A 115,343-nucleotide genomic window follows, 5' to 3' on the forward strand; every position below is an offset into this window, starting at 1 on the left:
GTTGGGCATTAAGGAAAAGTTAATGGCAATCCGAATCTTCGCGATACTTTTCTCCATTTTTTCTCTTGCCACTTTCGCGCATGCGCAAGAAGGCACGCTAGAACGTTCTGACTGGAGGAAGTTTTTCAGCGAATTTCAAGCCAAAGGCACGATAGTTGTGGCAGACGAACGCCAAGCGGATCGTGCCATGTTGGTTTTTGATCCTGTGCGATCGAAGAAACGCTACTCGCCTGCATCGACATTCAAGATACCTCATACACTTTTTGCACTTGATGCAGGCGCTGTTCGTGATGAGTTCCAGATTTTTCGATGGGACGGCGTTAACAGGGGCTTTGCAGGCCACAATCAAGACCAAGATTTGCGATCAGCAATGCGGAATTCTACTGTTTGGGTGTATGAGCTATTTGCAAAGGAAATTGGTGATGACAAAGCTCGGCGCTATTTGAAGAAAATCGACTATGGCAACGCCGATCCTTCGACAAGTAATGGCGATTACTGGATAGAAGGCAGCCTTGCAATCTCGGCGCAGGAGCAAATTGCATTTCTCAGGAAGCTCTATCGTAACGAGCTGCCCTTTCGGGTAGAACATCAGCGCTTGGTCAAGGATCTCATGATTGTGGAAGCCGGTCGCAACTGGATACTGCGTGCAAAGACGGGCTGGGAAGGCCGTATGGGTTGGTGGGTAGGATGGGTTGAGTGGCCGACTGGCTCCGTATTCTTCGCACTGAATATTGATACGCCAAACAGAATGGATGATCTTTTCAAGAGGGAGGCAATCGTGCGGGCAATCCTTCGCTCTATTGAAGCGTTACCGCCCAACCCGGCAGTCAACTCGGACGCTGCGCGATAAAACCGCGCAGCGCCGGTTACTTCAACGTTAGTACCACTGAAACCCTCCTTTATTTCGCCCATGTTTATTCAAACGGCATTCAGTTTCTCAAACGCTGTGCAGCGCTGGGTTTGCCGTTTCTCTGGGCTTCGCCTGGTGGCGTTACGCTGGTTTGTGGTCTTTTTGGCCTCTGGCCCTTGTGTAGCAAGCGCGAGCAGCTATTTTTTTCGTAGTGCTGTGCCGCCTCGGTGGCACCGTGCCTTTTCGCAGTTAGCGCCCGTCGCCAAGTTACGGTTATCCGTTTTGGCTTCTGGCTCTAACATTTCGGTCAAGCCGACCCGCATTCTGCGGTCGGCTTACCTCGCCCGTTAGATGCACTAAGCACATAATTGCTCACAGCCAAACTATCAGGTCAAGTCTGCTTTTATTATTTTTAAGCGTGCATAATAAGCCCTACACAAATTGGGAGATATATCATGAAAGGCTGGCTTTTTCTTGTTATCGCAATAGTTGGCGAAGTAATCGCAACATCCGCATTAAAATCTAGCGAGGGCTTTACTAAGCTTGCCCCTTCCGCCGTTGTCATAATCGGTTATGGCATCGCATTTTATTTTCTTTCTCTGGTTCTGAAATCCATCCCTGTCGGTGTTGCTTATGCAGTCTGGTCGGGACTCGGCGTCGTCATAATTACAGCCATTGCCTGGTTGCTTCATGGGCAAAAGCTTGATGCGTGGGGCTTTGTAGGTATGGGGCTCATAATTGCTGCCTTTTTGCTCGCCCGATCCCCATCGTGGAAGTCGCTGCGGAGGCCGACGCCATGGTGACGGTGTTCGGCATTCTGAATCTCACCGAGGACTCCTTCTTCGATGAGAGCCGGCGGCTAGACCCCGCCGGCGCTGTCACCGCGGCGATCGAAATGCTGCGAGTCGGATCAGACGTCGTGGATGTCGGACCGGCCGCCAGCCATCCGGACGCGAGGCCTGTATCGCCGGCCGATGAGATCAGACGTATTGCGCCGCTCTTAGACGCCCTGTCCGATCAGATGCACCGTGTTTCAATCGACAGCTTCCAACCGGAAACCCAGCGCTATGCGCTCAAGCGCGGCGTGGGCTACCTGAACGATATCCAAGGATTTCCTGACCCTGCGCTCTATCCCGATATTGCTGAGGCGGACTGCAGGCTGGTGGTTATGCACTCAGCGCAGCGGGATGGCATCGCCACCCGCACCGGTCACCTTCGACCCGAAGACGCGCTCGACGAGATTGTGCGGTTCTTCGAGGCGCGGGTTTCCGCCTTGCGACGGAGCGGGGTCGCTGCCGACCGGCTCATCCTCGATCCGGGGATGGGATTTTTCTTGAGCCCCGCACCGGAAACATCGCTGCACGTGCTGTCGAACCTTCAAAAGCTGAAGTCGGCGTTGGGGCTTCCGCTATTGGTCTCGGTGTCGCGGAAATCCTTCTTGGGCGCCACCGTTGGCCTTCCTGTAAAGGATCTGGGTCCAGCGAGCCTTGCGGCGGAACTTCACGCGATCGGCAATGGCGCTGACTACGTCCGCACCCACGCGCCTGGAGATCTGCGAAGCGCAATCACCATCTCGGAAACCCTCGCGAAATTTCGCAGTCGCGACGCCAGAGACCGAGGGTTAGATCATGCCTAGCATTCACCTTCCGGCCGCCCGCTAGCGGACCCTGGTCAGGTTCCGCGAAGGTGGGCGCAGACATGCTGGGCTCGTCAGGATCAAACTGCACTATGAGGCGGCGGTTCATACCGCGCCAGGGGAGCGAATGGACAGCGAGGAGCCTCCGAACGTTCGGGTCGCCTGCTCGGGTGATATCGACGAGGTTGTGCGGCTGATGCACGACGCTGCGGCGTGGATGTCCGCCAAGGGAACGCCCGCCTGGGACGTCGCGCGGATCGACCGGACATTCGCGGAGACCTTCGTCCTGAGATCCGAGCTCCTAGTCGCGAGTTGCAGCGACGGCATCGTCGGCTGTTGCACCTTGTCGGCCGAGGATCCCGAGTTCTGGCCCGACGCCCTCAAGGGGGAGGCCGCATATCTGCACAAGCTCGCGGTGCGACGGACACATGCGGGCCGGGGTGTCAGCTCCGCGCTGATCGAGGCTTGCCGCCATGCCGCGCGAACGCAGGGGTGCGCCAAGCTGCGGCTCGACTGCCACCCGAACCTGCGTGGCCTATACGAGCGGCTCGGATTCACCCACGTCGACACTTTCAATCCCGGCTGGGATCCAACCTTCATCGCAGAACGCCTAGAACTCGAAATCTAACGTCCGTTCGGGCATCGAGGTCCATGTCGGGGTGGGACGGGCCCGTGGCTTCAAGATCACTTGCAGTCCGACCGCGATGTCTTGGTTGCGCGAGAGGTTGTCGATATCCTCCACTTCCATCATCAACCCTGGATAATGCCGCCGCCGTCATCGCCGCCGACGCCCGTGCCGGGCTTTTCGGGCCTGTCAGGCTTGCTCGGCCTTCAGCCTGCCTGGGCGAGATCTCCGGCGGACGGATTAACGGCGGAGCTTCGCCGCCTTTCGTGCGTGTGAAGGCCGAGGCTCTGTTGCAAAAATCGTGAAGCTTGAGCATGCTTGGCGGAGATTGGACGGACGGAACGATGACGGATTTCAAGTGGCGCCATTTCCAGGGTGATGTGATCCTGTGGGCGGTGCGCTGGTATTGTCGCTATCCGATCAGCTATCGCGACCTTGAGGAAATGCTGGCGGAACGCGGCATTTCGGTCGACCATACGACGATCTATCGCTGGGTCCAGTGCTACGCCCCGGAGATGGAGAAGCGGCTGCGCTGGTTCTGGCGGCGTGGCTTTGATCCGAGCTGGCGCCTGGATGAAACCTACGTCAAGGTGCGGGGCAAGTGGACCTACCTGTACCGGGCAGTCGACAAGCGGGGCGACACGATCGATTTCTACCTGTCGCCGACCCGCAGCGCCAAGGCAGCGAAGCGGTTCCTGGGCAAGGCCCTGCGAGGCCTGAAGCACTGGGAAAAGCCTGCCACGCTCAATACCGACAAAGCGCCGAGCTATGGTGCAGCGATCACCGAATTGAAGCGCGAAGGAAAGCTGGACCGGGAGACGGCCCACCGGCAGGTGAAGTATCTCAATAACGTGATCGAGGCCGATCACGGAAAGCTCAAGATACTGATCAAGCCGGTGCGCGGTTTCAAATCGATCCCCACGGCCTATGCCACGATCAAGGGATTCGAAGTCATGCGAGCCCTGCGCAAAGGACAGGCTCGCCCCTGGTGCCTGCAGCCCGGCATCAGGGGCGAGGTGCGCCTTGTGGAGAGAGCTTTTGGCATTGGGCCCTCGGCGCTGACGGAGGCCATGGGCATGCTCAACCACCATTTCGCAGCAGCCGCCTGATCGGCGCAGAGCGACAGCCTACCTCTGACTGCCGCCAATCTTTGCAACAGAGCCTCCGTCGCCATGCTCACCTCGCTTTGGTGCACACGAGTATTGAGCATAGTCGAGATTGGTGCAGATCACTTCTGATATTGAACTGTCAGGAGCTGGCTGCACAACAGCCATTACGCCCAATCAACTGGTGCAGTCGTCTTCTGAAAATGACATGTTCATTTGACTACTTTTCGGCTATCCCATTGCAGAGTAAGATGCCTCTTCAATAAAAATAAGAATTAGGAGTTCGGGTGTGAAGGCATTAGAGAAAGAAAGGATATCGCCCTATATCAGCCAGTTATACGAGTGCGGTATTAATGATTCTGACATTAAGCTTGTCGTGGACCAATTTCGTGCCGACGTTTCCTGCAGTTCATCCCTGTTTTTATTGCGGGATGATGACAAGAGCGACGGAATAAAGCTTTTTTCCAGCGGTCTGACCGAGGCCCAGCAGCAGTTTTACCTGCAACATCATCGCCAGGATGTGTGGTTCAACCATTATCTGGATAAAGGGTGCAAGGGGATCGTCAGCGCCAACAGCATTTCAAGCTCGGTGGGCCTGCTGGCAAGTTTCGGCGCCCAATTCGCCGCCGGCGGCGTCTGCCAGGTCAAAGGGCGTGGGCTGAGCAGCCTGTGCAGTTACCGTGGTGCAGCGCAAGATGATTTCAGCAGTCGCGACCTCACCTCGCTCTCGGAAATCTATTCCGGACTGGCGGCCTGGAGCCACCATTATTGGAACTTGCTGGCCCTGGAAACCCAGAACTATCAGTTGCAACAGCTGGTGAAAAACCATAATAAGCCCAGCGCCATCATAGACGACAAGGGGCATATTCATTATTCCAATGTGGCCTTCAACCGTATCGCCGATGAAAATGTGGAATTGCGGGCCATCAATGGCATTTTCTCTTTGCAGAATAAGGAGCAGCAACGTCAGCTCAAGGAGATCCTCAATGGCTTTGCCTATTTGCTGCCCGGCGCCAGCGCCTATATGTCCATTCCCCGTCAGCCTAACCTGCGCCCGCTGCTGGTCCAATGCACCCTGATGAGCGGACTCAGCCGCTTTGAACGCTATGTGGAAGTGGTGCTGCGTGACCCCGAGCACGCCTTCAATCCTGACATCGAAGCGCTGGCCAGCCTCTATCCCCTCACCATTGGCGAGAAGGAGCTGCTGGTGCTGATGAGCAAGGGTTACAGCAGCAACGACATCGCGGAGCTGCGCGGTGTCAAGGTGGAAACCGTGCGCTCCACCCTGAAAGGGGTGTTCAAGAAGACCGGCTGCCACAGCCAGAACGAGCTCTTGCTCTTGCTGCAATCCATCTCCTGATCCACGCGGACTATGCTTGGAGTGAGCTGGACATAGTGCCCGGCTCTTGCCTCCCCTCGGGAGGCTCGTTGGGGGAAAGCGTCATGGAATCACTCAAGGCAAAGGACTACATGCAGACCAAGCCCATCATCTTCAGCGCAGAGATGATGGTACAGGCGGCGGTGGAAAAATTTCTCAACAGTCATCAGTTGGGCGGCCCCGTAGTGGACAGCCAGGGACATCTGATTGGCTGGGTCTCCGAGCAGGATTGCATTGCCGTCATGTTGAAAGAGGCCTACCACTGTGAACAGGTGGCCCAGGTCAGGGATGTGATGCGCAAGGAGGTGCTGGCAGTCGGCCCCGACACCAGCATCCTGGATCTGGCGGAGATGATGATGGGTCAAAAGCCCAAGATCTATCCTGTGGTGGAGGAGGGGCGCCTGCTCGGGGTCATCAACCGCCACAATGTGATGCAGGCCATCCACGCCCAGCTTGGCACCTGTTTCGTGCATCAGGCCAGAGTCTGAATGGTGTTGTCTGGTTGTTTTCAAAGAGCAGGCTCCGGCCTGCTCTTTTCATCCGTGACGGTCATGACGCCTCCGGCTTGATGTGCTGGCGCGGCGCTTTAAGGCTTGCACCGCCCAGCCTCGCTCTTTAGGATCTCCCCCAGCTATCGATATGGCCCTTGATGGGCACTCTTTTAAGGAATTCGTACCTTGTCTCTCTCTATCGAGGCGCTGCGCCGCCGTCTTACCGCCTGCATGAATCTCGACGCCCGCCGTCTCTCCAGTCGACTGCACGGGGTCAAGAAGCTGCCGGAAGCCAAGCAGGCTGCCGTGCTCGAAACCATCGCCGCTGACCTGGATGTGGCACAGACGCGCTATCAGTCCCGTCTGGCGGGCGTGCCTAAGGTCACCTATCCGGACAATCTGCCAGTCAGCCAGAAGCAAGGGGAGATCGCCAAAGCCATTGAAGAGCATCAAGTGGTGATCATCGCCGGCGAAACCGGTTCGGGCAAAACCACCCAGATCCCCAAGATCTGTCTGGCGCTCGGGCGTGGGGTCAAGGGCTTCATCGGCCACACCCAGCCGCGCCGTCTGGCGGCCCGTACCGTCGCGGCCCGTATTGCCGAGGAGATGGAGTCCGAGCTTGGCCACTACGTGGGTTACAAGGTGCGCTTTACCGATCAGGTGAGTGAGCAGACCCACATCAAGCTGATGACCGACGGTATCCTGCTGGCCGAGATCCAGAACGACCGGATGCTGACCCAGTACGACACCATCATCATCGATGAGGCCCACGAGCGCAGCCTCAACATCGACTTCATCCTGGGCTATCTCAAACAGCTGCTGCCAAAGCGCCCCGATCTCAAGGTGATCATCACCTCGGCCACCATTGACCCCCAGCGTTTCTCTCGTCATTTCAACAAGGCGCCGGTGATCGAGGTCTCCGGTCGCACCTATCCGGTGGAGGTGCGTTACCGCCCACTGTTTGTTGATAAAAAAAGCAATGACAAGAGCGAAGGGCTGGAGGAGCGCGACGAGCTGCAGGGGATCTTTGATGCGGTGGAAGAGCTGGCCCGCGAGGGGCTCGGGGACATCCTCATCTTCATGAACGGCGAGCGGGAGATCCGCGATACCGCCGATGCCCTGCGCAAGCTCAACCTGCGCGATACCGAGGTGCTGCCGCTCTACGCCCGCCTCTCCAACGCCGAGCAGAACAAGGTGTTCCAGCCACACGCCGGACGGCGCATCGTACTGGCCACCAACGTGGCGGAGACCTCGCTGACGGTGCCGGGCATTCGTTACGTCATCGATCCGGGTACGGCCCGCATCAGTCGCTACTCCTGGCGCACCAAGGTGCAGCGCCTGCCCATCGAGCCGGTCTCCCAGGCCAGCGCCAACCAGCGTAAAGGGCGTTGCGGTCGGGTGGCGGATGGTATCTGTATCCGCCTCTACTCAGAGGAGGATTTCAATAGCCGTCCGGCCTTTACCGACCCCGAGATCCTGCGCACCAACCTGGCCTCCGTCATCCTGCAGATGCTGGCGCTCGGCCTTGGTAATATGGAGGCTTTCCCGTTCGTCGAGCCGCCGGAGTCGCGCCATATCAAGGACGGTCTGACCCTCTTGAAAGAGCTGGAGGCGGTGCGCGAGCTGCCCGCCACGGGCGATCGCGAAGCCAAGCTGCAGCTGACCGAGACCGGTCGCCAGCTCTCGCGTATCCCCCTTGATCCGCGTCTGGCGAAGATGGTGATCAGTGCGGCGCAGACCGGTTGCCTGAGCGAGGTGATGGTGATCACCGCCGCCCTCAGCATTCAGGATCCCCGCGAGCGGCCCATGGAGAAAAAGCAGGCCGCCGACGAGCAGCACAGACGTTTTGAAGACAAGGATTCCGACTTCCTCGCTTTTGTTAACCTCTGGAACTATCTTAAAGAGCAGCAGGATGCTCTTGGCAGCAACCCGTTTCGCCGCATGTGCCAGAAGGAGTTTCTCTCCTATCTGCGGGTACGCGAGTGGCAGGACATTCACTTCCAGCTGCGTCAGACGGTCAAGGAGCTGGGCTTCAAGGCCAACCAAGAACCGGCAGACTTCAAGACGGTGCACTGCGCGCTGCTGACCGGTCTTTTGAGCCATATCGGCAACAAGGATCTGGAAAAGCCCGAGTTTCTCGGGGCCCGCAACGGCCGCTTCCACCTCTTCCCGGCCTCCGGTCTGTTCAAAAAGCCGCCCAAGTGGGTGATGGCCGCCGAGCTGGTGGAGACCTCGCGCCTCTACGCCCGCATCAACGCCAAGATTGAACCGGAGTGGGTGGAGCCGCTGGCAGGTCACCTCATCAAGCTGCACCACAGCGACCCTCACTGGTCGAAGAAAAACGGTGCCGTGATGGCCAAGGAGAAGGTGACCCTCTATGGTCTGACTCTGGTCAACGAGCGCACCATCAACTTCAGCCGCATCGATCCGGCGCTGTGCCGCGAGCTGTTTATCCGCCGCGCCCTGGTGGAGGGGGATTTCGAGACCCGCCACCGTTTCTTCAGCGATAACCGCAAGCTCCTGGCCGAGGTAGAGGCGCTGGAGCACAAATCCCGTCGGCGCGATATTCTGGTGGATGATGAGGACTTGTTCCGCTTCTACGATGCCCGTTTGCCGGAAGATGTGATTTCCGCCCGCCACTTCGACAAGTGGTGGAAGGAGGCGCAAAAGCAGGATCCCGAGCTGCTCAACTTCGAGAAAGAGATGTTGATGAAGGGGGATGCGGCCCACATCAGCGATCTCGACTACCCCAACTTCTGGCAGCAGGGGCGCCTCAAGCTCAAGCTGACCTATCAGTTCGAGCCGGGGGAGGCGGCGGATGGCGTGACCCTGCATATCCCGCTGCCGCTCCTGAATCAGGTGGAGGTGAAGGGGTTCGAGTGGCTGATCCCCGGGCTGCGTCACGAGTTGTTGGTGGCCCTCATCAAGTCGATGCCCAAGCCGATGCGCAAGAACTTCGTGCCGGCCCCCAATTATGCCGATGCGTTGCTCGCCAGTATCAACCCCGAGCAGGGGCCGCTGTTGGACGAGATGGAGCGTCAGCTGCGCCGCATGACCGGCGTGACCGTGCCCCGTGAATCCTGGGATTGGGCTGCGGTGCCCGATCACCTGAAACTCACCTTCCGTGTGGTGGACGACAAGCACAAGAAGGTGGCGGAAGGCAAGGATCTGGAGGCATTGAAAGAGTCGCTGCGCGGCAAGGTGCAGGAGACTCTGTCACAAGTGGCGGACGATGATATCGAGCAGTCTGGCCTCACCCTGTGGAGCTTTGGCGAACTGCCGCAAGAGTACAGTCAGAAGCGCGGTGGGTTCGAGGTGAAGGCCTATCCGGCGTTGGTAGACGAGAAAGATTCGGTCGCCATCCAGCTGGTGGAGAGCCCTGTGGTGCAGCAGCAGCTGATGTGGGCAGGCCAACGCCGGCTGGTGCTGCTCAACGTGCCATCTCCCATCAAGTATCTGCAGGAGAAGTTGCCCAACAAGGCCAAGCTCGGGCTCTATTTCAACCCGTTTGGCAAGGTGGCCGAGCTGATTGACGACTGCATCGCCTGCGGCTGCGACAAGCTGATTGAGCAGCACGGCGGCATGGCTTGGGACGAGGCCGGTTTCGAGGCGCTCAAGGAGTATGTCCGCGCCGAGCTCAACGATGCGGTGGTGGAGGTGGCCAAACAGGTGGAAGCCGTGCTGACCCTCTCCCATGAGATCAAGAAACGGCTCAAGGGCAAGATGCAGCTCGACACCGCCTTTGCCATGTCGGACATCCAGCAGCAGTTGGGTAACCTCATTCACAAGGGCTTTGTCACCGAGACCGGCTGGCAGCGGCTGCCTGACTTGCTGCGCTACCTGCGGGCCATCGAGCGGCGGCTCGAGAAGCTCGCCATCGATCCCAACCGGGATCGGGTCTACATGCTCAAGGTGCACAGCGTGGAGTCGGAGTACAAGGCACTGCTCGCCAAGATCCCCAAATCCCAGCTGATCCCGGCCGAGGTGGCCAATATCCGCTGGATGATCGAGGAGCTGCGAGTTTCCTTCTTCGCCCAGCAACTGGGGACGCCATACCCTATCTCGGATAAACGGGTGCAGAGCGCCATTGCCCAGTGCTAAGCTGCTATCTATCTGTTTTCTGAGCCATAGTGTGAAAGCAACGAGACGCCAAAGGGAAGGGAGGCCGTCATATGCTGGGGATCTGGTTGGGGGTGGCACTGGTCAACATCAGCGGGTATCAACCCATTGCGGAACAAACCTGGGTGCAGCTCAACCCGGAGTTCTATCCGGTGCAGCGCCCCGTGCCGCCCATTTTTGCGGCCTGGCGGGGCAATCAGTTTCCCCCTCTTGAACAGAGAAAGAAGAATGGCCGCTGGCAGATCCTCTTTCCTGCCCGGCTGGTGCCCCCCTTCGATCTGTTCGAAGGGGAGGCCCAGCTCTCCAAGGCTTACCTGGCCAGGCTAAAGCGCATCGATGAGATGGCCTATGGCATGGCGCCCCACCAATCAGTACAGCAAGCCGCCTCCTCGGCCCCCTCGTTCGAAGTCCAGGGCGCTGTCGCCTTTGTCGCCGAGTTCTCCCTGCCTCGGGAGAAGAAGGCGCGGATGCCTCTGGGGGAGCCCTTGCTCGCACGGCTGGGGGGGCAGGGAGTCGCCATCCAGGCCTTGGCAAGACAGGGAGATGCACAGCCCATGGCCACCGCAGATTCTTCCCCTGAGCAGGCGACCCTGACTCTTTCCGCCACGGCGGCAGGGGAGGCATCGCGGGTTTGTCATCAGGTGGCGGCGGGAGAAACCCTGTGGCGCATTGCAAGCCAGCTTCAGTCAAAGGAGGCCGGCGGCTCGGATACTTACAGTTATCTGCTGGCGCTGGTGCAGGAAAATCGTGACAGGATGGCCAAAGGGATCCAGGTACAGGCCGGGCAGCGCCTCTATTGCCCGAAAGCGCAGACTCTGGCGCAATTCGATGCCCTGAGCCCGGCCCAGCGACAGCAGCAGTTTGCTCGTCTGGAGCAGGGGCGCTAGGGGATGGCGAGAGGCGTGGTGGAGTGCCTCTTGGCCAAAGAGGAGTGACGCGGGTTCTTTCCTTGTATCCCCTCCGGACCCGTGCTAGTATTCGCGCTCGTTTTGCGAGGTGCTGACCGGTCGCAGTCAACACCATACATTCATCTTAAAAGAGATAATCACTATGTCTTTCGTATTCCAAGCTGAAGTCCGTTCTGACCTGGGGAAAGGTGCGAGCCGCCGCCTGCGTCATGCTGACCTGGTTCCTGCCATCGTTTACGGTGCAGGCAAAGAAGCCGTGTCCGTTACCCTGGACCACAAGAAGCTGATCCTGGCCCAAGAGAAGCCGGAGTTCTACTCCTCCGAGCTGACCCTGGTCATCAACGGTGAAGAAGTCAAAGTGAACGTGAAAGCTATCCAGCGTCACCCGGTTCGCTACAAGCTGGTTCACCTGGATTTCGTTCGCGTCTAATCGACAACGAACTTTCCTGTGAAGAGGCCACCCAATCGGGTGGCCTCTTTGTTTTTACAGCATTTTTTCCGGGAAAATAAAATACTCAAACAGCACTATTGGTCTTTACTTGAAGGCATGATTGACAGCAGGACACGTGTTGTGGTGCTCTGATGTTCAAAAAGTACTCGGGCAAGTCCATTTTTCGGGGCGATGTTGACCGTTATGAAAGGAATCGTACGGACATATATCCTGCTGTTTTCACCTATTCTGCTGTTGGTCCTGGCAGGTGGCTATCTGCTGGGCAGTGCATTGATCGAGCGCGAGCTCTATCGCGTTCGCAGCGATGAGAGCACCTTCCTGGCGCTTGTCAGCGGCCGCCTTGACGGCGAGCTGGCGGTGCCGCTGCGCCATGTGCGCAGCATGTCGGAAGAACCCATCCTGCTCGAAGCGGCGGCTCGCAATGACCGTGACACCCTGGCCGTCCAGTTCACCATCCTGCTGAACCGCAATCCCGACTATGCCCAGGTGCGTTGGCTTGCCCCGGATGGCATGGAGCGGGTACGCATCGATCGCCAGGGCCAGCGTCTGTGGCGTGTGACGGACGACCAGTTGCAGAACAAGGGGGAGCGTTACTACTTTCGCGATGCTATGGCGCTGCCCTGGGAGCGGGTCTACGTCTCGCCGCTCGATCTCAACGTTGAACACGGGGTGATCGATCGCCCCTTCAACCCCATGATCCGCATTGCCAAGCGTCTGCGCCTTGGGGGACGTGATCTTGGTCTGCTGCTAATCAACGTTCAGGCTGCCCGTATGCTCAAGGAGTTTGCCGACAACCGCGGCAAGGCAGCCGATCACATTATGTTGTTCAACCAGGACGGATACTGGCTGCGCAGCCCGGACCCATCCCGGGAGTGGGGCTTCATGCTCGAGCGCCCGGATCTGACTCTGAAGCAGACTTCTCCCCAGGCCTGGCAGGCGTTCTGGGACGCATCAAACGGCCAGATGGAGTCTGCCGACGGACTCTGGAGCTGGACCACCCTGTACCCGGCACAGAATCATGATCAGCTGATCTGGAAAGCCGCGTCCCTGGTGCCGCACAGCGAGCTGCAGGCCATTCGCACTCATATCTGGGGGATCATCTTGGCCGCCAGCGCCGTGCTGCTGCTGTTGTTTGGTGCTGGTGTGGCTGCACTGGTGCGCAGCAGGCACAAGGAGCAACTGGCCCAGCAGGAAGCGGCCAGGTTGGCACAGGTCAAAGGTGATTTCATCGCCAACATGAGCCACGAGATCCGCACCCCCATGAACGCCATCATGGGGCTGACCTACCTGCTCGAACAGGGAGGGCTCGACGATGGTCAGCATGCCCTGGTGCGCAAAATCCACCAGGCCGGGCAGGCACTGCTCGGGATCATCAACGACATCCTTGATTTCTCCAAGATTGAGTCGGGTCGGCTCGAGCTTGAGCGGGTACCATTCAGTCTCGAAGAGGTGCTCGATCACGTGGCGGCCATCATGTCCACCTGCGTTGGCCAGAAGCACCTCGAACTGGTGGTGAGCAGTGCCCCCGAGCCGGTTTCCCATCTGATTGGGGACGCCCTGCGCCTCGAGCAGGTGTTGCTCAACCTGACCGGCAATGCCATCAAGTTTACCGAGCGCGGCGAGGTGGAGGTCAAGGTCGTGCTGGAAGCAGAGCAAGACGGCATGGCCACCTTGCTGTTTCGGGTGCGCGACACCGGGATCGGCATTCCCCCCGAGCAGCAGGCCAACATTTTCAATGCCTTCTCCCAGGCAGACTCCTCCACCAGTCGCCGCTTCGGGGGCACCGGGCTTGGTCTGACCATCAGTCGCCGCCTGGTGAACCTGATGGGGGGGGACATCGGCGTCACCAGCGAGCTTGGCAAGGGGAGCGAATTCTGGTTCCGCGTCCGGCTGGAGCAGGTAGAGCGGCCCGAGGCCTTGAACGAGCGTCTGCAGCACATCTCGCTGCTCATCGCCGACGACAATCAGGTGACCCGCGACGCCCTGTCGATGACGGTGGGTTCCCTCGGATGGCAGTCGAGGGTGGTGGAGTCCGGTGAGCAGGCGCTGCATCATCTGCTGCGCCAGGGGGAGCGTTTCGACGTGATCCTGCTCGACTGGATCATGCCGGGCATGGACGGGCTCGAGACCTGCCTGGCCATTCGCCGCGCCTTCGAGCAGCAGGAGCGTTCACCCATCATCATCATGGCGACCTCCTATTCCCAGGATGAACTGATGCACCGCCCCGGTTCGGATCAGGTGGATCTGGTACTGCACAAACCGGTCACCGGCTCCAGTCTTTACAATGCGGTGGCGCGTCTCATCCACGAGAAGCGCGAGCATGTGGATCCCCTTGAGAGTGGCCAGCGCCGTCTGCGCCTGCCGGGCGTGCACATACTGCTGGTGGATGACAGCGACATCAACCTTGAGGTGGCGACCCGCTTGCTGCAACGGGAGGGGGCCGAGGTGATCACCGCCATCGACGGGGAGCGAGCCCTGGCCTGCCTGGCAGATCCGGCCCGGCGCATCGATCTGGTGCTCATGGATGTGCAGATGCCGGTGATGGATGGCTACGAGGCGACCCGTCGCCTGCGCCTGCTGCCGGGGCGGGAGGAGACTCCCGTGCTGGCTCTCACCGCAGGGGTATTCAAGGATCAGCGGGAGGCGGCATTGGCCTCTGGCATGAACGACTTCATCGCCAAGCCGCTCGATGTGGAGCAGCTCATCGCGACCTTGCTGCGTTATCTGCCGGACGTTGTCCTGCCGCTCACCGTGAACGACGAACTACTCCCCCACGAGCCGGTGGCCGGCATCGATATCGATACCGGACTGCGCAACTGGGGTGAAGCCTCTATCTACCTCAAATACCTGCGGCGTTTTCGCGATGACTACATGACGGTCGGTACCGTGTTGCCGGGTTACATCGCCCAGCACGAGACCGATGCGGCCGCGAGTCTGCCCACAAGATCAAGGGGGTGGCGGGCAGCCTGTCGCTCACCGATGTGGCGCGTATCAGTGCCGAGTTGAACGAGGCCATCGAGCAGGGTGGCGACACCAGCCAGCTTATCGCGCCCTTCCTCGAGGCCCTGGAGCGGGCACAACACTCCATTGATACCTATGCCGGGCGCGAGCCGGGCGCGGTCAGCTCCCCGCTGGCCCAGGAGGGGGCGCGGGAGGTCTGCCTGCACGCCCTGCATCAGGCCCTGGTGAGCGAGGAGCTGGATCTGATTGAGCCGGCGCTGAGCCAGGCAAGGAGTCACTTGCCTTGCGAGCTGGTGAGCGAGATAAGTGCAGCCCTGGAGCTGTTCGATATCCCGTTCGCCACCCGCAAGCTGGAGGATTATCTGGAGGATCGGGAGGAACCTGCGCCATGAGTCGACCGCGCGTGCTGATCATCGACGACGAGCCGAGCAACCTCGGGTTGCTGCGGCAAATCCTCAAGGAGGAGTACAACCTCTTCTTTGCCAAAGGGGGAGAGGAGGGGTTGGCCGCCGTGGGGCGTCACGAGCCGGCACTTATCCTGCTGGACGTGCGCATGCCCGACATGGATGGTTACGAGGTGTGCCGTCGGCTCAAGGCCGATCCGGCTCATGCCGGGATCCCGGTGCTCTTTATCACCGCGAGCGACAACGCAGACAGCGAGAGCCAGGGGTTCGAGGCGGGCGGAGTGGATTATATCTACAAGCCGGTCTGTCCGAGCACGGTGCGTGCCCGGGGGCGCAATCATCTCTCCCTGGTGCGCCTCGATCAGCTCGAGTGCAGCTATCGCACTGCCATCGTCATGCTGAGCGAGGCGGGCCACTACAACGACACCGACACCGGGGTGCATATCTGGCGCATGGCCGCATACGCCCGGGCCCTGGCTGATGCGGCTGGCTGGAGCCCGGAGCAGTCGGATCTGCTGGAGCTGGCGGCCCCCATGCACGACATGGGCAAGATTGGTATCCCCGATCACATCCTCAAGAAGCCTGGCCCCCTCACCGAGGAGGAGTGGATCATCATGCGAAGTCACCCGCGTATCGGTTACGAGATCTTGAGGCGATCCGATGCCCCCATTTTCGCATGGCGGCGGAGATTGCCCTGCACCACCACGAGAAATGGGACGGCTCGGGCTATCCCGCCGGCGAGACCGGCGAGGGGATCCCCGAGGCGTCGCGGATCGTGGCCATCGCCGACGTCTTTGACGCCCTGAGCGTGCGTCGTCCCTACAAGGAGCCCTGGCCCCTGGACCGGGTGCTGGCTACCATGCGCGATGGCTCCGGCCAGCACTTCGATCCCCGGCTGCTCTCCCGTTTTCTCGAGATCATGCCGGAGATCTTGCGCCTCAAGGCGCAATGGGATGCCCGCGAGGAGCGGGGGGATTACCAGATGGGCTGGGTCAGATAGGGATTGCTGGCCCGTTCGTGACCAAAGGTGGAGCTCGGGCCATGGCCCGGAATAAAGACGATCTCATCCCCGAGCGGCAGCAGGGTCTCGGTAATCGACCTGATCAGCGTCCCGTGATCCCCGCGCGGGAAATCGGTGCGGCCTATGCTGCCGGCAAAGAGCACATCCCCCACCCAGGCGAGGCGTTCTGCCTGGCAGAGCAGTACGATGTGGCCCGGAGTGTGGCCCGGGCAGAAATAGACCTCCAGCACGCATTTGCCAACCTGTACCTTGTCACCCTGTTCGAGCCAGCTATCCGGTGTAAAGGCCGGAGTATGGGCAAAGCCGAACATCTGGCTCTGCTGGGGCAGCATGTCGAGCCAGAAAGCATCCTCCTTGTGGGGGCCGGTAATGGCGATACCGGTTCTCTCGCGCAGCTCGGCGGCAGCGCCCACGTGATCCAGATGGCCGTGGGTCAGCAGGATATGGGTGAGGGTCAGCCCCAGTTTGGCAATGGCGGCCAGCAGCTTGTCCGCCTCGCCGCCGGGATCGACGAGGGCAGCCTGGCGGGTCTCGTCACACCAGATAAGCGAACAATTCTGGGCGAACTGGGTGACCGGGATCACCTCGAACTTCAACATGTGGGACTCTCCTGAGGGGTCTGAAGGGGGGAACGTTCGGCGAAGAAGGCGAGGCAGGCCTCCTTGTCACCACGAAACAGGATCCGCTCGCGCTTGTTGTCCAGCTGATAGCGGTACATGGGGTCATAGTAGCGAGTCAGCAGCAGCCTGATCCAGACCAGATGGGCGCGGGTGTCCCCGCTCTGGGCCTGTTCCCTGAGGGCGGCCTGCAACAGCCCATCGAGTTCGCGATAATCCTTGTCACCGAGTCGGCGCTTGAGCCTGGCCATGGCGTCGGTGAGGTAGCCGGCAAACAGCGGCCAGCCTGCATCTGGCCCATGGAACTCCAGATAGCGCAGCCAGAGATCCTGCACGTAATCGGTGCGGATCTGCTCGGCCCGTGCCTCCTGCGGCACCTCCACCACCACTAGAGGAGCCCGGCACATGGCCTCATAAAGGTTGAGTGGCAGGGCGCAGCGACCGATGAGACGGCTCTCGTCTTCCAGCACAAACTGTGATTCCCCCCGGTTGCGACGCTGAAGCAGCTCGATGGCAAGCCGATTTTCGAAGTCGATGTTGCCGGGTTGCCCACCCGGCAGTTGGCCAAACGACGACCCCCTGTGACGGGCGTGCCCTTCCAGATCCACCGCCTGGGTGATGTGCGCCAGCATGTGGGTCTTGCCGGAGCCGGTCATGCCGGTCAGCACGATCCAGTCGCACTCTGCACTGGCCTTCGCCTGGGTGTCGATGAGAAAGTGGCGCAGCGCCTTGTAGCCGCCCGCGACCCGGGGGCGGGTGATGCCGGCCTCGGCCAGCCACTGCTGCACTGTCTGGGAGCGCAGGCCGCCGCGAAAACAGTAGAGCAGGGCGTCGGGTTGCTGGCGCAACCTGGCCAGCCAGCCTTCCATGCGCGCGGCGCGCACCGCGCCACCTACCAGTTGATGGCCCAGGGTGATGGCTGCGGCCTGTCCCTCCTGCTTGTAACAGGTACCGACCCGGGCACGTTCCTCGTCAGTCATCAGCGGCAGGCTGACGGCGGTGGGAAAGGCCCCTTCCTTGAACTCGACGGGGGCACGCAGATCGATGAGTGGAACCTCATCCAAAAAGATCCGGGCGTAATCCGTGGCCAGTGGCAGGGCACTCATTGGACAACCTCGATGAACTGGTTGCCGGTGCGGGCCTGCAACTGGCCGATGGGAGAGAGGGTCAGCCCTGCCTGTGCGGCAATGGCAAGGAGCTCGGCTTCACTTTCTTTACCGACGGCTACCAGCAGGCCGCCGCTGGTCTGCGGGTCGCACAGGATGTTGCGGGTGCGATCATCCATGGCGCCCAGCTTATCACCATAGGAGTCGAAGTTGCGCAGGGTACCGCCCGGTACGCAGCCCTCACTCAGGTAGTAATCCACCTCGTCCAGCAGCGGCAGCGCCTTGAAGTCCAGACGGGCACTGACGCCGGAACCTTCGCACATCTCCAGCAGGTGGCCTGCCAGTCCAAAACCGGTCACGTCGGTCATGGCGTGCACGCCGGGGAGGGCGGCGAAGCGCTGGCCAATCTTGTTGAGGGTGCACATGGCATCCGGGGCCAGTTGCTCATGCTCGGGCTTGAGCTTGCCCTTCTTCTGAGCTGTGGTGAGGATGCCGATGCCAAGCGGCTTGGTCAGATAGAGGGTGTCGCCCACCTGGGCGGTGTCATTCTGCTTGATGGCGTCGAGTGGCACGATACCGGTCACCGCAAGACCGAAGATGGGCTCGGGGGCGTCGATGCTGTGGCCACCGGCGAGCGAGATACCCGCCTCGTGGCACACCTGGCGGCCGCCGTCGATCACCTGCTGGGCCACTTCCGGCGCCAGCGTGTTGATGGGCCAGCCGAGGATGGCGATGGCGACGATGGGCTTGCCGCCCATGGCGTAGATGTCGCTGATGGCGTTGGTGGCGGCGATGCGACCGAAGGTGAAGGGGTCATCGACGATGGGCATGAAGAAGTCGGTGGTGGTGACGATGCCCTGGCCGTTGCCGATGTCGACCACGGCGGCGTCATCCTTGCTGCTGTTGCCGACCACCAGGGTGGGGTCGTCAAAGCCCGGGATCTGGCTCTTCAAGATGGTGTCGAGCACCTTGGGGGAGATTTTGCAACCGCAGCCAGCGCCGTGGCTGTATTGGGTCAGACGAATGGAAGACATGCTTTCCCCTTGTGTGGGCAGACTTGCGTGTGCCAATAACTGCTGTGGCACCGTCAAATGTGCGCGCAAAAATAGGGTGGCCCTGGCGGCCTGTGAACACAGTGATGTCAGGCTGCCTGGCAGGACAGGAGGAGGGCAAGGATGCGCCGGCGAAGCCCCGCCAAGGACCACAGGACGGGCCATTATGCCACAAATGGCCGCTCTGGTTCGAACGGGAATTCACACAAAGCGCAGGGGATTGTCGGGTTCAAAAAGAGCCGTACTCTTCGCCTTGCTCAGGCTAGTCCCACTTTGAGCCGCCCCGACGGCGTGCCGGTCTTGCATCGGGGCAGCATGTGGCGACGGAAACTAGCCAGCTTGCTCCATCACTGGTTGGGGAGCCTTGCCTAGCCGGCGCAGTCGCCGTTGCAGCGGCCGCTCCAGCAGGGTGTAGCTCAGTGCCGAGAGCCCGATCAGCACGGCGAGCATCAACAGGGTGGCCAGCACCCCCAGCAAGGGGTTGGTCTGGGCGTACCACCACGCGGTGAGTCCCGGCGCCAGAGAGTGGACAAGCTCGCAGCCGGTGAGCAACACCAAGGCGTGGAGCAGGTAGATGGAGTAGGAGAGATCCCCCAGCCAGTTGGTGAAGCGGTTGTCCAGGAGGCGCAGCAGCGGGCTCTGGCGATCACCCTGGGCAGCGGCAATCCAGATCAGCAAGACGTAGGCGCTGATCAGCAGCAGGGTCAGCTGCGGCGTCATGGTGAACTGCATCAGTGCGAAGGGGAGCAGAAAGGCGAGCAGCAGCGGCAGATCTTGCTGCATCATGGACCACTGGCGGGCAGCCTTCACCTTGGGCAGCAGCCAGAGGCCGAGCACGAATTCACTCACCCCGCGCCCGATGGCCAGCGCTCCGCTGGTGACATCCAGGGTACCCCGGCTGTGCACGATAAAGGCCAGTACCGTCAGGGCCAGCAAGGGGGCGAGGTTGCTCCAGCGGCTGCGGGTGACGGCGAGCGGAATGAGCAGCGGAAACAGCAGATAGCTAATCCACTCCACGCTGAGCGACCAGGCGGCGAAGTTCCAGGTCAATCCGTGATCGGTCACCACCTGCAGCAGCAACAGGCTGCTTGGCAGCGCCTCGGCGGGGGTGAAGGGGGAACCAAAAGGAGGCATCCCCTCCCACTCCCACATCTTGAACAGGGGGCCGGCGTAGAAGCCAATCCCGTGGTGGGCCTTGTAGAGCTCCCAGCCAACCAGCAGCAGCAGGGTCACCAGGTAGAGGGGATACACCCGGGTGAGCCGCAGCCAGAGGAAGCGGCCATAACCAATGGTGCGGGGCGTGCGGGCGAAGGCCTCCCCGTAGACGTGGGCCAGCACCAGCCCGCTCAAAATAAAGAACAGATCGACCCAGAGGTAGCCGTTCTCGATGAGTTGGGTGTGGCCGGCGATCGACTCCATCCACTGGGGAAAGAGCAGCAAGCGGGCATGGAACAGCACCACCATCAGGGCAGCGATGCCCCGCAGCGGCGTCAACAGCGGCAATGATTGATTCATGACGGGATCCTTGATGATGTTCAGCTTGGCCTGACATCAATTTTTGTTGTGGTGCCGCTCATCAACCCTGATGAGTCGGCTGCCCCGGCTTGGCGGCCACAGGCGGGATCACCCTACCTAAAAGAGAGTCATACGAGTGTGATTGCCGTCATGAATGGGCGTTTATCATCCCAGGACCAGCATGGGATAGGGACGCATCGAAAATAGAGAGGGGATCTAGACTAGGGAAGTCATCCCTCTGAGCGTCAGGAACATCCCCATGAAACTCTATGCCCACCCCTTTTCGTCCTACAGCCAGAAAGTGCTGATCGCCCTTTACGAGAATGCCACCCCGTTCGAGTATCGGAATCTCGAAGAGCCGGCGGCGAACGCCGAACTTGCCGCCCTCTGGCCACTCAAGCGCTTCCCAGTGTTGCTGGATGATGGTCGCTGCATCCTCGAGAGCAGCACCATCGTCGCCCATCTGCAGGCGCACCATCCGGGTTCCATCAGCCTGATCCCGCCCGGCGATGCGGGTCTGGAGGTGCATATGCTGGATCGCATCTTCGACAACTATGTGATGACACCGATGCAAAAAGTGGTGCTGGATGCGCTGCGCCCGGTCGCGGATCGCGACCGCTATGGCGCAGTGGAGGCCCGCGAGATGCTCAATCAGATCTACCCCTGGCTTGATCAGCGACTGGAAGGACGCCACTGGATTGCCGGCGCAGACTTCACGCTGGCCGATTGCGCCGCCGCCCCCTCGCTCTTCTACGCCGACTGGGCCCACGAGATCCCGGCTGGCTATGGCCGTCTGCGTGCCTATCGCGCCCGTCTGCTCAATCATCCCTCCATCGTGCGGGTGGTGGAGGAGGCGAGGCCATTTCGACACTACTTCCCGCTGGGCGCGCCAGCGCGTGATTGAGCGGGATGACTTGTGGTGGGCGAGTATTGTCGCCCCAGGCAATGTGCGAGGCGGACAGGGGCATGGCGTGATCCATTGCAGGGGAAAACAGCAATATTCATTCAAATGAGTGGGTATGCGTTTATGGCTGATATTTCACCGAGAATTTTTGAATGTTGATGCGTAATATTTCATGCTTTTGCATAAAGCAAATGCCGGGCATGTCTCTGCTGGTGGGTTGTGTATGCCATGCCTGAGGTGAAAGAGAGATGAGAATCGGGTTAACGATGCGGCAACCTTTGATTGAAGATGGCAGTCGTCAGTCGAAGAGGAGGGATGGGGGCAGCAATCGCTGTTGGTGGCAAAGTCGGGGGGAGGTTGTCTCTTTGGCGGCCGCATAAAAAAAGCCCGCTTTGATCGCGGGCTTTTTGATGACTAGCAGAACCCAGCCTGGCCCGGATCTGGCACCGGGAACAAGGGGGCTGCGCTGGTCTGCTCGGCTTAGCGGGCGCGCACCACCAGTCCCTTGAGGTAGAAGCCTTCCGGATAGGCGGTGCCGATGGGGTGATCGGATGCCTGGGAGAGGAGCTCCAGGATCTGGGCATCACGGCCGGCATCGAGGGCCGCATCGGCCACTATCTTCTGGAACAGGCTCTGCTCCATCAGGCCGGAGCAGGAGTAGGTCAAGAGCACGCCACCCGGCGCCAGCAGTTGGAACGCCAGCATGTTGATGTCCTTGTAGCCGCGGCAGGCGCCCAGCAGCTGGGCCTTGCTCTCGGCAAACTTGGGCGGGTCCAGCACGATGACATCGAACTTCTCGCCCTTCTCGCGATATTCGCGCAAGAGCTTGAAGACGTCGTGACGCACGAACTGGGCGTTGCTGGTATCGAGACCGTTCAGTTCGGCGTTCTGGCGGGCGATGTCCAGCGCATTCTGGGAGAGATCGACGTTGACTACCTCCTTGGCACCGCCCTGGAGGGCATAGACCCCGAAACCGCCGGTGTAGCAGAAGCAGTTGAGCACCCGCTTGCCTTCAGTGTATTTCGCTGCGGCAAGGCGGTTATCCCGCTGATCCAGATAGAAACCCGTCTTGTGACCGTTGCGAATATCGACCAGGATCTTGACGCCGCCATTCTCCTCGATGACCACGGGGTCGGTCGGGGTCTCGCCATGGATGACGCCGGTGCGCTCCTTCAGCCCTTCCTTCTTGCGCACGGCCACGTCGGAGCGCTCATAGATGCTGCACTCGGGGTAGAGGGTACGCAGGGCTTGCGTGATCAGCTCGCGCTGGTACTCGGCACCGGCGGAGAGGATCTGGCACACCAGGAAGTCGGCGTAGCGGTCGATGGTGAGGCCCGGCAGACCGTCGGATTCGGCGGCGCAGAGGCGATAGCCGGTGAGGCCCTGACGCTTGATGAGCCCGTCACGGGACTCCTGCGCATATTTGAGGCGACGGATGAAGAAGTCGAGATCGACGCTCTCATCCTTGTCGAAGGTCCAGACCCGGGCACGGATCTGGGAGCTGCCGGACCAGGCGCCACGGGCGAGCCATTTGCCGTCATGGGTGAAGATCTCGACGGTATCGCCGTCAACGGGGTTGCCCTGCACCCGCTCAATGCCCTTGGAGAAGATCCAGGGGTGGCGACGCAGCAGGGATTTTTCGCGGCCTTTGACGAGATAGATGGAAGCGCTCATGGGTAGTTGCCGATGGTAGAAAAGAAGGGGGCATATAGTAGGGGCTGTGAGGGTAGGCACGCAAGCCGCGTCTACCGGGATCCGTGCATCCACACGCGGTCAGGGTCGAACGGGCTGTTTCGCGCGTCCCAAGCAACTGGCCCAGACATGGCAGGCCATCTGGACGATGGCCTGCCGGAGGGGTCAGATCCGCAGGCCGGTGAGCGCCTGACCGAGTTCGCTGGCGGTTCCCTTGAGGCCGGTGGTGCCGGCGACCGCCGCGCTGGCGGACTCCTCCACCCGGCTCGCCTCGTGGCGCACCTTGTCGAGGTTGCGGGTGATCTCTTCTGCCACCGAACTCTGCTCTTCGCTGGAGGTGGCGATCTGGGTGCTCATCTCCAGGACCGCATCGCTGTGGTTGCTGAGCCGCTCGATGTCCATGCCCACCTCGGTGATGAGCTGCTGGCTGTCGGCCGCGCGCCCCACCGTCTTCTCCATGATGTCGTTCAGCGCCCCGGTCCCGGCCTGGAGCTCCTCGATCATCTGCTGGATCTCCACCGTGGCCTGCTGGGTGCGGCTGGCGAGGGTGCGCACCTCGTCGGCCACCACCGCAAAGCCGCGTCCCTGTTCACCAGCCCGGGCGGCCTCGATGGCGGCGTTGAGGGCCAGCAGGTTGGTTTGCTGGGAGATGGCGTTGATGACGTTGACCACTTCGTTGATGCGATTGGCGTTGTGAGTCAGCCGCTCGACCGCGCCCGAGGCATTGCCAATCTCGTCTGCCAGGGTGCGGATGGCGGTGATGGTACGTGCCACCCGTTGTGCCCCGTGAGTCGCCTCGTCGCTGGACTGGCGGGTTTGCAGCAGGGTGTCGTTGGCGTTGCGGGCTACTTCCCGGATGGCGGCGGACATCTGCTCCATGGCGGCGGCCAGGGAGTCCATGTGCTGGCGCTGGGCACGGGCAAGCTGCTCGCCGTCGCTGGCATGCTCGCGAAATTCGTCGGCGGCCAGGGTAAGGGCATCGGCGGACTCTTCCACCAGTTGCACTATCTTGTGCTGGCGGTCGGTGAAGGTGTCGATGCTGCCCGCCAGAATGGAGAACTCATCCCGCACCGGGAAGAAATTGAGCCGGAAGGTGAGATCGCCGTTCGCCACCGTCTGCAATGCCTTGTTGGTGGAGTAGAGCGCCCCCGAGACAAAGGTCATCAGATAGTGGGTGATGAGGGCCAGCAGGGCGGCCAGCACCGCGATGATGGTGAGCGTGGTGCCCTGACCATCCCAGAGGGCGTAGTGACTCGTATCCAGGGTGCCGGAGACGACGCCCGCCTGACCTGCGCTGGCGCCATAGCGATAGATGTCTCCCTGCTGGCTAAGGCCGGTGGCGGCGCCAGGCGTGAGTACGAGATCCGCGGGCAGGGTAAGGGTCGGCTGCTGGCTCACCAGCTGGGCCGTGGTCTCGACCCGCCCTTTTAGCTGATCCACTCTGAGCTGCATCGCCTGATCATGGCCGTCGGCCAGCAGATACCAGGTGAGGAAGGCGATGAACACCAGGGGGCACCAGAAGGTGATGAGAAATTTCTCGCTGATCGTGAGGTGAATGAGATAACGGTCAACCCACCGAAACTTTACTTCTTTCATAATGGTATTGCGTCCTGCAAGGGGAAGAGAGTGTCGCGCTCATTATCGCCCCGGGGAAAAATTACTTAAGGGAAAGGTGTGATAAATGGGAGAGCAATCGTTTGTCGTGCGGGTGTGGGGTCAGGTTCAGGGGGTGGGGTTTCGCTACTTCACCCGGGAGCGGGCGCTGCAACTGGGGCTGCGGGGGCATGCCTACAACCTGGAAGATGGCTCGGTGGAGATCCTGATTGCCGGTCCCGAACAGAAGGTACAGATGATGCTGGGCTGGCTTGAGCACGGGCCCCGAACCGCCACCGTCACCCGAATGGAGTGCACCCAGGCGTTGCCACCCACCGGAACCGGTTTTCATACCAACTAGCCGGGAGGGGTCATGGGGGAGAGCGGGATTGCGCAGGCCAACCGGCTCGTTGGGCAATATCGGGGGGCGACCCTGGCACTGCGCCAGAACAAGGGGATGGAAGAGGTGCATGCCTACCGGATAGCGGCCCGCCGCCTGCTGGCGCTGCTCGCCCTGTGGCGACCCCTCATTCATGAGCCCGAGCTGGAGCGGCGATTGACCCGTGCCGTCGGCACGCTCTCCGCCCTGCGCGATGCCCAGGTCTATGCGCAGCATCATGGTGGTTCGCTTCGGCAGAACCGCTTGCCACGGGTCCCCCTGTTGACCGGCCCGCTGGCCCGTTGGCTGGCCCGACTGGAAGAGGTACCCGTCGATGTCGATCTCTTGCCGCTGTTTCGGCTGCATCTGGCGCTGTCACTGTCGGATGCACTGGCGAAGACCACCTCCCTTCCTATGGGCACCAAGGCGAAACTTCGGTGCTGGCACCGGCTGCGTCTGGTGCTGAAACAGGCGCGCTACGGGATGGAGCTGCTGACGGCACAGGGGGGAGGGGATCCGGCCTGGTTGTCCATGCTGGTGAGCTGGCAGGAGCGGCTTGGGCAATTGCAGGACAGGCGCCAATGGCTCAGACGCCTTGGGGGCGAAACGGGGCGAGGCCAGCAACGGCGAGCCCTGAAAACAGAGATCCGCTGCCAACTACTGCAACTGGATTGCCATCAGGCGGAGCTGGTCGCCCTTCGCATGGCATTGCTGCAGAGCGGGTAGTAAGCACCCCACAAGGTAAAAAAAGAGAGGCCATTGGCCTCTCTTTTCATTGGGACTGTCCGGGAAGGGGCGTATTACTTCACGCGCATGCCCGGCTGGGCACCTTCCTGGGGCTCGAGGATCCAGAGATCCTTGCCGCCCGGACCTGCCGCCAGCACCATGCCTTCGGACATGCCAAAGCGCATCTTGCGCGGGGCCAGGTTGGCCACCATCACGGTCAGCTTGCCTTCCAGATCTTCCGGGTTGTAGGCGGACTTGATACCGGCAAAGACCTGACGGGTTTCGCCGCCGATATCCAGTTGCAACTTCAGCAGCTTCTCGGCTTCCGGCACCGCTTCGGCTTTCTTGATCAGCGCCACCCGCAGGTCAATCTTGGCAAAGTCGTCGTAGGTGATGGTCTCGCTGATGGGATCGTCCACCAGGGGGCCTGCCGGCTTCTTGCTCTGCTCCTTGGCGAGATCTTCCTTGGACGCTTCCACCATGGCATCCACCTTGGCGGACTCGATGCGGGAGAAGAGCGCCTTGAAGGGGGCGACGCCGTGGTCGACCAGAGGGGCGGCGATGCCGTCCCAGGTCAGGGTCTCGCCGAGGAAGGCTTCGGCGCGCTCGGCCAGTTGCGGCATGACGGGCTTCAAGTAGGCCATCAGCACGCGGAACAGGTTGATGCCGACGGAGCAGACGGCTTGCAGTTCGGCATCCGCCCCTTCCTGCTTGGCGATGACCCAGGGAGCCTTGTCGTCCACATAGCGGTTGGCCTTGTCGGCCAGTGCCATGATCTCGCGGATGGCGCGACTGAATTCGCGCGCTTCATAGGCTTCGGCGATGCTGGCGCTGGCGTTGGCAAACTCGGCGTAGAGTGCGGGCTCGGCGCAGGTGGCGGCCAGCTTGCCGTCAAAACGCTTGGCGATAAAGCCGGCGTTGCGAGAGGCCAGGTTGACCAGCTTGTTGACCACGTCGGCGTTGACGCGGGAGACGAAGTCTTCGAGGTTCAAGTCCAGATCGTCGATGCGGCTGTTGAGCTTGGCGGCGTAGTAGTAACGCAGGCACTCCGGATCCAGGTGCTTGAGATAGGTGGACGCCTTGATGAAGGTGCCCTTGGACTTGGACATCTTGGCGCCGTTGACGGTCACATAGCCGTGCACGTTGACCTTGGTCGGCTTGCGGAAGTTCGCGCCTTCCAGCATGGCCGGCCAGAACAGGCAGTGGAAGTAGGCGATGTCCTTGCCGATGAAGTGATAGAGCTCGGCGTCGGAGTCCGCTTTCCAGTAGCTGTCGAAGTCGATGTCGCCGCGCTTGTTGCACAGGTTCTTGAACGACGCCATGTAGCCGATGGGGGCGTCCAGCCAGACATAGAAGTATTTGCCGGGGGCGCCGGGAATTTCGAAGCCGAAGTAGGGGGCGTCACGGGTGATGTCCCACTGCTGCAGGCCGCTTTCGAACCACTCTTGCATCTTGTTGGCCATCTCTTCCTGGATGGCGCCGGAGCCGCGCACCCAGTCGGCGAGCCAGGCTTCGAACTGGGGCAGGTCGAAGAAGTAGTGCTCGGAGTCCTTCATCACCGGGGTCGCACCGGAGACGGCGGATTTCGGATCAATCAGCTCGGTCGGGCTGTAGGTCGCGCCGCAACTGTCGCAGTTGTCACCGTACTGATCGGGGGACTTGCACTTGGGGCAGGTGCCCTTGACGAAGCGATCCGGGAGGAACATGGATTTTTCCGGATCGAACAGTTGGGAGATGGTGCGGATCTTGATTTTGCCGGACTCTTTGAGGCGGCCATAGATCACGCCCGCCAGCTCGCGGTTCTCGTCGCTGTGGGTGGAGTGGTAGTTGTCGAAGCTGATGTTGAAACCGGCAAAATCCCCCTGGTGCTCCTGGGAGACGGCGGCAATCATCTCTTCCGGCGAGATCCCCATCTGCTGCGCCTTGAGCATGATGGGCGTGCCGTGGGCATCGTCGGCACAGACGAAATGCACCTGATGGCCACGCATTCGCTGATAACGAACCCAGATATCGGCCTGGATGTGTTCCAGCATGTGGCCGAGATGGATGGAGCCGTTGGCATAGGGGAGGGCGCAGGTTACCAGCATTCTACGAGGATCAGTTGCCATAATACGTTCTTTATGTGCCTGTTGGGATGATACAGTGCCGTGCATGTTACCCGAATTGGAGGCGGCCTGCCTAGGGTTGTGGCCCCCGGTGCCCTGACTGGCGGCATCACGATGACGTCGGCAAGCCACTGATTTATGTGCGGTAACCGTTCACCTCAGCATAACGACAACATAATGGGGAGTTAATGGTGATTGATTCAGTAAAACAGATCCTGGCCGAATTTAAGCCGGCAGGATGGGGCAAGGATCTGGTCGCGGCTGGTTTTGTGCGTACCGTCGAGCGGCACGAACAGACCCTGGCCATCACGCTGGTGCTGCCCTTTGCCGGCCAGTCCCTGTTTGAACAGATCAAAGAGGAGTTCGATGCCCGGCTGCGCAGCGCAACCGGTGCGACCCGCATCGACTGGACGGGGGAGATAGACGTGGCCAGCATGCCCCGCGCGCAGCAACTGGCGGCGGTGCAGGGGATCCGCAATATCCTGGTGGTTGCCTCCGGCAAGGGAGGGGTGGGCAAGTCCACTACCGCGGTCAACCTGGCGCTGGCGCTGCAAAAAGAGGGGGCGCGGGTCGCCCTGCTGGATGCGGACATCTATGGCCCCTCCATCCCGACCATGACGGGGACCCTCAAGGAGCGCCCTGTCAGCTTTGATGGCAAGTTGATGGAGCCGGTGATGGCCTGCGGCATCAAGAGCAACAGCATCGGTTATCTGGTGGCCGAGCAGGATGCCACCATCTGGCGCGGTCCCATGGCGAGCAAGGCACTCGGGCAGATCCTGCACGAGACCCGCTGGGGCGAGGTGGACTACCTGGTGGTGGACATGCCCCCGGGCACCGGCGATATCCAGCTGACGCTGGCCCAGCAGGTGCCCACCACGGCGGCGGTGATCGTCACGACGCCCCAGGATGTGGCGCTGGCAGATGCCCGCAAGGGGATTGCCATGTTCAACAAGGTCAATGTGCCTGTGCTTGGCATCGTCGAGAACATGAGTTACCACGTCTGCAGTGCCTGCGGGCATCACGAGCCGTTGTTCGGTACCGGCGGTGGCCAGAAGATGGCGGAGCAGTATCACGTGGCGCTGCTTGGTCAGTTGCCGCTGCATATCGACATTCGCCAGCACATGGATGACGGCTGCCCCACCGTGTTCGGTGCGCCGGATGGCGAGCTGTCACAGACTTACCTGAAACTGGCTCGCCGGGTAGGGGCCGAGCTCTATTTCAGCGCAAAACCGATTGCGACCCCGCTCTACACGGTGGCGCTGGACGAATAATCGGCGTTCGGCCAAGGGGGACGGATTTGGGGTGGGCATGGCCACCCCTTTTTCATATAATGGATCGGTTTAAACAATCCCCAGTGCTCTTCTCTTTAGGTATTTTCAATGTCTGATACTCAACATTCCTGCGTGATCATCGGTATTGCTGGTGCATCCGCGTCCGGCAAGAGTCTTATCGCCCAAACCATCTATGAAGAGCTGGTGGCCGAGCTGGGAGCGGGTCAGATTGGTGTGATCACCGAGGATTGCTACTACCGTGATCAGACCCACCTGACCATGGAAGAGCGGGTCAAGACCAACTATGACCACCCCAATGCCCTGGATCACGATCTGCTGGTGCAGCATCTGACCCAGCTGACGCAAGGGGAGGCGGTCAACATCCCCCAGTACTCCTATACCGAGCACACGCGCATGACCGAGGTCACTACCTTTGCACCGCGCCGTGTCATCATCCTCGAAGGGATACTGCTGTTGACCGACAGCCGCCTGCGCGAACTGATGGACGCCTCCATCTTCATGGATACCCCGCTCGACATCTGTTTGCTGCGCCGTCTGGTGCGCGATGTGCAGGAGCGCGGTCGTACCATGGACTCCGTACTCAAGCAGTATCAGAAGACTGTGCGTCCCATGTTCATGCAGTTCATCGACCCGTCCAAGCAGTATGCCGACGTGATCGTGCCCCGTGGCGGCAAGAACCGCATCGCCATCGACATGCTCAAGGCGCGTATCCGCCATATGTTGATTGGTTGAGAGAAAACAAGCCGGGTGATGCCCGGCTTTTTTTAATGAATCTTTTGTCAGGAGAGTCGCAGAATGCGTCTTTGTGATACCGATATCGAACGGCACCTGGATGAAGGCAAGATCGTCATCGAGCCGCGGCCCGGTGTTGAGCGGATCAGCGGCGTCAGCGTCGATGTGCTGCTGGGCAACGAGTTTCGGGTGTTTCGCGATCATACCGCGCCTTACATCGACCTTGGCGGTACCAGTGCCGAGATGGCCGATGCCATCGAGCGGGTGATGAGCGAGGAGATCCACGTGCCGGACGGTGAAGCCTTCTATCTGCACCCGGGTCAGCTGGCGCTGGCGGTGACCTATGAATCGGTTACCTTGCCCGCCGATATTGTCGGCTGGCTGGATGGTCGCTCCTCCCTGGCGCGCCTGGGCCTCATGGTGCACGTCACCGCCCACCGCATCGATCCGGGCTGGTCCGGCCGCATCGTGCTGGAGTTTTACAACGGCGGCAAGTTGCCTCTGGCCCTGCGTCCCAAGATGAAGATCGGTGCCCTGAACTTCGAGATGCTGTCAGGTACCGCGGCTCGCCCGTACAACAAACGGGAAAATGCCAAATACAAGAGTCAGCAAGGGGCTGTGGCCAGCCGGATCAACCAGGATTGATCCCCGCACCGTGCGGCTTGTCTATCGAGGAGGGTGCCAAGGCACCCTCTTTTTTATCTGACAAAAGGAAACGGGCGTGCCGAGTGGGTTGAAAAGCGGCCTTTTTCGGGACATTGAGCCATGCTCCGGCTTTGATTGGCGCCTATCCACAGCAATGGAATGGACTTAAATTAATCCTCGACAAGCCCCGTTCCTACAGGCCCTAAGACATTTTCTGACGGAATGCCCTTTTTTTTTTTTGCTGAAATATTTCAACAACGGGTATGGCGCATCGAGCCTTCTGGCATAATCCGCCGCAACTCATAAACAGGTTCGTTTTTATGTTTGAAATGTTTAGTGGTTTGGGTTTGTGGTGGTCAATCGGTTTGGTATTGGCCGTTTTTTTTGTGCTGGCCTATGAATTCATCAACGGCTTTCACGATACCGCCAACGCGGTAGCAACGGTTATCTATACCAAGGCGATGCCGGCTCATATGGCGGTGGTGGCTTCCGGTCTGTTCAATTTCGCCGGTGTCATGCTGGGTGGGTTGGGGGTGGCCTATGCCATCGTTCACCTGCTGCCCATCGATCTGCTGCTTGGCATGGACTCTACCCAGGGTCTGATCATGGTGTTCTCCCTGCTGTTCTCGGCCATCGTCTGGAACCTGGGAACCTGGTACTTCGGCATTCCGGCATCCAGCTCCCACACCCTGATCGGTTCCATCCTGGGGGTAGGCGGCGCCTATGCCCTGATCAGCCATCAACCTCTGAAAGAGGGTATCAACGTCGGCAAAGCCATCGACATCATGCTCTCTCTCATCATCTCTCCCACCGTGGGCTTCATCATTGCCGCCTTGCTGCTGTTCGCCATGAAGCGCGTATGGCTTGGCAGCAAGATCCACAAGACCCCGGAAGAGCGCCTGCTGGTGGACGGCAAGAAGCATCCACCGTTCTGGGCCCGTGTCACACTGATTTGCTCCGCCATGGGGGTGAGCTTCGTACACGGTTCCAACGATGGCCAGAAAGGCATCGGTCTGGTGATGCTGGTGCTGATCTGCATGGCGCCTGCCTATTTTGCGCTGGACATGAACAGCCGCTCCTATGATCTGGACAGAACCCAGGATGCCAACCAGCGCATCATGGAGATCTACCAGCGTAACCAGGATCAGGTCTCCCATCTGGTGAACTTCAGTGTCCCTGCCAAAGCCCAGGAGGAGCTGATGAGCCACTGTGCGGCAGGGGAGGCCCTGCAGGCCATGGCGACCCTCGACAAGCGTCTGGGCCAGGTGCGCACCTACGAGGAGATGAATCTGGTGGATCGCCGCGAAGTGCGTCGCCTGCTGCTGTGCATCGACGACACTGCCCGCAAGGTCTCCAAGTTGCCACTGCCGGCCAAGGAGCTGACCGATCTCGCCAAGTGGCGCAAGGATCTGACCGCAACGGCCGAATATGCGCCGACCTGGGTCATCGTGTCCATCGCCCTGGCGCTCGGGTGCGGTACCATGGTGGGCTGGCGTCGTATCGTCTACACGGTAGGGGAGAAGATCGGTTCCTCCGGCATGACCTACAGCCAGGGCATTGCAGCCCAGATCACGGCCGCCGCGTCCATCGGGATTGCGAGTCTGACCGGGATGCCGGTGTCCACCACCCACATTCTCTCCTCTGCGGTAGCGGGGACCATGGTGGCCAACAAGTCCGGCCTGCAGAGCCAGACCATCAAGACCATTCTGCTGGCCTGGGTGCTGACATTGCCGCTCACCATGCTGCTCTCCGGCGGTCTCTTCCTGCTGAACAACCATCTCTTTGGCGGATAAGCGCGACAGTCATTGGAAATGAAACAAGGGCCTTCGGGCCCTTTTTTGTTGCCTGGTGAATGTCACGTCATACGGCAATAGTTCAATGAGTAATAGCTGTATGCCATCAGACAAGAAGTTGAATGACATTATCTATCACCTCTTTGGCTTCTCTACATCCCTGAGCCACTCGTTGTGCACAGTGAGGGGAACCTGCCTGTGTGACGCCTTGTTACGAGCCGACCCTTGCACGTGAAGCTGAAGGGAGGGCGTTCAACGGGTCTATGATCCTCACCAGAAATGATGAGAGTGAAGAGTGCCACAGGTTGCCCTATGTCTGGCATTCCCGTTCAACCTGGGTTGTCTCAGCCACCACTGAACACACCGACTGTGCTACCAAAGGGGAACGCTGCCAGACTGTTTGCCAATGGCTTCATATGCTGTCAATGCACGGACCCTGTCGACAAAGCAGAGCATGTCGTGATGCTTTGACAGAGATGAATTCTCTGTCTGGTGTGTTATTCACGTCTTGTTTGGACTGTGTGTGGTCGCTGAACATCGGGAAAGCGGCGGATATCGAACGGGCAGGGGGGAGAGCAAGGCGATGTCAGCCCCAATAAAGAGACAAAAAAAGAGCCACACGATGTGTGGCTCTTTATTCAGACTAACGAGTCTGCTCAGGGGCGACCGGCCGGGCTGGTTGCCACGTTGCTGGCAGCGGTGCTGCCACCGTGGCGACCGGAGGTCACGACTTCGCTGCGTACCAGGGGAGCGTACTCCACGGGTTCACGGGGTGTCGGGGCAGGAGCCGCAGCTGGCGTTGCCATGGGCGCATAAGCCTTGCGGGCACGGGCCAATACACCGGCACCCTTGCTGACCTTCACTTCGGGGCTGGTTGCTGGCTCGGTTTGCACCACGGCAGCCGGCATCTCGACGACCTCCGCCTCGGCGGTGGCCGTCTCCTCAGCGATAACGACAGGTGCCGCTTCAGCAACCGGTGCAACCTCTTCTGGGATGGCCTCCACTTGCTGGGTCTGCTCGACAGCATCGATCACGGCGACAGGTTCGTCATGAGAGGCGGTGTTGACGATAGGTTCGACCATCTCGGGTTCGACAACTGCCACTTCGGCGACGGGTTCAGCGTCTGCTTGCGCAACCTGCTCAACTTCGTCAGTGGAGGGCGCATCCACAGCCTGGGCTGCCAGTGCTTGCTCTGCCGCTTCCTCAGCAACGGCTTCAGCCACCACGTGTTCGGTCAGTGCGGCGGAAGCCTGCAGGGCGGCTGCAACCGCTTCTGCGCTCGGAATGGTGATGACAGGCACAACCGGTTCTTCCACCTTCACCTGAGCCGCATCGGCCTGGGCCGCGGTAGTCAGCTGCACTTCACCTTGTGCTTCGTCTTCACGCTGGCCACGAGCCTCTTCGTTGATGCGCTTGCGACGTTGTCCTTCGATGCGCTGATTGCGCGGGGTACGGCGGGAACGACGCTGACCTTCGCCTTGCTCTTCTTGTTGCTCAGCAGCGGCGGCTTGCACGTCGGCGACATCGGTGATTTGCTCGTCAGTCGGCAGGGCAGGGGTGTCGGTCGCGGCGACATCGACACGGATCTGCTTGCGCAGTTGGCGACGTTCGCGGCGCTCGGCCACTTTTTGCTCTTTTTCCTGACGCGGTTCAGCGCTGGCGACCGCAGTATCAACGGTATCAACCGCCTCGACGCTCACCTCGGCACGGGGTTCGCGGGGGGCGCGAGGTTCACGAGCCGGACGCGGGGCACGAGGTTCGCGCTCCTGGCGGGGTTCGCGAGGCTCACGCTCCATGCGCTGTTCGGTGCGCACTTCGCCACGGGGTTCCCGTTCCTGGCGCGGTTCCCGCTCTTGACGAGGCTCACGCTCTTTGCGCGGGCGACGATTGCGATCACTGCTCTCGCGGCTGGCTGCGCCTTCACGCTTCTCGCCGGCCTCGACATTGCGACTGCCGCGGTTGTCATCGCGACGGCCACGTTGACCACGGCTGCGGGATTCATCGCGCTGGTGACGGTGCCCGTCATCCTTGCGAGCTTCGCGCTGGGCGGCCGGTTTGTCGGCAGGCGCCTTCACCTCGGCCGGAGCCGCATCGGAGGAGGCACCGAACAGGCCGGAGAAGGCCTTGGCCAGCTTGCCAAAGAAGCCGACTTGTTCTGCAACCGGAGCGGGAGTCGCAACAGGAGCCGGGGCGGTGGGCGCAACCGGCTGGGGAGCCGGGGCAAACCCTTGCAGCAGCGGCTGTTCGCGCTCGACTACCTGAGCCTGGCGCGGCTGATAGACCGGCTTGGCAATCTCGGTTTTGAGCTCGTAGCTGGCCGCTTCCGGGATCTCGTTCTGACGGATGCGGGTCACTTCGTAGTGCGGGGTTTCCAGATGCTGGTTCGGAATGATGTAGACACGCACATCATTGCGCTGTTCCAGATTGGCGATGGAGGTACGCTTCTCGTTGAGCAGATAGGCGGCCACATCGACCGGCACCTGGGCATGAACCTGCTCGGTGTTGTCCTTCATGGCCTCTTCTTCGATGAGACGAAGGATGGACAGGGCGAGGGATTCGTTGTCACGGATGACCCCCTGACCCTGGCAACGGGGGCAGATATGGCTGCTGGACTCGTTGAGGGAGGGACGCAGACGCTGGCGAGACATCTCCAGCAGACCGAAACGGGAGATACGGCCCAGCTGGATACGGGCACGATCCTGATGCACCGCTTCACGCAGACGGTTTTCCACTTCGCGCTGATGGCGAACCGGGGTCATGTCGATGAAGTCGATGACAATCAGGCCACCCAGGTCACGCAGACGCAATTGACGGGCAATCTCGTCTGCTGCTTCCAGGTTGGTCTGCAGGGCGGTCTCTTCGATATCGCCGCCCTTGGTGGCGCGGGAGGAGTTGATATCGATGGAGGTCAGTGCTTCGGTCGGATCGATGACGATGCTGCCGCCGGAGGGCAGGCGCACTTCGCGCTGGAAGGCCGATTCGATCTGGCTCTCGATCTGGAAGTGGTTGAACAGGGCGACATCGCCCTTGTACAGCTTCACGCGATTGAGAAAATCGGGACGGACCAGCTCGATATGTGACTTGGCGCGCTCGAAGATGACCGGGTTGTCGATCAGGATCTCGCCCACATCGCGACGCAGATAGTCACGGATGGCGCGCACGATGACGTTGCTTTCCTGGTGAATGAGCACCGGAGCGGAACGTTGTTGTGACGCCTTGTGGATGGAGTCCCAGTGATTGAGCAGAACGTTCAGATCCCACTCCAGCTCTTCCGGGGACTTGCCCACACCGGCGGTGCGCACGATGAGGCCCATGCCGTCCGGCACGGTCAGTCCGCTCAGGGCTTCCTTCAGCTCGGTCCGCTCGTCACCCTCGATGCGACGGGAGATGCCGCCGGCACGAGGGTTGTTCGGCATCAGCACCAGGTAGCTGCCAGCCAGACTGATGAAGGTGGTGAGGGCTGCACCCTTGGTACCACGCTCTTCCTTGTCGATCTGGACAATGACTTCCTGGCCTTCGCGGACCACTTCTTTGATGTTGGGACGACCCTGATAGGAGTAACCGGAGGGGAAGTAATTGCGGGCGATTTCCTTTAACGGCAGGAAACCGTGGCGTTCGGCGCCATAGTCAACAAAAGCAGCTTCGAGACTGGGTTCTACTCGGGTGATTTTGCCCTTGTAAATGTTCGCTTTTTTCTGCTCGTGTCCCGGACTTTCAATATCCAAATCGTAGAGCTGTTGTCCGTCAACCAGCGCTACGCGCAACTCCTCTTCCTGAGTCGCGTTGATTAGCATTCTTTTCATTGAGTTCTCATTATTTTGTCATTTTGATTCCTCCACTGGGTCCTGCCGGCGCCGGCCTCGGGTCTTCAGCATGCTGGGGCAACCTCCCGGTTGGGGTATGCATGAGGCGCAAACTAAGGGCACTCTGGTTCAGCCTTCTCGAGAGGGCGTGAATTAAGGATACCGATGTGGAGACAATTTACGTCGGCTCTGTTTGTGTTCTCCATGCGTTGTACCTCGCACCCGGGAACCGTCATGTTCTTGTATACACGGTGTTTCGGGATTGGGTGGCATACATTTTGGCCACTTAGTACAAGGCTTGAACACAATGCCAAAACCTTGTTTATTATCCCATTTAAACCACTTTTATAGCAAGACGCCATTTTTTAACAAAGCATGGAGCCAAGGGCTGTCTGCGGTGTTAAAATCCGCGCCATGACACAGATACATCAACAAGTGCAGCTGCTCACCATCGAAGCTGAGCATGACGGGCAGCGCATCGACAATTTTCTCAAGACTCAGTTAAAGGGCGTCCCCAAGAGCCTGATCTATCGCATCCTTCGAAAAGGGGAGGTGCGGGTCAACAAGAAGCGCATCAAACCGGAATACAAGCTTTGTGCCGGTGACGAGGTGCGGGTGCCCCCCGTGCGTGTGGCCGAGAAGAATGAGTTGCCTTCTGCCAACCTCGGCAGCATCCAGCGTCTGGAGAGTCAGATCCTGTTTGAAGACGACGCCATGATAGTGCTAAACAAGCCGTCCGGCATGGCAGTTCACGGCGGCAGCGGCCTCAGTTTTGGCGTCATCGAAGGGCTGCGTGCCCTGCGCCCCGAAGCCCGCTTCCTCGAACTGGTGCACCGGCTGGATCGTGACACCTCCGGCGTACTGCTGGTTGCCAAGAAGCGCAGTGCCCTGCGCAGCCTGCACGAGCAGCTGCGGGTCAAAACCATGCGCAAGCAGTATCTGGCGCTGGTGCGCGGCCAGTGGCAACCCCACGTCAAGGTGGTCAATGCGCCACTTCGCAAAAATGATCTGCAATCCGGCGAGCGGGTGGTGCGGGTCAGCAGCGATGGCAAACCCTCCGAGACCCGGTTCCGGATTGCCCGTCAGTTTGCCGAGGCTACCCTGGTCGAGTGCAGCCCCATCACTGGCCGTACTCACCAGATCCGTGTCCACACCCAGCACGCCGGCCATCCCATCGCCTGCGATGACAAATATGGTGAGACCGGGTTTGATGAAAAAATGCGAGGGCAGGGGCTAAAGCGTCTGTTCCTGCACGCCTGGAAGCTCACCTTTACTCATCCGGTGGATGAGCGGGAGATGCAGGTGGAAGCGCCATTGTCACCGGAGCTTGAGGCGTTTCTCGCCAAGCTGCCACGCTGACAACCATGAAAAACGGGAGCCAGGCTCCCGTTTTTCATGGCAGAGTTCTTGTTATGGCAGAGCCAGGCCGTGGCGACCCAGGAGATCAACCAAGCCTATCAGGGGAAGACCGACAAGGGCGTTGGGATCGCGCCCCTCCAGCGCCTTGAACAAGACGATGCCCATTCCCTCGCATTTGAAGCTGCCGGCACAATCCAGAGGACGTTCGGCCTCCACATAGCGACGGATGGCTGCTTCGTCGAGCGAGCGAAAATACACGGTGAAAGGCTCGACGAGCTGCTCGGCATGGCCATTCGCAGCATTGATCACACAGAGCCCGGTGTAAAAGATGACGCGCTTGCCTTGTGCCCGCAGCAACTGCTCGACCGCCTTCTCCACCGTGCCGGGCTTGCCGAGGATCTGCCCGTCACAGACGCACACCTGATCTGAACCGATGATCAATCCTTGATCACGGTCAGTAGCAACGGCATTCGCCTTGGCAAATGCCAATCTGCTGACCAGGGCTTCTGCGGTCTCCCCGTGTCGCGCTGTCTCATCGACTTGAGGAGCAGCACAGTGAAATGGCTGACCGAGTTTTTCCAGCAAGGTTTTGCGGTAGGACGAGGTGGACGCGAGGATCAAGGAAGGCTGCATGTTTTGATGATATCCATTTATAAATCAATTGGTTGATTCTATCTGTGCAGATGGGGCCACGCAAACAGGAGATGTCTACAGTGGGACTCGCCTAATTAGCGGGAAGCATGCATGCTGATGGAACCACAGCACAAACACAATCGCCAGCTGGGCAGGGACATGGCAACTTCGTCAGGGGGATGAGGGGGTGATGCTTTGGACCCAGCCACATCCTCCGACATCTTTTCAGGCCTTACGTCTGGAGATGCGCGTGAATGCCGATCCTGGCGCGCTGATCACGGTACTGCGCAACACGGTGCGCCATGAAGAGTGGTTGCCCCAGAGCCGTGAAGTCAGGGTGCTGGCCAGATCGGGTCCCGACGATGATCTGGTCTATACCCGCCTGGCGTCTCCCTGGCCGGTGCAAGACAGGGAGCTCATCACCCGCTCCCATTTGAGTCGACGCATCGATTGCGGCCTGACTCTCGAGGTGTGGGCAGAGCCGAATGCCCTGCCATTGCATGCAGGGCTGTTCCGGATCCAGGAAAGCGCTGGACGGTGGGAGGCGCTACCCCAACGGGATGGCAGCACACTCGTTCGGCTCGAAACCTATACCAACCCGGGCAACAACTTGCCGGGCTGGCTGGTCAATCCCATTGCCATCAAGGCTGCCGTGGGCAGTTTCAAAGCCATACGCAGACTGATGGAAGCCGAGCCCAGAGTGGCTGCGACACCAGGCCTGCTGGGGAGAGACCCGCGCTGTTCTGCCACCTGATGAGACACCAAGGAGCACATCCGGTGGACAGACAGGAGAGGGGAACAGGATCCTGTGCCAGATCCTGCACGATATGGCATAATCGGCCACCGATGAGCACAAGTTCCTCTTGCAGGGGCCTGTGAAGGTAAAATCATCGGCGGTAAGGACTTTTTCCTTTGACTATCCCTTGTTGGACCTATATTATTCGCGCCCTATGCAAAAGGTGAAGTTGCCCGTTAAGGTTGATCCAGTCCGTAATGCCTTGAAGCTACTCGATTATGTCGGGATAGTGGAAAAGTCGCAGATGCCCAGGCTGGAGGAATCAACCGAAGGCTTGCGAAGTGATGTGGATGTCACACTGCACTTTGGCAAAGATGTCCAGAAGTTGACCGTTATGAAAGGCACTGCCCATGCCAAGGTCGACCTGGTTTGCCAGCGTTGTGGTGAGACGTTTGAACACCTTTGTGAAGCTAGTTTTATTTACACTCCGCTGTTCGAAAGAACAAACGAGGAAGAACTGCCGGAAGCTTATGAGCCCATTGAGTTGGACGAAAACGGCGAGATAGATCTTCATCAAATCCTGGAGGATGAACTCATCCTCTCGTTGCCTCAGGTAGCCATGCATCCGGTGGATGTGTGTCCCAGAGGAAACATGGAGATGACCTGGGGTGAAATCGAACCTGCTGATGAGCGGCCGAATCCCTTTGCAGTTCTTGAAGCGCTCAAACGTAAGTGAATTTTAGGAGTTAGCCTACCATGGCCGTACAACAGAACCGTAAAACCCGCGCCAAGCGTGGCATGCGTCGTTCCCACGATGCGCTGACCACCGCTGCCCTGACTGTTGATCAGACCAGTGGCGAAATTCATCGTCGTCACCACGTGACTGCCGATGGTTTCTACCGCGGTAAAAAGGTAATCGCTTAAGGATTGCCTTTGTCTACGCAAACTGTCGCGCTAGACATAATGGGGGGAGATATCGGCCCCTCGGAAACAGTGCCTGCCGCCGTGCAGGCACTGTCTCTTCTACCCCAGCTAAAACTTGTTCTGGTCGGTGATCAACACCAGACCGCCTCTCTTCTGCAGCAACATGGCTTGCTCAACCACCCTCGCGTTCGTCTCGTGCATGCCTCCCAGGTCGTGGGCATGGGCGAAAAGCCTATCGTGGCGCTGCGTACCCTGAAAGACTCCTCCATGCGCGTGACCCTGGATCTGGTCAAGAGCGGCGCTGCCGATGCCTGTGTCAGTGCAGGCAACACCGGTGCCTTGATGGCCATGGCCAAGTGCGTGCTCAAATCCTTGCCCGGTGTTGACCGGCCAGCCCTCATCAAGGCGCTGCCCACATTGAGTGGAAAGCGGACCGTGATGCTGGATCTGGGTGCGAACGTGAGCTGCGATGCCGACACCCTGCTGCAATTTGCCGTGATGGGCGCCGTAGTCGCAGAGAAGGTGGAGGGGATACCTTCACCCAGAGTGGCACTGCTCAACGTAGGGGAGGAGGAGATCAAGGGCAACGACCTGGTGCGCCACAGCGCCGAGTTGCTGCGCCAATGCTCCGCCCTGAATTTTGTCGGTTTCATTGAGGGGGACAGGATCTTCAGCGGCGAGTGCGACGTGATCGTCTGCGACGGTTTCGTGGGCAACGTGGCGCTCAAGACCGCGGAGGGGGTGGTGCGGATGATGGCCGAACTGGCCGGATATCCGCGCAAAAAACGCAGTTTTCTTGGTCGACTCGCCGGATTTATGTTCAAACGGCGTTTCTCTTACCTGAACCCCGACCAGTATAATGGCGCGAGTCTGTTAGGATTGCGCGGCATTGTGGTAAAAAGCCATGGGCGGGCCGAGCGCCGCGCTCTGTGTCATGCGATTCTGCTGGCCGCACAAGAAGCCAGACATCAACTTCCATTGCAAATTGCAGATCGCCTTGAATCTGTCTTTTCCGACAGGGATTTATAAAACTCTATGCATAGCAAAATTCTGGGTACTGGCAGTTATCTGCCGAGTTCGGTTCGTACCAACGCCGATCTTGAACAGATGGTTGAAACCAGTGACGAATGGATCGTGGAACGCACCGGGATCCGTGAACGCCGTATCGCCGGAGCCGACGAAACCGTCGCGACCCTTTCTCATCAAGCGGCCTTGCGTGCGCTTGATGCGGCAGGTCTGACTGCCGCCGATCTGGACATGATAGTGCTGGCCACTACCAGCGCAGAGAATGCCTTCCCAGCTGCTGCCTGTGAACTGCAGGGGCTGCTTGACGTACCGGGGATCCCGGCGTTTGACGTAGCCGCCGCCTGTGCCGGCTTTACATATGCTCTCGCCATCGCCGATCAGTTCGTCAAATCCGGCGCTGCTCGCCACGTGCTGGTTGTCGGTGCGGACGTGCTGTCACGCATGTGCGATCCCGAGGATCGCGGCACCATCATCCTGTTCGGGGATGGGGCAGGGGCCGTGGTCATCGGTGCCAGCGACACTCCTGGGATCCTCTCCACCCATCTGCATGCCGATGGCCGTTATGGCGAGCTGCTCAAACTGCCGCAGCCCCGTCGCGGCATGCCGGGTGCTGAGCTCGAAGCCTACATGTACATGAAGGGCAACGATGTCTTCAAGGTGGCGGTGACACGCCTTAGCGAGATCGTGACCGAAACCCTGGCTGCGGCCAACGTCGAGCCGAGCGAGCTGGACTGGCTGGTGCCCCATCAAGCCAACTTCCGCATCATCAATGCCACCGCCAAGAAACTCGGCATGGGGCTCGACAAGGTGATCCTGACCCTGGATCGTCATGGCAATACCTCCGCGGCCTCCGTGCCCATCGCCTTCGATGAAGGGGTGCGCGATGGTCGCATCAAACCCGGCCAGCTGGTCCTGCTGGAAGCCTTCGGCGGCGGTTTTGCCTGGGGCTCTGCGCTGGTTCGCCTCTGATACCGAGCGGTGCCCGGTCCTCGGGCGCCCGCTTACCGAATTCGTCTTACCTTAAAGGAATCAATGATGACCCGATTTGCCATTGCCTTCCCGGGACAAGGCTCCCAGAGCGTCGGCATGCTGGCCGAGCTGGCCGAGCAACACGCAGTGATTAAAGAGACCTTCGCCGAGGCGAGCCAGGTGCTGGGCTATGACCTGTTTGCCCTGGTGATGGCAGGCCCGGCCGAGGATCTCAACAAAACCTGGCGTACCCAGCCAGCGCTGTTGACCGCCTCCGTCGCGCTGTGGCGCCTGTGGCAACAACAAGGCGGGGTAACCCCTGCCGTGATGGCCGGCCACAGCCTGGGGGAATACTCCGCCCTGGTGTGCAGCGGCGCGCTGGCGTTTGCCGATGCCGTCAAGCTGGTCGAGCTGCGTGGTTTGGCCATGCAGGAAGCCGTACCGGAAGGCACTGGCGCCATGGCTGCCATCATCGGTCTGGACAACGAAAGCATCGCTGCCAACTGTGAGAAAGCGGCCCAGGGGCAGGTGGTTTCTCCGGTCAACTTCAACTCTCCGGGTCAGGTGGTCATCGCCGGCCACAAAGAGGCGGTCGAGCGTGCCAACGTGCTGATGAAAGAGTCAGGTGCCAAGCGTGCCCTGCCGCTGCCGGTCTCCGTGCCCTCCCACTGCGCCCTGATGAAACCGGCCGCAGAAAAGCTGGCCGCCGCCCTGGATGGGATCGAGATCAAGGTTCCTGCCATCGCCGTCATCAATAATGTTGACGTCTCTTGTGAGCAGGATCCTGCCGCCATCAAGCAAGCCTTGGTGCGTCAGCTGTTCAGCCCGGTTCGCTGGACTGAAACGGTAGAGCGCATGGCAAACGACGGTGTTACCCTCGAGATCGAGATGGGCCCGGGCAAGGTATTGACCGGCCTGGCCAAGCGTATCGATGCGCGAGTGGAAGGTATTCACGCCAACGACGCCGCCTCGTTCGAGCAGGCACTGGCCCAGATCAAGTAAACAGGAGCAAGTCATGAGTTTTACCGATAAGGTTGTGTTGGTCACTGGCGCCAGCCGTGGCATTGGTCGTGCGATTGCGGAGATGTTTGCTGCTCGTGGCGCCAAAGTCGTGGGGACCGCGACCAGCGAGAGCGGTGCCGAGGCGATCAGTGCTTACCTGGGTGAACAAGGCTGCGGCATGGCACTGAACGTGACCAGTCAGGAATCTATCGAAACCGTCTTCGCCGCCATCAAGGCGCGTTTTGGCGACATCGACATCCTGATCAACAACGCCGGCATTACCCGCGACAACCTGCTGATGCGGATGAAGGATGACGAGTGGAACGAGATCATCGACACCAATCTCACCTCCCTGTACCGTCTGAGTAAGCCGGTATTGCGTGCCATGATGAAGAAGCGTAACGGTCGCATCATCAGCATCGGTTCCGTGGTCGGCACCATGGGCAACGCCGGTCAGGTCAACTATGCTGCTGCCAAGGCTGGTCTGGTTGGCTTTACCAAGTCGCTGGCCCGTGAAGTGGCATCTCGTGGCATCACGGTGAATGCGGTTGCTCCCGGTTTCATCGAGACCGACATGACCAAGGCGCTCAATGAAGAGCAGCGCGCCGGCATCATGAATCAGGTGCCTGCTGCCCGTTTGGGCGATCCGAAAGAAATTGCTGCCGCTGTGGTATTCTTGGCATCGGATGATGCCGCCTATATTACCGGCGAAACCCTGCATGTTAATGGCGGGATGTACATGGTGTAATCAATTTGTCGTGAGTTCTGTTCAAATTTGCGATAATACGCCGAAGTTTGGCGAATTTCGTGGTTTGACCAGCGGCAAGTCACTTGCAAACTCACGTCAATTGAATACACTACCCCAACCAGACGCAATAGCGTATTTTTAAAGGAAAATTCAGGTCATGAGCAACATCGAAGAACGCGTAAAGAAAATCATCATCGAACAACTGGGTGTTAAAGAAGAAGACGTGAAGAACGCTGCCTCCTTCGTCGACGACCTGGGCGCTGACTCTTTGGATACCGTTGAACTGGTAATGGCGCTGGAAGAAGAATTCGATACCGAAATTCCTGATGAAGAAGCCGAGAAGATCACCACTGTTCAAGCGGCTATCGACTACATCACCGCTAATCAGGAATAAGTTCCTGTTCTGAAAGAAGCGGCCCAAGGGCCGCTTCTTTTATGTTTACCCCTTTCAAAACACCTCTCGGAGACTACCTCAGTGTCAAAACGCAGAGTCGTGGTGACCGGCTTGGGGATGCTTTCCCCGGTAGGCAACACTGCCGAATCCAGCTGGCAAGCCCTGCTCAACGGGCAGAGCGGCATTTCCCTCATCGACCACTTTGATGCAAGCGAGTTCGCAACCCGTTTCGCAGGCCTGGTCAAGGATTTCGACCCCGAAGAGTTCGGCATCAACCGCAAAGAAGCCCGCAAGATGGATCTCTTCATCCAGTATGGCGTGGCGGCGGGTGTTCAGGCCCTGGAAGATTCCGGCCTGATCATCAACGAAGAGAACGCGGAGCGGGTAGGCGTTGCCATCGGCTCCGGTATCGGCGGTCTGGGTCTGATTGAGCAGAACCACAGCAGCCTCATCAATGGCGGCCCTCGCAAGCTGAGCCCTTTCTTCGTTCCGTCCACCATCATCAATATGGTGTCCGGTCATCTTTCCATCATGAAAGGCATGCAGGGCCCGAACATCGCCGTGACTACCGCCTGTACCACGGGTACCCATGCCATCGGCATGGCTGGCCGGATGATCGCCTATGGCGATGCGGACGTGATGGTTGCCGGTGGTGCCGAGAAAGCCTCCACCCCCATGGGCATGGGCGGCTTTGCCGCTGCCAAGGCGCTCTCCACACGTAATGACGAACCGCAGAAGGCGAGCCGCCCCTGGGACAAGGATCGCGACGGTTTCGTGCTGGGCGACGGTGCCGGCGTGTTGGTGCTGGAAGAGTATGAACATGCCAAGGCCCGCGGCGCCAAGATCTATGCCGAGCTGGTCGGCTTTGGCATGAGCGGGGATGCCTATCACATGACGGCCCCTCCCTCGGACGGCGATGGTGGCGCACGCGCCATGAAGAACGCCATCAAGGATGCTGGCATCGCACCCGAGCAGATCGGTTACATCAATGCCCACGGTACCTCCACGCCCCTTGGGGATGTGGCAGAGCTGCGCGGCATGAAGAAGGTGTTTGGTGACCATGCCAGCGCCCTGATGGTCAGTTCCACCAAGTCCATGACAGGCCACCTGTTGGGTGCGGCTGGCGCCATCGAGGCGATCATCACTGTGCTTTCTCTGCGTGACCAGATGGTGCCTCCCACCATCAACCTGGACAAGCCGGATGATGAGTGCGACCTGGATCTGGTGCCGCATGTTGCCAAGGCTGGCAGCTTCGAATATGCCCTCTCCAATTCCTTCGGTTTTGGCGGCACCAATGGCTCCCTGATCTTCAAACGCGTATAATTCGCTCTGGGCGAATGATAAGGCCCGATACGGCAGTATCGGGCCTTTTTTATCGGAGGGATCCCCTTGCTGATTAATGGAATACCCACAGAAACACTGTCAGCCAGGGATCGTGGGCTGGCATACGGTGATGGTCATTTCACAACCATACTGGTGAGGGAAGGGAAGGTACTCTGGTGGCAGGACCATCTGGCCCGGCTGCAACATGCCAACGCCCGGCTTGGTTTTGGCGAGCACTCCTGGGACCTGCTTGCCGACGAGGCGGCGCAGCTGGCTTCTGGGCAGGCACAGGCTGTCGTCAAGATAATGCTGACCCGGGGCGCCGGTGGGCGGGGATATGACGGCGCAGGCTGTGACACGCCCACTCGCATCGTCTCTTTGGCACCTTATCCTGAGCATTATCATGATTGGCAGCAAACCGGCATCAATGCCTTGGTATGCCAGCAGCATCTTGGGGACAGTCCCATGCTCGCCGGTCTCAAGACGCTGGGGCGCCTCGAACAAGTGATGCTGAAGCGCGAACTTGCTGCGCGCGGCGGGGTCGAAGGTATAGTCTTGAACAGCCGGGGATTTCTGGTAGAAGGGGTCAGCGCCAATCTGTTTTGGCGTCGCGGCAGGACGGTGTTCACACCGGATCTCACCCGCGCCGGGATCGATGGCATCATGCGCAAGCGCGTGATGACGATGCTTAAACAGATGGGCATTGAACTGCGTGTCGTTGAAGCTCCATTGGAGTCACTCTGGCAGGCGGAAGAGGTCTGGCTGACCAATACCCTGATGGGGATTGTCCCGGTCACCAGCATCGGGGATATGCACTATCCCAGTCCGGTATTGATCCGCCGTTTACAGGAGCGCTTGGTCATTGAAGTTTAATCGGCTTTACACCCTGCTCGCGGGGGCGGCACTCTCTGTCGCCGTTGCCGGAGGGTACGTGTATCACAAGTGGCAACAGGTGGAGACGCTCACCAACAAGGGGCCAACCCGCCTCTTTACCGTCGAAAAAGGCGCCCATGCGGCGCGCCTGATTGCCGAACTGGGAGAGGGGGAAACCAGCCCCTGGGCGGTGCGCCTCTGGTTGCGCGGTCATCCCGAACTGGTGGCCATCAAGTCCGGCACCTATGAAATCAAGGAAGGGGCGCCGCTCAAGGAGACTCTCTCTCTCTTTGCTTCCGGCAAGGAGTTTCACTTCAGCCTGACCTTTGTCGAAGGGTCCCGTTTTGAGGATTGGCTGAAGCAACTTTCCAGCGCCCCCTATCTGGAGCGCCTGACTCTGGAGCAGAGCGAAACCGAGCTGGCTCAGGAACTCGGCATCGAAAATGGCAAGCTGGAGGGGTGGTTCCTGCCGGAAACCTACGCCTATACCACTCATGCCAGCGATCTTTCCATCCTGCGCCGCGCCTATCAGGACATGAAAACGTTCCTGGAGGCTTCCTGGGAGAAGCGTCAGGCCAATCTGCCCTACAAGACACCCTATGAGGCGCTCATCATGGCCTCCATCATCGAAAAAGAGACGGGCCAACCGGATGAACGAGCCCAGATTGCCTCTGTGTTCGTCAACCGTCTACGCCTTGGCATGAAGTTGCAGACCGACCCTACCGTCATCTACGGGGTGAAGGAGAGGTACGATGGCAACATTCGCCGCAGCGATTTAACCGACGTGAACCCCTACAACACCTATGTGATCGACGGTCTGCCTCCGACGCCCATCGCCATGCCGGGCAAGGCCTCCATCGAGGCGGCGCTCAACCCCAAATCGACCGACTATCTCTACTTCGTTGCCAAGGGGGGCGGTGCCCACTACTTCTCCAAGACCCTCGATGAACACAATCGGGCGGTGCGTGAATACATATTGAAGAAACCCTAATGTCTAAATTTATCGTGATTGAAGGATTGGAAGGGGCAGGGAAGAGCTCTGCGGTGCGCTATGTGACCGACTATCTGCAAGCCCACGGAGTTGCGCGGATCGAGTGCACCCGGGAGCCGGGCGGCACGCCGCTGGCGGAACGCATGCGGGCCATCGTCAAGGAAGTGCACGACGAGCGCCTGACAGTCGAGGCCGAGCTGCTGTTGATGTACGCCTCCCGGGTACAACTGGTGGAGACCCGGATCAAGCCTGCCTTGGCAGACGGCATCTGGGTAGTGGGCGATCGCCACGATCTCTCCTCCCAGGCCTATCAGGGGGGTGGCCGCGGCATCGATGCGAACCTCATCGGCGCCATCAAACGGGCGGTCCTCGGGGATTTCAAGCCGGATCTGACGCTCTATCTGGACATCGATCCTGCCATCGGCCTGCAGCGGGCCCGCCATCGCGGCGAGCTGGACAGGATTGAGCTGGAGCAGATCGGCTTCTTTGAACGTACCCGCCAGCGTTACCTCGAGTTGGCGGCCGCCGATGATTCCATCCAGATCATCGATGCCGGGTTGCCCCCGGCGCAAGTCAAAGCCGCCATCGAGGCTGCCCTTGAGCATTATCTGGCAAGCGAGGGGCTATGTATCCCTGGCTGATCCCGGATTGGCATGCCCTGAGCGAGACGGCCCGGGCCGGACGGCTCGGGCACGCCTGGTTGCTGCTAGGAGATCCTGGTCTTGGCAAGGAGCAGCTTGCAGAGCGACTGGCGCGACTGCACCTGTGTCAGCATCCACAACGAGGTGAGCCTTGCGGTCAGTGCCACTCCTGCCAACTGTTTGAGAAGGGGCATCACCCGGATCTTGGCACCCTGGGGCCCGAGGGCAAGACCATAGGTGTCGAAGCCATCCGGGAGATTTGCAGCCGCCTCCAGAGCACATCCCAGCTCGGTCGCGGCAAGGTGGTGATCATTCAGGAGGCGGAGCGCATGACGGAGTCTGCCGCCAATGCTTTGCTGAAGACGCTGGAAGAGCCGGCTGGCGACAGTCTGTTGCTGCTCATCGCATCCCGGGTATCTCGCCTGCTCCCCACCATCTTGAGCCGTTGTCACAAGCATGTCTGCCAGCTCCCCTCTGAGGGGGAGACCCTTGCCTGGCTCGCCGAGCAGGGCCATCAGGCCACCCAGGCCCAGGTGCGGATCTGCCAGGGTGCGCCGCTGCGGGTGCTGAGCTACATCGAAGCACAGCAAGATGATGCCAGACGGGCATTGCTCGACGGATTTGTCTCGCTGGCATCGGCCCCCACCCGTGCGGCGAATGTCTGTGCCCAGTTGGCCGAGGATACTCAGGTCCGGCAGCACTGGTTGCAGCTCTTCCTGTGTGATGCCCTCAAGCTTCAGGCTGGCTGCGGCCATCATCAACTGGCAATGCCGGATCTTGCATCACTCAGCCAGCAACTGGCAGAGAAACACTCCAGCGAACGGCTCCTGGAAGCCGAACAGCAGCTGGTTATGCTGAAAGAGGCTTGTCAGCCAGGGCAGCTTTCCAATCCCACCATCCATTTGATGAACTGGCTCAATCGCTGGTTATAAACAAGGTTGTCTATGTTACTCGTTGATTCCCATTGCCATCTCGATCGCTTGAGTTATGGCTCCAAGCAGACCGACATGGCCGATGTATTGGCCAAGGCGGCGCAGCAGAGCGTGGGATATTTTCTCTGCGTGAGTGTGACCCAGGCCCAGTTCCCGACCATGATGGAGGCCATCGCTCCCTATCCCCAGGTGTTTGCCTCCTGCGGTGTCCACCCGCTCAATCAGGATCCCGGGGTGGATGCTGCCTTGCTGCTGACTCAGGCGGCCGATGAGAGAGTGGTGGCCATCGGCGAAACCGGGCTCGACTACTTCTATTCACCGGAAAACAAGGATGTACAGCAAGCCTCTTTCCGCGAACATATTCGTGTAGCCCGGGCACTGAACAAACCGCTCATCATCCACACCCGGGATGCCCAGGAAGACACGCTGCGGATCATGCGAGAGGAGGGGGCCGAACAGGTGGGCGGAGTGCTGCACTGCTTCACCGAGTCCCTCGAAATGGCCGAGGCCGCGATGGCCATGGGGTTCTACATTTCCATCTCGGGAATAGCCACTTTCAAGAACGCCTCAGCCCTGCAGGCCGTGGTCAAGGCGTTGCCCCTGGAGCGACTGCTGGTTGAAACCGACTCTCCCTATCTGGCACCGGTTCCGCACCGGGGGAGGGAGAATGAGCCGGCCTTTGTTCGCGACGTCGCCCAATTTATCGCGGATCTTCGCCAGATATCGCTCGCTGAATTGGCGGAGGCCACCAGCCACAATTTCTTCGAATTGTTCAAGTTGGCAAAGCGATAACAGACAACGCCCCGCATAGCGGGGCGTTTTACTATGACAATCAGCATTATCATTACCCATCCAAAAACAATCACGCCAAGTTGTTATCTCTCACTTTTTTTTGCGGTGGATACTGATGAGATTAAATCCACAATCCTGATAAAACGGAGTAGAGATGACAGGGTACTTGAGAAATAAATGAGGGAGCTGAAATGGGTTAAAGCACTCTTCATAAGTATCGATAATATTCATTATCGATACTTGATAGATCTGGACGATCCTGTAAGATCCACCGAAACTCCGCTTTAAATCATAGAGTTAAGTGAACTACCCACGCCTTCAAAACCCAGTTCAGCAATCTTTGCAGAGCGTCTTCGATCCTCAGCTGAACAGCCGGGCAAGACGCTTCCTGCGCAGCGCCAAAGCCGACTCCACCCTCAATGCCTATCAGGCAGATACCCGCATCTTTGTCTCCTGGTGCCAACTCCACGGGCTGGATCCCTTGCAGACAACACACCACGACATCATGAATTTTCTGGCGGATCAGGCCGACGGCATCCTGGCCAACTGGGTCTGGCTGGACAAAGAAGAAGGGAAGGGGGAGCTTCGCAACGGGGAACCTCGCAAACCGGCCACCCTGGTAAGACGGCTTGCCGGCATTCGTTATGCCTTCAAGCAGAAGGGGATCCACCCCATGCCGACCGAGCATGCGGAGATAAAGGAGATGATGCGGGGCATAGTACGGCTCGGTGATAACCGCAAACGCAAAACGGGGGCGCTGACCCTGAAACCATTGGCCTGCGTGCTGGACGAGATAGATACCAGCAACCTGGCGGGACTTCGGGATTACACCCTGTTGCTCCTGATGTTCAGTGGCGCCTTGCGTCGGTCGGAAGCGGCAAGGATCGAGGTGAATGACGTGCAGTTTGTGGGGCAGGGGATACGCCTTCGTCTCAAGCCAAGCAAACATCAGCTCCATGAATCGGAGATAGCACTCATTCCAGGCACCCGGTATTGCCCGGTCTCTGCACTGCAACAATGGCTGAAAAAAAGCCGGATTGCTGAGGGCCCCCTGTTTCGTCGAATGAATCGCTGGGGACAGCTGATGACAGATCCCCTGGGGCCGCAAGGTATCAACTTGATGATCAAGCGGCGAACCGGCCAGGCCATCGACGATCTCCACGTCAGTGGCCACAGTTTGCGGCGGGGGTTCATCACCTCGGCGGTGACGGCGGGCAAGCCGATGAACAAGATCATCGAGGTGACCCGACACAAGGACATGCGCACCTTGCAGGAATATTTCGACGATGCCCACAAGTTCTCCGATCACGCCCTGGATGGGTTGTTATAGAGAACCGCGCCTCTCCATTTTTTATGTTAAATGATATCCTGTTGATCTGGTGATATATTCATGTCGTCCTCCACAGACATCATAACGGTGGGAGAGTCGTAATCCGATTTACTTTCGTAGAAGATGCCAATGAAAAATGAGAGATAACATTCACGATGTAGACATGTCGGAAGGTCACGATAGCCAGGAATTGAAGAAAAGCGCTGCGCAAGAGAATGCCGAACGGCAGCGCCAGCACGTGAAGCGCAAGCAGGAAACCCACAGCCGGTTGCAATGCTGGATAAGCAATCGTCATGCAGAGAGGTTGGCCATGCTGGGGCAACAACTGGAAGACAGTCAGGCCTCCATCATCGAGCAGGCAATCGATCTGCTCTATCAGCACGAACTGCAACAAACGACCAACGCGCAGCAGAGCGATATCCCCGAGTCGGCAGACATACTCGAATAGACGATGGTATCGAACCGGCGTGATTGAAAAAGGAAGACAAAAAAAGCCAGGTACGAATTCCTTGTACCTGGCATAGGGGAATTGGCTCCTTGCAGAGCCGTGCGCTAACTGGTATGCAGATAGCCTTAAGCTTAGACAAGGCTCTAGGCATTTCAAGAACCGGATAAAAGTTCAACCAGAGTGGGGGTTTTTCAGACTCGAACAGGCGCTATTTTTGCTCGAGCGACCCCACTCTCACGCATTGAACAGGTTGTTATCCCGTACCAGCTCCCGGGGCAGGGCATTCTTGATGCGACTCCCCACCCATTTCCCCATGCCGAGCGGGTGCCCCTGGTAACGAACGATCACTTCCCCAGTCCCGGCATCCTGCTCTGGCCAGACATCTCGTCCCATCATGAATTCACGGGCATTGGAGGCATCCAGCTCGACGCATCCCTTACTCGCCTCATGGCCGTAAGCCAGAGCCCATTCATGGGTCAATCGATATCCCTTCTTGAAGGTCTCAGCCAGCTTGATGCCGATGCGATCGAAGCGCAGCTTCCCCTGTACCTGCTCGAAGGCGTGAGGGAAGAGCCAGATCTCGTCATTGCGGCCAAACAGTTGGCCATGGGGCACGATGCCAAAATTCCCTTCAATCTCCCGCAGCATGGGGCCAGCCTCTTTCTCTGGCAGCGGCGAGAAGGGGAACTTGCCGAGCTTGCCCGGTTTGAACATGGTGTTGGGCACGGAGTGATGCTTGCGCAACCGGGCGACGAAAAATCCTTCACTGTCGAAGATCTGGGGCCAAACGTGCAAGTATCCCTCCGGTGTACAGGCTTTCTCCGCTCCCGGAAAGAGATCGGCCAACGAGTCAAAGCTGAAGGCATCACCGAACTTCTCCTGCAACGACTGACAGACGGCCTGATTCTCTTGCAGGCTCAGGGTGCAGGTGGAGTAGACCAGTACGCCGCCGGGTTTGAGGGCGTGAAAAGCGCTCTCCAGCAGGCCACGCTGCACCGCGGCAATCTCGTCGATGCTCTCGAGACTCCAGTTGCGCAGCGCGTCTTCATCTTTTCGCACCGTCCCCTCGCCGGAGCAGGGGGCGTCGAGCAGGATGGCGTCGAAGGTTTCAGGCAGCCATTGGCCAAAGACCTTGGCATCGAAATGGGTCATGCCGACGTTGGTCACACCGCAGCGCTGGATATTGGCGCTCAGCACTTTCAGCCTGCTGCTGGAAAACTCGTTGGCGATCAGCATGCCGCGGTTCTCCATCAGCGCCGCGATCTGGGTAGTCTTGGAGCCAGGGGCGGCGGCCGCGTCCAGCAACATGCCATCCCCTCTGGTTTGCTCACTGGCAAAGAGCGCCGTCACCGGCAACATGGAGCTCGCTTCCTGAATATAGAAGAGGCCGCACAGATGCTCGGCCGTGTTGCCAAGGGGGACGCTCTCATCACTGCGGGTGAGCCAGAAGCCGGTTTCACACCAGGGCACGGGATCCAGTTGCCAGCCAAGCGGCGCCATGCGGGCGACAAACTCGGATACCGTGATCTTGAGGGTGTTGACCCGGATGCTGCGCCGCAGCGGCTGCCGGCAACTCGCCACGAATGCCTCCATGGAGAGATGGGATGGCATGAACTCCGCAATGTGACGCAGGAAGTGATCGGGGAGGTAGGTGTTGTCGTGCACGGCGCAATCTCGCTGACCCAAAATGAGGGGCGACATCTTACCACAGTGCGCCGCCCTTCTTGATGGGAGAGTCCATGAGGCCATAAAAAAACCGGCACAAGGCCGGTTTTTGACGAGCAGGGGAATAACTCAGGGCAAGATGCGGGGACTCCACTCCAGCCACTCTTTCTCTGCCTTGGCATGAAGCGGATAACGATGGCCCGCCTTGACGGTCGCGCCCATCTCCCGCTCCGGCGTATTGAAGGCAATCCCGCCCGCCAGCAGGCTTTGCACCGTTTCGACCTCGATGGTGCCACCGGTCAGCCCGATATCGGCCTTGACCCCGGAGACATTCCAGAACCGGCTGTTGGCGCGTATCAGATGGGCGTACTGTCCATCCACATTCACATCGATCAGCACCTCGCTGCCATCCCGGGCCAGGGTCACGCCGGTGACGCTGCCCACCACCATCTTGCGAAACAGCAGGGGGCTGCCCACGCTGATGCCATCGACGGAGGGGCTCTTGAGGGTCAGGGCAAGACCGGCGGGGCCACTCTGGCTCAAGGGGAAGGTCTCCTTGCCAGCCCCTCGGCCCGGTGTCGCCTCCACAAAGGCCCCCTTGATCAGGGTATCGAGGTGGGCAACGCCTCCCAGCCCGACCTTGGCCTGCACCAGTGCATAGCGCGCCCCGGATTGCAGGAAGCGCGCGGCATATTGCTCATTCAGCTCGGCCTTGAAGCTTACCTGGCCCAGGGTCGGATCCAGTTCCACCTGCTCCACCTTGCCGATGTCCACTCCGCGATAGCGGATGGGGCTGCCGACCCCGAGACCCGGGTTGTGATCCGCCGTGAGCGTGAGGGTACGCACCTGGGAGCTTGCCTGCTCCTTGCTGTCAAAGAGCTGATGACTGCTGCGACCTGTCCCCAGCTTGTCGAATTCGATGGCACCACGCAGCAGGGTGGCGAGGTTCCCCATCTTGACCTGCACGCCGTCGAGCCGGATCTTGCCGTCGATGGCGGCCTTCTTCCAGAACTGAGGTTGCTGCTTGAGCAAAGGAGCATAGATGGCATCGATCTCCAGGGTGATGGCCACCCCGCGATCATCGGCATCCAGCGCCTTGACCTTGCCCGCTTCCAGTCCCAGATAGAGGACGGGGGAGCCCACACCGATCCCATCAGCCTGAGCGGCACGAAGCGTCCAGCTGACCGCTTTGGCATGGCGGCTCCCAAGCAGGGCCAGCTCCTGGCTGGGGTAGAGGCGGTCAATCCTGTCACCCTTCGGGGCCTGTACCAGCTTGATGCCCCCCGCCAACCAGGCACTGGCCGGGCTGGTCTCCACCTTGATACCGCTGAGGTCCGCCTCCACCTGCAAGGGGGCGGCGCGATAGAAGCGAGCCCGTTGCAGCAGATGGCGATAACGCTCGTTCACCAGCAACTCGACACTGGCATTGCCGCCGGCATCCAGGGTCAGTGCCCCGAGCTGACCTATCTGCAACCCCTTGAACCAGAGCGGAGCCCCTTCGCTCAAACCGGCGAGATCCTCTGCCTGCAGGGTCAGCTTGATGCCGCCGCGCTGTGCCTGGCTCTCCAGGGTCATGGTGTTGACCCGTTTACCGGGTTCATAGTCCAGACGAATGGCGGGCCCGGCCAGCAGGCGATCCGCATGCTTGATCCCGGCAGGGGAGAGAGAGACCGTCTCCCACACCAGACGACTCTTGCCGGTCACCCGGAACGCCTGCTCGGGGTTGATGAGGGCCGTCACGCTCCGCCCCTGTTCGGTGAGGCGAATGGGGTCGATGCGTCCAATCTCGATGCCCTCATAGAGGATGGGCATCCCTTCCTTGATGGGCAGAGTCCCCGCCTGGATGGTGATGCGCTCACCCCGGGCGGCCTCGGCCAGCCCCTTGTAGAGGATGAAGTTGACCCCCTTTTGCGCCACGGGAGAATCCTTGGGGGAGTCAAACGCAATGCCGCCGCTCAGGATGGAGGTGAGACTGCCCGCCTCCACGCTGACGCCAGCCAGGCTGAAGGAGCCCTTGATGCCGCTGATGTTCCAGAAGCGGGTATCCGCCTTGACGAGGTGCTCGAAGCGCGGCTCGATCACCAGATCCAGGATCACGTTCTGGTTCTCTTCCCCAAGACGGGTGTTGATGACACTGCCCACCTCCAGCCCGCGGAAATAGATCTTGGCACCGATGCCCACCGACCCCAGAGAATCGGCTGTCAGGTGCAGGGTTCGCCCCTGGGCCTGATAACCAGGGGGAGGGCCATCCAGGGCATCGAACTCATCCTCCAGCGGGTTGTTCTCCCGTCCGGGTTGCAGGTTGATGTAGTTGCCGGACACCAGGGTGTCCAGGCCGGAGATCTCGGTCAGTGACGCCTTCGGACTCACCAGCCAGAAGTCGGAGCCCTTGCGTATGAGGGAGCGGGCACGGCTGTCCACCTTGGCCAGCACCGCAATCTTGCGACCATCCTGTGCCAGTTCCAGCTCCTGGACCACGCCGATGGCGACCCCCTGATAGCGCAACTGGGTCTTGCCCGGCAAGATACCGTTGCCCTGGGCAAAGTTGATGCGAATGAGTTGACCACTGCTCGTCCACTGCTGGTAGAGAAAGCCTCCCGCCAGCAAGAGGGCGATGAAGGGCAGCAACCAGACCGGTGATAACCAGCGGTGCTTCTCAATGACGGGCTCAGCCCCGACCATACCGACTCCTTACATTGGCTGTGATGCACAGCGCGTTCGACACAAAAAACATTAACGGGCCGCCTTGTCCCACAACAGGCGGGTATCGAGCATCCTGGCCGACATCATGGTGAGCACCACCACGCCGGCGAACGCCGTCGCCCCGGGGCCGGCACGCACATTGAGCAGCACGCCGCGATCCACCAGGGCCACCATCAGCGAGATGACGAACAGGTCCAGCATGGACCAGCGTCCGATGAAATCGATGATGCGGTACATGACGAGTTGGCGTTTGCGGCGCACCGGCTTGCTGCGCTGCAACTGCCAGCAGATCCAGCCAAGACCCAGGATCTTGCCGATGGGCACGATGATGCTCGCGGTCAGTACTATGGTGGCGATGCCGGACATCTTGCTGCGATAGAGCGCCATGATACCGCTGAAAATGGTATCGGACTGCAATAATCCCTTGTTGTAGAAGTGGGTGATGGGCAGCAGGTTTGCAGGCAACAACATGAAGGTGGCCAGCGCCAGCAGGCCCCATGACCAGGCGAGGGAATGGGGAATGCGCATCTGCAAGGGGGTATGACAACGAGGGCAGCTCATGCCGTGTTGATGGCGCACCAGCAACCCACAGGTATGGCAGCGGCAAAGCCCCAGTTCACGGGCGCTGATCGGGGACATGGTCCGGCTCCCGGGAGGCATGTTGCAGCGGAATCCGCTCCCAGTAAGGGGCAGGATCAAAGAGGATCAGCAACGTCATGTTGAGCAGCATCAGACAACCCAGGCTCAGCAGACCGCCTCCCAGGCGCACGTCGGCGATGTCGATAAGCTTGAACAGGGCGACCAGCAGGCTGACGATGTACACCTCCAGCATGGCCCAGTGGCGAAATACCTCGACCGCTTTGAGGGTCCACGCCAGCAGATGCCAGCGCTTGGCCAGGCCGGAGGCGAGGGCAAAGATCCCGAGCAGCAGCCCTGTCGGCGCCAGCACGGCGCACCAGAGCACCAGTGTTGCCACCCAGAGCTCGCTCTCGGCATACAGCATCATAATTCCCTTGATCAGGTTGGCGTCCGAGTTCACGCCCGCCAGACGAAGATAGATCAAAGGCTCAAAAAACGCGGAAGGCAGCAACAGGAATCCGGTGATGGTCAGCGCCATCAACTGGGAAGGGCGAAAGGCATAGCGCCCATACAGATGCTGATGACAGCGGGGGCAATGGGCGTGACGGCGCAGCGGCAGCAACTTGCGTTCGATCAGCAAGTCACAGGCCGGACAGACAATCACCGAGTGCGGATCCGACATACGATTCAACCTGTTGAAGGAATTGATGAAATTTACCTTAAAACGCCTGCCCTGTCTTGCCGCGCTGCACACCCCCCTTTGAAAAGACGTGTTTTCCGCTGTGAACTGGCCGCCGCCAGCCAAGCAGGGGCTGGCGATGCACGCCGACATGCTGAGGGTATTTGCAATACTGTATATACGTACATATACTTGCGGTCACTATCATCAGGAGGGCGCCGCGATGGCCGTTGAGATCAAGTATGTTGTGGTACGTGGGGGAGTGGAGAAGATGACCTTTGCCAGCAAGAAAGAGGCGGATGCCTATGACAAACTGCTGGACACCGCCGATGAGCTGATGACACTGCTGGCGGGTGCGCCGGTCGCGCTTGCACCGGAGCAGCAGGAGAGTCTGGCCTTTTATCTGGCCGAGCAGCGGGATCAGTTGCAGCAGGTATTGCGCGGTGGAAAAGGGCAGGGGAATTCCCCCAAAGAAGACAAGCTGGATACTGAACTGCCAAAGGGGAAGCCCCTGAAGAGCGTGGCTTGAGACGAAAGGGCGGGGAAGGGGATGTGAGGCAGAATCCACTTTCTCATTCATGAAAAGTGCAACTTAAGTCATTGTCACGCCTCTTTTCCCCGAGAATTTTCCAACCACACCGCATATTTATTGAATATGCCGATTGCTCGTTATCATGGGGTATCACAGCAAGATGCCTCAGGTCGTTGCCCCCAAGGCGCACTGCAACCCCTGATGCCGATAACCCCATTTATCGGCATCAGGGGGGGGCGGCCCCGTTCAAAACATTCAACCGACATCACACACCATCATGACTCATCCAGCACTTCCACCCGCCATGCCACTGTTCGATAGCGTGGACCACCTTGAGGCGGGCAATCCCCAGGTCAACCAGTACCTCGCCACCCTGAGTCTTGGCAAAGTCCCCGACGCGGGGATCGTGTATGAGCTGGCCGTCGACTGGCTGCTGGAGCAGCGCCACAGCGAAAACAACTACAAGACCTATCGCAGTGAGCTGACCACTTTTTTGCACTGGTGTTTTTGCGAGGTGGCCATCAGCCCCAGGGATCTCACCAGGCGCATCATGATGCGCTATCTCGACTATTGCCAGGCGCCACCGTCCAGACTGATTGCCTACCGCAACGTCGCCCAGTTCGTGCTCGACAAGGAGTGGGGGGAACGGTTGCCAAACCCCCTGTGGCGTCCGTTTCTTGGCAAGCGGGAACTGGGCCGGGAGCTACCGTATCGACTGAGTGAGCAGGCGATGAAGACAAAACTCGCCATTTTGTCCGCCTTCTTCCAGTTTCTCATCCAGGAGGAGTACATGGATCGCAATCCGGCTCTCCTGCTGCAGCGGGTTAAACGTGCGGGCCCCCAGGAGGCTGGTGAAGACGCGCAATCCTTCACTGAGCTGCAATGGTCTTATGTGATGCAAGCCGCCGAACAGCTCGCTGCCGAATGCCCGGCACAACATGAGCGCAGCCGCTTTCTCATCTGTCTGATGTATGCCTGTTATCTGCGGATTTCCGAGGTGGCGGCCAGGCCGGGTTTCAGCCCCGTCATGGGCCAGTTTCGACGTGACGCCAAAACGGGCGTCTGGGGTTATGACATTCCCCGCAGCAAAGGCGGTAAACGTCGCACCGTGGCCGTTTCTCAGGCTCTGCTCGAAGCCCTGACTCGCTATCGTACCTTTCTTGGCCTTTCGCCACTGCCGGCCCCCGGCGAGCAGACCCCGCTGTTCGTACGCCACAAGGCGGCGGCCCATGGCCGCGAACAAGGCGAACTCAATGCCAATCTGGGTATCCGCCAGCTTCGAGACCTGGTAATGGCGGTATTTGAACAGGCCGCAAGCCTCGCCGAACAAGACGGTTTTGATCAGGATGCCGCTGAAATGCGAACCCTGACGCCGCACTCCATTCGCCATACCGGTATCACCCATGACATCAATCTGCACGGCCGGCCTTTATCCCACGTACAAGCCGATGCGGGACACGACAGCATCGACACCACCTCCAAGTACCTGCACACCGGCAACCGGGAACGTCACGAGAGTGCCAGCCGCAAGCCGCTGGATCACTTGCTCGACCAGAACCGTACATATGACTGATAACCAATGGTGAACAATAAAACTGCACTCATAACCAAGACACGGGACCTAAAGGCAATCCTTGATTGATTATGCCCTGGGACTCATAAAATACGACACTGCGCATAATGTATATTATGTTAAATCCGATATACCTGTGTTCTACTACATCTCTTCTTGAGGACATTCATTTAATTTCAAAAAAATCAATATGTTAGAATGCTATGCTTGAATTTTAGTCAGATCATCTTTTTTGTATAATGTCCATGTATTATTGTGTACACAACATTGTCCTCTCTTTGGTGTGTACACATGTATAAAGTGATAAAAATTGATGATAAGCGTGCCTGCCTCTTCGACAGTGAAGTCATGCAACCAACATTCTTGTCGCTGAAATTTTGCATAGAACAACTGCATTTCAAATCCCTCAACTATCAGATCAGTACACTTTCTAACATAATGTTCTTCCATGAGTATTGGCTTACTAAGTTCAATTGCACACTGGATTATTCTATGTATAAAGACGAATTTTCCGGTGCCGTCATATCAAAAATTATCTCAGAGTTAGAAGGCTTCTGGATTTTCCTTTGTAGTAGTAAAGTTTACATGGATAACGTTACTGCACTTCCTACAATTCACAAAAAAAATTCAATAAAAGAAACTCAAACTCATGTATCAAAATATCAAACAGTCTGCCGTTTTATCTCATGGTTGATAGATTCCTATATTACACCACATTTTATATTGGATGATTTTGAAAAAACATACAATCTAAATAAGACATTACACTCATACTTAAGTCTTTCAGCAAATAATCACTCTAAATTTCGATTAGGAAATAAGAACAAAAACCTTTATAAAAGCTTGACCAATGAACAGCTCAGGGATTTTGTTTATCTTTTTAAGCTACCAGCAAAAATTGAGAAAGATAGTGATGGTAGAATGACTGCTTCAGCTTATGTTCGATTTAGGAATCTCATTCTGGTGAAGCTCCTTACACAATATGGTTTAAGGATTGGCGAGACCCTTCTTCTCCGAGAATCTTCATTCAAACTAAATATGGCAGAAACTATAGCCTATATGTATGTGGCCAATTTAGATGATGGTGTCGATCCACGAAAAAATAAACCATCGATTAAGACTCGCAATAGTATCAGAGAACTAAAAATTTCAATGCAAGACTACAAAATCATAAAAATGTTTATGATGCAAGTGAAGCTTAGGGCATCACACAATTTTCTATTTAGTTCATCGATAGGTGAATGCCCCCCTCTCACCTACAAGGCTGCATATAAAATAATTATCGATGCTAGTGAAATCATGAAAGACAAATTCCCTGCATATTTTGACCAAACTAAGGCTGAATTTTTGGAAAATGTACACCCACATATGCTTCGTCACACATGGGCATACATGCAGTTGAAGAATCTCTACTACCAGGTTGAAAAGCAGTTTATTAAGGCTGGCGCGGTAAATACGAAGGGAATTATGGCGTCAGCAAAAGATATGCTACGTCAGTTAGGTGGCTGGTCGGAAAACTCAGTGATGCCAAACCATTATGCCGAACGTTTTATTGCTGAAAGTGCAAATGAAAAAAGTTTAAAAATGTTTGATGAACATTTTATCGAAACATTTGAAACTCTTGATATTCCGAGAATATGAGGATTAACAATGTCAATTGACCCCTCCATTATACATCAACAAATCATACTGTCACCCAAACAAATATCCTTTATTACTGGATTAAAAATACCTAAACATGTAACTATTCAGACAGACTCTCACTTTGATTCAGTTACATCCAAGACATCGGAGGACAAATGGCGCTTTGTGATAGGTGGCGAAACTGAGACATTTAACTTCTCTGATATCGAACATCATCCCCTAAAGCTTCTCATAAAATATTGCACCGCTGCATTTATAAATTATGGCAGGCCTCTTCGCAACACAAATTTTAGAGTTATAAAGAAGAGCTTCAATGTTGAAAACTTTACCTTTGATGGCTTTAAAGATAAGTTATCTTCAAAAGAATTGTTGGAAAATCCAGAACAATACTTCGCAACCAAAGGGATAGCAAAGCTTCTGTGTCAGCTCGATTTCCCAGGCTTTTCTGTTGAAAACATTGGCGATTTCATTCTAATCCCATTCCCTAAATGCAACAATCCATTCCTTAAATATCAAGATTTAGAAAACGCATTCCCCTCCCCTTTAAAATCATTGATTGTGCGCGCTATTGTAACTGCAAGCAAAAATCTATTAAATCTTAGCAATGCTGATGTGGAAAACATTACGTTATTTGGTTTATCATTCTACACCGGTATGCGGCCTGTTCAGTTTGCTAAGATATCTGTTTTGGATTTTAAGAAGGATACAAGTAACAAGTCATCTGGATTATACCGATACAGTCTTAACATGCCATATGCCAAGCAAACTAGGATCACTAATAACAAAGTAAAAATAGCTTTACCTGCTGAACTAGGTCTACTTATTGTTGAATACATTAATAGATTTCGACTGCAGCCAGAAGACCGTTTCATTTTGGTAGACAAAGACTTGACTAGATACTTAAACGACATATTACAGCAGATGTTATTATCTATGCAGCCAAAGTCAGTACAAGAGCAGATTATTAAAGGGGATATTATTTTACCGAGGCTAACAACTTATGACTTTCGGCATAATGTTGGTCACTCATTAGCACTTGCTGGAGCAAGTGCTGATGAAATAGCCTATATGTTAGGCCATAGCTCTTTAATCGCGGCTACATACTATATTTCTGCCACTCCAGAATTGGCTATGTTGAAAAGTAAAGCTCTTGGGGACAACCCAGTATGGCAAAACATGATCAATCTATTACTCACTGGTTATGCCGTTCAAGAAAAAACATGGTTAAAACGGACCGTTTCCGGCACGCTAGGAGGTAAGCTTCACATTAAGATTGGAGGATGTGAAAGACCTGGTGAAGATTGCACTCTTGCGAAGGTTCGCTCCTGTTATGGATGCTTTTACTTCAGACCTTTTACCGACTTAGTAAAGCACCACGCCATTCTAGATTGTATAAATAAGGAGATTATTGACACACTAGAGGTTAGTGAAAAGTCTGGAAATATTCATAACCCCGCCTTAGACATTATTGCAAATTTAAAATGTGAAGTACAGATGGTCATAAACCGCATTAAAGGAGGATTAAAATAATGAAGGATAAATTTGACAACTTAAAAATATTTATTGCGGAACAGAAGGCATACTTCCTTGAAAACATCAAGCCTGATGTTAATTTTATATGGGAAGATGATAGCTGGAGTTCGGATTCTGAACAAAAAGGTGTCTTCTCAGGTAGAAGCTCTGGCCATCTTGAGTTCAAAAGCATTAAGAGTATAAATAAAGGTATTTATCTTGATGGTGATGTTCATATAGATCTAAGCAAAGAAATTTACGATGATTATCGTGATTTCATGAAGTCTTTTATCGTCTTCCTTATAAAACTAAAAAACCACAAGATATCAATATCTGCCTTGAATCGCGACAATTTGCTGCTGAAGCGCCTTTACATTCGCATGCTAATTAATGGCGATATAACTCCTACTGTTCAGGCTTTCAGTAATGAAATAATCTCACAGTCGATGTTGGCGCATTGTTCAGTCATGAGTAACCTAAATAACGCTGCAGATAGCCAAACTGCGATGAGGAAATTATGCGAGTACATAAATAGACTAGGAATAACATTCAATCCGATAGAATATAAAGTCACCCAAAAAAGACCCTCATCCAAGTCGACTGAGGCAGCTACGCAAGCAAAAATACAAGCTTTTCATAATGCTGAGTTTGCTGAAGAGACTGATGAAGATGAGAGTAAAAAACTGATCACTATACAGACCTTTCTTAATATAGTCGCTGTACGTGGTATGGTGACGACAGATGGTGAAAAAATATTACTTAATATGCTGATGCTACTTATGGTCACTGGTTTTAGATTTGGTGAAGTTGAGAGGCTAAAGGCTGATGCGTTGAAAATACTTGATGTAGAAGATAAAGAAGTAATCGCTATTCTTAAAAACAAAGGATTGAAACATTATTTTTTAGGCATTGTATATGTAGGTGAGAAGCAGGCAGGACATAGGACCCATTGGGTAGAACCATTAGCTATAGATTTAGTAGAAACTATTTTTGAGGATACTTTAAATCTTACCAGAAGCATTAGAAATCATCTTAGCTACTGTAGAGGAAATGGTTTTAGCTCACTATTGCCAATCGAACTGCATGGTAAAGATGAAATTTCATTAGATGAAATAATATCGTATATTTCTGAATCATCCTCAATAACTGCTCAAACTAGAGGTGATTCTGCTCAAAGAGACTATGCCAAAAAGGCGCTGGCTAAATTTGGAATTGAGCCTTCCCGAATCGATGTGATAAATGGCAGACAAAAACTTTTTTATTACTCTTCCGATGACATAGAGCAATTCTTAAAGAAGAAAATCTCATCCAATAAAGAGCTGAATACAAATTTCATCTACAATTTCACAGACTCTAAATCAGGAACTAATATATCCTATAATGTAGAGGACATGTTATTCATCGTGCCAGAAGGCTCAGCCTCACTGGTTAGGTCCTCAGTAACAAAACCCTTACCTTCTAGAGTATCAATGCGTGATATGTTGAAGTTTATAGGTGCAAATGATGGTATAGGCGGCACTTCGTTATTCAAGAAATACAACCTGGTAGATGAAGATGGTAATTTCCCTGAACTTACAACACACATACCTCGTCACACTATCAACACATTCCTCGCTATTGCGGGAATAACTGACCATCTACAAGCTGTCATGATGGGCCGTGTTGATATTAGTCAAAACACTGCATATCAACATTTAGCCATTGAACAACGAGCACTAGCAAGCGAAGTGGTAACTTTTAGTAGCCAGATGGTCTCATTCATGAACGAACCAGAGTTGGATGTTTCGATAGTGCCGACACCTTTAGATTTGATAAAGAATACAGGTGAGATTTCAATTAACCAAAGATTGAACATCGGTAATGCCATCGCACAGAATGCTCACACCTTTACGACAAAGGAAGATAAAGTTTCGTTCCTAGAAGACATATTTGAATCCTGTTCATTAGACTTAATGGCAGGCCTTGGTGAGGCATGGAGCCAAGAAGAGTCAAAACCAGAAAAGAATTTGTTGCTAAATAGGCATGCTGATTTACATCCACTCGACTTCGGAAGCTGTATGCGAAAACTACAGGCATGGTCATGCCCATACTCCATGAAGTGTCAAGACGGTTCAGCATGTCCTTATTTCACGGTAATAGGAAGAGCGGACGATACAGTAAAGTTAGAACGAAAAATATCATTGCTCCAACAGCAAATTCAAGAGCTCAACAACTTATTGGTGTTAGGGACATTAACACAAGCTGAGCATGATGAACTTATACTAGATTTTTCTTGTCGTTCTAAAAACTTACAGCGAGTCAAAGAAGGTTCTAGAAAAATTGAATCTACTAAGGTAAAGTTCAATTTAATTGACTTTGATTTTGATAAAAAACCAAAAACTCTCGCCACAATTTTTGCTGTTGAACATAAAAAGCTGGAGAAAGCAAATAATGCATAAAAAACTGTCAGGTGAAGCTCTCAATGAAGCAATTGAATCCGAATTGCGAGCAATGGTACGTGAAGGATATCAGTTATCCCCTATTTCTAATAAATCTTTACATATCAGACTAAAAGAAAAAGGCATCATCACCGGAGCTGTCAGTACTCTAACAAGTCGCAGAGATATTATTGAACATTATAAAAAAATGCAGCTAGATGAGATCGGTGGTACTTTTGGAAAAAGCGTTCGCTCTGGATCGACTAAAAGTAGAGCTGAGTTAATTAAGTCCAATGCTTCTCTAAGGCGTCAGGTTGAAGAAGCAAAAAGTATGGTCGTGCAGAACACAAGTGTACTTATAGATATTGTTCATGCTGTTAAAGCTGCTGGCCTCCATAAAAACATTGAGCGATTTCTAAGCCCTTTTCTAATTAGGGAACTACAAAACTCAGACAATGATAAAAACTAGCTCTTGTACCTATACTCAAAGCCACTTGATAGTTAATTAGTATTTCTGTAATGAAAAAAGCATCATCATTCTATTTGGTGGCAGTATTACTTTCATTCTCTTTCTCCAAAGCTTCAATGATAATTTTGACAGCATTAAGTCTTCCCAATATGGTGTTTATTTTTTTATTTACTTGGTTTGATGCGACTATAATAGGGCTTTCAAATTGTGGATATAAATCTGCTAATTCATCATACTCTCTCCACTCCCCCCAAAGTGACTGTATTTTATTTTCATAGTCACAATATCTCGCTTGAAGTCTAGATAAAACTTCAATCTGCGGAGCCTTTGTTTCATCTACAGGAATAGAAATAAGCTCGATAGTTGCATTTACATACTCCTCTGTTTTGACAAACCTCACATATCGCCCATTAAATATTCTTCTGAGAAGACCGAAACTCACTAATTTCATTACTTGTATATATATATAGCTATATTCTCTTGCATTTCTGTACGAATTACTTTTTTCACCATATCCAGATTTTAAACATTCAGATATTGTGAAGTTATTTAGTTTATCAACTTCAAGAGCTACATAGATTGGTGTTGGCAATTGAATTGTCGGCATATTCTAACACATTCCCCAGTGCCAGTTAGATTATTGGGTACAAATAGGGATTATAGTCCCTTCACTTGTGCTCAGCAACCAGAGATAGTTTTCGCCTCAAGTGAGGCGATAAATGCATGATATAGCGAAGAAATTTGGTAATAAGTTGCGTGCAAAACGAACTGAACTCGGCATCACCCAAGAACAGCTCGCCTTAATGTCTGATATCGATCAGAGCTATGTAGGGCGCATCGAGCGAGGAACCGTAAATATCACGCTTGAAAAAGCCTACCGGCTTTCCGAGATACTCCAATGTGATATTCGAGATCTTCTTCCATAACTTCAATAACTTATTAGCCCTGGAGGTTGCCAAAAATCAGCATTTCCTCGAGTAACCTGTAGAACTGATGTATCAGATTGGCTCACGCACTACATACCAAGGCAACATTCTGTCCTGGCACGATTGATAGACATCATAGGTCGTCCAGCGAAATACTAACCCTGTCGAGTGATGCGATACGCTCATCAGCTATACGGTTCAGCTCGGCATCTTCGGCTAGTTCAACATAGTAGGCGAAAAGCTCAGGTGGCACACAGTAGAAGACTGGCTCGTTGCGATTGAGGATAGCAACTGCAGAACCATTACCCTCCTTAAGGGTGCCCATCGGATTACGTTTCAGTTCGGTAATGCTGGCTACAGTAGCGGAGAGAATCTGATTGCTCATTATCGATTCCTAATAGTCTGGCACTCAGGAAATGGAAGTGGCTATACACCTAAAGCAGTGGCCGGGATGATTCGACCTTACAGTAGCACTTTTACTGTCTCAGTTATCCCTGAACTTACCTGTCCTTCATGTACAGAACCTTAAGCGGCAAGCGAATTAATAATACCGTCTAACGTGTTGTTTTGCTTGGATTTTCTCTGCCTACTCTTTTTGCCGTTTTTGGATAAATACACCATTGCCCACTCCAACTTCTCTGTTATTTCCTGCCACGCACCATGGATGATGCTCGCCAATATCGGCATTAACCAAAGCGCGCTGTTTTTGGCAATCTTCAGCATCGATAACTCCGCGCTGCCAATCAGCGTCAGCGCCAGCCGACGTTTGACCAGCAAGGCCAGCAAACTAGCCCAGATCAAGCCTTCCGCTATCGCTTTTTGTCGTGTCGCGAACGCCTTCAACCGGTTATGTGATTTCAGCTCTTTGAACAACAGTTCGATCTGCCAACGGCAACGATACAATGCCATCACCTTCTCGGCTGGCCATCGCTCACGCGGAAGATTGGTCATCCATATACAGAACCGTTTTTCCTCTGCAAACCAACGTCTTATGAGTCGATATTTATACTTTCCCGAACTCACATCCAGATCCAGAACCTCGGCTCTGCAGCTTCTCCGATCGATATCCTTGAGCTTTTTTCCGAGTAACTTGGGCATTTCCCTGCCGTCCTGTCGGTAAGCTGCCTGTACTTTGGGATTGAGATTTTGACTCCCTCTGACCAGATAGCTTCCTTTGGCTTTGGTCACATCAGCAAAGTACTCGCGGCTGATGTAACCGGCATCCGCCAATAACAGTTTGTTATTTAACGAATTTTCGGCCGGAAGATGCTTGCGCTCCGATTCGGTATCCGCCGTGATACTCATCGATATCGGCGACTGGTCCAGCAAGGACATGGTCATATGACACTCTACCGCAGCGGGGCTGTGCTTATTGAATCGGCCCGGGAAATGTTCTGCCAATTGCGGATGTAACGCGAATGACGACCCGTCCTGCAGCAGTACCTGCTCAAAGCCTGCCAGTCCGTGGGCGTCCGGTAGACACTCCTTGAGGCGTAAGGCGATGGCTCGTTCAACCAGTGCGCGCATGAACAAGGGAAAACCCTGCTTGCGTAACTGGTTGTGAAAGGGTTTATACGCTATTTGGTCAGTATCATGGAGCTGCAACGCATTGAAATGGCGATGCAAACCAGCAATACCATCCACCTTGTCGCAACCAAGCCCTGAGAGCAGAGCCGGGAGTAGTCTCGCAGGCTGGATATCCCGGAGTCGCTGACAAAAACCGGTAAATTTACCGATCCGGTTGAGTTCAGAAGAGCTAAGAAGTTGCTTGAGGTACTGGGTTGCATTTATAATAGTCATGGCTTCGGGCGTGTCGGTTTTTTTTTGCGATTAAATCAGATCACAAACGAAGCCTTTTTTCTATCTATTTCAATTGGTTGTAGCTAAAGATCCTGTACATGACAGGTCACTGCAGCGGCCAAACTGTTGCCACATCTCAGTTCAGGAGGAAACGCAATGACTCAGGAAAGGATCCAGACCCGCTACCCACTCGGCGGCCCCTTCGCCACCCAGGCTGAGCTGGAGCAGGCCATCACCCAGGCCATAACGACCCACAGACAAGATTTCTTCCCTCTGCTGGAACGGCTGGTGGACGTGGGGGACACCCGGGTCAACCTCAGTCAGGAGAACCCGCTGCGGGTGCTCAGCATCGAACTCGCTGACGGCCGTGAAGGAGTGGCCCATATCAACTACGAGTCCAACTTCGCCGAGAGCTGCCTGATTATCAACGAATACGACCAGCACCAGACCAGCCTGGCCTTTCGCCTCGACGGGGATGCACTTATCTTCGACGTCGAACTGCCGATCGCGTGGAATTTCAATAACTGAAGATTCAGCGGTGTAATGCCGCCTGGTTGCTACACCCGGTCAGCCAGCTCCCCTCACCCTAACCCTCTCCCAAAGGGAGAGGGGATCAGCCCGTGCCAACCTCCAGCCGTGGTAGTCACTCCATACTCTGCTGTTATTTCAGGCGCCTGTAATCTTCCCCATATGGCTGTCATCTGAATAGCAATATCCAGCATATAGCCACCATAACCCTCACTCATGTACAGGATCTTTAGCGGCAACCAATTGAAATAGATATAAAAAAGGCTTCGTTTGTGATCTGATTTTATCGCCAAACAAAATCAACACGCGCGAAGCCTATGACTATTATCAACGCTAATTACTATCTGGAGCAACTCTTGGCTCCCGCCGCACTCGAGCGCATTGCTCGGCTCTGCAAGTTTTGTCTGCGTCAGCGTGCCATTACCCCAGCCATGCTCGTACCTGCACTGCTGCGGGCCATGGGAGGCGACCAGGTCAATGACATTGCCGGTTTACACCGCCATTTCAATGCCTTGCAACTGGTAAACACCCATCAGGTTTCTTACAAACCGTTTCACAATCAGCTGCGCAAAGAGAGCTTTGCCCTGTTTATGAAAGCCCTGGTCGAGCGGGCCATCGCCTTGCGTATCGACCATCAACTCAAAGCAGCCTCCCTCGGCGCGTTCAAGCAGGTGTTACTGCACGATGGCACCTCCTTTGCGGTGCATCGGCGCCTTGCTGCTGATTTTCCCGGCCGGTTCAAGACCATCAGTCCGGCAGCTATCGAGTGCCATATGACCATGTCACTGTCGGAGCAGAGCCCGTTGTGCATGAGTGTGTCTGCCGATACCGCAGGGGAACGGCAATTTCTGCCTGAAGCCCACACGCTGACCAACTGCCTGCTGCTGGCTGACGCAGGTTACATTGACAGGGCTTGGTTTGAGCAGGTGAACGACGCTGGCGGATTTTATCTGGTGCGCGGCACGAAAAGCCTGAACCCCAAGATAATCCAAGCCTGGCGCGGTGATGGACGGGAAGTACCCAAGCTGGCGGGACTATCTCTGAGAGAGGCCGGACGGCGACGCTGTCGGGCCGAGGTACTGGATATGGTGGTGAAGTCCGGCCAGGTCGAGTACCGGTTGATCCGGCGCTGGTTTGCTGAGGAAAAGCGGTTCTGTCTGTGGATGACGAACCTACCGCGAGCAGCATGGTCAGCAGAGCAGGTGATGAGCCTGTATCGCTGCCGTTGGCAGGTGGAGTTGTTATTTAAAGAGTGGAAATCGCACAACCGGCTCAAGGGGTTTGTGACGGGCGAGAAAGCGATTGCCGAGGGGTTGGTGTGGACGAGCCTGCTGTCGCTGGTGATGAAGAGACGGGTCGCGCAGAGTGTGATGAGTGGGGCGCTATCGATGCTGAAAGCGTCGAAGAACAGTGCGACGTGGTGGCTACCGCTATTGGAAGCAGTGGCCCATAGGGCGCTGACAGAAATAAGGGAAAGATTGGAATGGGCTGCCGATTATTTGGCCAAGAACGCCTGCCGAACCAAGCAGAGAAAGTCGATACAGAACAGGACCTTGGAAGGCGTTTTAAATGGACTCGCCGCTTAAGGTCCTGTACATGACCTGTCCTTAGGCTTGCATATTCCGGTCGAAAATGAACACCTATTCCGGCTTGCGTGTACACCGATTCCGGAGACCTCAGAGCACGTACTCTGATGTCAGATGAACCGTCCTGTTCCAACGTCTTGGATCCGCAACTGCCTTGCTACGCTTGGCTGCTGGCTTGTTCGGTGAGTCAAAAAGATGCCTCCCCTCAAAGCTCAGCTTCTGCTCGAAGAATCCCTGTCCGCATACTTCCCGGAAATGGTGTTCACAGATTCCGGAATCACTGTTCAACTTCACCGGAATACGCAAGGCTGAGCTTTGATGCCTCACACTTACGGCTATGATCCTTGCCTTCCCCATATCTTCGATCGTAGGAACAGTCCCATCAGAGAGAAAAATTGCTGACATAGGATAGTTCACGCACTCCCAACATGCCTACAAAGGAGAGCGCATACCAGCTACAATGTCTATAATGTATTGATTGTGTTATCCATGAGGCCGTGATGAATGTAGGAACTCCTTACAAACCACTTCAGAATCGTGTTGTAAAACCAGATGGTCTCTTGGGCATCTTACTTTTACCTCAAGAGCCTTTTGATGCACATTGGAAAATTCTATCTGGGTTCTCATTTGAGGTTATGACACAACTTTCTACCTTGATGAAGGTAGATGAAGTCACAATTTGCAAATTGGTCAATATTAGCTATGTGACCTATACCAAGAATAAAAAACAGGGTAAAAAAGTCTTCTCTACAGAACAAAGCGTTAGGTTGTACATGTTCATTAAGGCTCTGGATGCGGCCTTACAACTTTCTGATGGAGATAACTCAACTGCACTTCAGTGGCTAAAGTTACCTTCCAAAGCCTTAGGTGGTGAATCTCCGATACAGATGCTGAGGACTCCACCAGGAACAGAGGCTGTGATGGATCTCATAGGTCGAATTGAACATGGTGTTATTACATGAGAAGTATGTATTCGGCCCGATCCCTTTCACATCATAAAGACAAGAAAACCTGAAGGCCAAGGTATAAACCTTGGCCTTCAGGTGGAATAGATCAAATCAGGAAGCTATCTAGTGCTGTGCCACCTTCTACTGCCTTTGCAATAGCCTTTGGCATGCGCCCCTGACCAGTCCAGGTTTTCTCTACACCATCTTCGGTGTATTTGTACTTGGCAGGGCGAGGAGTGCGAGTCCGCTTAGCAGCAGTCTCCCTAATGGGTTCCTTCCCCGTATTACTCACTCTTTCCAAACCTCTGCCGCCAGTGGCAATTCGTTGAGCTCGGCACGGGCCTCTCGCCAGCTAGGGTAATGCTCTTCAAGGATTGCGATGAAACGCTCACTGTGCGTTGGCTCGATCAAATGAGCCATTTCATGCACGATGACGTACTCCAGCAAGTCCTTCGGCTTTTTTACTAATTCCGTATTGAGGCGGATGTTTCCAGCTGAGTGATTGCAGCTACCCCACTTGGTTTTCATGCGTTGCAGAAAGTAGCCTGAAACGCTCACTTTGAGCTTTCGCTCCCACTTTTTAACCAGTGGGGGCACGACCTCGTGCAGTAATAACTTGTGCCACTCATGCATCAACTCCGCACGCTTTTCTGTGCTGCTGCCTGGACGAACAATCAGCGTAATCCGTTTGTTGCTGAGGATAACGGTGGGCTTTACATTCTGGTAGTCCACCGTCATCAGGTAGCGTCGCCCCCAAACATAGTGGCTCTCTCGTTCAACAAACTGACGTGGAGTTTCCCGTGCCTGACATCCGAGCTTTCTCTGCTGATCACGAATCCAGGCCAATTTGGAGATCGCATAAGCACGTGCTACTTCCAGACGGGTGTTAAATGGGGCGGCAAGGGTCACACATCCATCAGGCGGATGGACTGTGAGATGGACATTCTTAATGTCCTTCCTGGTTACCGTTATTGAAATCTCGCCCAGTTGGATCGTCTCGTTCATCAGTACCCCGGTTGGTTCTTGATGATTTCAAAAATGGCCAGTGTCGCGACCCGATCCCGCGACATGATGGGGAACAGAGCATTCAGCACCTGCTTCTCGCGGACGTCATCCCCTTTCCAGCCAGCTGGAGCCTTCTCACGCATCGCCTGATCAAGTTCAAGTGCGAGCATCGCCTTGGCATCCTCATCTGTCGGACAAACGAACGTGGTTGTCGCAATACTCGCCAGATTGTTGAAAATGGTAATAGCCTCTAGATGACCATTGAGCACATGGGGATGGCCTACTGTATTTTTTGCCGCCATCTTCCTTACTAACGCCTCGGCCTTAATTAGAAATTCTTCGTATGCAGCAGTCTCATCTCGCTTTTGCTGGATCAGGTCATCCAAAAGCTGCGACATTTCCTCATAAAACTTGGGATCTGTTAATTGGTCACGGACAATCACTTTGCGAATGTTATTAATGATTCCTTCGGCAATCGCATTTTTAGACAGCTTGCCCTTCTGATTGAGCTTCTTTGCAATAGCATCGTGAATACCGGTCTCGATGATAAGCTCGGTCAGTGACAACGAACTAAGGTTCCCCAAATTATCAGCTGGATCTGCTTGGATATAGGTGTTGATGAGGTGCCGCATGTCCGCCTCATAAGGTTTGATGTCCAGCTCTTCACCTGAATGCTTCTTGATTGCCGTCCGGATATCGCTGTAGAACTGGATCTCCTTTTCAAGCAAGGAAATATCTGCCGACGAATACCCCGCTTCAACCAAATTCTGCGCAATTGCCGCATAGGCGCGCAGGAATACAGCCGTGGATTTGTAGAATGAAATTCGCAACGGCTCGGTGTTCAGTAATGCTTCTGGATCGTTGGCATCACCGCAGAAATAGTGGAGGTACTGCTCCATCTCGCGGGGCATGGCCACCGGCTCACACAAGTAGCTCAACGCCTCCCTGGCAGCATCGAGCTGCGCCTTGCCTTCCTTCAGCCAGTCTTTCACGGCTACGTTGCCATCATCGCCACCTTCATCGATGTCCAGCTCGTCCGAGGTGTAAACGGCGATGGAGTCCTGCACCTTCTCGAACAGCTCTTTGTAGTCAACAATGTGGCCATAGTCCTTGTCGTCGCCGTCGAGCCTGTTTGTGCGACAGATAGCCTGGAACAAGTTGTGATCGCGCAGCTCGTTGTCTAGGTAGATGTAGGTGCAGGAAGGCGCATCGAAACCGGTCAGCAGTTTACTTACCACGATTAGCAGCTTCAGATTGGCTGGCTCGTCGATGAAACGCTGCTTGGTCTTGTCCTCGTAGTCCTTGGTGGTCTGATTTTTCTGCAGGACATGCAGAGTGTAGGTGTCGAACTTGTAACGCTCGTCGCTGTCCTTGGGCTCGCGCGAAATAGCGTTGTGATTGAGCTCGTAGGACGTAATGATTCCGCAGTACTTGCCAAACGTCGTGTTCTGGAACAAACGGAAGTAGTGGCAGGCATCGTAGATGGAGGCTGCCACTAGAATGGCTGTTCCCCGGTCATTATTCAGACGCGGCTGAACACCGAAATCGTGGATGATATCGGCAATGATGCGCTGTTTACGCTCACCGGCACTCATCAGCTCTTCCATCGTCGCCCAACGTTTCCGCAGAACCGACCGCTGGAAGTTGTTCAGTCCCTTGGTCTTCTGGTCGAACCAAGCATCGATGGCTTTTTTTGACGTCAGTTGCTGCGGCACATCACGCGCTTCGTATTTCAGGTCGAGCACCACCTTGTCAGCCACCGCTTCGTCAAACTTGTAGGTATGGATGTAAGTGCCGAAAACCTCGCGGGTGGTTTGCTTGTCTTTGCGCAACAGAGGCGTGCCGGTGAAACCGATGAAGATGGCGTTCTTTAGCCATCGCTTCATCTGCTTGTTCATGTCTCCGCCTTGCGTGCGGTGACATTCATCGACGAAGACGTATACACGACCAACTACCCTCGGAGGCTCGCCCTTCAGGTCGGTCGTATCAAATTTGTGGATCAGCGCACACATCAGGCGCGGCGTGGCTGCCCCTAGCTTTTCAACCAGTTCCGCGCGAGAGGTGATGCGCGGTGATGCCGCATCCTCGCCAATCACGCCTGCATTACGCATCACACCCACGATCTGCTTGTCCAGCTCATCACGGTCGGTGATGACCAGGACCCGGGCGTGTGGGTCAAATTCCAACAGCCACTTGGCAATCAGCACCATCAGAATGCTCTTACCACTGCCTTGGGTGTGCCAAATCACACCACCTTCCTGCTGCCTCACCCGCTCCTGGGCCGCTTTCACGCCGCGGTATTGGTGGACGCGAGGCACCTTCTTTTGCCCGCCATCGAAGATGATGAAATTGCGGATCAGGTCGAGCAGGCGCACCTTGTCAAACATCTGTGCCAGTGGTTTGTCTAACAGCGCACCCTCTGCGAGTGGTTCTGATGTGGTGGCGCCTTTATCCTTGCGCTCTTTCCACTCGACGAAAAACTTCTCAGGGGTGCCCATGGTGCCGTAGCGCAAACCCTGCGAATCGCTTCCCGCTAGCACCAACTGCACCGTACTGAAAAAACCTTTGTTGAAAATCTCTTCCTGGTTGGTGATGAGCTGACGAACACCGTCGGCTACCTCCACCGAACTGCGTTTCAACTCAATGACGGCGACGGCGATGCCATTGATGTACACGACCAGATCGGGCCGCCGCTCGTAGCCACCGCGCAAAGTGACCTCTTCGGCCAGTCCAAAATCGTTGTTGCCGGGTGCTTCCCAATCGATGAGGTGTACGGTCTCATGCGCCTGCCCGGCTGCAATCTGTACCGGTACGCCATAGCGTAGCAGCTGGTAGGTTCGCAGATTGGCTTGATACAGGGTGATGCCGGTGGAGTCGGCGGCGGTCAGGAGTTTTTGCAGTGCCGCAGAAATGTGCGCATCGGAATAGCCACGCCTCTTGAGATTGCTGCGCAAAAAATCTGCCTCGATGCAGCGGTTGTTGCCGCGTTTACTCCACTCGCCCAGGTGATCGTACCCAAGGCAGTCAGGGCGATTTGTATCAGTAAACAGAGCGGCAACACGGTTCTGCGTCTTGCGCTCAGATCGGGTTTGCTCAGGCATTGGCCTCCCCCTTAGTTATTCTCTTCAATTCTTTCGGAAGGAAGGCATCAATTTCCTCATCGGAAAAAGTCATGTCTTCCAACTTCTTCAACGCTTCTTGTGCCCTGCTGTAAGCCTTGAAGTTTGTGCTGGGTGCTCCGACATAGACGGCATGCAGTTCATCCTGAAGCTCATCCCTTCTTGTTCGAATCAATCCGAGCGCCACATCTCCCACACGTATATCAGTGAGCAACGAAAGGTATTTCTCTCGAATAATCCAAAGATCTGAGCCTGCTTGGCGATGTTTCTGCGCGATCTCGCCAAGGTCGTAATTCTTGGTGTAGGCATTTAAGGCAAGCAGGCTCGCTGAGAGCAGGGTGCTAATTGCTGCCCCAATTTCCTTCGTCCCGAAGAACGTCGACACAATTCCGCCGGTCACTGCTGCAGAGATCACAATCTGCCAGAATTTAATTCGCCCTTGCCGCTCAAGCAGAATGTCTGCGCATTTCTCGTGTGTTTTGTGGGAATAGACAACTCGCCCATAACACTCGCGCAACTGGCCTTCCAGTACATTGATATGCTCAGTCGTCATTGTTCTGCTCCCCATTAATAGGAACGTGAATCCGGTTCTTGGCGACTACCACACCATCCTTCACGCAATAGCACTCTACGATGTGATCGCCGCGAAAACTGGTGGATTCCGTCCGCTGCATCAATCCATCATCTTTGATGATTTGCCCTCTGATGCAATTCCTCTTACGGGCCGCATCGCCGCGATTTAAGACCTTCCAGTAAATGTCATATGGCTCGGACACCGAAACGTCTGTAATTTCGAAGCGCAAGCTCTTTTTGGTCATCAACGGAATCCTTCTAGCCAACATATCGCTGAGGAAGAACTCACGGAATCCGTTCTGTTTGACCTCGCAATCCAGTTGCATGGATTCTCGAATATCAACGGGAAATTTGTCCTCGATAAACTCCTCGGTGTCATCCCAACTCTGTGCAAAGCTCTTAGCCATGGCCTCTTGAGCCACCGTCGCCGCTGCTGGGAATGGTCGCCCATAAACTTTCTTCCACTTATCGTTGACGTGCTTCTGGTGCTCGGCCTCAATGGCCTCCAAGCAGAGCTTGTAGGTCTTCTTGGCTTTGTTCTGAAATTTCTTTTTGACCTTGACTCGCTGGCGGCTACCCGGCGCAGCGTACTCGGTCTGCTCTGGCAGTTCAGACAGGTATTTGAAGAAGTCCCGACTCATCCAGTCGTAGTAGAGGAAACTCTTGGTGTCGAAATCCGTGGTTGAGGCCAGAAAGTTGTAGGCCAGCGTATCCAACAGCAGACCACCCATTCCGACACCGTGCTTGTTCTTCCAAGCCCGGGCCATCTTGCACAAAGGCCTTAAATTGGTATTTTTCTTCGTATCCAAATCCGCCACTGCTGTCATCTCTGCTCGCGGCTTGGTAGTTTTCCAGCTGCCACCATTTTTTGTATCAGGATACAAATAGCTTTGATCATCCTGTTCAAAAACAGGCTGAACCTCGACGTGGAAATTTGTGTAGGTAACCGTTACGACCAGGCGGTCTACCTTTACTTTTGTCGTCGGGTAGCGCTTGAGGATCGCCTCTTTCGCATCCTGCAGCAAACTCAGTTGCCCACCGGCTTTGTTGTAATGAACCCATTTGGTCTTGGGCATGATGTACAGCATGTCCAGATCGGAAATGCCATTGATGCCCGTTTTCCGACCAAACGACCCGACCTGAAGCGTATTCGCGGTTTTTGATTCCGAGTCTCGAAACTGTTTGTTCAGCGCAGCCGTCAGCTCGCCATAGCGCAGGCTGATGGTTTCCGCATTACCAATCGCTAAATTGCCGACAAAGTCGGAAAACATCTCCGCAACACTCATACCAGCCTAGTCCTTCCGGTGAGCAGCTCTTGCATCATGGCTTGCTTGATGTTGTGGGTTTTATCTCGTCTCGCTTCGAGGGCTGACAGCTCGGCGTCAATCTCAGAAAGCACGCTGGCTATAGCGCATTGTTCAATGTAGCTAGGGAACATGATTTCCAAGTTGCGAACGTCGCCGCTGTTTATTGCGGGATAATTCGAGCCAGTCAGTAAAGTATCGATCTGACGATTTACATCAGCAGCAAAAAAATGGCTGAAGACAAAGGCTGGACATGTGACGCCTTCACGGCAACGAATCACACAAAATCCTGTTGAACATACCCAGTGCCCAGTGTCACCTTTAAACAGCAAATGTGATTGCAGATTTGGCCTAACTGTTGAAACAAGCACATCGTTTGTCATCAATTTTCTTCGGGCGCGCGATGGGGCATCGATAAATATTTGTTCGGAGTGGTTTCTCAGTTGGCCGAGATCTACATCCTCTAGTGAGATGTAGTTAAAACAGAAATCGGAGGCGGTATCAGTGCCAAGATTTTCGGGGTCAGTGTCAACTACGTCGCCTAAGCGTTTAAGCTGCCACTCGTCAATAAATCCCGGCAGACGAGTTTCGCCGGTGAGCAACTGCTGCATGGCCGCCTGCTTCAAATCGCGTTTTTTGGCGATCATTTGGTCCAGGGTGACGAGCAGCGCATCCACATCGCACAGGGTTTTGGCAATAGCGCGTTGTTCAGCAACTGGAGGCTTGATGATTGGGAGATCCAACTGTTTTACGATGCCGAGATAGGCGCGCGTACCACCACCGGCCAAACTTGCAAAAAGGGACTGAAACCGCGAACTGTCGAAGTAGTGCCTGAGAAAGCGGTTATCCAGTCGATTAGCATCTCTCACTCGGTAGTAGGTCACCTGCGGTGTGAGCATGATGTAGTCGGTGTTAAGCTCACCAACTATTGCTGTACTCCCAACAGTTCCTTTGTGGGTTAGCAAAATGTCGCCTGTAACGGCGAAACCTTTTTGAAGTCTATCTGCTCGTTCTTTTGTAATGAACTTACAGCCATTTAGGTCCACCTCGCCGTTTACGAAATTGTTGGCCATTACGAACGGAATGCCATAGCCAACATAGTCGCTGCTCTTTGGGTGGATGTTACCGTGATTTCCATCAAGGGGCTTTTCGAGAATTTCCTCCTCTACAAGCTGTTTAACGGAAACGACATCCCAGTCGTCCGGAATCACTCCCACATCGCTGCGCTTGTATCCTGGCATCAATTCCATACCGCCCCCATCTTTTTCAGGTGTTCATCTACCCGGGCTGAAAGGGTTGCTAAATCTTTGGTCAGCGTCGGTAGCGGCGTGGCATAGCGTTCCGCAAGCTGGCGGATGCGACTGGTGAGGGTTTGAGAAACCCGATCCAGCTCACCTTGCACGGCAGCGGCCAAGGTCGCCAACCATTTGTCGTCCACTACAAGCGACTTGATCTCTTCCTCGGTCAGTTTGGGGTACTTGGCATCGAGTTTGACCTCAAGATCATTCTGCGCCGCTTTCAGCTTGGACTTGATATCGGTCTGCTTATCGAGCAAGGCGGAGTAGTCCTGCAACACCTTGCGCTCGTCGGTGTAGTCAGGATCTTTGCCGATCTCCTTCAGGCGGGCTTTGACAACCTTGGCGGTGATCTTCTGCTTGTCTCCTTCGCCTTCGATGACCTCTGCCAGCAGTCCTTCTTCGCCACTGTTCTCTTCCATCATCTCCTGAAGCTGCTGCTCGATATCTGCCAGCTTGGCTTCAAGCGCTTCAATGGCGTCGCGCTCGGCGATGAAGTAACGGGCTATCAGAATTGATGCGGGAATCAGATCGGATTTGAACCGGCGCCTGCCTTTCTTGTAGTCATGAGCTTCGGGCCACGCCAGCTTGCCGTCTTTGTTCCTGACTTGAAGGATCTCGCGCGGCTGCGCCCCAATCTGCCAGCCTGCATCTGCGATCAGGTAGCAGTCGTCTTGCATCGTCTCGGCCCAGTAATCCATGAGATGTTGGTACACGTCATAGGCATTGACCAGAGGCGTCGGCTTGAATCGGGCAAGCAAGTCCTCGGACAGAGCTTCTATCAGTTGCTTTGGATGACCGTTTTGCGCAAAGCCCTTTAACTGCGGGGTGCTGGCCTGCTTCCAATCGGCAAAGACCTTAGTGGCAACCTGATTGAATGCAGTGAACTCGGGATGCGCAAAGATGGTGCTCTTTACTTCGGCGATGGGCAGCTTCAACTGTGCGTAACCGGTTCGCCCGGCTGACTCGAACAGGGTGTTGCGAACACCAGGGATCACCTTCCAATAGGCGTACAACGCATCCAGGTCACGCTCTGGAATCCCGCCACGCAGGTGGCCATCGATGTCCTGGATGTCTTCAGGTTCAGTGCTGTCGATGTAGCGTGGCAGGTTGAGGTTGTAGTCGTTCTTGGGGTCTGCGATCTCGGTCAGCGGCACCATACGCGAGTAGCGTGGCAGCTCTGCCAACTTGGTGTAGGCATCAACGATCTTGTGAATGTCCTGCTCACGCAGGCGGTTTTTGGCACCGTCCTTGATGAAGCCTTTGGAGGCGTCGATCATGAAGATGCCTTTACGTGCTGACGCGTTTTCTTTGTCCAGCACCAAGATGCAGGCGGGAATACCTGTGCCGTAGAACAGGTTGCCTGGCAGACCAATGATGGCTTTGAGGATGCCCGAGCGCACCAGCTTCTCACGGATGACAGCCTCGGCATTGCCCCGGAAAAGGACGCCGTGAGGGAGAATGCAGGCGCCTTTGCCGGTGCTCTTCATTGAGCGAATGATGTGCAGCAGGTAAGCGTAGTCACCTTGCTTTTTCGGCGGTTCGCCCCAAGCAAAACGCTGGTACACGTCGCTGGCAGGGGTCAGGCCGGTGCTCCAGGTCTTGTCTGAGAACGGCGGATTGGCGACAACATAGTCATAGGTACGCAGCGACTCGCCATCCTTGAATTTCGGCGAGGCGAGCGTGTTGCCCTGCAAGATGTTGGCGGTTGGAAAGTCGTGCAGGATCATGTTCATACGGGCGAGACCTGCTGTGGTCACGTCCATTTCCTGCCCTTCCAACGTGATGTGCTTGCCAGCCTCTGCGGCCACCTTGAGCAGCAAGGAGCCAGAGCCGCAGGTGGGGTCATACGCAGTGGTCGAGGCCACTGCATTGGCAGGGGAGATGCCCACGACCTTGGCCATGATGCGACTGACTTCGGATGGCGTATAGAACTGGCCTTTGCTCTTGCCGCTCTGCGAGGCAAAGTGCCGCATCAGGTATTCGTAGGCATCGCCCAGAATGTCGTCGTTCTCGGCTCGGTTCTTCGAGAAATCCAACTCGGGCTTTTGGAAGATGCCGATCAGGTTGCTGAGGCGATCCACCATCGCCTGACCTTCACCGAGCTTGTTCGGATCGTTGAAATCAGGGAAGTCACTGCGTGCAAGGCTGGAGTTGGCATCAATCAGCGGCTGAATAATCTGCGTGTTGATTTTGTCGCCGATATCACTCTTGCCCTTGAGGGCAACCATGTCCTTGAAGCTAGCTCTGGGCGGAATGGTGACTGGCGGGGCAAAGTCATCAGAGTCACCGTACTTGTCCGATACGTACTTAATGAAAAGCATGAAGAGGACATAGTCCTTGTACTGACTAGCATCCATACCGCCGCGCAGTTCATCGCAAGATGCCCAAAGCGATGAGTAGAGGTCCGATTTCTTGATTGCCATTTGTGATCCTATTTCCGTGTTGTGCTGGTCGCCGGGGCACAGTAGCCGGGGGCGATCTTTGCGTTTTCGACGCCATACAAGGCCAGCGGATCGCTGAGCCAAAGGCGATACTGTTCTTCTGTTAGGTTGTGATTTGGTGATGCATCCACGCTCCAGCGCAGTAGCATGTAGCCCGCCACCGCTGCACGAACGCGCATCCGGATCGAGCCATCGGTCATCCCATAGTCCATCTTGATGATCTCGGGGCGGGCGAGACGCGGATGTGGCACCAAGTCCAGCTCCACGATCCGAGTCCATTGGATGTCGTTATCCGGGCGCTCGTTGGTCTTGGGTTCCTCATCGACCAACGTCGGCGCTTCGATGCGGGTGACAACGAAGTCACGGAACTCGCCGCTCTTACGGTCGAAAGCCCGGACGTGCCAGCGTAGTCCGGTGTCAACCAGCGCAAAGGGAACAATGACCCGCTCGGACTCTCCGCTGCTCATCGAGTGGTAACGGACGGCTATGGGCCGCTTGGCATGGATGGCACGGCAAATCGTGGCTAACACATCCATCTTGGGGATGCTCAGAGCTGCGGGGGATTCGCATGAAAGCAGCGCCTGCATTGGGCCGTTCACACCATCGCCAAAGCCGAGAGCCAGCGCCGACAGAACGCGCAGAGATGCGTGCTCGAACAACGGGGAGAACGCCTGCCCGATGCGATAGATCTTGTTGCTACCATCGAAGGTGATGTTATGTGGTGCGATTTCCCGGTACAAAGCCAAATCGCGTGTCGCCCCTGCTGGAGCCACACCGAAGCGCTCAATCAGATCTGGGCGACCGATCTCACCGAAGAAGTAGAGCCGAAAATCGATGTAGGCCAGCCGCTCGCGCTGGACCAAACTCAAGTCCTCAAGCCGCTTAGAAGGAGAACGAGGCATGAATCATCGCTATAGGGGAAAATAAAAAATGAATACGGTAATCCATAAAGTGCCATGGTTGTAATCAAATTGATGACAATCATGCATTAATACATATGTAACAGCAAGAAATGATGTCTCAAACGTAGACAGTCATCGTATTGGCTGATGTTTCTATACCGTTAGATTGATGCCATCCAACTATGAAACCTTGCTGCCCAATGCTCTATCGACCCCTCAGGCAACTTGCCCTTATCCACCGATTTGGTCTGCGGATGAGGGATGCCAGAATAGCCATCCTTACCACACAGCTCCTTCAGCCGCTTGCTTGGCCAATGCAGTGATTTCTGGGTTAGCTCTTCTTCCAATAATCTAAGCTGCTCCTGCCACCCCTGCTGAGATGTCAGCCTCAATAATTGGGTTGATAGGGAGCAGATCCCATCTGAGGTATCCACTTCAAGGATATGAAAAATCCGGTTCTGCGACTCTACTTCGACAACAGCTAGGCATCTCGGATTACCATCCAGAAGCAGATGCCGATTGCATCGATAGAGTTTTGGTAATTTGCGCAGTTGCTTGGATCTAATCACGCAACCATGAGTTGTGACCAACTGATCCAGCATTGTCCCAAAACAATCAAACTTGTTGGCGTAGAGGTGAAGATCATCAGTTTCATCCGATTCGGCAGTCCACTCTGCGCAGGGCAGCACACCGCCAACAACTGACTCCTCTGTACTGACATCGGCTGAAGCCAGAGATCCTAACTCTTCATCAGCCTTGCCCTTTCGCCCTCCTGCTTTTTCTCGGCAACCTTGCGTGTATTGAAGGCTTTGGAAAACTCAAAGACTACGGCTGGCGCCCGTAATAACACTGGTGAGGTATCCGCGTTGGCTTCCACACCATCATGCACCGAGTGAATATGAGGTCGTTCACCTACCAAGCGCACCGAGCCTTCCCCCTCCCCACGTACATACTCCCGCAGCTTGGGATGGAAAAACTGGACCTCATCTGGGACAGCAGCCTTGATATTTTTCAGACTGGTAATCTCGTAAACCAGCATACTTCTGGTTTGTTTATCAAACCGGCCCCTGACCTCAAAAGAGACGGATGGCAGAGGCGGGGGAGTAAACTCGAACTCCCATTGCCGATATCCGGAGAGTCATGACGCAGGGGCGATAACCAGTCCTTGAGCTGGGAGAGTCCGCCAGAGTAACCGCGCTCGCGCAGTTCCCTGAGCAGCACCGTCGCCGGGATCCAGTGTGGCTTCGCAGCCTGGATCCGCGCTTGCAGATAGGGTTTGAAGGGGTCGAGCTTGGTTGGGCGGGCAGGCCGGTTGGGATAGATTGGCAGGCCCGGGTTGCGCAGATACTTGCGCACCGTATTACGGGACACCCGCAGTTGCTGGGCGATAGCCCGGATGCTCATGCCCTGACGGGCCAACACTCTGATTTCCACTGATAACTCCTGGGTCAACATGGGTGCGGCTCAAAAGCCACGATCTTGGCCCAGGTGGGTCAACTTTACTCCGGCGTTAGTGGGTCATTTTTACATCGGCGGTGACAGCGGGCTCCGGGGTGTTCCGGTATACCACCCACTTCCAGATGCGGGTTGAGTTGAAAGAGGATTTTGCCGTACCGTTGTCGCTGCAGCGTTAGCTGATGAACAAAATCGCCGAGTTCTCGATGCTGGTTGTCGATATGACCAGCAAGTTTCGGCGTTAATACTCGAACAGCTGGGGTGATGCCAGCGAACGAGGACAGCTCAGCCCCCGCGCATACAGGACCATGGCCAGTCCATTTTCAGCAGAAGAATGTCTAGATAACCAGGGACACTTCACCATGCCTAATGCAACAAACCGACCAGAAGTAATTTAAAAACAAGGAGTAATCATCATGTTAAGTCTTATGCTGGTTCAAATTAGAGAAGCATTGGCCCAAGTGCCCTACATCGCCAAGATCAATAATCAAGATGATTATGAGCGAGCTATTGCTTTGATGGACTCGCTGGTTGATGACTACGAAAACAATACGCAATTGGTTGAATTACTTGCAAACAGCATTGAACGCTGGGAAAACGTGGCTGATGAGTTCACCGGTTTCAACACAGCGGTGGCTGACATGGAGCCTAGTATTGCTATCTTGAAGACATTGATGAGTCAGCATCGACTGCAGATGACTGACCTGCCTGAACTGGGTTCCAAGTCCAACGTTAGCAAATTGCTCAATGCCGCCAAGGGCAGGAAATTGACCCGACAACATATCGAGTTGCTAAGCAAGCGCTTTGGAGTTTCACCGGCACTATTCTTTTGATTGCCATGGAGTTGTTAATAAAACTTACGTGCTTGAAGCCTTACAAGGGGCTGTAGCCATAAGGCTACGACGCATAGTTCCTTTTAACGAAATTAGTCCGCTGTATTTTGTGTATCTATTTGCGATATAACAGGTTATTTAACCACGACTGCATGAAGACGTGCACTGCACCGGCGAACCCTATAGGAAAATTCAAGGAGGGTGGGAAAGGTATATTTACTACGCCTGAGAACACGCTCATAAAATATTTTAGAGGCATTCATATTGATACCTAAGGAAATACACATTATAAAAATAGCATAAGCAAGGCACCGGTTTGAGGCCGGTACCAGAGAATTACCATAACTGTATATAGAATAGGAAACTTTATTTTTTCCACACGTCCGAAATACCTTCACGGATCGCAGCTGTTACAAATTTGGCAGATAGTAAGCAACCTATTCGATGGAATGAATCACCTTTGTTCACTCCCCCATCATCCACAACAGCTTTAGCGGCAAAAAATGCAGTACGGTTCCTCGCATGTCTTGCCGCCTCATACACAGAATAAATCTCCATATCAAAGCCAGCTAGCTTTCGTTGCCCAACGACTAATGTAGAGGTTTTTCCTTCCTGTGCAATCACGGCGCTTCCACTACTGGTGACTGCATCAGGTACGATCTTGAAGCTTATTCGCTCCTTACCACTAGGCACTTCAGATGTGGCAGGATCTAGATGGGATTGAAGACTTTTCATCGTAGAACTAGAGGCAATCTCAACTAGTTTATTGTGCACATCTACATCTAGTTGCACATCATAGTGCTCCGATTTAAAACCCGTAGAACTCCATTTTCCCGCATCATGCTGATGGCAAGTCTTAGTAACTAATAAATCATAAATATCGGATTCTCCAGCAACACCGCCACAGATACCAGCCATGCAAATCAGGCGCGGTTCAAATCGCTCCAGGGCAAAGGAAGCAGCAACGGCAGCCGCAACAAGTCCCATATTGTGTGCTCGAATAATGACAGCCTTATACTCACCAATCACAACTTCTCGACAAACTAATCCTGATATGGTTTGTACTTGACCCCAAGTATCTGTCAGCCCCTCAAACGCTAATGTCTCTTTTTCAAGAGCACATAAAATAACAACATCGAATTTTTTATTCGGCTGAGCCGCCATTAACTTAATTTTAAGGGCCTCTCGCCACTTACCATGGTCATTATAAGCAATCACATTAATGTCAACCAAGTTCAAATCATGAACAAAATCTCCTTCTTTGAGATTGTGCTGAGTCAACACAATTGCAGGAGTTTTAAATGATTTACTACAATAGTCACGCGTCGTTTCAACCAGTGATTCAGAATGATCCTCTACTTTACTATCTCGTGCAGAACGGGGAACCAAAAGATCCAGAAGAATCAGATCGAACCTTTCATTAGAAATTGCCCTAGAATAATCCAACCAGTTTTTAACACGCATAATGTTAGCATCAGATACAATTTCAACTACATATTCACTAACAATATTAAATTTAGCATCATCATCTTCAAGAAATAAAATTTTCATAATGTCCTCAAGATTAATCCAATACTATCTTTCCATTGGCTATCATTTTCCAAATATCTAACACAGCCTGCCACCTCAATATCAAATTTATCCAATATTTCCTGTTTGGCTAAGTCAACAGGAATTGGAAGGGTTTCAATATCAATATCAGGGTACTGTGTTAGAATAATACATCGCGTATTTTTTTGAGTGTAATCAATCTCAAACAATACATCAAGACCACCTGATGACAAAGGAAATGGAGAACCAGCACCAGCCTCAGGCTCATGGCTATGTATTGACATATCTATTATTGCCAAGTGAAATTCATGCAATGCTAACAACGCTGTTGCAGATGCTAATGCATGACATTTGTGAATCTCAATTCTACTATCAAAAATACCAACAAGATAAGAGCAAATACCCTCCATCTTAAATTGATCATCTTCCACGATAAGACATTTTATCTTTTCAATATTCAAGAACATAGCTAAGCCTCACTCGAACCTCATTATCGACCACTTCATATTGGTCAAGCTCGAAATCTTTCCGATTACTGGCTAAGAGCAAGAGCTTTGATATCCCACTCTTTTTATCGTATAGATTAGCATCTTGGAAACTAGCTCGTTTATGCATTTCTATCTGTTCTGAAACGAAAGATGAATCATCTGTCGATTTAATTGAGGAACGAATATCAATAATTAAGCGCTTTTCTTTTTCATATATAATTTCAAAATTTCTCTTTACTGGACAACTACGATCTGCGTATTTAGCTGCATTACCGACTACGATAGCAAGTGCATCATAAATAAGATGATAGAAGTTACCAACAAGCTCAATGTCCTCCTTACTAGTATCAGCATCTTGAGGGTCAAAGTCGGGAATTGTATCCTTAATTTCAGCAACTGTTGCAGCAAAGAGCAACGCAACTGATGCCTTAGGCGCCACTATGGATGGTCGCTTAAACCATCCAAGCATAGTAGATAATTTTCTGTCGATTGATAGTGCTAGCTCTCTCCTAAACATATCTGCAAGCCTATGGTCAACCATAGATGCAATCGGCATCAACTCATCCTCGATAAACTTTTCATTTTTTAATGAAGTCTGCTGTGCTTTCAAAAAACGAATTACAGCAACTAAGTCTACCTCCGCCAATCGCCAGCAATAATCAATGATTACTGGGCAAATATCAGCTGTTGAAGTTGTTTCAGAAAAATTTTTACTAATATTAGTTACGGCCGCCGATAGCACTTCTTGCTTATAAGGAGTATAAGTTTCTGGTGTCAGTAATCCTAGCGGTTTAGACTTTGAAAAGACATGAAGTCGCTCTGCAATAATTTCCTCAACTGCATTGTTATAATTTTCCTTCCATATACTCCATTTGGCTATGAATTGAGAATTAGCAAATAATGATTTGAATTTTACAGATTGTTCTAAATGATTAATCACATGTGAGTACATATGTCCATGGAAAGTGCCATGACGTATACGACGGCCAATATATGATGCGATGCCAAAAACTGCATTTGAGCAAAATGCTGTGTAACTTTGAGCCATAACAATCGACAGCACAGCTTCGTCACAGGTTACAGACACACCTTTTTTTCCGGACCCAGTGGAAGTTAATGCACTATTTAACTCGATCATCATTTCATCTTCAATCCACGAGGTGAATCGCATTGGATCAACATAAATCCTATGATCATCTATTTCATTTCTAACACGGTTTATTTGGTGATCAATCCTGACCGCTCTCGCACGTTGAAGAAAATATTCATCTTTAGTAAAACTGGCCATCCATTCGTGTAATGACGCACGAATTTCTGGGATATCAGCAAGATGAGGTGCTATATTTGTAAGTCTAGCTAAAAAATCTTCAGTTGCGATATCATATATATACTCGGCAATATATGGATGAGACACTTCATACGATTTAACTAGTTCGACTAGCGAATTCCCATGATTGTTGTAAGTTATATCTTCTAGTAGTTTTCTTAAAAGAAAAATATCACGTTCATTCTTGCTTCGTTTAGCTAGCAACAATAATAGAATTAATTTTACTAGCTTATCTTTGGATAGCTTCGCAGCAGTACGTACTGACGGAATAGGAATTGTTCGTGCTAGGTCACGCGTCAATCCCATTAGAGTAAACAAGTCCTCCTTTTCGAAACCAATCTCTCCTTCAGATTCCGTCAGCCAGAAATTAAATAGAGCTGACCTAGTCACATTCCCTGATATTTCTAACTTGGCTAAAACAGGATAGTTATGGTTGGTAAACTGTGAACCACTAACAAGGTCATGTAAGGTCGGAACACCAACCCATCCTCGTAGTATTTGTTCAAGCTCATTAGGCAAATCGGCCACATATTCACGTGATGAGTCATAATAATGATCAATCAGTACTCGATACATCCTAACGGGTTCATATTCCAACCACACACTGGATTGTTTAAAAAATGTATATTCGCCTTCACTAGAAGGCGAATCATACGTACCGACCAGGGACTCGAAAAGCTTGGCGTTACCAATACTATTGGAAATCTCCATAATTGCAGGATAATCGCACATGGTGAAATAATGACTATTGAATTTTGCTAAAATTATTGCATCTATTAGTGAACATTTTAATACCTCCCCAAGATACTCTCCTAAATCTTGATTCGATGAGGCGTAAGGTTGAACAGTTAGTTTTGCTAGCGTTCTGGTATATCGGTTGATTGCCCCGCGATCAGAAATATTTAAAACCGACCTCTTGCTCATCAGTATATTCTGATCACGTGCATATGAGTGAATTAATGATGAAACAACAATCCCCTTAATACCAGCTTGTAGCACAAGCTCCTCGATGCGCTCATCGATGCCATCCTGTATTATATTTTCACGAATGAGAATAATCCGCCTTAAAAGTGCATGACTCCACCCGTCCTCCTTTAAGGATAGAAGAATCAAATTAATACAAGCATCTATATTTCTAGCGGCATAGTGCTCGTCAATCCTCCCTAAAGAAAATGAAATTCGTCTAAGTCTTTCAATATTTTTTTTAGCGCTGGTATCAATAACCGTTAATATTTCATGCAACCCGGCATTAAGATATATTTGAAATGTATCGAAAAAAGGTGGTTTTTTCGGAAATGGAACTTGCGGCTTTACCGCTCTTGTTAAGACAGTACTGTTTAGTATTTCATCAAGAGCTTCCAATTGAGAATGACTAAACTTAGCGCTCAGTTTCTTTAAGCGATGCATCACACTTTCGTTATCATCACTCAATATGGACCTGATCTGATTTCTTGTTCTAAGATCAAATTTTTTAAACTTTTCATCCCTACGCATTGTTAATCCCTAAACGCTATGCCTAAGATTTATGTTCTAATTTAAGGGAACACATTTTCATAGTTTATAAACTCTTGACTACGTAAAGACTTTACCGACAATCATCCCTCATTGGAACCATAGCAATGTGATTGAATTAAAAATATGCCAAGCGCATCACTACACGATGCGTCGTCACTGTTAACTCACATAAATATGCAATGTTATAACAAATCAGTATTATCTGATCAGTTTCATGTAGTTTGATGATGGTTCTAAGCTAAAAATCTAGCTTCATGCACAAAGTACATGTAGCAAACAAATTAAGTTTCAATTGCAACATAATGTAACTTACTAAAAATAAAAAAATTTATTATTACAAGCAAGGCATGTAGTGATCATCTGATAGATATTAGTTAAATGAAATATCTTGGTATTCTGTCACCCTCAACCGAACTGTGTATAATGGTGGCAATTGATCCTATCCCCGACCGGATGTCTTAAGTGGCTGAATTAACATCAGAACAATTAAAACCCGCTTTCTCGATTGAGCAGTTCCCCACACTTGGCGAACTCGACCCCATTCCGTTTGCCGCCCTGCAACCCAGAGCGATTTCGGGTATCAAACGGCTGGCCAGTTTTGATGGTGACTGCCCGGTCATGATCCTCAACGGTTTCCCCGGTGCAGATTACGAGAATGTCTGCCAGACCCTGATCGCCTCTTCGAATGGCAAGGATGGCGACCTGTTCGATCTCTGTTATACCGAGAATCTCAACAACCCTTTCAAGCCCATCTGGCTGCGCCTGCAACCGGGCTCGGGTTTCGAGTTCTGCGAAATGGTCGGTGAGCTGCTCAAGCTGATGAGCCACCATCTCGACGCCGAGCGGCTGGTCACCCGGATCATCCGCAAACAGAACAACGACCCCAAGATCGTGGATTTCCTCTCCGATCTGGCCGCCCATGTCGCCCAGGGCCTCGAGTTCCAGCACCCGGTGCTCATCAACCTGCTGATCCATCATGAGGATCAGCAAGCCCCTGTCGTCTACGGCCGTGACCTGAACTGGGATACCTTGTTCGGTTCCATCAACTATCAGACGGAACAAGGCTCCGTTTACGCCAACCAGCACCTTTTGGAACCTGGTCTGCTGCGGGAAGCCAACGGTGGTTACCTGATACTGCAGCTTGATGAGCTGCTGGATCAGCCTCATCTCTGGTTCAAGCTCAAGAACGCCATGCAAAAAGGCGAGCTGGACTGGAATGCCTATCAGGAAGGCAAGACGCTGACGCCGTTCTTCACCCCGGAGGCGACCCCCATCCGGTTCAAGTTGATCCTGGTCGGTGACAGGCTGGACGTGGCGGAATTCCAGATGCTGGACAGGGACATGGCGGAGCGCATCTTCCTGCGTGCCGATCTGGTCTCCGAAGTGAACATCGAGGAAGATCTCCCCGCCTTCCTGCAATATCTCGCCTGGCTGCGAGCGCGCTGGGCGCTGCTGGATTTCACCCCAGGTGCCCTCCTCGCCCTCTGTCGCCATGCCAGCCGCCTGTGTGACCACCAGGAGTGGCTATCCCTCTCCGAGGTACAGCTCGGCGCCATCATGCGCATGGCCGACAGCCTGGCCCGCGAGCTGGAAGCGATCTGCGTCACTGACGAACATATCCTGCTCGCCCTGGAAGAACAGGATTACCGCCTCAACTATCTGGTGGAGCAATCGGATCAGGGTGTCATCGACGGCCAGATCCTGCTGCAGACCGACGGTGAAGAGGTTGGCCAGATCAACGGGCTTTCCGTCATCCAGGTGGCCGGCCATCCCTATGACTTCGGGGAGCCGGTACGCCTCACCGCGACCGTCCACCTCGGGGATGGCGATGTTGCTGACATCGAGCGCAAGGCGGAGCTCGCCGGGCACATTCACGCCAAGGCCATGATGATCATCCACGGCTACCTCTCCAACAAGTTCGGCGCAGAGAACCCCTCGCCGCTCTCGGCCAACCTGGTGTTCGAGCAGTCATACCACGAGATCGATGGTGACAGCGCCTCCCTGACCGGCCTGTGTGCCCTGCTCTCCGCCCTCGCCCGCCAGCCCATCTATCAGCACTTCGCCGTGACCGGTGCGGTCGACCAGTTCGGCAATGTGCAGGCCGTGGGCGGCGTGAACGAGAAGATTGAGGGCTTCTTCCGGGTGTGCAAGATCCACGGTCTCACCGGAAAGCAAGGCATTCTGCTGCCAGGCACCAACGCCCAGCAGCTCAACCTCTCTGATGAAGTGATCGCGGCAGTAGAGGCCGGCCAGTTCCACATCCACCCGGTGGATCACGTGGAAGAGGCAATCGAGCTGCTCACCGGCTGCGTTGCTGGGGAGCCTGACATGCCGGATACCCTGTTTGGCCGCATCCAGGAGAGACTGGACGAACTCAATGGCACGGCAACCAAGAGTGGCGGCCTGCTGCGCAGCCTGCTGGACCGGCTGCTTGGCCGTTAAATGAAGTGATCGGAGTTGTTTGGCGAACATCTGTAAGCTAAATTGGCCCGGCTTTGACCCATATGAAGGATAAACAGCGTGACCCTAGATAACGACACCACTGATCCCCGCCTCTCCCTGTGCGAACAAGGCAAAGAGTCCTTTACCCGTGAAGAGCTGCTTGCCTGCAGCCGTGGCGAATTATTTGGTGAAGGTAACAGCCAGCTGCCCGCCCCCAACATGCTGATGATGGATCGCATCGTCAAGATCAACGACCATGGCGGCGAGCACGGCAAGGGTGAAATCCTGGCTGAACTCGATATCACGCCGGATCTCTGGTTCTTCGACTGCCACTTCCCCGGCGATCCCGTCATGCCTGGCTGCCTGGGCCTGGATGCCATGTGGCAACTGGTCGGCTTCTTCCTGGGCTGGAAAGGGGGTCCTGGCAAGGGACGTGCGCTGGGTGTCGGTGAAGTCAAGTTCACCGGCCAGATCCTGCCGACGGCCAAGAAGGTCACCTACAAAATCACCTTCAAGCGCGTCATCAACCGCAAACTGGTCATGGGCATTGCCGATGGCGTCGTGGAAGTGGATGGTCGCCCCATCTACAGCGCCACCGATCTGAAAGTGGGCCTGTTCAAAGACACCACCGCATTCTGATCCTGCTCCTGGGTGAGCAGAGACAACGTAAAGGGGCCACGATGGCCCCTTTCCTTTTGTAATGAGTGATGAAGTATCGGTTACTTCATGAAGAGGCCTGAGCCTCGCCCTTCCATGGCATCGCGCCAACCACCAAGCCAATGGCCCCTGGCATCCAGGCACTGGTACGGACACGCTTCTTTCTGTTTGCCGACTACGCCAGCCTGATAACCACGAGCGCGAGCTCTCTCCAGACGGTCCCGTTTCTGTCTCTTCATCATCTACGACCCTCTTCATGGAACAAAAAAAGCGACCAGTTTTTCACCGGTCGCCTTCATCTTTACCCCAGGGGGGAGGCAGGGTCAAACAAAAATTCCATGCTATTCAGGGGTTGTGACACAAGATACTGAACTGCATTAATTTTTGATGACACTTATTTATCGCTGATAGCGACGCAGCCAGGCAAAGGGCAGCGCCAGCAGAGTCAACCAGAACAGGCTGCCACCACCGCCCTCGCCACCATCCTGACCGGTCTGGTTGTTGACCGGCGCATTGCTGACCACATAGCTGGCCGGGGCATTGCCCTGATAATCCGCCACGGCCGGCGTCAGTTTGACGGCGACCACGGTGGCGTTGGCGCGTTTGTTGAGGTCGCTCTCGCTGTCATAGCGATACGCCGTCGCGGCAATGGTGCCGTCGCTGCTGATGCCGCTGGCATAAGCGATGTGATAGTACTTGCCGTTCTGGGCACACTGCTTGTTGCCGGCGTCATCCTTGCCACAGATGAGATCGTTCAGATACCAGCTGTTGGCCGGGGCGGCCGCGTTCAGCAGGAAGGCTTCCTGCATGCGGTTGGTGCCATTGACCACCGGTTGGGTCTGATGGCGGGAGTCGCGCCAGCCAACCACCATGTTGTGCTCGTTGATGGCGGCCGCTTCCGAGCCTGCCCCCGAGACCGGCTTGTCTTGAAGAGGAAGGCTGGCCGCCGTACCCGGCTTGCTCAGGTTGAACAGGAACATCTCCACCGGGCGGTTCTGACCCTTGTTGATGCGATAGCGCTGGTTGCCGATCACGTAGCCGTTGTCGTTGACGGCCACGGCCCAGCTGTGTTGCAGCTTGGCATCGTCCTTGCCAGGCTCGCCATCCGGCAGCGGGATGATCTTGGTGGTGCCCACGGTGCCGGCAGCCGTATCCAGGGTCCAGTAGCTGGCGAGGTTGCGGCCATCCAGATCACCGGTGCCCACCTCGCCGGTAGAGCTGTAGCCCACGCCGTAGAGGGTGCCGTTGTACTTGGCCACGCCCAGTGCAGAAGCGGTTTGCAGCACCTCGTCACGCTGATGGCCATAGGTGCCGGCCTGCATCAGCTTGTTGAACCCGCCCGAGCTGTTGAGCAGCCAGAAACTCGCCTGGGTATCGACCCCGGGGCAGTAGCGGAAGTCACCGTACTGGCTGTCATTGCCCGTCTCGAAACACCACTTGTAGAAATCACCGCCCACCTTGTGGCGATACTTGTCGCTGGCCGCGGTACCGGTCACCAGATACTGACCGTTGTCCAGCTTCTTGATGGAGGTGGGTACGCTCAGGCCGTGGGTGCTGGCCGCATCCTTGAGCTCGACCGGGTTGCCGTCATTGACCACGGCAAAGGCGGTGCGCAGCTTGCCATTCATCTTGTAACCGACCCGATCCTCCGGAACATCCCCGAGGGCCGTCACCAGGCCATCGACCTCGGAGCTGGTCACGTAGCCCAGGTTGCTGCGTTGATCCACCTTGTCCAGGAAGTCGCGACGCCACTGGTAGGCAAAGCCCGAGTTGTCGCTCCAGAAGGAGTTGCAGACCGAGTTGGAGAGCATGCAACCCTGCTCGAAACGGAAACGATCCACCAGGAAGTCGGCAAACCGCACGGTGGAGAAGTATTCCGCCATGTTGTTCTTGGTGTTGAGCCCGATGAGGCCGTTGGCATCGCCGCTGATCCCGCTGGCATAGCCTTTGACTTCGTCATCGACGATGGTGAAAAAGGAGCTTTGTGCCGCCTGCGCGTTGAGGCTGGCGCCGACCAGGATGGCCAGCATGGATAATTGCTTTTTCATCTACTTCCTTAGTCTTGATGTTTCAACGCTTCCAACTCCTCCCAACGGGAGAAGGCGTGTTCCAATGCGGCCTCTGCCGCATTCAATGCATCCAGTTTGGGCTGGGTCTGCTCTGCTGGCAGGGAGAAGAAACCGGGGTGGTTAATCTCGGCCTGCAGGGCATCGAGTTCCATTTCCAACTGTTCCAGCCGGGCTGGCAGATTATCCAGCTCCAGTTGCAACTTGTAAGAGAGTTTTCGTGTTTTTTTCGCAGGCTCCGCTGCCGATGCGACAGGCTCTGCCACCTTGACCGGGGCCGGCTTGGCCGTCTGTTGGGCGGCCTGCAGGGCTCGTGTGGCCATCATGTCGGCGTAGCCCCCGACATAATCGCTGATCCGTCCATCCCCTTCAAACAGCCAGCAGCCGGTCACGGTATTGTCGATGAAACGGCGATCGTGGCTGACCAGCAGCAGGGTGCCCGGATAATCGGTGAGCAGCTCTTCCAGCAATTCCAGCGTTTCGACATCCAGGTCGTTGGTTGGTTCATCCAGAATCAACAAGTTACTGGGTTTGAGGAAGAGTTTGGCCAACAGTAGACGGTTTTTCTCGCCCCCTGACAAGGCCTTGACCGGGGTGCGCGCCCGCTTGGGCTCGAACAGGAAGTCCTGCAGGTAGCCAAGGATGTGGCGGGAGCGGCCGCGAACCATCACCTCCTGCTTGCCCTCCCCCACGTTGTCCACCACCGTCTTCTCGGGATCGAGCTGCTCACGGTATTGATCGAAGTAGGCCACTTCCAGGTTGGTCCCCTGGCGCACCGAGCCACGGCTCGCCTCGAGCTGGCCCATCAGCAGCTTGATCAGGGTCGACTTGCCGCAGCCGTTGGGGCCAACCAGAGCAATCTTGTCCCCGCGCAGCACCTGCAGATCCAGTCCCTGGAACAGGGTGCGATCACCAAAGTCCAGCCCCAGCCCCTCGGTCTCGAACACCAGCTTGCCGGAGCGGCCCGCCTCGTCCAGTTGCAGCTTGGCCTTGCCCTGCAGTTCCCGGCGCTGGGTGCGCTCCATGCGCATCGCCTTGAGGGCCCGCACCCGTCCCTCGTTGCGGGTACGACGCGCCTTGATCCCCTGGCGGACCCACACCTCTTCCTGGGCCAGCTTGCGGTCGAACTCGGCGTTTTTCAGCTCCTCGACCCGCAACCACTCCTCCTTGCCTTGCAGATATTCGTCATAGTTACCGGGCCAGGAGGTGATCACGCCGCGATCGAGATCGATGATCCGGGTCGCCAGCTTGTGGATGAACTCCCGGTCGTGGGAGATGAAGACGATGGCGCCACGAAAGTCCTTGAGGAACTCTTCCAGCCAGTTGATGGCATCGATGTCCAGATGGTTGGTCGGCTCGTCCAGCAGCAACAGGTCCGGGTCACACGCCAGGGCGCGGGCCAGAGCCACCTTGCGCAGCCAGCCGCCAGACAGACTGTCGAGCGTCACATCAGGGTCGAGATCGAGCAGGGTCAGCACCTGATTGATGCGGGTTTCGTACTGCCAGCCGTTCTGATAGTCGAGCTGCTCCTGCAACTGGCTCATGGTGCGAATGTTGGCATCGGAAGGGTCGTGCGCCAGGGCGTGGGAGACATGGTGGTACTGCTTGAGCAGCTCCCCTACCCCGGCCAGCCCTTCTGCGGCGTAATCGAACACGGTGATCTCGCTCGAGGCGGGCGGATCCTGCTCGAGGCGGGTCACTTTCAAATCTTGTTGCAACACCAGACGGCCGTCGTCCAGCGGCAGTTCGCTGGCAATCACCTTCATCAGGGTGGACTTGCCCGCCCCGTTGCGACCCACCAGACAGAGGCGCTCGCCCCGCTCTATGGTGAGCTCGGCATGGTCGAGCAGCGGAAAATCACTGAACGACAGGGACGCGCCGTGCAATGTCAAAAGAGCCATGTTTGTTCCTTGTTGCTTATGAAAAAACGGGCGGCAGCGTGAATCTGCCCCCGTTTTGTCGTCAAATCCTGCTCACCCCTGTGCCAGCCAGCCTTGCAGCTCCCCCAGGGTGAAGGGCCAGCCCAGCTCCCGGCCGGCACTGTCTTGCAGCACCGGGATGCGCACCCGGTAAGCCTCGAGCCAGGCCTCCTCCTCCAGGATGTCGCAGCGGCGGGTCTGCGCGGCCATCCCGGCCTGTTCCACCAGCGTCCACGCCTGTTCGCACAGGTGACAGCCGTCGGTGTGAAACAGGGTCAGCATCAGCCTTGTGCCTCGGCGTGGGTGATGATCCAGCAGTTGTGGATATGCTGGTTGCGCTCGAAGTCCTTGGGCCGGGTCTTGTTCGTGATGTTCTGCGCCTTGAGACCGATGGCGTCAAGGCCGGCCAAGTCCATCTTGAAGTGGCGTTTGTTGTTGGAGAAGACCAGGGTGCCGTCCGCCGCGAGCAGGCGCTTGAGGTGCTGCATCAACAGCAGGTGATCCCGCTGCACGTCGAAGCTCTCGTCCATCCGCTTGGAGTTGGAGAAGGTGGGCGGATCGATGAAGATGAGGTCGTACTGCTCGTCGGCTTCCGACAACCACTTCAGGCAGTCCGCCTGCACGAACTTGTGCTCGCGGCCCACCAGCGAGTTGAGGCGCATGTTGTCCTGGGCCCAGTTGAGGTAGGTGCGCGACATGTCCACCGTGGTGGTTTCGCGGGCGCCGCCGAGCCCCGCGTGCACGGTGGCACTGCCGGTGTAGGCGAACAGGTTCAGGAAGCGCTTGCCCCGAGCCATCTGGCCCAGCATGCGGCGGGTCTGACGGTGGTCGAGGAAGAGGCCGGTGTCCAGATAGTCGTAGAGGTTGACCCAGAGGCGTGCACCGTACTCCTGCACTTCCATCCGGTGCTGCTCTTCGGAGAGCTTCTGGTACTGCTGTTTGCCTTCCTGGCGCTCGCGCACCTTCAGGATCACCTTCTCGCCGTCCATGCCGGTCACCTTGATGGCGGCCTGCACCATGTCCAGCAGACGCTGGCGGGTTTTCTGGGCGGGAATGTCCTTGGGCGCCGCGTACTCCTGTACCACCAGATAATCCTGATAGCGGTCGATGGCGGCGTTGTATTCCGGCAAGTCCGCGTCATAGAGGCGGTAGCAATCGAGGTTCTCCTTGCTCGCCCATTTCTCGAGGGTCTTCAGATTCTTGCGCAGACGGTTGGCAAAGTCCTGGGCCACCTCTTTCTGGGAAGCGACGGCATCGAGGGCGATCTGGTAGTTGCGCAGCTGGCACTCGAGGGCGCCGTTGAACAGGCGATACTGCTTGTCGGCACGCAGGCGCAGGCAGCTCAGGAGTTCGGGAGAGGCGGAGAGAATGGTGACCTTCCACCCCTGGAAGCCGCGGCGCAGGGCATCGCCAAGGGCCTGATGCACTTCCAGCAACGCCGGGAATTCACCGAGACGCTCGCCATAGGGCGGGTTGGAGATAAGCATGCCGACCTGACGGCTCTCTCCTTCCACAGCCGGCATTGGCAGCGGATTTTCCAGCTTGGTGACATCGGCCTGCTTGAAGGTAATGAGATGATCCACGCCGGCGGCCTTGGCGTTGTCACGGGCCTTCATCAGGACCCGGGTATCCGCATCGCAACCGAACAGTTTCACCTCGCAGCGCTGCATGCCGCGCTTGGCACGTACCTGGGCTTCCATCATCAGACTCTGCCACAGTTCACCATCGTGTTGCAGCCAGCGATCGAAACCGAAGCGCTCACGGCGCAGGGCCGGCGCCATGTCGGCAGCGATGAAGGCCGCTTCAATCAGCAGGGTACCGGAGCCGCACATGGGGTCCATCATGGGCTCGCCGGCCCAGCCGCTGCGGGCAATCATGGCCGCCGCCAGGTTCTCTTTGAGGGGCGCCTCGCCGGTGCCCTGGCGATAGAAGCGCTGGTGCAGCGCCGGGCCTGACAAGTCCAGCGTGATATTGGCCTTGCCTTTGCCAAGGTGCGCCATGATGCGAATGTCCGGGGACTTCTTGTCCACATCCGGGCGCACGTGACCGCGCTTGGTGAAGCGATCGACGATGGCGTCCTTGATCTTCAGGGCACCGTACTGGGTATTGCGAATGGAGGCGTTGGTACCGGTAAAGTCCACCGCGATGGTGGCGGTACCGGAGAAGTGATCTTCCCAGGGAATGGTATGGGCCCCGAGGTAGAGGTCCAGATCGTCGTTCATCTGGAACTCGGAGAGCACCAGCACGATTCGGGAGGCAAAGCGGCTCCACAGACAGGCCTTGTAGCCGATGGCCAGTTCGCCCTTGAAGTGGACGCCGGCCACGGTCTCACGGACCTGCTCTGCACCCAGATTGGTCAGCTCGACGGCCAGCAGGTTTTCCAGCCCTTTGGGGCAGGTTGCAAAAAATTCTTTCATCACGCTCACGGGGATGCCATAAAAATAGTGCCGCATTATACCTTATCGGCCCGCGCTCGGCACTCGAACCTTGGACAAAGGCGCCATATAAACGGCAAGAGGCGCGGCAAACGCTCCCCTCCCCCTTGCGGGCGACAGGATCCCGCTCTTGGCTGGCAGTTGTCTACCATCACATTCGTAAAGAATTCGAAAATCTTGCCCGGACCAGGCAGAAAATGGTCGTGACGACCAGACGAAGGAAAAAGACAAATAATGGAACAAGAGAGAGACTGAGCGCTTAAATATCAGACCAATATAGCAGGCCTATAACGGACTTATTCGTCGCCATATAACGGCCCCGTCGTCAGCCCACTTCCCGATATTGTGTCTGTGCCCGAACTCTGGCTTGCATCCGGTTATTCATCACCTTGATCACGGCAAAGCGCGGCAGCGTCTTGCTGTTGGTCAGCACCAGCTCGTCGGTCAGGTTCAGGCAAACACTCGCCTGATCGCCGGCTTCGATGACCATGAATTCCCCCCTACCGTGGGGCGTATCCATCCACACCAGGGATCCCATATCCGGAATAACATGGGCCTGCTGTTCATGAAAGAACCAGCTTTGCGGCATCAGGGGTTTATAAAAACGGCTGACGGCGATGGCATTGAGGACCAGCTGGACCTGGTGGGGCGTACTCCAGTCGAGTTCAGCGGCCTTGTCCATCAACTGGTAATAGAGGGCGGCATCATCCACGCAAAAAGGCTGGGTGGTGAAAGAACAGGGAACAAGTTGTCGACCTTTATATTCGGTGGCAAATATCATGCGATCGGACAAATCCAGCATAAGGCGATCATCCTGAGCGTCATAATGCCACTGCCAATTGTCATTGGGTTGAATACACATGGTGGTGCCCTTATCTAAGCCGTCCCTCGACTTTATTCCATGTCGAGAATTTGAGCAACGTTAAATAAGGGCAACCGGTTATTTTTTAAATATGGGTAACGATCTCTTTGACCAGACTCGGCCCTTTATAAATAAAGCCGCTGTAAATCTGGACAAGACTGGCACCCGCTGCCAGTTTTTCCCGAGCCGCCATGGCGCTGTCGATACCACCCACACCGATAATGGGCAGGGCGCCGTCGAGGGCCTTGGCCAGGTGGCGAATAACCTCGGTGCTCTTGTGCTGGAGCGGACGACCGCTAAGCCCGCCAGCCTCTGCGGCATGGGGCATGTCATATATCATCTCCCGCTCCAGAGTGGTATTGGTGGCGATGACACCGTCAATACGGTTCTTGATCAAAGAGGCGGCTACCTGATCTATTTCATCGAGTGACAGATCCGGGGCAATTTTCACGGCCAGCGGCACATACTTTTTATATTTCTCGGCCAGCTCCTGTTGGCGCTGTTTCAATGCGGCCAGCAGTTCATCCAGTGCATCGCCATATTGCAATTGACGCAGACCCGGGGTGTTTGGCGAGGAAATATTGACCGCAATATAACCGGCGTGGTCATACACCTTGTCCATGCAGAGAAGGTAATCATCCTTGCCCTGCTCGATGGGGGTGTCCTTGTTCTTGCCGATATTGATGCCGATCACCCCCTGATATTTGGCCTCTTTCACCTTGGCCACCAGGTGATCGACTCCCTTGTTGTTGAATCCCATGCGATTGATGATCCCCTCGGCCGGGATCACCCGGAAGAGACGTGGCTTGTCATTGCCGCTCTGGGGTCTGGGGGTCACGGTACCGACCTCGATGAAACCGAACCCCATGGCGCCGAAGGCATCGATGCACTCCCCGTCTTTATCCAATCCTGCGGCCAGGCCCACCGGATTGGCAAAATTAAGCCCCATGACGGTGACGGGGCGTTTTGGCAGGGTGTTGCGGAAGAAACAATCGAGCGGTGTACCGAGAAGGCGGGGCAAATATTTGATGGAGAGATCGTGAGCCTGCTCCGGATTGAGTTTGAACAGGAAATGCCTGGCGAGTGGGTACAGCATGCTTGCTCCTTAAAAAAAGCCCCGGCAACTGGCCGGGGCTTTTGGGGTTATGCCGAGGTTCGGCAATTCAACTGGAGCAGGTTCAACTCTCGCAAGGCCACCGAGAACTTGGCGAACTCGTGGGTGCTGGTAGTCTTGAAGTCGGCCAACATATGGGTCCAACGGGACAAGAGCTGCTCATGCTCCGAAATCCAGTCGGCCAGTATGGTAGCGCATTCCCCCTGCTCTTTGCACCCTTCCAGTACCACGGAAGTGAGGCTGCGTTGCTGCCAGTCCAGATCTTCGCGGAAGGAGGCCCGCGCCATCGCCTGCCAGTGGTTGCCCACCGGCTGATGGTTGATCTGCTCGAGGAACCAGTGCAGATCCAGCTTGGCACCGAGACGGTAGTAAACGTTGGCGGCGCGCAGGATGTCGGTCTTGTGCTCCGCGGCGATCTGCGCCAGATCCAGGCAGGAGAACAGGCTGCTCATGTGGGATACCTGACGGGCAATCTGCTCGGGTACCGCTTTGGCCACCAGGGCCGCGACCGCCTGCTGGTGCTCGGCCACTTCGCTCTCGTCCATCACCTCGTAGAGGTGCTCCGCCAGGGTCTCGAAGGCCGGGCGGAAGAAGGCGATGTTCTCGCCGATGCTCCAGCTGCGGTTGCGGGCACGCAGGAACCAGCGGGTGGCGCGGCGTACAATGCGGCGGCTGTAGAACATCAGCTCGAGCTGGGTGTTGGCATCCACCTGGTTGTCACACCCTTCGATGTCGCGCCACAGGGTATTGAGGCCGAACACCTCGCGGGCCATGGCGAAGCAGCAGGCCACTTCGGCCACCGAGGCACCGGTCTCGTCCTTCATCCGGCTGGCGAAGTTGAGCCCCATGTCGTTGACCAGCATGTTGGCCACCCGGGTCGCGATGATTTCGCCGCGCAGCGGATGCTGGGCAAGGGCCGCACCGAACTGCTGCTGCAGCTGGGTCGGGAAGCTGGTGACCAGCATGTTGGCCAGGAAGGGCTCGTCGGTCACTTCCGGGCAGTTGAGCTGCTCTTTGAGCACCATCTTGCCGTAGGCCACCAGCACCGCCAGCTCGGGACGGGTCAGCCCCTGCCCCGCCGCCATCCGCTCGGAGAGCTCCTCGTCGGTGGGGAGGAACTCGAGGCCGCGGTCCAGCTTGCCTTCCCGCTCCAGCCCCTGGATGAAGCGCTGCTGCTCTTTGAGCTGCTCGGCGCCACGGAACGCCGTGACCGAGATGGACTGGGACTGGCGATAGGCGTTGGTGATGACCACCTGCGCCACCGCATCCGTCATCTCGTAGAGCATCTGGTTGCGCTGCTTGAGGGTCAGATCCCCGGCGGCCACCAGCTGGTTCAGCAGGATCTTGATGTTCACCTCGTTGTCGGAGCAGTCCACGCCGCCCACGTTGTCGGTGAAGTCGGTGTTGATGCGACCACCCTGGCTCGCGTACTCCACCCGGCCGAGCTGGGTGAAGCCCAGGTTGCCACCCTCGCCCACGATGCGGGCACGCAGATCGCGACCGTTGACTCGCAGCACGTCGTTGCTGCGATCCCCGACGTCGGCGTCGCTCTCGCGGGCACTCTTCACATAAGTGCCGATGCCGCCGTTCCAGAGCAGGTCCACGTTCAGACAGAGCAGGGCCTTGATCAGCTCGTTCGGCGCCATGCTGGCCTTGTCAGTGCCGAGCAGGGTCTGCATCTCGGGGCTCAGCTTGATGGACTTGGCCGAGCGCAGGAAGATGCCGCCCCCCTTGGAGATGAGCTCACGGTTGTAGTCATCCCAGCTCGAGCCCGGCAGCTCGAACAGGCGCTTGCGCTCGACGAAGCTCCTGGCCGCATCCGGGGTCGGGTCGACGAAGATGTGCATGTGGTTGAAGGCGCCCACCAGCTGGATGTGCTCGGAGAGCAGCATGCCGTTGCCGAACACGTCGCCGGCCATGTCCCCAATACCCACGCAGGTGAAGTCGGTGGTCTGGCAGTTGATGCCAATCTCACGGAAGTGGCGCTTGACCGATTCCCAGGCGCCGCGGGCGGTGATGCCCATCTTTTTGTGGTCATAGCCCACCGAGCCGCCGGAGGCAAACGCATCGCCGAGCCAGTGGCCGTATTCGAGGCTTATCTCGTTGGCGATGTCGGAGAAGGTGGCGGTGCCCTTGTCGGCCGCCACTACCAGGTAGTAGTCATCCTCGTCGTGACGCACCACGGATTTTGGCGGGATCACCTCGCCGCCGATGATGTTGTCGGTCACATCGAGCAGGCCGCGGATGAACAGACGGTAGCAGGCCTTGCCCTCCTCCTGGATGACGGCACGGGGGGCGCCTGCCGGCATCTGCTTGCAATAGAAGCCGCCCTTGGCGCCCACCGGCACAATGACGGTGTTCTTCACCTGCTGGGCTTTCACCAGACCCAGCACTTCGGTGCGGAAGTCCTCCTTGCGATCGGACCAGCGCAGGCCGCCACGGGCCACCTTGCCCCAGCGCAGGTGTACCCCTTCCACTCGCGGGGAGTAGACGAAGATCTCGAACTTCGGCAGCGGCAGCGGCATGTCGGTGATGCTGGAGGGGGCCAGCTTGAAGGAGATGTAGGGCTTGATGTTGCCCGCCTTGTCCAGCTGGTAGTAGTTGGTGCGCAGGGTGGCGTCGATCATCTCCACATAGCGGCGAATGATGCGATCGTCATCCAGGTTGGCGACCTGATCCAGCTTGGCGGCGAGCTGCTCATGCAGCTTGGCGGATGCCTTGGCATCTTGCGATGGCACCTTGGCGTCCTGCTTGCCGGCCGGATCCAGACGCTGTTCGAACAGAGTGAACAGCAGCTCTGCGATATCCGGATAACGGGTCAGGGTCTCCTCGATATAGGACTGACTGAAGGAGACGCCGGTCTGGCGCATGTATTTGGCATAGGCCCGCAGCACGGATACCTGACGACCGGTGAGGCCGGCCCCCAGCACCAGACGGTTGAAGCCGTCATCTTCCAGGGTCTTGTTCCAGATGGCGGCGAAGGCCTGCTGGAAGCGCTGCTGGCTCTGCTCCAGATCGAACGGTTGCTCGCCCCGCAGCAGCATGGAGAAATCGAGGATCCAGAACACCTCGCCGGTGGGGGTCCGTACCTGATACGGGGTCTCGCCGATGACGCGCAGTCCCATGTTTTCCAGCATGGGCAGGACGTCGGAGAGGTGGATGGGTTCGCTTCGGTGGAACAGCTTGAGGCGTACCCGGCGATCGTTCTCCTCCTCCTGGGCGCGGTAGAACAGCATGCCAAGCGGCTCGGCCTCGCTCAATCCATCCAGGGCCATGATGTCCGCGACGGCAGAGCCCGGCAGCACATCTTCCTTGTAGGCACGGGGGAAGGCGGTGCTGAAACGGCGGCGCAGCTCGTTACCGCGGGCCTCGCCATAGTGGGAAAGCAGCACGGAATCCAGGCGGTCATCCCAGCTGCGGGCCGCTTCAATCAGGTTGTTCTGTACTTCGTTCACATCCACATCCACGTTGTTGTTGTTGACCCGCACTATGTAGTGAGTCCGTGCCAGCACGCCCTCGGTGAAGTAGACGTTGAACTCCACATCGATGCTGCTGCCAAAATATTTCTGCAAAATCTGCTGGGTCTTGACCCGCAGCGCCGTGTTGTAGCGCTCCTTGGTGACATAGACCATGCAGGAGAAGAAGCGGCCGTAGACGTCGCGGCGCACGAACAGGCGCAGCATGTCCCGCTCCTGCATCTCCAGCACGCCGAGACCGGTGGCCAGCAGCTCCTCTTCACGGGCCTGGATCAGCTCGTCGCGCGGGTAGGTTTCCAGCACGTTCAGCAGCGCCTTGTAGGCATGAGAGCCCGATTCAAAGCCGGAGGCGGCCATGATGCGCTCGAGGCGGTGGCTGATGAGGGGGATCTGGGTCGCACTGGTGTTGTAGATGGAGGAGGCATACAGGCCGATGAAGCGATCCTCTCCCACCACCTTGCCGTGCTCGTCGAAGCGCTTGATGCCGATGTAATCCACATAGGCCGGACGATGCACCCGGGACTTGCTGTTGGACTTGGTGAGGATCAGCAAGTCGGAACTGAGGGCCGCGTGACGGGCGCTGGCGGGCATGGTGCCGAGGCGCTGGCCTTCGTCCTTGATGGAGTTCTTCATCAGCCCCAGGCTGGACTCGGGCTGCGGCAGGATCTCGTGATCCCCCTCCACCGCCTTGACGTCGTAGCGACGATAACCCATCAGGGTGAAGTTGTGGGCGGCCACCCATTTGAGGAAGGCGACGCAGGAGTCCACCTCGGCCTGGCTGACCGGGTTCTTGCGTTTGGGCAGCTCCTCGATGATCTCGTTCAGGCGCGTCAGCATGGGCTGCCAGTCTCCCACCGCCAGGGCCACTTCCCGCGCCACCGAGTTGAGCTCGGCAGTCAGGGCGTCCATCTCCTCTTCACCGGTCAGGTGATCGATTTCGATGAGGAAGGCGGTTTCCACCGAGGTCTGCTCTGCGGTGTTGTCCAGATCCAGGATGGCGCCAATCTTGCCGCCTTCGCCGCGGATCAGGTGCAGCGGCTGGTGCAGCATCATGTGGGCGGTGATATTGAGACGCTTGAGGGCCATGCGGATGGAGTCCACCAGGAAGGGGGAATCCTGCAGGATGATCTCGACGATGGTATGGGGAGACTGCCATCCGTGGCGGGTCAGCTCGGGGTTGTAGACCCGGATATAGGGCTCGATGCCGGTACGGTGGTTGAGGGCATTCCACAGACTGAGGGCGGCGCCATAGAGATCGCTGTCATTGCGGTCATGCAGATCAGTGCTGGCCATGTTGCCGTAGAACTTGGCAACGAAACATTCGACCAGGGAGGCACTGTTTTTCGGCAATTTCTGGTGGATCAGACTGAGAACGTTTTCGAGCAGAACGGAGGTAGGGGCGTCTTTCAATGCCATTGCTAGTTTCCTTATCGGACGACATCACAGACACGGCGACATCCACCCAGGATGCCCACCGGTACAGAGTTGCAGCGAAGTGTAATGGCTTGGATCAAGGAAGGCGAGCAAAGGTGATAACGGGATGTTAAAAACAAGGGACAGATCACGGCTTGGGTTGTGATAAATTTTGCCAAGTTGGCAAAATTCAGAAAATCCCACTGGATGCCGCGCCATTTGCCGGATAGATAGTGACTTAAAGCAGATAATTACCCGGATTGATGTTCAAGTTTTGTTAATTTATGCGTTCCAGGGAAATGAAGCGATGATCGTCCTGGGTTTTCAGTCGAAAGTAGCCGTGAACGCCGCTCTCCGACACAAAACGCCGGATTTTCTCCAATCCCAGCTCCAGGGTCAGACCCTGCTCGGTACGTACCACCAGGCGGTTCACCTGCCCCTGGTACATCAACATGATCTCGTCGCGGCCAAGGGAGAGCCGAAAAGTGTATTGCCTCATGTCACCTCCTGGTCATCCATGAAAAACGGGCAGGAAAGCCAGGCTCCCCTGCCCGCCGTCGCGGCGCTTACTGTGCCAGCGCCTTGCTCACCTTCTCGAACAGATCCCGCGCCAGCCCGTCCAGGTTGGCCAGGCGGGTCAGCTCGGCGCGAACCAGCGCCTTGCGCCCCTCATCGAGCCGCTTGAACTGGATAAGCGGGGTGATGAGGCGGGACGCCACCTGGGGATTGACCTCGTTGAGCTCGATCAAGAGATCGGTCAGGAAGCGATAGCCGCTGCCATCGGCGGCGTGGAACTGCACCTGGTTGTTCATGGCGAAGCTGCCGATGAGCGCCCGCAGCCGGTTCGGGTTGCGGATGCTGAAGGTCGGGTGCGCCATCGCCTGCTTCACGTCATGGAGCACATCCTTGGCCGGCTTGGCCCCCACCAACCGCAGCCAGTTGTCCAGTACCAGGCCATCATGGGCCCATTTGCCTTCGAAGTCGGCCAAGAGCGCGGCGCGGCACGGCAGCAGATGGCTGTTGGCCACCTGGAGCGCCGCCAGGGTGTCGGTCATGTTGTCGGCAGCCTCGTACTGCTCGCGCACCAGGGTATCGGCCTTCGCGGCATCCAGCGCCGCCAGATAACCCAGCACCACACCCTTGAGGGCCCGCTTGGCCATGTCGGCATGGACCACCTGATAAGCCGGCAGACGCAGGCTCTCGTAGCACGCCAGCAGGCGGTCGCCGAAGGCGTGGGCCAATGCGGTCTGGATCCCGTTGCGCACCTGGTGGATGGCGTCGATGTCGGCCACCTCGAACAGCTCGGCCAGGGTCGCCTCCCCCGGCAGGGCCAGGATCTCTGCCTTGAGGGCGGGATCCAGTGCAGCCTCGTCCAGAATGGCGACAAAGGCCGCCAGCAGGGTGTGGGAGAGTTCAACCCCCTGCCCGTGCTGGACCCGGGCCACCCCGTCGATCACCGCCTTGTTGATCAGCATCTGGGCGGCGTCCCAGCGGGCAAACTCGTTGCGGGCATGACGCATCAGGAAGGCCAGGGCCTCGTCGCTGTAGTCATAGTGCAGCTTGACCGGGGCGGAGAAGTCTCGCAGCAGGGAGGGTATCGGTCTGACCGGCACTCGATCGAATTCGAACGTCTGCTGTGCTTCCAGCACGTCCAGCACATTGCCGATGGCCTTGCCCTGGTATTGCAGCGGGATGACGGCACCCTGTGCATCGTAGAGCTCGATGTCGAGGGGGATATGCAGCGGCAGCTTTTGTGGCTGATCCTGGGTCGGCGGCGTGTGCTGGCTCACGTGCAGACGATAGACACCGCTTTCGGCATCGTATTCGTCGGTCACGGTGAGCTCGGGGGTGCCGGACTGGCTGTACCAGCGGCGGAAGCGAGCGAGATCCACCCCGGAGGCATCCTCCATCGCCTGCACGAAGTCGTCGCAGGTGGCAGCAGAGCCGTCGTGACGCTCGAAGTAGAGTCGCATACCCGCCTGGAAGGCGTCCTCCCCCAGCAGGGTGTGCATCATGCGGATCACTTCAGAGCCCTTCTCGTAGACGGTCAGGGTGTAGAAGTTGTTCATCTCGATCACCACATCCGGGCGGATGGGGTGGGCCATGGGGCCGGCATCTTCGGCAAACTGCGGACCGCGCACGGTGCGCACGTTGTTGATGCGGTTGACGCCGCGCGACCCCAGATCGGAGGAGAACTCCTGATCCCGGAACACCGTCAGTCCCTCTTTGAGGCTTAACTGGAACCAGTCGCGGCAGGTGACGCGGTTGCCGGTCCAGTTGTGGAAATATTCGTGGCCGATCACCCGCTCGATGCCGTGGTAGTCCGCATCGGTGGCAGTGGCCGGGTTGGCCAGCACGAACTTGGAGTTGAAGATGTTGAGCCCCTTGTTCTCCATGGCCCCCATGTTGAAGAAGTCCACCGCCACGATCATGTAGATGTCGAGGTCATACTCGAGGCCGAAACGCTGCTCGTCCCAGCGCATGGAGTTGATGAGGCTCTCCATGGCGAAACCGGCGCGGTCCAGGTTGCCCTTGTCCACGAAGATCTCGAGCGCCACCTGGCGGCCGCTTTTGGTAATGAAGTGGTTGCGTTCCACATCGAAGTCCCCCGCCACCAAGGCGAAGAGGTAGCTCGGTTTGGGGAAGGGATCCTGCCACTGCACGAAGTGGCGACCGTCGTCCAGATCGCCGCTCGCGACCTTGTTGCCGTTGGAGAGCAGATAGGGGTACTTGGCCTTGTCGGCGGTGATGCGGGTACTGTAACGGGCCAGGATGTCCGGCCTGTCCATGTAATAGGTGATACGACGAAAGCCCTCGGCCTCGCACTGGGTGCAATAGGCATCGCCGGATTTGTAGAGCCCCTCCAGCGCCGTGTTGGCGGCGGGATCGATGTCGGTGACCACGGTCAGCACGCACTCGGCCGGCAGGTTGAACAGGGTCAGGCTGCTCTCTCCCTGCTCGTATTGCTGATAGGGCACGCCATCCACAATGACGCTGACAAGGTCAAGCCCCTCGCCGTCCAGCACCAGGGGTTCGTTGTGATCGCCGCTGCGACGCAAACGGGAAATGGCGGTGACCCGGGTCAGGGGCTCTTGCAGCTGAAAATCGAGATCCAGGCTGTCACACCAATAGAGGGGAGCCTGGTAATCCTGGCGATATTTGGCCGTCATGGCCTGAGGTTGTTCAGTCATTATTGTGTGCTTCCACGCTTTGTTATTGACGTGTCAGAGGCTGTCACAAGGCTCGGACAGGGTCAAATAGTTTGCATTCAGGCAAAAGAAAGGGCGACCCGAGTCGCCCTTGTCATTTCGTTGCCAGCATCAGCTCTTCTTGCTGAGGGTGGTCAGATCCGCCGTGATGTTGGCCGCTTCCACCTGGTATTCGTCAGGTGCCTCGAAATCGGTCGGCAGTTCATCCAGGCTCTTCACCGTCGGCTTGCCAAGACGGGTCAGCCGCTCATTGGCTCGCGCCAGCGCCTTCTCGTCCTGTTTGGCCTGTTCAGCCAGCCGCTCGGCTTCGTTCAGGGAGACCGACTTCTTGTCCTTGTCCGCCTGATACTCCTTGATGTCCTGCAGCACATAGGCAAATTCCGGATCCTTGGTGATCCGTGCCTCGTGGGCCGCTTTCAGCTTGGGCAGCAGGCTGGAGAAGTCCCCCAGTCGCTCGTAGCTGGCCGAGGCAATCTTGTCCCAGGGCAAGGCGTTGAACTCGCGGCTCTCCCCCGTCTCCCCCGGCGCTACCGCAGTCGGGAAGGCGATATCGGGTGCAACTCCCTTGTTCTGGGTGCTGCCGCCATCGATACGGTAGAACTTGGCGATGGTGTACTGCACGTGACCCAGCGGCTGCTCGTAGAAGTCATAGACCTTGGCGAGGCTGCGATGCTGCTGCACCGTCCCCTTGCCGAACGAGTTTTCGCCGAGGATCAGCGCACGACCATAGTCCTGCATGGCGGCAGCGAAGATCTCGGAGGCCGAGGCGCTGTAGCGGTCGATCATCACCGACATGGGGCCACCGTAGTAGACATTGCCGTCGTCGTCGCCATTGACGGTGATGCGACCCATGTGATCACGGATCTGCACCACGGGGCCGCTGGCAAAGAAGAGACCGCTCAGGGCGGAAGCTTCCGTCAGGGCACCGCCACCGTTGCCGCGCAGATCGACGATGAGGCCGTCGATCTTCTGCTTGTTGAGGCTGGAGATCTCCTTGATCACGTCGTCGTGCAGGTTGACGTAGAAGCTCGGGATCTCTAGCACGCCGATCTTCTTGCCCTCGGCGGTGATCACCTTGGACTTGGCGGCTCTGTCTTCCAGACGCACCTTGTCACGCACCAGCTCCACCAGCTCGGTCTTGGCGGTCGCGCCCTTGCCGCGCTGGATCTCCAGCTTCACCTTGCTGCCCTTGGGCCCCTTGATGAGCTCGACCACGTCGTCAAGACGCCAGCCAATGACATCCACGATCTTACCGTCGTCCTGCCCCACACCGGTGATCTTGTCATCGGGTTTCAGGTGATTGGACTTGGCCGCCGGGCCGCCTGGCACCAGGGAGCGGATGACGGTAAAGTCATCTTCCGCCTGCAGCACGGCCCCAATCCCTTCCAGCGAGAGGTTCATCTCGGTGTTGAACCGATCGGCGCTGCGCGGAGACAGATAGCTGGTGTGCGGTTCGATGGCGCGGGCGAAGGAGTTCATGAAGAGCTGGAACACGTCCTCGCTCTCGGTCTGGGACATCCGCTTGATGGCGTTGTTGTAACGCTTGCCAAGCAGCTCCTTGATCTCGGGCCACTCCTTGCCGCTGAGCTTGAGGCTCAGGGCATCGAACTTGACCCGCTGACGCCACAGCTCGTTGAGCTCGGCTTCATCCTTGGGCCAGGGAGCCCCTTCCCGATCGAAGACGTAATTGTCTTTCTGGGTAAAATCGAAGGGAGTGTCGAGCAGTTTGAGGGCGTATTCGAACCGCTCGTACCGCCGCTGCTGACTCAGGTTGAACATCTCGTAGGCCGGAGCCAGTCGCCCTCGCTCGAGGTCGGTGTCAAAACCGGTACGATATTTCTCAAAACGGCTGATGTCAGAGGCCAGAAACAGGTTGCGGCTGTAGTCCAGATTCTCCAGATACTTGTCAAAGATCACGGAGGAAAAGGCGTCGTCCAGCTTGAACTGTTTGTAGTGGGAGCGGGTAAACAGATTGGCAATTCGCTTGCTGGCCGTAGCATGTTGGCTCTCTTGAGCCAACACAGGCAAATCACTTTCCTTGAGCACCGGCTCGATGGCCTGTGCGAGCCCGGCAAGCGCCAGGCTACAGGCAACGAGTGAAAAACGAATCACGCCATGCTTCAACATTCGTCTCCTTAGAGAACCAGATGCTCGAACTTGACCCGCAACATCATGCCGGTCTGCAATTGAACCTGTACGTCATCCTTGGTCACTTCCTTGATGGTCGCAGGCACAGGGGACTTGCCCAGCACGACGCGCACGCCCTGCTCGACTTTCAGGGTAGCGGCATCCACTTTCACCAGCGGCGCATCGGCGACCGGTGCAGCCTTGGGAGCAGGGGCGGACTTGGGCTTGTCGGAGCGGGGAGCGTCAGCCTTGCGCGGCGCGTTGCGACGCGGCTGCTTGGGCTTGTCTTCCTTCTCCTTGGTGTTGGTGCGGCGGCTGGCAAAGACACGTTCCTTGCTCTCCTTGAGCGCCTGTTTGGCATGCTCGATGTGCTCTTCGGTGAGCAGCTCGCCCGGGTTGCCGTCCAGATCGACACGGGCCTGGCCAGCCTTGAGGCCATGCAGGTAACGCCAGCTGGAGGTGTATTGACGCAGAGCAGAGCGCAGCATGGTCTTGGAGACTCTCTCGTCATCAGCAAGACGCGCGGCCAGATCCTGGAAGATGCCAATCTTGAGTGGCTTGGCCTCTCCTTCAGCGATGAAGCAGGCCGGGAATTTCTCGACCAGGTAGGCGACGATCTCTTTACTGTTCTTCAGCTTTTCAGTGTTTTCCATGTATAACCTTGGCTTTCATATAGACGCACGGGCATGCCCGAACACAACAAAGGCCCCATTATAGAGAGCTTGGGACCTTTTGCGAACCATCTAGCAATGACTTAGAGCATGCTTTCCAAAATTTGCACCGTTTCTTCGAGGCCAATCCGGTCCTGCTCGTCAAAGCGGTTAAAGATTGGACTGTCGATGTCCAGCACCCCGATGATCTCCCCGCCACGGCGCAGCGGGATCACGATTTCCGAGTTGCTGGCACCGTCGCACGCAATGTGCCCCGCGAACTGGTGCACGTCGTCCACCAGCTGGGTCTTGCCCTCGGCAACCGCAGTGCCACAGACGCCGCGCCCGACCGGGATGCGCACACAGGCCGGCTTGCCCTGGAACGGGCCGAGCACCAGGGTCTCGCCCTGCAGCAGGTAGAAACCAACCCAGTTGATGTCAGCCAGTTCCTGATTGAGCAGGGCAGACAGGTTTGCCAGGGTGGCGATCATGTCGGGTTCGCCCTCTAGCAATGCCTGGGCCTGCTGGTTGAGCGTGCGATAAAATGCTTGTTTTTCAATCATGATTAAATGAACTTCACTCTTTGATAATCAATGCAAGGTACCGTCCTGCCTGAAAATTTCAAATCAATTTTCATTTATCCCCCCTCCTGGGGCCCGATGAGAGTCCGTTCAACGTGCCGCGCCCAACGTCAGTTGATGGCGCTGGCCATTGCTCCACTCGATGGTCAAGAGCCAGTCCATCGCCTCTGCCGTACAACTTCCCACCTGGGTCACCCCTCGCCACCCCGCATCGCTGGCTTCAAACAGCACGGGGATGAGCCCCATGAACATCTCCTTGCCCTCGAGCCAGGCCTTGACCGGCGTAATGGCCGGCACACCCCCTTGAAGGCGCAGGACAAAGTCATGTTCAGGGCGGATCGGCAAGCCATCGATGCTGACCGTCAGCGGGCGATCCCCGACGATGAGGCGGCAGGGGCTGTGGGACAGATCACAAATCTGAACATTGGAGCCCTCTGCATGGTCGCTTCCTGTGCCTGAAAACCAGGTTCGATAGGCCATCAGGGAGAGCAAAATGACCAGCACCATGGACAGGTGGACGATTTTGCGTGAAGTGAGTCTCTCTTTCATGAAAAAACAGCTCTGTAAGGTACGTAGAAAATGTAATTTTCGTGATCTGGCTCAAGGTAAAAACTGGCGGACATGAGACCCGCTGGAGCCAAATATATCACTGTTTGTACTGTTATTTTACCGGTCATTTCAGTATCATTCTCAATGGATTTTCATTTAACCACCTTTTGCTTTTCCTTTTATTAACAGATGTTAACGAGGGGATTTTGCAAAACCGGGGTGAAAATGGCCCAGGACACCGGGCAACACTAACAACAGCATCGGAAGCGGAATACAACGATGAGCCATACAACAAACCACCCTGAGTACAACTACACCGTTGTGCGCCAGTTCACCGTCATGACGATTGTCTGGGGTATCGTCGGCATGTCGGTGGGTGTATTGATTGCAGCCCAGTTGATCTGGCCTGCCCTCAACTTCGACACCCCCTGGCTGACGTACAGCCGTCTGCGTCCCCTGCATACCAATGCGGTCATCTTCGCATTTGGTTGCAGCGCCCTGATGGCCACCTCCTTCTACGTGGTGCAACGCACCTGTCAGGTCCGGCTGTTTGGTGGTCCCCTCGCCTCCTTCGTGTTCTGGGGCTGGCAGGCGATCATTCTGTCTGCAGCCATCTCGCTGCCGCTGGGGTACACCACCTCCAAAGAGTACGCCGAGCTGGAGTGGCCCATCGACATCGCCATCGCCGTGGTCTGGGTGAGCTATGCCATCGTCTTCTTCGGCACCTTGGTCAAGCGCACCACCTCCCACATCTATGTGGCGAACTGGTTCTTCGGTGCCTTCATCATCACGGTGGCCGTACTGCACATCGTCAACAACATGGAAGTGCCGCTCTCCGGCATGAAGTCCTACTCCATGTACTCCGGTGCCATGGATGCCATGGTGCAGTGGTGGTATGGCCACAACGCAGTGGGCTTCCTGCTGACAGCGGGCTTCCTTGGCATGATGTACTATTTCGTGCCCAAGCAGGCGGGTCGCCCCGTCTACTCCTACCGCCTCTCCATCGTGCACTTCTGGGCGCTGATCTCCCTCTATATCTGGGCCGGTCCGCACCACCTGCACTATACCGCCCTGCCTGACTGGGCCCAGTCGCTGGGCATGGTGATGTCCCTCATCCTGTTCGTGCCCTCCTGGGGCGGCATGATCAACGGCATCATGACCCTCTCGGGTGCCTGGCACAAGCTGCGTTATGACCCCATCCTGCGCTTCCTGATCGTCTCCCTGTCGTTCTACGGCATGTCGACCTTCGAAGGCCCCATGATGGCGATCAAGACCGTCAACGCCCTCTCCCACTACACCGACTGGACTATCGGTCACGTTCACTCCGGTGCCCTGGGCTGGGTTGCCATGGTGTCCATCGGTGCCGTCTACCACCTGATCCCGAACCTGTTCGGGCAGGGGCGCATGTACAGCATCAAGCTCATCAACGTCCACTTCTGGCTGGCCACCGTGGGCACCGTGCTCTATATCGTCGCCATGTGGATTTCCGGTGTGATGCAGGGTCTGATGTGGCGTGCGGTCAACGACGACGGCACCCTGACCTACAGCTTCGTGGAGGCGCTGCAAGCTTCCTATCCCTTCTACTTCGTGCGCTTCCTGGGTGGCTGCTTCTTCGTCACCGGCATGCTGCTGATGGCCTACAACGCCTATCGCACCGTCACTGCGCCCAAGGGTTCTCTGGAACCCGTCGCACAGCCAGCCTGATTTGAAGGGGTTTAAAGCATGAGCAACAACAACCGTCACGAGATTTTTGAAAAAAGCGTCCCCATGCTGGTCATTGGCATCATCTTCGCCATCAGCCTGGGGGGCCTGGTGGAAATCACCCCCCTGTTCTTCCAGAAGCAGACCAACGAGCCGGTGGAGGGCCTCAAGCCCTACACCGCCCTGCAGATGGAAGGACGCGACATCTACATCCGCGAAGGCTGCACCGTCTGCCACAGCCAGATGATCCGCCCGTTCCGCGCCGAGACCGAACGCTACGGCCACTACTCGGTTGCCGGCGAGAGCGTGTGGGAGCACCCCTTCCTATGGGGCTCCAAGCGTACCGGCCCGGATCTGGCCCGGGTCGGCGGCCGCTACTCCGATGACTGGCATCGCGCCCACCTCATCAACCCGCGCGACGTAGTGCCCGAGTCCAACATGCCGGCCTTCCCCTGGCTCGAGACCAATGTGCTGAGCGGCGAGCTGACCGGCAAGAAGCTGGCTCTGTTCCGGGATCACTTCGGCGTGCCCTATACCGATGCCGACATCGCCGGTGCCGGTGAGGCCGTCAAGGGCAAGACCGAGCTGGATGCGCTGATCGCCTATCTGCAATCACTGGGCCATGCCCTGAAATAAGGAGTCGGGATATGGATTACGGCACATTTCGCGGCCTGTACACCCTGCTGCTGATGGTCATCATGATTGGCATCATCGTCTGGGCCTACAGCAAGCGCCGCAAGGCTTCTTTCGACGAGGCCGCCAACCTGGTTTTTGCCGATGACGAGCAACCCCGTGCTGATAACAAGAACGCAGGAGCGAAGCAATAATGAGCACTCTGTTTAGCATTTTTGTGACCGTCATAAGCCTTGGCACCATTCTCGGCTGCTTCCTGCTGCTGGCCTGGTGCATGAAGGACAAGATGGGGGCCGAAGAGGGCAAACCCATGGGTCACACCTTCGACGGCATCGAGGAGATCAACAATCCCCTGCCGAAGTGGTGGTCCTATATGTTCCTCTTCTTCATCGTCACCGGGCTCATCTACCTGCTCGCCTTCCCGGGCCTTGGCAACTTCAAGGGTCTGCTGGGCTGGCAGAGCTCCAACCAGGATGTACGTTCCCTGGCCGAGTCCAAGGCAGCGGCGGCTTCCGCCAAGGCCGAAGGACGCGCGGTGGAATACGATCGGGAACTTGCCAAGGCCGACGAGATCTACGGCGCCAAGTTCCGCGAGCTGACCTATCAGGCTGACGGCAAGAGCTACAAGGAGATCACCGAGATCGCCAAGGATCCGGAAGCCCTGAAGGTGGGTCAGCGCCTGTTCCTGCAAAACTGTTCCCAGTGTCATGGCTCCGATGCCCGCGGTGGCCGCGGTTTCCCGAACCTGACCGACAGCGAATGGCAGTGGGGCGGCGCACCCGACCAGATCAAGACCACCATCATGGGCGGTCGTCAGGGTATCATGGCCGCTTGGGGCGAGATCCTGGGTCAGGACGGGGTGAAGGAGGTGGCCTCCTATGTGCTGAGCCTCTCCGGTCGCAAGGTTGATCTGGTGGAAGCCAAGAAAGGGGAAGCACGCTTTGCCATGTGCGCCGCCTGCCACGGCCCGGATGCCAAGGGCGGCATCGCCTTCGGCGCCCCCGACTTGACCAACAACATCTGGCTCTATGGCGGCTCCCGTCAGGTGGTCGAACAGACCATCACCCACGGTCGTCACGGCGTGATGCCGGCCTGGAAGGACATTCTGGGGGA

General features: G+C 56.2%; 95 protein-coding genes and 5 pseudogenes (1 of these 100 running past the window's edge). 56 read left to right on the forward strand and 44 right to left on the reverse strand.

The genetic code is table 11. The annotated features are described in order from the left end of the window. Window positions 1-22: 22 nt before the first annotated feature. The 14 genes and pseudogenes from AB5Y70_RS12030 (at window position 23) to AB5Y70_RS12095 (ending at window position 15,929) form a co-directional block, all read left to right on the forward strand. Window positions 23-850: an oxacillin-hydrolyzing class D beta-lactamase OXA-2 gene (locus AB5Y70_RS12030; protein WP_001007673.1), complete on the forward strand. Its 828-nt coding sequence runs from the start codon at window positions 23-25 to the stop codon at window positions 848-850. Between the two features lie 60 nt (window positions 851-910). Beyond that, window positions 911-1,201, forward strand: coding sequence for a DUF1010 domain-containing protein (locus AB5Y70_RS12035; RefSeq protein ID WP_000470556.1), 291 nt, complete (start codon window positions 911-913; stop codon window positions 1,199-1,201). A 104-nt stretch (window positions 1,202-1,305) separates the two neighbouring features. After that, the gene (locus AB5Y70_RS12040; protein WP_000679427.1) at window positions 1,306-1,653 is read left to right on the forward strand and encodes a quaternary ammonium compound efflux SMR transporter QacE delta 1; all 348 of its coding nucleotides are present in this window, start codon (window positions 1,306-1,308) and stop codon (window positions 1,651-1,653) included. Continuing rightward, window positions 1,647-2,486 (forward strand): sulfonamide-resistant dihydropteroate synthase Sul1, encoded by an 840-nt coding sequence (gene sul1 / locus AB5Y70_RS12045; RefSeq protein ID WP_000259032.1) that lies wholly within the window; start codon window positions 1,647-1,649, stop codon window positions 2,484-2,486. Before AB5Y70_RS12040 ends, sul1 begins: the two co-directional genes overlap by 7 nt. Before the next feature lie 127 nt (window positions 2,487-2,613). After that, the gene (locus tag AB5Y70_RS12050) at window positions 2,614-3,114 is read left to right on the forward strand and encodes a GNAT family N-acetyltransferase (RefSeq protein ID WP_000376623.1); all 501 of its coding nucleotides are present in this window, start codon (window positions 2,614-2,616) and stop codon (window positions 3,112-3,114) included. A gap of 341 nt (window positions 3,115-3,455) precedes the next feature. Further along, window positions 3,456-4,220, forward strand: coding sequence for an IS6-like element IS6100 family transposase (locus AB5Y70_RS12055; RefSeq protein WP_001389365.1), 765 nt, complete (start codon window positions 3,456-3,458; stop codon window positions 4,218-4,220). 286 nt (window positions 4,221-4,506) lie between these two features. Beyond that, a complete protein-coding gene (locus AB5Y70_RS12060) occupies window positions 4,507-5,577 on the forward strand; it encodes a transcriptional regulator (RefSeq protein WP_043152694.1) in 1,071 nt (356 codons plus the stop codon). 83 nt (window positions 5,578-5,660) lie between these two features. Beyond that, window positions 5,661-6,083, forward strand: a complete 423-nt coding sequence (locus tag AB5Y70_RS12065) for a CBS domain-containing protein (RefSeq protein WP_043152696.1) — start codon at window positions 5,661-5,663, stop codon at window positions 6,081-6,083. A gap of 189 nt (window positions 6,084-6,272) precedes the next feature. Further along, window positions 6,273-10,187, forward strand: coding sequence for an ATP-dependent RNA helicase HrpA (hrpA, locus tag AB5Y70_RS12070; RefSeq protein ID WP_049636836.1), 3,915 nt, complete (start codon window positions 6,273-6,275; stop codon window positions 10,185-10,187). 71 nt (window positions 10,188-10,258) lie between these two features. Next, window positions 10,259-11,092 carry a hypothetical protein gene (locus AB5Y70_RS12075; RefSeq protein WP_010674716.1) on the forward strand — a complete coding sequence of 278 codons (834 nt, stop codon included), beginning with the start codon at window positions 10,259-10,261 and terminating at the stop codon, window positions 11,090-11,092. Window positions 11,093-11,255: 163 nt separating this feature from the next. After that, window positions 11,256-11,543, forward strand: a complete 288-nt coding sequence (rplY, locus tag AB5Y70_RS12080; RefSeq protein WP_010674717.1) for a 50S ribosomal protein L25 — start codon at window positions 11,256-11,258, stop codon at window positions 11,541-11,543. A gap of 204 nt (window positions 11,544-11,747) precedes the next feature. Continuing rightward, window positions 11,748-14,917 (forward strand): annotated as a pseudogene (locus AB5Y70_RS12085) (response regulator). Further along, window positions 14,914-15,195 (forward strand): annotated as a pseudogene (locus AB5Y70_RS12090) (response regulator); the annotation flags it as partial. The pseudogenes AB5Y70_RS12085 and AB5Y70_RS12090, both read left to right, overlap by 4 nt. A gap of 186 nt (window positions 15,196-15,381) precedes the next feature. Beyond that, window positions 15,382-15,929 (forward strand): annotated as a pseudogene (locus AB5Y70_RS12095) (HD-GYP domain-containing protein). On the opposite strand, the gene AB5Y70_RS12100 reads toward AB5Y70_RS12095, so the two are convergent. From AB5Y70_RS12100 to AB5Y70_RS12115, 4 genes are all read right to left on the reverse strand, one after another. Continuing rightward, window positions 15,905-16,549 carry an MBL fold metallo-hydrolase gene (locus tag AB5Y70_RS12100; RefSeq protein ID WP_010674720.1) on the reverse strand — a complete coding sequence of 215 codons (645 nt, stop codon included), beginning with the start codon at window positions 16,547-16,549 and terminating at the stop codon, window positions 15,905-15,907. The pseudogene AB5Y70_RS12095 and the gene AB5Y70_RS12100 overlap by 25 nt on opposite strands. Then, window positions 16,543-17,673, reverse strand: a complete 1,131-nt coding sequence (gene mnmH / locus AB5Y70_RS12105) for a tRNA 2-selenouridine(34) synthase MnmH (RefSeq protein ID WP_010674721.1) — start codon at window positions 17,671-17,673, stop codon at window positions 16,543-16,545. Before mnmH ends, AB5Y70_RS12100 begins: the two co-directional genes overlap by 7 nt. Further along, window positions 17,670-18,707, reverse strand: coding sequence for a selenide, water dikinase SelD (selD, locus tag AB5Y70_RS12110; protein ID WP_010674722.1), 1,038 nt, complete (start codon window positions 18,705-18,707; stop codon window positions 17,670-17,672). Before selD ends, mnmH begins: the two co-directional genes overlap by 4 nt. Window positions 18,708-19,055: 348 nt before the next feature. Beyond that, window positions 19,056-20,240: an acyltransferase gene (locus tag AB5Y70_RS12115; RefSeq protein ID WP_010674723.1), complete on the reverse strand. Its 1,185-nt coding sequence runs from the start codon at window positions 20,238-20,240 to the stop codon at window positions 19,056-19,058. Window positions 20,241-20,499: 259 nt separating this feature from the next. Here AB5Y70_RS12115 and AB5Y70_RS12120 point away from each other — a divergent pair, with 259 nt between their 5' ends. Next, window positions 20,500-21,144 (forward strand): glutathione S-transferase family protein, encoded by a 645-nt coding sequence (locus tag AB5Y70_RS12120; protein WP_010674724.1) that lies wholly within the window; start codon window positions 20,500-20,502, stop codon window positions 21,142-21,144. A 480-nt stretch (window positions 21,145-21,624) separates the two neighbouring features. Here the strand turns inward: AB5Y70_RS12120 and AB5Y70_RS12125 are convergent, their stop codons facing one another. Further along, on the reverse strand, window positions 21,625-22,818 hold the full coding sequence (locus AB5Y70_RS12125; RefSeq protein ID WP_010674725.1) for a class I SAM-dependent methyltransferase: 1,194 nt from the start codon (window positions 22,816-22,818) through the stop codon (window positions 21,625-21,627). A gap of 183 nt (window positions 22,819-23,001) precedes the next feature. After that, window positions 23,002-24,432 (reverse strand): methyl-accepting chemotaxis protein, encoded by a 1,431-nt coding sequence (locus AB5Y70_RS12130; RefSeq protein ID WP_010674726.1) that lies wholly within the window; start codon window positions 24,430-24,432, stop codon window positions 23,002-23,004. Window positions 24,433-24,517: 85 nt separating this feature from the next. On the opposite strand from AB5Y70_RS12130, the gene AB5Y70_RS12135 reads away from it, so the two are divergent. Both AB5Y70_RS12135 and AB5Y70_RS12140 read left to right on the forward strand, forming a co-directional pair. Continuing rightward, window positions 24,518-24,790, forward strand: coding sequence for an acylphosphatase (locus AB5Y70_RS12135; protein ID WP_010674727.1), 273 nt, complete (start codon window positions 24,518-24,520; stop codon window positions 24,788-24,790). A gap of 12 nt (window positions 24,791-24,802) precedes the next feature. Further along, a complete protein-coding gene (locus tag AB5Y70_RS12140) occupies window positions 24,803-25,534 on the forward strand; it encodes a CHAD domain-containing protein (protein WP_010674728.1) in 732 nt (243 codons plus the stop codon). 74 nt (window positions 25,535-25,608) lie between these two features. On the opposite strand, the gene metG is transcribed toward AB5Y70_RS12140, so the two are convergent. Further along, window positions 25,609-27,642 (reverse strand): methionine--tRNA ligase, encoded by a 2,034-nt coding sequence (gene metG, locus AB5Y70_RS12145; protein WP_010674729.1) that lies wholly within the window; start codon window positions 27,640-27,642, stop codon window positions 25,609-25,611. A 185-nt stretch (window positions 27,643-27,827) separates the two neighbouring features. Here metG and apbC point away from each other — a divergent pair, with 185 nt between their 5' ends. The 4 genes from apbC to AB5Y70_RS12165 all read left to right on the forward strand — a co-directional run bounded on the left by apbC (window position 27,828) and on the right by AB5Y70_RS12165 (window position 32,101). Next, on the forward strand, window positions 27,828-28,910 hold the full coding sequence (gene apbC / locus AB5Y70_RS12150) for an iron-sulfur cluster carrier protein ApbC (RefSeq protein WP_010674730.1): 1,083 nt from the start codon (window positions 27,828-27,830) through the stop codon (window positions 28,908-28,910). A 108-nt stretch (window positions 28,911-29,018) separates the two neighbouring features. Further along, window positions 29,019-29,663 carry a uridine kinase gene (gene udk / locus AB5Y70_RS12155; RefSeq protein WP_010674731.1) on the forward strand — a complete coding sequence of 215 codons (645 nt, stop codon included), beginning with the start codon at window positions 29,019-29,021 and terminating at the stop codon, window positions 29,661-29,663. 63 nt (window positions 29,664-29,726) lie between these two features. Then, entirely contained in the window at window positions 29,727-30,308 is a 582-nt protein-coding gene (gene dcd, locus AB5Y70_RS12160) for a dCTP deaminase (RefSeq protein ID WP_010674732.1), read from the forward strand. 320 nt (window positions 30,309-30,628) lie between these two features. Beyond that, the gene (locus tag AB5Y70_RS12165; protein WP_029314527.1) at window positions 30,629-32,101 is read left to right on the forward strand and encodes an inorganic phosphate transporter; all 1,473 of its coding nucleotides are present in this window, start codon (window positions 30,629-30,631) and stop codon (window positions 32,099-32,101) included. 656 nt (window positions 32,102-32,757) lie between these two features. Here the strand turns inward: AB5Y70_RS12165 and rne are convergent. Continuing rightward, complete coding sequence (gene rne, locus AB5Y70_RS12170; RefSeq protein WP_029314528.1) at window positions 32,758-35,904, reverse strand: ribonuclease E; 3,147 nt, start codon at window positions 35,902-35,904, stop codon at window positions 32,758-32,760. A gap of 414 nt (window positions 35,905-36,318) precedes the next feature. Here rne and rluC point away from each other — a divergent pair, with 414 nt between their 5' ends. Further along, complete coding sequence (gene rluC / locus AB5Y70_RS12175; RefSeq protein ID WP_010674735.1) at window positions 36,319-37,263, forward strand: 23S rRNA pseudouridine(955/2504/2580) synthase RluC; 945 nt, start codon at window positions 36,319-36,321, stop codon at window positions 37,261-37,263. Between the two features lie 51 nt (window positions 37,264-37,314). Here the strand turns inward: rluC and AB5Y70_RS12180 are convergent, their stop codons facing one another. Next, window positions 37,315-37,896, reverse strand: coding sequence for a nucleoside triphosphate pyrophosphatase (locus AB5Y70_RS12180; RefSeq protein WP_029314530.1), 582 nt, complete (start codon window positions 37,894-37,896; stop codon window positions 37,315-37,317). A gap of 139 nt (window positions 37,897-38,035) precedes the next feature. Here AB5Y70_RS12180 and AB5Y70_RS12185 point away from each other — a divergent pair, with 139 nt between their 5' ends. The 16 genes from AB5Y70_RS12185 to AB5Y70_RS12260 all read left to right on the forward strand — a co-directional run bounded on the left by AB5Y70_RS12185 (window position 38,036) and on the right by AB5Y70_RS12260 (window position 51,025). Continuing rightward, a complete protein-coding gene (locus tag AB5Y70_RS12185) occupies window positions 38,036-38,650 on the forward strand; it encodes an START domain-containing protein (RefSeq protein ID WP_041201614.1) in 615 nt (204 codons plus the stop codon). A 196-nt stretch (window positions 38,651-38,846) separates the two neighbouring features. Continuing rightward, a complete protein-coding gene (gene yceD, locus AB5Y70_RS12190; protein WP_029314532.1) occupies window positions 38,847-39,368 on the forward strand; it encodes a 23S rRNA accumulation protein YceD in 522 nt (173 codons plus the stop codon). 20 nt (window positions 39,369-39,388) lie between these two features. Then, a complete protein-coding gene (gene rpmF, locus AB5Y70_RS12195; protein WP_005300935.1) occupies window positions 39,389-39,556 on the forward strand; it encodes a 50S ribosomal protein L32 in 168 nt (55 codons plus the stop codon). A gap of 9 nt (window positions 39,557-39,565) precedes the next feature. Then, entirely contained in the window at window positions 39,566-40,585 is a 1,020-nt protein-coding gene (plsX, locus tag AB5Y70_RS12200; protein ID WP_010674739.1) for a phosphate acyltransferase PlsX, read from the forward strand. A 6-nt stretch (window positions 40,586-40,591) separates the two neighbouring features. After that, a complete protein-coding gene (locus AB5Y70_RS12205; protein ID WP_010674740.1) occupies window positions 40,592-41,551 on the forward strand; it encodes a beta-ketoacyl-ACP synthase III in 960 nt (319 codons plus the stop codon). A gap of 66 nt (window positions 41,552-41,617) precedes the next feature. Next, complete coding sequence (gene fabD, locus AB5Y70_RS12210) at window positions 41,618-42,553, forward strand: ACP S-malonyltransferase (protein WP_010674741.1); 936 nt, start codon at window positions 41,618-41,620, stop codon at window positions 42,551-42,553. Between the two features lie 13 nt (window positions 42,554-42,566). Further along, window positions 42,567-43,301 carry a 3-oxoacyl-ACP reductase FabG gene (fabG, locus tag AB5Y70_RS12215; RefSeq protein ID WP_010674742.1) on the forward strand — a complete coding sequence of 245 codons (735 nt, stop codon included), beginning with the start codon at window positions 42,567-42,569 and terminating at the stop codon, window positions 43,299-43,301. Between the two features lie 157 nt (window positions 43,302-43,458). Next, window positions 43,459-43,695 carry an acyl carrier protein gene (gene acpP, locus AB5Y70_RS12220; RefSeq protein WP_005300909.1) on the forward strand — a complete coding sequence of 79 codons (237 nt, stop codon included), beginning with the start codon at window positions 43,459-43,461 and terminating at the stop codon, window positions 43,693-43,695. Window positions 43,696-43,776: 81 nt separating this feature from the next. Then, window positions 43,777-45,018 carry a beta-ketoacyl-ACP synthase II gene (gene fabF, locus AB5Y70_RS12225; protein ID WP_010674743.1) on the forward strand — a complete coding sequence of 414 codons (1,242 nt, stop codon included), beginning with the start codon at window positions 43,777-43,779 and terminating at the stop codon, window positions 45,016-45,018. 66 nt (window positions 45,019-45,084) lie between these two features. Continuing rightward, complete coding sequence (pabC, locus tag AB5Y70_RS12230; protein ID WP_010674744.1) at window positions 45,085-45,891, forward strand: aminodeoxychorismate lyase; 807 nt, start codon at window positions 45,085-45,087, stop codon at window positions 45,889-45,891. Further along, a complete protein-coding gene (mltG, locus tag AB5Y70_RS12235; RefSeq protein ID WP_029314535.1) occupies window positions 45,881-46,882 on the forward strand; it encodes an endolytic transglycosylase MltG in 1,002 nt (333 codons plus the stop codon). Before pabC ends, mltG begins: the two co-directional genes overlap by 11 nt. Next, entirely contained in the window at window positions 46,882-47,523 is a 642-nt protein-coding gene (gene tmk / locus AB5Y70_RS12240) for a dTMP kinase (protein WP_010674746.1), read from the forward strand. Before mltG ends, tmk begins: the two co-directional genes overlap by 1 nt. Then, a complete protein-coding gene (gene holB, locus AB5Y70_RS12245; protein ID WP_010674747.1) occupies window positions 47,508-48,455 on the forward strand; it encodes a DNA polymerase III subunit delta' in 948 nt (315 codons plus the stop codon). The genes tmk and holB overlap by 16 nt, the downstream gene beginning before the upstream one ends. Before the next feature lie 12 nt (window positions 48,456-48,467). Beyond that, window positions 48,468-49,247 (forward strand): TatD family hydrolase, encoded by a 780-nt coding sequence (locus AB5Y70_RS12250; protein ID WP_029314537.1) that lies wholly within the window; start codon window positions 48,468-48,470, stop codon window positions 49,245-49,247. A 301-nt stretch (window positions 49,248-49,548) separates the two neighbouring features. Next, on the forward strand, window positions 49,549-50,577 hold the full coding sequence (locus tag AB5Y70_RS12255; RefSeq protein WP_029314538.1) for a site-specific integrase: 1,029 nt from the start codon (window positions 49,549-49,551) through the stop codon (window positions 50,575-50,577). A 163-nt stretch (window positions 50,578-50,740) separates the two neighbouring features. Continuing rightward, a complete protein-coding gene (locus tag AB5Y70_RS12260; protein WP_041201618.1) occupies window positions 50,741-51,025 on the forward strand; it encodes a RepB family protein in 285 nt (94 codons plus the stop codon). A gap of 234 nt (window positions 51,026-51,259) precedes the next feature. Here AB5Y70_RS12260 and rsmF read toward each other — a convergent pair whose 3' ends face one another. From rsmF to AB5Y70_RS12280, 4 genes are all read right to left on the reverse strand, one after another. Beyond that, entirely contained in the window at window positions 51,260-52,690 is a 1,431-nt protein-coding gene (gene rsmF, locus AB5Y70_RS12265; protein ID WP_029314541.1) for a 16S rRNA (cytosine(1407)-C(5))-methyltransferase RsmF, read from the reverse strand. 129 nt (window positions 52,691-52,819) lie between these two features. Beyond that, window positions 52,820-55,372 carry an MlaD family protein gene (locus AB5Y70_RS12270; RefSeq protein ID WP_010674752.1) on the reverse strand — a complete coding sequence of 851 codons (2,553 nt, stop codon included), beginning with the start codon at window positions 55,370-55,372 and terminating at the stop codon, window positions 52,820-52,822. A 51-nt stretch (window positions 55,373-55,423) separates the two neighbouring features. Further along, window positions 55,424-56,032, reverse strand: a complete 609-nt coding sequence (locus AB5Y70_RS12275) for a paraquat-inducible protein A (protein WP_010674753.1) — start codon at window positions 56,030-56,032, stop codon at window positions 55,424-55,426. After that, complete coding sequence (locus tag AB5Y70_RS12280) at window positions 56,010-56,654, reverse strand: paraquat-inducible protein A (protein WP_010674754.1); 645 nt, start codon at window positions 56,652-56,654, stop codon at window positions 56,010-56,012. Before AB5Y70_RS12280 ends, AB5Y70_RS12275 begins: the two co-directional genes overlap by 23 nt. A gap of 220 nt (window positions 56,655-56,874) precedes the next feature. Between AB5Y70_RS12280 and AB5Y70_RS12285 the strand changes: the two genes are divergently transcribed. The 6 genes from AB5Y70_RS12285 (at window position 56,875) to AB5Y70_RS12310 (ending at window position 64,798) form a co-directional block, all read left to right on the forward strand. Continuing rightward, window positions 56,875-57,180 carry a YebG family protein gene (locus AB5Y70_RS12285; RefSeq protein WP_010674755.1) on the forward strand — a complete coding sequence of 102 codons (306 nt, stop codon included), beginning with the start codon at window positions 56,875-56,877 and terminating at the stop codon, window positions 57,178-57,180. A gap of 280 nt (window positions 57,181-57,460) precedes the next feature. Further along, the gene (locus AB5Y70_RS12290; protein WP_041201615.1) at window positions 57,461-58,756 is read left to right on the forward strand and encodes a site-specific integrase; all 1,296 of its coding nucleotides are present in this window, start codon (window positions 57,461-57,463) and stop codon (window positions 58,754-58,756) included. Between the two features lie 492 nt (window positions 58,757-59,248). After that, window positions 59,249-60,397, forward strand: a complete 1,149-nt coding sequence (locus tag AB5Y70_RS12295; protein ID WP_335878330.1) for a tyrosine-type recombinase/integrase — start codon at window positions 59,249-59,251, stop codon at window positions 60,395-60,397. A gap of 9 nt (window positions 60,398-60,406) precedes the next feature. Then, entirely contained in the window at window positions 60,407-61,930 is a 1,524-nt protein-coding gene (locus AB5Y70_RS12300; protein WP_368176006.1) for a site-specific integrase, read from the forward strand. Then, window positions 61,930-64,350, forward strand: coding sequence for a hypothetical protein (locus AB5Y70_RS12305; RefSeq protein ID WP_368176007.1), 2,421 nt, complete (start codon window positions 61,930-61,932; stop codon window positions 64,348-64,350). The genes AB5Y70_RS12300 and AB5Y70_RS12305 overlap by 1 nt, the downstream gene beginning before the upstream one ends. Continuing rightward, on the forward strand, window positions 64,343-64,798 hold the full coding sequence (locus AB5Y70_RS12310; RefSeq protein WP_335878225.1) for a hypothetical protein: 456 nt from the start codon (window positions 64,343-64,345) through the stop codon (window positions 64,796-64,798). Before AB5Y70_RS12305 ends, AB5Y70_RS12310 begins: the two co-directional genes overlap by 8 nt. A gap of 70 nt (window positions 64,799-64,868) precedes the next feature. Here the strand turns inward: AB5Y70_RS12310 and AB5Y70_RS12315 are convergent, their stop codons facing one another. Beyond that, complete coding sequence (locus tag AB5Y70_RS12315) at window positions 64,869-65,405, reverse strand: hypothetical protein (protein ID WP_335878224.1); 537 nt, start codon at window positions 65,403-65,405, stop codon at window positions 64,869-64,871. 112 nt (window positions 65,406-65,517) lie between these two features. On the opposite strand from AB5Y70_RS12315, the gene AB5Y70_RS12320 reads away from it, so the two are divergent. Next, the gene (locus tag AB5Y70_RS12320; RefSeq protein ID WP_182310736.1) at window positions 65,518-65,724 is read left to right on the forward strand and encodes a helix-turn-helix domain-containing protein; all 207 of its coding nucleotides are present in this window, start codon (window positions 65,518-65,520) and stop codon (window positions 65,722-65,724) included. 133 nt (window positions 65,725-65,857) lie between these two features. Here the strand turns inward: AB5Y70_RS12320 and AB5Y70_RS12325 are convergent, their stop codons facing one another. After that, complete coding sequence (locus AB5Y70_RS12325) at window positions 65,858-66,109, reverse strand: plasmid stabilization protein (protein WP_335878223.1); 252 nt, start codon at window positions 66,107-66,109, stop codon at window positions 65,858-65,860. A 140-nt stretch (window positions 66,110-66,249) separates the two neighbouring features. Next, a complete protein-coding gene (locus AB5Y70_RS12330) occupies window positions 66,250-67,524 on the reverse strand; it encodes an IS4-like element ISApu2 family transposase (protein WP_045892401.1) in 1,275 nt (424 codons plus the stop codon). 156 nt (window positions 67,525-67,680) lie between these two features. On the opposite strand from AB5Y70_RS12330, the gene AB5Y70_RS12335 reads away from it, so the two are divergent. The 3 genes from AB5Y70_RS12335 (at window position 67,681) to AB5Y70_RS12345 (ending at window position 70,600) form a co-directional block, all read left to right on the forward strand. Next, window positions 67,681-68,052, forward strand: coding sequence for a hypothetical protein (locus tag AB5Y70_RS12335; protein WP_004099020.1), 372 nt, complete (start codon window positions 67,681-67,683; stop codon window positions 68,050-68,052). 317 nt (window positions 68,053-68,369) lie between these two features. Next, window positions 68,370-69,638 (forward strand): IS4-like element ISApu1 family transposase, encoded by a 1,269-nt coding sequence (locus AB5Y70_RS12340; protein WP_011191342.1) that lies wholly within the window; start codon window positions 68,370-68,372, stop codon window positions 69,636-69,638. 500 nt (window positions 69,639-70,138) lie between these two features. Further along, on the forward strand, window positions 70,139-70,600 hold the full coding sequence (locus tag AB5Y70_RS12345) for an antitoxin Xre/MbcA/ParS toxin-binding domain-containing protein (RefSeq protein WP_335878221.1): 462 nt from the start codon (window positions 70,139-70,141) through the stop codon (window positions 70,598-70,600). Window positions 70,601-70,691: 91 nt separating this feature from the next. Here the strand turns inward: AB5Y70_RS12345 and AB5Y70_RS12350 are convergent. The 11 genes and pseudogenes from AB5Y70_RS12350 to AB5Y70_RS12400 all read right to left on the reverse strand — a co-directional run. After that, window positions 70,692-70,838: pseudogene (locus tag AB5Y70_RS12350) on the reverse strand (H-NS family nucleoid-associated regulatory protein); the annotation flags it as partial. 35 nt (window positions 70,839-70,873) lie between these two features. Then, window positions 70,874-71,590, reverse strand: a complete 717-nt coding sequence (locus AB5Y70_RS12355) for a M48 family metallopeptidase (protein WP_368176008.1) — start codon at window positions 71,588-71,590, stop codon at window positions 70,874-70,876. Next, window positions 71,590-74,691 (reverse strand): type I restriction endonuclease subunit R, encoded by a 3,102-nt coding sequence (locus tag AB5Y70_RS12360; RefSeq protein ID WP_368176009.1) that lies wholly within the window; start codon window positions 74,689-74,691, stop codon window positions 71,590-71,592. Before AB5Y70_RS12360 ends, AB5Y70_RS12355 begins: the two co-directional genes overlap by 1 nt. Next, window positions 74,684-75,262, reverse strand: a complete 579-nt coding sequence (locus AB5Y70_RS12365; RefSeq protein WP_368176010.1) for an SLATT domain-containing protein — start codon at window positions 75,260-75,262, stop codon at window positions 74,684-74,686. Before AB5Y70_RS12365 ends, AB5Y70_RS12360 begins: the two co-directional genes overlap by 8 nt. Next, window positions 75,252-76,568 (reverse strand): nucleotidyltransferase, encoded by a 1,317-nt coding sequence (locus AB5Y70_RS12370; RefSeq protein WP_368176011.1) that lies wholly within the window; start codon window positions 76,566-76,568, stop codon window positions 75,252-75,254. The genes AB5Y70_RS12365 and AB5Y70_RS12370 overlap by 11 nt, the downstream gene beginning before the upstream one ends. After that, complete coding sequence (locus AB5Y70_RS12375; protein WP_368176012.1) at window positions 76,565-77,836, reverse strand: restriction endonuclease subunit S; 1,272 nt, start codon at window positions 77,834-77,836, stop codon at window positions 76,565-76,567. The genes AB5Y70_RS12370 and AB5Y70_RS12375 overlap by 4 nt, the downstream gene beginning before the upstream one ends. Then, on the reverse strand, window positions 77,827-80,307 hold the full coding sequence (locus AB5Y70_RS12380; protein ID WP_368176013.1) for an N-6 DNA methylase: 2,481 nt from the start codon (window positions 80,305-80,307) through the stop codon (window positions 77,827-77,829). The genes AB5Y70_RS12375 and AB5Y70_RS12380 overlap by 10 nt, the downstream gene beginning before the upstream one ends. Before the next feature lie 8 nt (window positions 80,308-80,315). Further along, complete coding sequence (locus AB5Y70_RS12385; RefSeq protein ID WP_368176014.1) at window positions 80,316-81,188, reverse strand: helix-turn-helix transcriptional regulator; 873 nt, start codon at window positions 81,186-81,188, stop codon at window positions 80,316-80,318. 200 nt (window positions 81,189-81,388) lie between these two features. Beyond that, window positions 81,389-81,829, reverse strand: a complete 441-nt coding sequence (locus tag AB5Y70_RS12390) for a Tn7-like element transposition protein TnsE (RefSeq protein WP_368176015.1) — start codon at window positions 81,827-81,829, stop codon at window positions 81,389-81,391. A gap of 137 nt (window positions 81,830-81,966) precedes the next feature. Beyond that, the gene (locus tag AB5Y70_RS12395; protein ID WP_335878212.1) at window positions 81,967-82,266 is read right to left on the reverse strand and encodes a hypothetical protein; all 300 of its coding nucleotides are present in this window, start codon (window positions 82,264-82,266) and stop codon (window positions 81,967-81,969) included. Window positions 82,267-82,364: 98 nt separating this feature from the next. Beyond that, window positions 82,365-82,682, reverse strand: a pseudogene (locus tag AB5Y70_RS12400) (helix-turn-helix domain-containing protein); the annotation flags it as partial. 416 nt (window positions 82,683-83,098) lie between these two features. Here AB5Y70_RS12400 and AB5Y70_RS12405 point away from each other — a divergent pair. Beyond that, a complete protein-coding gene (locus AB5Y70_RS12405; RefSeq protein WP_335878211.1) occupies window positions 83,099-83,515 on the forward strand; it encodes a hypothetical protein in 417 nt (138 codons plus the stop codon). Window positions 83,516-83,881: 366 nt separating this feature from the next. On the opposite strand, the gene AB5Y70_RS12410 is transcribed toward AB5Y70_RS12405, so the two are convergent. From AB5Y70_RS12410 to AB5Y70_RS12420, 3 genes are read right to left on the reverse strand one after another with little or no spacing between them, the layout of a single operon-like run. Beyond that, on the reverse strand, window positions 83,882-85,066 hold the full coding sequence (locus AB5Y70_RS12410) for a hypothetical protein (protein WP_335878210.1): 1,185 nt from the start codon (window positions 85,064-85,066) through the stop codon (window positions 83,882-83,884). Further along, window positions 85,063-85,533, reverse strand: a complete 471-nt coding sequence (locus AB5Y70_RS12415) for a hypothetical protein (protein WP_335878209.1) — start codon at window positions 85,531-85,533, stop codon at window positions 85,063-85,065. The genes AB5Y70_RS12410 and AB5Y70_RS12415 overlap by 4 nt, the downstream gene beginning before the upstream one ends. After that, the gene (locus AB5Y70_RS12420) at window positions 85,517-88,375 is read right to left on the reverse strand and encodes a hypothetical protein (protein ID WP_335878208.1); all 2,859 of its coding nucleotides are present in this window, start codon (window positions 88,373-88,375) and stop codon (window positions 85,517-85,519) included. Before AB5Y70_RS12420 ends, AB5Y70_RS12415 begins: the two co-directional genes overlap by 17 nt. A 483-nt stretch (window positions 88,376-88,858) precedes the next feature. Between AB5Y70_RS12420 and AB5Y70_RS12425 the strand changes: the two genes are divergently transcribed. Both AB5Y70_RS12425 and fabA read left to right on the forward strand, forming a co-directional pair. Continuing rightward, window positions 88,859-90,838: a Lon protease family protein gene (locus tag AB5Y70_RS12425; protein WP_029314542.1), complete on the forward strand. Its 1,980-nt coding sequence runs from the start codon at window positions 88,859-88,861 to the stop codon at window positions 90,836-90,838. Between the two features lie 78 nt (window positions 90,839-90,916). Beyond that, window positions 90,917-91,477: a 3-hydroxyacyl-[acyl-carrier-protein] dehydratase FabA gene (gene fabA, locus AB5Y70_RS12430; protein ID WP_010674758.1), complete on the forward strand. Its 561-nt coding sequence runs from the start codon at window positions 90,917-90,919 to the stop codon at window positions 91,475-91,477. 80 nt (window positions 91,478-91,557) lie between these two features. Here fabA and rmf read toward each other — a convergent pair whose 3' ends face one another. From rmf to AB5Y70_RS12500, 14 genes are all read right to left on the reverse strand, one after another. After that, the gene (gene rmf, locus AB5Y70_RS12435) at window positions 91,558-91,734 is read right to left on the reverse strand and encodes a ribosome modulation factor (RefSeq protein ID WP_010674759.1); all 177 of its coding nucleotides are present in this window, start codon (window positions 91,732-91,734) and stop codon (window positions 91,558-91,560) included. Window positions 91,735-91,893: 159 nt separating this feature from the next. Beyond that, on the reverse strand, window positions 91,894-93,543 hold the full coding sequence (locus AB5Y70_RS12440; RefSeq protein WP_010674760.1) for a DUF3466 family protein: 1,650 nt from the start codon (window positions 93,541-93,543) through the stop codon (window positions 91,894-91,896). A gap of 8 nt (window positions 93,544-93,551) precedes the next feature. Then, window positions 93,552-95,462 (reverse strand): ABC transporter ATP-binding protein, encoded by a 1,911-nt coding sequence (locus tag AB5Y70_RS12445; protein ID WP_029314544.1) that lies wholly within the window; start codon window positions 95,460-95,462, stop codon window positions 93,552-93,554. 72 nt (window positions 95,463-95,534) lie between these two features. Beyond that, a complete protein-coding gene (locus AB5Y70_RS12450) occupies window positions 95,535-95,762 on the reverse strand; it encodes a glutaredoxin family protein (protein ID WP_010674762.1) in 228 nt (75 codons plus the stop codon). Next, window positions 95,762-97,933: a bifunctional 23S rRNA (guanine(2069)-N(7))-methyltransferase RlmK/23S rRNA (guanine(2445)-N(2))-methyltransferase RlmL gene (rlmKL, locus tag AB5Y70_RS12455; protein ID WP_010674763.1), complete on the reverse strand. Its 2,172-nt coding sequence runs from the start codon at window positions 97,931-97,933 to the stop codon at window positions 95,762-95,764. The genes AB5Y70_RS12450 and rlmKL overlap by 1 nt, the downstream gene beginning before the upstream one ends. 307 nt (window positions 97,934-98,240) lie before the next feature. Continuing rightward, entirely contained in the window at window positions 98,241-98,777 is a 537-nt protein-coding gene (locus AB5Y70_RS12460; protein ID WP_029314546.1) for a cell division protein ZapC, read from the reverse strand. A gap of 85 nt (window positions 98,778-98,862) precedes the next feature. Beyond that, window positions 98,863-99,873, reverse strand: a complete 1,011-nt coding sequence (gene pyrD, locus AB5Y70_RS12465) for a quinone-dependent dihydroorotate dehydrogenase (protein WP_010674765.1) — start codon at window positions 99,871-99,873, stop codon at window positions 98,863-98,865. Between the two features lie 47 nt (window positions 99,874-99,920). After that, complete coding sequence (locus AB5Y70_RS12470) at window positions 99,921-104,783, reverse strand: NAD-glutamate dehydrogenase (RefSeq protein WP_010674766.1); 4,863 nt, start codon at window positions 104,781-104,783, stop codon at window positions 99,921-99,923. A gap of 274 nt (window positions 104,784-105,057) precedes the next feature. Next, entirely contained in the window at window positions 105,058-105,279 is a 222-nt protein-coding gene (locus AB5Y70_RS12475; RefSeq protein WP_010674767.1) for a DUF2835 family protein, read from the reverse strand. Between the two features lie 67 nt (window positions 105,280-105,346). Then, window positions 105,347-107,971, reverse strand: coding sequence for an aminopeptidase N (gene pepN, locus AB5Y70_RS12480; protein ID WP_010674768.1), 2,625 nt, complete (start codon window positions 107,969-107,971; stop codon window positions 105,347-105,349). Between the two features lie 129 nt (window positions 107,972-108,100). Beyond that, the gene (gene prc, locus AB5Y70_RS12485; RefSeq protein ID WP_010674769.1) at window positions 108,101-110,116 is read right to left on the reverse strand and encodes a carboxy terminal-processing peptidase; all 2,016 of its coding nucleotides are present in this window, start codon (window positions 110,114-110,116) and stop codon (window positions 108,101-108,103) included. Between the two features lie 8 nt (window positions 110,117-110,124). Beyond that, a complete protein-coding gene (gene proQ / locus AB5Y70_RS12490) occupies window positions 110,125-110,769 on the reverse strand; it encodes an RNA chaperone ProQ (protein WP_010674770.1) in 645 nt (214 codons plus the stop codon). 101 nt (window positions 110,770-110,870) lie between these two features. Then, the gene (locus AB5Y70_RS12495; RefSeq protein ID WP_010674771.1) at window positions 110,871-111,329 is read right to left on the reverse strand and encodes a GAF domain-containing protein; all 459 of its coding nucleotides are present in this window, start codon (window positions 111,327-111,329) and stop codon (window positions 110,871-110,873) included. Between the two features lie 108 nt (window positions 111,330-111,437). Next, window positions 111,438-111,896: a hypothetical protein gene (locus tag AB5Y70_RS12500; protein WP_010674772.1), complete on the reverse strand. Its 459-nt coding sequence runs from the start codon at window positions 111,894-111,896 to the stop codon at window positions 111,438-111,440. A gap of 41 nt (window positions 111,897-111,937) precedes the next feature. On the opposite strand from AB5Y70_RS12500, the gene AB5Y70_RS12505 reads away from it, so the two are divergent. The 5 genes in view from AB5Y70_RS12505 to ccoP are tightly spaced (at most 18 nt apart) and all read left to right on the forward strand, a layout consistent with a single transcriptional unit that may run on beyond the window. Beyond that, window positions 111,938-112,201 (forward strand): hypothetical protein, encoded by a 264-nt coding sequence (locus tag AB5Y70_RS12505; protein ID WP_125117269.1) that lies wholly within the window; start codon window positions 111,938-111,940, stop codon window positions 112,199-112,201. Next, a complete protein-coding gene (gene ccoN, locus AB5Y70_RS12510) occupies window positions 112,176-113,600 on the forward strand; it encodes a cytochrome-c oxidase, cbb3-type subunit I (RefSeq protein WP_010674773.1) in 1,425 nt (474 codons plus the stop codon). Before AB5Y70_RS12505 ends, ccoN begins: the two co-directional genes overlap by 26 nt. Before the next feature lie 18 nt (window positions 113,601-113,618). Then, window positions 113,619-114,233, forward strand: a complete 615-nt coding sequence (gene ccoO / locus AB5Y70_RS12515; protein ID WP_010674774.1) for a cytochrome-c oxidase, cbb3-type subunit II — start codon at window positions 113,619-113,621, stop codon at window positions 114,231-114,233. A gap of 11 nt (window positions 114,234-114,244) precedes the next feature. After that, window positions 114,245-114,424: a cbb3-type cytochrome c oxidase subunit 3 gene (locus AB5Y70_RS12520; protein WP_202040249.1), complete on the forward strand. Its 180-nt coding sequence runs from the start codon at window positions 114,245-114,247 to the stop codon at window positions 114,422-114,424. Beyond that, on the forward strand, window positions 114,424-115,343 hold the 5' portion of the coding sequence (gene ccoP, locus AB5Y70_RS12525) for a cytochrome-c oxidase, cbb3-type subunit III (RefSeq protein WP_010674776.1). It continues 70 nt past the right edge of the window; only the first 920 of its 990 coding nucleotides appear in the window; its start codon is at window positions 114,424-114,426; the stop codon falls past the right edge of the window. Before AB5Y70_RS12520 ends, ccoP begins: the two co-directional genes overlap by 1 nt.

Source organism: Aeromonas sp. s1(2024), from assembly GCF_040908005.1.
In the GTDB taxonomy this organism is placed as follows: Bacteria; Pseudomonadota; Gammaproteobacteria; order Enterobacterales; family Aeromonadaceae; genus Aeromonas; species Aeromonas caviae.

Bases quoted from the DNA above. Each gene is read 5' to 3' on its own strand.
- AB5Y70_RS12030 (WP_001007673.1), top strand. From the start codon at position 23: ATGGCAATCCGAATCTTCGCGATACTTTTCTCCATTTTTTCTCTTGCC.
- AB5Y70_RS12035 (WP_000470556.1), top strand. From the start codon at position 911: ATGTTTATTCAAACGGCATTCAGTTTCTCAAACGCTGTGCAGCGCTGG.
- AB5Y70_RS12040 (WP_000679427.1), top strand. From the start codon at position 1,306: ATGAAAGGCTGGCTTTTTCTTGTTATCGCAATAGTTGGCGAAGTAATC.
- sul1 (WP_000259032.1), top strand. From the start codon at position 1,647: ATGGTGACGGTGTTCGGCATTCTGAATCTCACCGAGGACTCCTTCTTC.
- AB5Y70_RS12050 (WP_000376623.1), top strand. From the start codon at position 2,614: ATGGACAGCGAGGAGCCTCCGAACGTTCGGGTCGCCTGCTCGGGTGAT.
- AB5Y70_RS12055 (WP_001389365.1), top strand. From the start codon at position 3,456: ATGACGGATTTCAAGTGGCGCCATTTCCAGGGTGATGTGATCCTGTGG.
- AB5Y70_RS12065 (WP_043152696.1), top strand. From the start codon at position 5,661: ATGGAATCACTCAAGGCAAAGGACTACATGCAGACCAAGCCCATCATC.
- AB5Y70_RS12075 (WP_010674716.1), top strand. From the start codon at position 10,259: ATGCTGGGGATCTGGTTGGGGGTGGCACTGGTCAACATCAGCGGGTAT.
- rplY (WP_010674717.1), top strand. From the start codon at position 11,256: ATGTCTTTCGTATTCCAAGCTGAAGTCCGTTCTGACCTGGGGAAAGGT.
- AB5Y70_RS12100 (WP_010674720.1), bottom strand. From the start codon at position 16,549: ATGTTGAAGTTCGAGGTGATCCCGGTCACCCAGTTCGCCCAGAATTGT.
- mnmH (WP_010674721.1), bottom strand. From the start codon at position 17,673: ATGAGTGCCCTGCCACTGGCCACGGATTACGCCCGGATCTTTTTGGAT.
- selD (WP_010674722.1), bottom strand. From the start codon at position 18,707: ATGTCTTCCATTCGTCTGACCCAATACAGCCACGGCGCTGGCTGCGGT.
- AB5Y70_RS12115 (WP_010674723.1), bottom strand. From the start codon at position 20,240: ATGAATCAATCATTGCCGCTGTTGACGCCGCTGCGGGGCATCGCTGCC.
- AB5Y70_RS12120 (WP_010674724.1), top strand. From the start codon at position 20,500: ATGAAACTCTATGCCCACCCCTTTTCGTCCTACAGCCAGAAAGTGCTG.
- AB5Y70_RS12125 (WP_010674725.1), bottom strand. From the start codon at position 22,818: ATGAGCGCTTCCATCTATCTCGTCAAAGGCCGCGAAAAATCCCTGCTG.
- AB5Y70_RS12130 (WP_010674726.1), bottom strand. From the start codon at position 24,432: ATGAAAGAAGTAAAGTTTCGGTGGGTTGACCGTTATCTCATTCACCTC.
- AB5Y70_RS12135 (WP_010674727.1), top strand. From the start codon at position 24,518: ATGGGAGAGCAATCGTTTGTCGTGCGGGTGTGGGGTCAGGTTCAGGGG.
- AB5Y70_RS12140 (WP_010674728.1), top strand. From the start codon at position 24,803: ATGGGGGAGAGCGGGATTGCGCAGGCCAACCGGCTCGTTGGGCAATAT.
- metG (WP_010674729.1), bottom strand. From the start codon at position 27,642: ATGGCAACTGATCCTCGTAGAATGCTGGTAACCTGCGCCCTCCCCTAT.
- apbC (WP_010674730.1), top strand. From the start codon at position 27,828: ATGGTGATTGATTCAGTAAAACAGATCCTGGCCGAATTTAAGCCGGCA.
- udk (WP_010674731.1), top strand. From the start codon at position 29,019: ATGTCTGATACTCAACATTCCTGCGTGATCATCGGTATTGCTGGTGCA.
- dcd (WP_010674732.1), top strand. From the start codon at position 29,727: ATGCGTCTTTGTGATACCGATATCGAACGGCACCTGGATGAAGGCAAG.
- AB5Y70_RS12165 (WP_029314527.1), top strand. From the start codon at position 30,629: ATGTTTGAAATGTTTAGTGGTTTGGGTTTGTGGTGGTCAATCGGTTTG.
- rne (WP_029314528.1), bottom strand. From the start codon at position 35,904: ATGAAAAGAATGCTAATCAACGCGACTCAGGAAGAGGAGTTGCGCGTA.
- rluC (WP_010674735.1), top strand. From the start codon at position 36,319: ATGACACAGATACATCAACAAGTGCAGCTGCTCACCATCGAAGCTGAG.
- AB5Y70_RS12180 (WP_029314530.1), bottom strand. From the start codon at position 37,896: ATGCAGCCTTCCTTGATCCTCGCGTCCACCTCGTCCTACCGCAAAACC.
- yceD (WP_029314532.1), top strand. From the start codon at position 38,847: ATGCAAAAGGTGAAGTTGCCCGTTAAGGTTGATCCAGTCCGTAATGCC.
- rpmF (WP_005300935.1), top strand. From the start codon at position 39,389: ATGGCCGTACAACAGAACCGTAAAACCCGCGCCAAGCGTGGCATGCGT.
- AB5Y70_RS12205 (WP_010674740.1), top strand. From the start codon at position 40,592: ATGCATAGCAAAATTCTGGGTACTGGCAGTTATCTGCCGAGTTCGGTT.
- fabD (WP_010674741.1), top strand. From the start codon at position 41,618: ATGACCCGATTTGCCATTGCCTTCCCGGGACAAGGCTCCCAGAGCGTC.
- fabG (WP_010674742.1), top strand. From the start codon at position 42,567: ATGAGTTTTACCGATAAGGTTGTGTTGGTCACTGGCGCCAGCCGTGGC.
- acpP (WP_005300909.1), top strand. From the start codon at position 43,459: ATGAGCAACATCGAAGAACGCGTAAAGAAAATCATCATCGAACAACTG.
- tmk (WP_010674746.1), top strand. From the start codon at position 46,882: ATGTCTAAATTTATCGTGATTGAAGGATTGGAAGGGGCAGGGAAGAGC.
- holB (WP_010674747.1), top strand. From the start codon at position 47,508: ATGTATCCCTGGCTGATCCCGGATTGGCATGCCCTGAGCGAGACGGCC.
- AB5Y70_RS12250 (WP_029314537.1), top strand. From the start codon at position 48,468: ATGTTACTCGTTGATTCCCATTGCCATCTCGATCGCTTGAGTTATGGC.
- AB5Y70_RS12260 (WP_041201618.1), top strand. From the start codon at position 50,741: ATGTCGGAAGGTCACGATAGCCAGGAATTGAAGAAAAGCGCTGCGCAA.
- AB5Y70_RS12270 (WP_010674752.1), bottom strand. From the start codon at position 55,372: ATGGTCGGGGCTGAGCCCGTCATTGAGAAGCACCGCTGGTTATCACCG.
- AB5Y70_RS12275 (WP_010674753.1), bottom strand. From the start codon at position 56,032: ATGTCCCCGATCAGCGCCCGTGAACTGGGGCTTTGCCGCTGCCATACC.
- AB5Y70_RS12280 (WP_010674754.1), bottom strand. From the start codon at position 56,654: ATGTCGGATCCGCACTCGGTGATTGTCTGTCCGGCCTGTGACTTGCTG.
- AB5Y70_RS12285 (WP_010674755.1), top strand. From the start codon at position 56,875: ATGGCCGTTGAGATCAAGTATGTTGTGGTACGTGGGGGAGTGGAGAAG.
- AB5Y70_RS12290 (WP_041201615.1), top strand. From the start codon at position 57,461: ATGACTCATCCAGCACTTCCACCCGCCATGCCACTGTTCGATAGCGTG.
- AB5Y70_RS12295 (WP_335878330.1), top strand. From the start codon at position 59,249: ATGTATAAAGACGAATTTTCCGGTGCCGTCATATCAAAAATTATCTCA.
- AB5Y70_RS12300 (WP_368176006.1), top strand. From the start codon at position 60,407: ATGTCAATTGACCCCTCCATTATACATCAACAAATCATACTGTCACCC.
- AB5Y70_RS12305 (WP_368176007.1), top strand. From the start codon at position 61,930: ATGAAGGATAAATTTGACAACTTAAAAATATTTATTGCGGAACAGAAG.
- AB5Y70_RS12310 (WP_335878225.1), top strand. From the start codon at position 64,343: ATGCATAAAAAACTGTCAGGTGAAGCTCTCAATGAAGCAATTGAATCC.
- AB5Y70_RS12315 (WP_335878224.1), bottom strand. From the start codon at position 65,405: ATGCCGACAATTCAATTGCCAACACCAATCTATGTAGCTCTTGAAGTT.
- AB5Y70_RS12320 (WP_182310736.1), top strand. From the start codon at position 65,518: ATGCATGATATAGCGAAGAAATTTGGTAATAAGTTGCGTGCAAAACGA.
- AB5Y70_RS12325 (WP_335878223.1), bottom strand. From the start codon at position 66,109: ATGAGCAATCAGATTCTCTCCGCTACTGTAGCCAGCATTACCGAACTG.
- AB5Y70_RS12330 (WP_045892401.1), bottom strand. From the start codon at position 67,524: ATGACTATTATAAATGCAACCCAGTACCTCAAGCAACTTCTTAGCTCT.
- AB5Y70_RS12335 (WP_004099020.1), top strand. From the start codon at position 67,681: ATGACTCAGGAAAGGATCCAGACCCGCTACCCACTCGGCGGCCCCTTC.
- AB5Y70_RS12340 (WP_011191342.1), top strand. From the start codon at position 68,370: ATGACTATTATCAACGCTAATTACTATCTGGAGCAACTCTTGGCTCCC.
- AB5Y70_RS12345 (WP_335878221.1), top strand. From the start codon at position 70,139: ATGAATGTAGGAACTCCTTACAAACCACTTCAGAATCGTGTTGTAAAA.
- AB5Y70_RS12355 (WP_368176008.1), bottom strand. From the start codon at position 71,590: ATGAACGAGACGATCCAACTGGGCGAGATTTCAATAACGGTAACCAGG.
- AB5Y70_RS12360 (WP_368176009.1), bottom strand. From the start codon at position 74,691: ATGCCTGAGCAAACCCGATCTGAGCGCAAGACGCAGAACCGTGTTGCC.
- AB5Y70_RS12365 (WP_368176010.1), bottom strand. From the start codon at position 75,262: ATGACGACTGAGCATATCAATGTACTGGAAGGCCAGTTGCGCGAGTGT.
- AB5Y70_RS12370 (WP_368176011.1), bottom strand. From the start codon at position 76,568: ATGAGTGTTGCGGAGATGTTTTCCGACTTTGTCGGCAATTTAGCGATT.
- AB5Y70_RS12375 (WP_368176012.1), bottom strand. From the start codon at position 77,836: ATGGAATTGATGCCAGGATACAAGCGCAGCGATGTGGGAGTGATTCCG.
- AB5Y70_RS12380 (WP_368176013.1), bottom strand. From the start codon at position 80,307: ATGGCAATCAAGAAATCGGACCTCTACTCATCGCTTTGGGCATCTTGC.
- AB5Y70_RS12390 (WP_368176015.1), bottom strand. From the start codon at position 81,829: ATGCTGGATCAGTTGGTCACAACTCATGGTTGCGTGATTAGATCCAAG.
- AB5Y70_RS12395 (WP_335878212.1), bottom strand. From the start codon at position 82,266: ATGCTGGTTTACGAGATTACCAGTCTGAAAAATATCAAGGCTGCTGTC.
- AB5Y70_RS12405 (WP_335878211.1), top strand. From the start codon at position 83,099: ATGTTAAGTCTTATGCTGGTTCAAATTAGAGAAGCATTGGCCCAAGTG.
- AB5Y70_RS12410 (WP_335878210.1), bottom strand. From the start codon at position 85,066: ATGAAAATTTTATTTCTTGAAGATGATGATGCTAAATTTAATATTGTT.
- AB5Y70_RS12415 (WP_335878209.1), bottom strand. From the start codon at position 85,533: ATGTTCTTGAATATTGAAAAGATAAAATGTCTTATCGTGGAAGATGAT.
- AB5Y70_RS12420 (WP_335878208.1), bottom strand. From the start codon at position 88,375: ATGCGTAGGGATGAAAAGTTTAAAAAATTTGATCTTAGAACAAGAAAT.
- rmf (WP_010674759.1), bottom strand. From the start codon at position 91,734: ATGAAGAGACAGAAACGGGACCGTCTGGAGAGAGCTCGCGCTCGTGGT.
- AB5Y70_RS12440 (WP_010674760.1), bottom strand. From the start codon at position 93,543: ATGAAAAAGCAATTATCCATGCTGGCCATCCTGGTCGGCGCCAGCCTC.
- AB5Y70_RS12445 (WP_029314544.1), bottom strand. From the start codon at position 95,462: ATGGCTCTTTTGACATTGCACGGCGCGTCCCTGTCGTTCAGTGATTTT.
- AB5Y70_RS12450 (WP_010674762.1), bottom strand. From the start codon at position 95,762: ATGCTGACCCTGTTTCACACCGACGGCTGTCACCTGTGCGAACAGGCG.
- rlmKL (WP_010674763.1), bottom strand. From the start codon at position 97,933: ATGCGGCACTATTTTTATGGCATCCCCGTGAGCGTGATGAAAGAATTT.
- AB5Y70_RS12460 (WP_029314546.1), bottom strand. From the start codon at position 98,777: ATGTGTATTCAACCCAATGACAATTGGCAGTGGCATTATGACGCTCAG.
- pyrD (WP_010674765.1), bottom strand. From the start codon at position 99,873: ATGCTGTACCCACTCGCCAGGCATTTCCTGTTCAAACTCAATCCGGAG.
- AB5Y70_RS12470 (WP_010674766.1), bottom strand. From the start codon at position 104,783: ATGGCATTGAAAGACGCCCCTACCTCCGTTCTGCTCGAAAACGTTCTC.
- AB5Y70_RS12475 (WP_010674767.1), bottom strand. From the start codon at position 105,279: ATGAGGCAATACACTTTTCGGCTCTCCCTTGGCCGCGACGAGATCATG.
- pepN (WP_010674768.1), bottom strand. From the start codon at position 107,971: ATGACTGAACAACCTCAGGCCATGACGGCCAAATATCGCCAGGATTAC.
- prc (WP_010674769.1), bottom strand. From the start codon at position 110,116: ATGTTGAAGCATGGCGTGATTCGTTTTTCACTCGTTGCCTGTAGCCTG.
- proQ (WP_010674770.1), bottom strand. From the start codon at position 110,769: ATGGAAAACACTGAAAAGCTGAAGAACAGTAAAGAGATCGTCGCCTAC.
- AB5Y70_RS12495 (WP_010674771.1), bottom strand. From the start codon at position 111,329: ATGATTGAAAAACAAGCATTTTATCGCACGCTCAACCAGCAGGCCCAG.
- AB5Y70_RS12500 (WP_010674772.1), bottom strand. From the start codon at position 111,896: ATGAAAGAGAGACTCACTTCACGCAAAATCGTCCACCTGTCCATGGTG.
- ccoN (WP_010674773.1), top strand. From the start codon at position 112,176: ATGAGCCATACAACAAACCACCCTGAGTACAACTACACCGTTGTGCGC.
- ccoO (WP_010674774.1), top strand. From the start codon at position 113,619: ATGAGCAACAACAACCGTCACGAGATTTTTGAAAAAAGCGTCCCCATG.
- AB5Y70_RS12520 (WP_202040249.1), top strand. From the start codon at position 114,245: ATGGATTACGGCACATTTCGCGGCCTGTACACCCTGCTGCTGATGGTC.